The organism is Paenibacillus albiflavus (assembly GCF_004344915.1).
GTDB classification, from domain to species: Bacteria; Bacillota; Bacilli; order Paenibacillales; family NBRC-103111; genus Paenibacillus_AM; species Paenibacillus_AM albiflavus.
The window spans coordinates 1-112,170 of sequence record NZ_SKFG01000014.1 but is presented as its reverse complement, the minus strand read 5'-3'; the positions used below and the strand labels follow the sequence as shown (position 1 = coordinate 112,170).

At 41.6% G+C, this 112,170-nt stretch carries 143 protein-coding genes and 2 pseudogenes (1 of these 145 only partly in view); 29 read left to right on the top strand and 116 right to left on the bottom strand.

Annotated features, from left to right (window positions below; translation table 11 throughout):
- From E0485_RS15170 to E0485_RS14990, 43 genes are all read right to left on the bottom strand, one after another.
- On the bottom strand, positions 1-1,835 hold the 5' portion of the coding sequence (locus tag E0485_RS15170) for a phage tail tape measure protein (RefSeq protein ID WP_132418907.1). Its footprint begins 145 nt before the window's first position; 1,835 of the gene's 1,980 nt are visible here — the first part of the coding sequence; its start codon is at positions 1,833-1,835; the stop codon falls past the left edge of the window.
- A gap of 51 nt (positions 1,836-1,886) precedes the next feature.
- Positions 1,887-2,069, bottom strand: coding sequence for a hypothetical protein (locus tag E0485_RS15165; protein ID WP_132418906.1), 183 nt, complete (start codon positions 2,067-2,069; stop codon positions 1,887-1,889).
- Positions 2,053-2,337: a hypothetical protein gene (locus E0485_RS15160; RefSeq protein WP_132418905.1), complete on the bottom strand. Its 285-nt coding sequence runs from the start codon at positions 2,335-2,337 to the stop codon at positions 2,053-2,055. The genes E0485_RS15165 and E0485_RS15160 overlap by 17 nt, the downstream gene beginning before the upstream one ends.
- A gap of 11 nt (positions 2,338-2,348) precedes the next feature.
- On the bottom strand, positions 2,349-2,741 hold the full coding sequence (locus E0485_RS15155; protein WP_132418904.1) for a phage structural protein: 393 nt from the start codon (positions 2,739-2,741) through the stop codon (positions 2,349-2,351).
- 13 nt (positions 2,742-2,754) lie between these two features.
- Positions 2,755-3,768 carry a DUF3383 family protein gene (locus tag E0485_RS15150; protein WP_132418903.1) on the bottom strand — a complete coding sequence of 338 codons (1,014 nt, stop codon included), beginning with the start codon at positions 3,766-3,768 and terminating at the stop codon, positions 2,755-2,757.
- A complete protein-coding gene (locus E0485_RS15145; RefSeq protein ID WP_132418902.1) occupies positions 3,768-4,250 on the bottom strand; it encodes a phage neck terminator protein in 483 nt (160 codons plus the stop codon). Before E0485_RS15145 ends, E0485_RS15150 begins: the two co-directional genes overlap by 1 nt.
- Positions 4,243-4,581, bottom strand: a complete 339-nt coding sequence (locus E0485_RS15140; RefSeq protein WP_132418901.1) for a hypothetical protein — start codon at positions 4,579-4,581, stop codon at positions 4,243-4,245. The genes E0485_RS15145 and E0485_RS15140 overlap by 8 nt, the downstream gene beginning before the upstream one ends.
- A complete protein-coding gene (locus tag E0485_RS15135) occupies positions 4,568-5,062 on the bottom strand; it encodes a phage virion morphogenesis protein (protein WP_132418900.1) in 495 nt (164 codons plus the stop codon). The genes E0485_RS15140 and E0485_RS15135 overlap by 14 nt, the downstream gene beginning before the upstream one ends.
- Entirely contained in the window at positions 5,059-5,601 is a 543-nt protein-coding gene (locus E0485_RS15130; RefSeq protein WP_132418899.1) for a phage head-tail connector protein, read from the bottom strand. Before E0485_RS15130 ends, E0485_RS15135 begins: the two co-directional genes overlap by 4 nt.
- A gap of 14 nt (positions 5,602-5,615) precedes the next feature.
- Positions 5,616-6,794, bottom strand: a complete 1,179-nt coding sequence (locus E0485_RS15125; protein WP_132418898.1) for a phage major capsid protein — start codon at positions 6,792-6,794, stop codon at positions 5,616-5,618.
- Between the two features lie 47 nt (positions 6,795-6,841).
- Entirely contained in the window at positions 6,842-7,438 is a 597-nt protein-coding gene (locus E0485_RS15120) for an HK97 family phage prohead protease (RefSeq protein ID WP_132418897.1), read from the bottom strand.
- Positions 7,407-8,714 (bottom strand): phage portal protein, encoded by a 1,308-nt coding sequence (locus tag E0485_RS15115; RefSeq protein WP_235857588.1) that lies wholly within the window; start codon positions 8,712-8,714, stop codon positions 7,407-7,409. Before E0485_RS15115 ends, E0485_RS15120 begins: the two co-directional genes overlap by 32 nt.
- A 6-nt stretch (positions 8,715-8,720) precedes the next feature.
- The gene (locus tag E0485_RS15110; protein WP_132418896.1) at positions 8,721-8,909 is read right to left on the bottom strand and encodes a hypothetical protein; all 189 of its coding nucleotides are present in this window, start codon (positions 8,907-8,909) and stop codon (positions 8,721-8,723) included.
- 11 nt (positions 8,910-8,920) lie between these two features.
- On the bottom strand, positions 8,921-10,639 hold the full coding sequence (locus E0485_RS15105) for a terminase large subunit (protein WP_132418895.1): 1,719 nt from the start codon (positions 10,637-10,639) through the stop codon (positions 8,921-8,923).
- Positions 10,639-11,172, bottom strand: coding sequence for a phage terminase small subunit P27 family (locus E0485_RS15100; protein ID WP_132418925.1), 534 nt, complete (start codon positions 11,170-11,172; stop codon positions 10,639-10,641). Before E0485_RS15100 ends, E0485_RS15105 begins: the two co-directional genes overlap by 1 nt.
- 79 nt (positions 11,173-11,251) lie before the next feature.
- Entirely contained in the window at positions 11,252-11,512 is a 261-nt protein-coding gene (locus tag E0485_RS15095; RefSeq protein WP_132418894.1) for a hypothetical protein, read from the bottom strand.
- On the bottom strand, positions 11,509-11,865 hold the full coding sequence (locus E0485_RS15090; RefSeq protein WP_132418893.1) for an HNH endonuclease: 357 nt from the start codon (positions 11,863-11,865) through the stop codon (positions 11,509-11,511). Before E0485_RS15090 ends, E0485_RS15095 begins: the two co-directional genes overlap by 4 nt.
- Positions 11,855-12,160 (bottom strand): hypothetical protein, encoded by a 306-nt coding sequence (locus E0485_RS15085; RefSeq protein WP_132418892.1) that lies wholly within the window; start codon positions 12,158-12,160, stop codon positions 11,855-11,857. Before E0485_RS15085 ends, E0485_RS15090 begins: the two co-directional genes overlap by 11 nt.
- A gap of 418 nt (positions 12,161-12,578) precedes the next feature.
- On the bottom strand, positions 12,579-12,965 hold the full coding sequence (locus E0485_RS15080; RefSeq protein WP_132418891.1) for a hypothetical protein: 387 nt from the start codon (positions 12,963-12,965) through the stop codon (positions 12,579-12,581).
- Positions 12,943-13,083, bottom strand: coding sequence for a Com family DNA-binding transcriptional regulator (locus E0485_RS25940; RefSeq protein ID WP_407944853.1), 141 nt, complete (start codon positions 13,081-13,083; stop codon positions 12,943-12,945). Before E0485_RS25940 ends, E0485_RS15080 begins: the two co-directional genes overlap by 23 nt.
- 139 nt (positions 13,084-13,222) lie before the next feature.
- Positions 13,223-13,768: a site-specific integrase gene (locus E0485_RS15070; RefSeq protein WP_132418889.1), complete on the bottom strand. Its 546-nt coding sequence runs from the start codon at positions 13,766-13,768 to the stop codon at positions 13,223-13,225.
- Positions 13,765-13,896, bottom strand: a complete 132-nt coding sequence (locus tag E0485_RS25710; protein WP_268957583.1) for a hypothetical protein — start codon at positions 13,894-13,896, stop codon at positions 13,765-13,767. Before E0485_RS25710 ends, E0485_RS15070 begins: the two co-directional genes overlap by 4 nt.
- A 227-nt stretch (positions 13,897-14,123) precedes the next feature.
- Complete coding sequence (locus tag E0485_RS15065; protein ID WP_132418888.1) at positions 14,124-14,588, bottom strand: ArpU family phage packaging/lysis transcriptional regulator; 465 nt, start codon at positions 14,586-14,588, stop codon at positions 14,124-14,126.
- Between the two features lie 89 nt (positions 14,589-14,677).
- Positions 14,678-14,989 carry a hypothetical protein gene (locus E0485_RS15060; RefSeq protein WP_132418887.1) on the bottom strand — a complete coding sequence of 104 codons (312 nt, stop codon included), beginning with the start codon at positions 14,987-14,989 and terminating at the stop codon, positions 14,678-14,680.
- A complete protein-coding gene (locus E0485_RS25160) occupies positions 14,982-15,122 on the bottom strand; it encodes a hypothetical protein (RefSeq protein WP_165921199.1) in 141 nt (46 codons plus the stop codon). The genes E0485_RS15060 and E0485_RS25160 overlap by 8 nt, the downstream gene beginning before the upstream one ends.
- A 35-nt stretch (positions 15,123-15,157) precedes the next feature.
- Positions 15,158-15,286 carry a hypothetical protein gene (locus E0485_RS25705; RefSeq protein ID WP_268957582.1) on the bottom strand — a complete coding sequence of 43 codons (129 nt, stop codon included), beginning with the start codon at positions 15,284-15,286 and terminating at the stop codon, positions 15,158-15,160.
- Entirely contained in the window at positions 15,283-15,498 is a 216-nt protein-coding gene (locus E0485_RS15055; RefSeq protein WP_132418886.1) for a hypothetical protein, read from the bottom strand. Before E0485_RS15055 ends, E0485_RS25705 begins: the two co-directional genes overlap by 4 nt.
- A 59-nt stretch (positions 15,499-15,557) precedes the next feature.
- Positions 15,558-15,800, bottom strand: coding sequence for a hypothetical protein (locus E0485_RS15050; RefSeq protein ID WP_132418885.1), 243 nt, complete (start codon positions 15,798-15,800; stop codon positions 15,558-15,560).
- Between the two features lie 52 nt (positions 15,801-15,852).
- Entirely contained in the window at positions 15,853-16,026 is a 174-nt protein-coding gene (locus tag E0485_RS25155; protein WP_165921198.1) for a hypothetical protein, read from the bottom strand.
- A 63-nt stretch (positions 16,027-16,089) separates the two neighbouring features.
- On the bottom strand, positions 16,090-16,461 hold the full coding sequence (locus E0485_RS15045; RefSeq protein WP_132418884.1) for a nucleoside triphosphate pyrophosphohydrolase family protein: 372 nt from the start codon (positions 16,459-16,461) through the stop codon (positions 16,090-16,092).
- A 28-nt stretch (positions 16,462-16,489) separates the two neighbouring features.
- The gene (locus E0485_RS15040; RefSeq protein ID WP_132418883.1) at positions 16,490-17,221 is read right to left on the bottom strand and encodes a MerR family transcriptional regulator; all 732 of its coding nucleotides are present in this window, start codon (positions 17,219-17,221) and stop codon (positions 16,490-16,492) included.
- Positions 17,222-17,240: 19 nt separating this feature from the next.
- The gene (locus E0485_RS15035) at positions 17,241-17,672 is read right to left on the bottom strand and encodes a hypothetical protein (RefSeq protein ID WP_132418882.1); all 432 of its coding nucleotides are present in this window, start codon (positions 17,670-17,672) and stop codon (positions 17,241-17,243) included.
- Positions 17,673-17,828: 156 nt separating this feature from the next.
- A complete protein-coding gene (locus tag E0485_RS15030) occupies positions 17,829-18,830 on the bottom strand; it encodes a phosphoadenosine phosphosulfate reductase domain-containing protein (RefSeq protein WP_132418881.1) in 1,002 nt (333 codons plus the stop codon).
- Positions 18,831-19,124: 294 nt separating this feature from the next.
- Positions 19,125-20,495 carry a replicative DNA helicase gene (gene dnaB, locus E0485_RS15025; RefSeq protein WP_132418924.1) on the bottom strand — a complete coding sequence of 457 codons (1,371 nt, stop codon included), beginning with the start codon at positions 20,493-20,495 and terminating at the stop codon, positions 19,125-19,127.
- 16 nt (positions 20,496-20,511) lie between these two features.
- Entirely contained in the window at positions 20,512-20,844 is a 333-nt protein-coding gene (locus E0485_RS15020) for a hypothetical protein (protein WP_132418880.1), read from the bottom strand.
- The gene (locus tag E0485_RS15015) at positions 20,822-21,745 is read right to left on the bottom strand and encodes a hypothetical protein (protein WP_132418879.1); all 924 of its coding nucleotides are present in this window, start codon (positions 21,743-21,745) and stop codon (positions 20,822-20,824) included. Before E0485_RS15015 ends, E0485_RS15020 begins: the two co-directional genes overlap by 23 nt.
- A gap of 12 nt (positions 21,746-21,757) precedes the next feature.
- Complete coding sequence (locus E0485_RS25150) at positions 21,758-21,910, bottom strand: DUF6906 family protein (protein WP_165921197.1); 153 nt, start codon at positions 21,908-21,910, stop codon at positions 21,758-21,760.
- A 173-nt stretch (positions 21,911-22,083) separates the two neighbouring features.
- Positions 22,084-22,389 carry a hypothetical protein gene (locus tag E0485_RS15005; protein ID WP_235857587.1) on the bottom strand — a complete coding sequence of 102 codons (306 nt, stop codon included), beginning with the start codon at positions 22,387-22,389 and terminating at the stop codon, positions 22,084-22,086.
- Between the two features lie 46 nt (positions 22,390-22,435).
- Positions 22,436-22,558, bottom strand: coding sequence for a hypothetical protein (locus E0485_RS25700; RefSeq protein WP_268957580.1), 123 nt, complete (start codon positions 22,556-22,558; stop codon positions 22,436-22,438).
- Between the two features lie 24 nt (positions 22,559-22,582).
- Complete coding sequence (locus tag E0485_RS15000; RefSeq protein ID WP_132418878.1) at positions 22,583-22,831, bottom strand: helix-turn-helix domain-containing protein; 249 nt, start codon at positions 22,829-22,831, stop codon at positions 22,583-22,585.
- Positions 22,832-22,984: 153 nt separating this feature from the next.
- On the bottom strand, positions 22,985-23,206 hold the full coding sequence (locus E0485_RS14995) for a hypothetical protein (RefSeq protein WP_132418877.1): 222 nt from the start codon (positions 23,204-23,206) through the stop codon (positions 22,985-22,987).
- A 72-nt stretch (positions 23,207-23,278) separates the two neighbouring features.
- Positions 23,279-23,455, bottom strand: a complete 177-nt coding sequence (locus tag E0485_RS25145; protein ID WP_165921196.1) for a hypothetical protein — start codon at positions 23,453-23,455, stop codon at positions 23,279-23,281.
- Positions 23,430-23,702: a helix-turn-helix domain-containing protein gene (locus tag E0485_RS14990; RefSeq protein ID WP_132418876.1), complete on the bottom strand. Its 273-nt coding sequence runs from the start codon at positions 23,700-23,702 to the stop codon at positions 23,430-23,432. The genes E0485_RS25145 and E0485_RS14990 overlap by 26 nt, the downstream gene beginning before the upstream one ends.
- A 149-nt stretch (positions 23,703-23,851) precedes the next feature.
- Between E0485_RS14990 and E0485_RS25805 the strand changes: the two genes are divergently transcribed.
- Complete coding sequence (locus E0485_RS25805; RefSeq protein ID WP_132418875.1) at positions 23,852-24,190, top strand: helix-turn-helix domain-containing protein; 339 nt, start codon at positions 23,852-23,854, stop codon at positions 24,188-24,190.
- A 50-nt stretch (positions 24,191-24,240) separates the two neighbouring features.
- On the opposite strand, the gene E0485_RS25140 is transcribed toward E0485_RS25805, so the two are convergent.
- Entirely contained in the window at positions 24,241-24,390 is a 150-nt protein-coding gene (locus tag E0485_RS25140; protein WP_165921195.1) for a hypothetical protein, read from the bottom strand.
- Positions 24,391-24,492: 102 nt separating this feature from the next.
- On the opposite strand from E0485_RS25140, the gene E0485_RS14980 reads away from it, so the two are divergent.
- The 3 genes from E0485_RS14980 to E0485_RS14970 all read left to right on the top strand — a co-directional run bounded on the left by E0485_RS14980 (position 24,493) and on the right by E0485_RS14970 (position 27,283).
- Positions 24,493-24,723: a helix-turn-helix domain-containing protein gene (locus E0485_RS14980; RefSeq protein ID WP_132418874.1), complete on the top strand. Its 231-nt coding sequence runs from the start codon at positions 24,493-24,495 to the stop codon at positions 24,721-24,723.
- 145 nt (positions 24,724-24,868) lie between these two features.
- On the top strand, positions 24,869-25,786 hold the full coding sequence (locus tag E0485_RS14975; RefSeq protein WP_165921194.1) for an exonuclease domain-containing protein: 918 nt from the start codon (positions 24,869-24,871) through the stop codon (positions 25,784-25,786).
- Positions 25,787-25,813: 27 nt separating this feature from the next.
- Positions 25,814-27,283 carry a recombinase family protein gene (locus E0485_RS14970; RefSeq protein WP_132418872.1) on the top strand — a complete coding sequence of 490 codons (1,470 nt, stop codon included), beginning with the start codon at positions 25,814-25,816 and terminating at the stop codon, positions 27,281-27,283.
- A 23-nt stretch (positions 27,284-27,306) separates the two neighbouring features.
- Here E0485_RS14970 and E0485_RS14965 read toward each other — a convergent pair.
- From E0485_RS14965 to E0485_RS14920, 10 genes and pseudogenes are all read right to left on the bottom strand, one after another.
- A pseudogene (locus tag E0485_RS14965) lies at positions 27,307-27,684 on the bottom strand (manganese catalase family protein); the annotation flags it as partial.
- A 21-nt stretch (positions 27,685-27,705) separates the two neighbouring features.
- Positions 27,706-27,999 carry a spore coat protein CotJB gene (locus E0485_RS14960; protein ID WP_132418871.1) on the bottom strand — a complete coding sequence of 98 codons (294 nt, stop codon included), beginning with the start codon at positions 27,997-27,999 and terminating at the stop codon, positions 27,706-27,708.
- Entirely contained in the window at positions 27,999-28,229 is a 231-nt protein-coding gene (locus E0485_RS14955) for a spore coat associated protein CotJA (RefSeq protein WP_132418870.1), read from the bottom strand. The genes E0485_RS14960 and E0485_RS14955 overlap by 1 nt, the downstream gene beginning before the upstream one ends.
- A gap of 233 nt (positions 28,230-28,462) precedes the next feature.
- Complete coding sequence (ytvI, locus tag E0485_RS14950) at positions 28,463-29,506, bottom strand: sporulation integral membrane protein YtvI (protein WP_132418869.1); 1,044 nt, start codon at positions 29,504-29,506, stop codon at positions 28,463-28,465.
- Between the two features lie 42 nt (positions 29,507-29,548).
- Positions 29,549-30,880, bottom strand: coding sequence for a hemolysin family protein (locus E0485_RS14945; protein WP_132418868.1), 1,332 nt, complete (start codon positions 30,878-30,880; stop codon positions 29,549-29,551).
- Positions 30,881-30,895: 15 nt separating this feature from the next.
- Entirely contained in the window at positions 30,896-32,029 is a 1,134-nt protein-coding gene (gene yfkAB / locus E0485_RS14940; RefSeq protein WP_132418867.1) for a radical SAM/CxCxxxxC motif protein YfkAB, read from the bottom strand.
- A gap of 89 nt (positions 32,030-32,118) precedes the next feature.
- The gene (locus E0485_RS14935; RefSeq protein WP_132418866.1) at positions 32,119-34,344 is read right to left on the bottom strand and encodes an MMPL family transporter; all 2,226 of its coding nucleotides are present in this window, start codon (positions 34,342-34,344) and stop codon (positions 32,119-32,121) included.
- Between the two features lie 83 nt (positions 34,345-34,427).
- Positions 34,428-35,531: an HD-GYP domain-containing protein gene (locus E0485_RS14930; RefSeq protein ID WP_132418865.1), complete on the bottom strand. Its 1,104-nt coding sequence runs from the start codon at positions 35,529-35,531 to the stop codon at positions 34,428-34,430.
- 145 nt (positions 35,532-35,676) lie between these two features.
- Positions 35,677-36,495, bottom strand: coding sequence for an undecaprenyl-diphosphate phosphatase (locus E0485_RS14925; RefSeq protein WP_132418864.1), 819 nt, complete (start codon positions 36,493-36,495; stop codon positions 35,677-35,679).
- Between the two features lie 15 nt (positions 36,496-36,510).
- A complete protein-coding gene (locus tag E0485_RS14920) occupies positions 36,511-37,959 on the bottom strand; it encodes a bifunctional metallophosphatase/5'-nucleotidase (RefSeq protein ID WP_132418863.1) in 1,449 nt (482 codons plus the stop codon).
- A 127-nt stretch (positions 37,960-38,086) separates the two neighbouring features.
- Between E0485_RS14920 and E0485_RS14915 the strand changes: the two genes are divergently transcribed.
- The 3 genes from E0485_RS14915 (at position 38,087) to E0485_RS14905 (ending at position 41,032) form a co-directional block, all read left to right on the top strand.
- Positions 38,087-39,139, top strand: coding sequence for a ThiF family adenylyltransferase (locus E0485_RS14915; RefSeq protein ID WP_235857586.1), 1,053 nt, complete (start codon positions 38,087-38,089; stop codon positions 39,137-39,139).
- A gap of 129 nt (positions 39,140-39,268) precedes the next feature.
- Positions 39,269-40,372, top strand: a complete 1,104-nt coding sequence (locus tag E0485_RS14910; RefSeq protein WP_132418862.1) for an HD-GYP domain-containing protein — start codon at positions 39,269-39,271, stop codon at positions 40,370-40,372.
- 144 nt (positions 40,373-40,516) lie between these two features.
- Positions 40,517-41,032, top strand: coding sequence for a DUF3231 family protein (locus E0485_RS14905; RefSeq protein WP_132418861.1), 516 nt, complete (start codon positions 40,517-40,519; stop codon positions 41,030-41,032).
- A gap of 78 nt (positions 41,033-41,110) precedes the next feature.
- Here E0485_RS14905 and E0485_RS14900 read toward each other — a convergent pair whose 3' ends face one another.
- From E0485_RS14900 to E0485_RS14870, 7 genes are all read right to left on the bottom strand, one after another.
- Positions 41,111-41,719: a metalloregulator ArsR/SmtB family transcription factor gene (locus tag E0485_RS14900; protein ID WP_132418860.1), complete on the bottom strand. Its 609-nt coding sequence runs from the start codon at positions 41,717-41,719 to the stop codon at positions 41,111-41,113.
- 365 nt (positions 41,720-42,084) lie between these two features.
- Positions 42,085-43,482 (bottom strand): Fe-S cluster assembly protein SufB, encoded by a 1,398-nt coding sequence (sufB, locus tag E0485_RS14895; protein ID WP_132418859.1) that lies wholly within the window; start codon positions 43,480-43,482, stop codon positions 42,085-42,087.
- Entirely contained in the window at positions 43,483-43,920 is a 438-nt protein-coding gene (gene sufU, locus E0485_RS14890; protein ID WP_132418858.1) for a Fe-S cluster assembly sulfur transfer protein SufU, read from the bottom strand.
- Entirely contained in the window at positions 43,907-45,133 is a 1,227-nt protein-coding gene (locus tag E0485_RS14885) for a cysteine desulfurase (RefSeq protein ID WP_132418857.1), read from the bottom strand. The genes sufU and E0485_RS14885 overlap by 14 nt, the downstream gene beginning before the upstream one ends.
- Positions 45,130-46,431 carry a Fe-S cluster assembly protein SufD gene (sufD, locus tag E0485_RS14880; RefSeq protein WP_132418856.1) on the bottom strand — a complete coding sequence of 434 codons (1,302 nt, stop codon included), beginning with the start codon at positions 46,429-46,431 and terminating at the stop codon, positions 45,130-45,132. Before sufD ends, E0485_RS14885 begins: the two co-directional genes overlap by 4 nt.
- A 22-nt stretch (positions 46,432-46,453) precedes the next feature.
- Complete coding sequence (sufC, locus tag E0485_RS14875) at positions 46,454-47,281, bottom strand: Fe-S cluster assembly ATPase SufC (protein WP_132418855.1); 828 nt, start codon at positions 47,279-47,281, stop codon at positions 46,454-46,456.
- Between the two features lie 375 nt (positions 47,282-47,656).
- Positions 47,657-47,968 carry a YunC family protein gene (locus tag E0485_RS14870; protein ID WP_132418854.1) on the bottom strand — a complete coding sequence of 104 codons (312 nt, stop codon included), beginning with the start codon at positions 47,966-47,968 and terminating at the stop codon, positions 47,657-47,659.
- A gap of 207 nt (positions 47,969-48,175) precedes the next feature.
- Between E0485_RS14870 and E0485_RS14865 the strand changes: the two genes are divergently transcribed.
- Positions 48,176-48,721 (top strand): hypothetical protein, encoded by a 546-nt coding sequence (locus tag E0485_RS14865; RefSeq protein ID WP_132418853.1) that lies wholly within the window; start codon positions 48,176-48,178, stop codon positions 48,719-48,721.
- Positions 48,722-48,777: 56 nt separating this feature from the next.
- Here E0485_RS14865 and E0485_RS14860 read toward each other — a convergent pair whose 3' ends face one another.
- From E0485_RS14860 to E0485_RS14835, 6 genes are all read right to left on the bottom strand, one after another.
- On the bottom strand, positions 48,778-50,559 hold the full coding sequence (locus E0485_RS14860) for a putative bifunctional diguanylate cyclase/phosphodiesterase (protein ID WP_132418852.1): 1,782 nt from the start codon (positions 50,557-50,559) through the stop codon (positions 48,778-48,780).
- 137 nt (positions 50,560-50,696) lie between these two features.
- Positions 50,697-50,861: a nitrous oxide-stimulated promoter family protein gene (locus E0485_RS25935; protein ID WP_132418851.1), complete on the bottom strand. Its 165-nt coding sequence runs from the start codon at positions 50,859-50,861 to the stop codon at positions 50,697-50,699.
- A gap of 140 nt (positions 50,862-51,001) precedes the next feature.
- A complete protein-coding gene (locus E0485_RS14850) occupies positions 51,002-52,759 on the bottom strand; it encodes a glycoside hydrolase family 35 protein (protein ID WP_132418850.1) in 1,758 nt (585 codons plus the stop codon).
- A 134-nt stretch (positions 52,760-52,893) separates the two neighbouring features.
- Positions 52,894-54,003 carry a serine hydrolase domain-containing protein gene (locus E0485_RS14845; RefSeq protein WP_132418849.1) on the bottom strand — a complete coding sequence of 370 codons (1,110 nt, stop codon included), beginning with the start codon at positions 54,001-54,003 and terminating at the stop codon, positions 52,894-52,896.
- Positions 54,004-54,034: 31 nt separating this feature from the next.
- The gene (locus E0485_RS14840) at positions 54,035-55,396 is read right to left on the bottom strand and encodes a (Fe-S)-binding protein (protein ID WP_132418848.1); all 1,362 of its coding nucleotides are present in this window, start codon (positions 55,394-55,396) and stop codon (positions 54,035-54,037) included.
- A complete protein-coding gene (locus E0485_RS14835) occupies positions 55,393-56,808 on the bottom strand; it encodes an FAD-binding oxidoreductase (RefSeq protein WP_132418847.1) in 1,416 nt (471 codons plus the stop codon). The genes E0485_RS14840 and E0485_RS14835 overlap by 4 nt, the downstream gene beginning before the upstream one ends.
- Before the next feature lie 115 nt (positions 56,809-56,923).
- Between E0485_RS14835 and E0485_RS14830 the strand changes: the two genes are divergently transcribed.
- From E0485_RS14830 to yhbH, 4 genes are all read left to right on the top strand, one after another.
- On the top strand, positions 56,924-57,628 hold the full coding sequence (locus E0485_RS14830; protein WP_132418846.1) for a FadR/GntR family transcriptional regulator: 705 nt from the start codon (positions 56,924-56,926) through the stop codon (positions 57,626-57,628).
- Between the two features lie 70 nt (positions 57,629-57,698).
- Positions 57,699-58,622 (top strand): prenyltransferase, encoded by a 924-nt coding sequence (locus E0485_RS14825; protein ID WP_132418845.1) that lies wholly within the window; start codon positions 57,699-57,701, stop codon positions 58,620-58,622.
- A 24-nt stretch (positions 58,623-58,646) separates the two neighbouring features.
- Positions 58,647-59,375 (top strand): DUF6081 family protein, encoded by a 729-nt coding sequence (locus E0485_RS14820; protein WP_132418844.1) that lies wholly within the window; start codon positions 58,647-58,649, stop codon positions 59,373-59,375.
- 83 nt (positions 59,376-59,458) lie between these two features.
- Positions 59,459-60,598 carry a sporulation protein YhbH gene (gene yhbH / locus E0485_RS14815; protein WP_132418843.1) on the top strand — a complete coding sequence of 380 codons (1,140 nt, stop codon included), beginning with the start codon at positions 59,459-59,461 and terminating at the stop codon, positions 60,596-60,598.
- Positions 60,599-60,662: 64 nt separating this feature from the next.
- Here the strand turns inward: yhbH and E0485_RS14810 are convergent, their stop codons facing one another.
- From E0485_RS14810 to E0485_RS14770, 9 genes are all read right to left on the bottom strand, one after another.
- Positions 60,663-61,919 carry a Gfo/Idh/MocA family protein gene (locus tag E0485_RS14810; protein WP_132418842.1) on the bottom strand — a complete coding sequence of 419 codons (1,257 nt, stop codon included), beginning with the start codon at positions 61,917-61,919 and terminating at the stop codon, positions 60,663-60,665.
- A 91-nt stretch (positions 61,920-62,010) separates the two neighbouring features.
- Positions 62,011-63,678 carry a response regulator gene (locus E0485_RS14805; protein WP_132418841.1) on the bottom strand — a complete coding sequence of 556 codons (1,668 nt, stop codon included), beginning with the start codon at positions 63,676-63,678 and terminating at the stop codon, positions 62,011-62,013.
- Positions 63,679-63,691: 13 nt separating this feature from the next.
- Complete coding sequence (locus E0485_RS14800; RefSeq protein WP_132418840.1) at positions 63,692-65,425, bottom strand: sensor histidine kinase; 1,734 nt, start codon at positions 65,423-65,425, stop codon at positions 63,692-63,694.
- A 40-nt stretch (positions 65,426-65,465) separates the two neighbouring features.
- The gene (locus E0485_RS14795; RefSeq protein ID WP_132418839.1) at positions 65,466-66,350 is read right to left on the bottom strand and encodes a carbohydrate ABC transporter permease; all 885 of its coding nucleotides are present in this window, start codon (positions 66,348-66,350) and stop codon (positions 65,466-65,468) included.
- 34 nt (positions 66,351-66,384) lie between these two features.
- The gene (locus E0485_RS14790) at positions 66,385-67,290 is read right to left on the bottom strand and encodes an ABC transporter permease (RefSeq protein ID WP_207910990.1); all 906 of its coding nucleotides are present in this window, start codon (positions 67,288-67,290) and stop codon (positions 66,385-66,387) included.
- A gap of 94 nt (positions 67,291-67,384) precedes the next feature.
- Positions 67,385-69,073, bottom strand: a complete 1,689-nt coding sequence (locus tag E0485_RS14785; RefSeq protein WP_132418838.1) for an extracellular solute-binding protein — start codon at positions 69,071-69,073, stop codon at positions 67,385-67,387.
- Positions 69,074-69,293: 220 nt separating this feature from the next.
- Positions 69,294-70,052 carry an SDR family NAD(P)-dependent oxidoreductase gene (locus tag E0485_RS14780; RefSeq protein ID WP_132418837.1) on the bottom strand — a complete coding sequence of 253 codons (759 nt, stop codon included), beginning with the start codon at positions 70,050-70,052 and terminating at the stop codon, positions 69,294-69,296.
- Positions 70,053-70,105: 53 nt separating this feature from the next.
- A complete protein-coding gene (locus tag E0485_RS14775; RefSeq protein ID WP_132418836.1) occupies positions 70,106-71,440 on the bottom strand; it encodes an APC family permease in 1,335 nt (444 codons plus the stop codon).
- A gap of 259 nt (positions 71,441-71,699) precedes the next feature.
- A complete protein-coding gene (locus tag E0485_RS14770) occupies positions 71,700-72,560 on the bottom strand; it encodes a phosphotransferase (protein WP_132418835.1) in 861 nt (286 codons plus the stop codon).
- A 242-nt stretch (positions 72,561-72,802) separates the two neighbouring features.
- On the opposite strand from E0485_RS14770, the gene E0485_RS14765 reads away from it, so the two are divergent.
- The 3 genes from E0485_RS14765 (at position 72,803) to E0485_RS14755 (ending at position 75,454) form a co-directional block, all read left to right on the top strand.
- On the top strand, positions 72,803-73,732 hold the full coding sequence (locus tag E0485_RS14765) for an ABC transporter ATP-binding protein (protein WP_132418834.1): 930 nt from the start codon (positions 72,803-72,805) through the stop codon (positions 73,730-73,732).
- Positions 73,733-73,735: 3 nt separating this feature from the next.
- A complete protein-coding gene (locus E0485_RS14760) occupies positions 73,736-74,836 on the top strand; it encodes an ABC transporter permease (protein ID WP_132418833.1) in 1,101 nt (366 codons plus the stop codon).
- 135 nt (positions 74,837-74,971) lie between these two features.
- Positions 74,972-75,454: an anthrone oxygenase family protein gene (locus E0485_RS14755; RefSeq protein ID WP_132418832.1), complete on the top strand. Its 483-nt coding sequence runs from the start codon at positions 74,972-74,974 to the stop codon at positions 75,452-75,454.
- A 95-nt stretch (positions 75,455-75,549) separates the two neighbouring features.
- Here the strand turns inward: E0485_RS14755 and E0485_RS14750 are convergent, their stop codons facing one another.
- Together E0485_RS14750 and E0485_RS14745 are read right to left on the bottom strand one after the other, a co-directional pair.
- Positions 75,550-76,020, bottom strand: coding sequence for a flavin reductase family protein (locus E0485_RS14750; protein ID WP_132418831.1), 471 nt, complete (start codon positions 76,018-76,020; stop codon positions 75,550-75,552).
- A 45-nt stretch (positions 76,021-76,065) separates the two neighbouring features.
- Positions 76,066-77,133, bottom strand: coding sequence for a M24 family metallopeptidase (locus E0485_RS14745; protein WP_132418830.1), 1,068 nt, complete (start codon positions 77,131-77,133; stop codon positions 76,066-76,068).
- 226 nt (positions 77,134-77,359) lie between these two features.
- Here E0485_RS14745 and E0485_RS14740 point away from each other — a divergent pair, with 226 nt between their 5' ends.
- The gene (locus tag E0485_RS14740; protein WP_132418829.1) at positions 77,360-78,751 is read left to right on the top strand and encodes a SpoVR family protein; all 1,392 of its coding nucleotides are present in this window, start codon (positions 77,360-77,362) and stop codon (positions 78,749-78,751) included.
- A gap of 48 nt (positions 78,752-78,799) precedes the next feature.
- Here the strand turns inward: E0485_RS14740 and E0485_RS14735 are convergent, their stop codons facing one another.
- Positions 78,800-79,165, bottom strand: a complete 366-nt coding sequence (locus E0485_RS14735; protein WP_132418828.1) for an EamA family transporter — start codon at positions 79,163-79,165, stop codon at positions 78,800-78,802.
- A gap of 132 nt (positions 79,166-79,297) precedes the next feature.
- On the opposite strand from E0485_RS14735, the gene E0485_RS14730 reads away from it, so the two are divergent.
- The 3 genes from E0485_RS14730 to E0485_RS14720 are packed head-to-tail and all read left to right on the top strand — an operon-like array spanning position 79,298 to position 81,593.
- Complete coding sequence (locus tag E0485_RS14730) at positions 79,298-80,533, top strand: ArnT family glycosyltransferase (protein ID WP_132418827.1); 1,236 nt, start codon at positions 79,298-79,300, stop codon at positions 80,531-80,533.
- Complete coding sequence (locus tag E0485_RS14725; RefSeq protein WP_132418826.1) at positions 80,530-81,240, top strand: glycosyltransferase family 2 protein; 711 nt, start codon at positions 80,530-80,532, stop codon at positions 81,238-81,240. The genes E0485_RS14730 and E0485_RS14725 overlap by 4 nt, the downstream gene beginning before the upstream one ends.
- Positions 81,237-81,593 (top strand): DUF2304 domain-containing protein, encoded by a 357-nt coding sequence (locus E0485_RS14720; RefSeq protein WP_132418825.1) that lies wholly within the window; start codon positions 81,237-81,239, stop codon positions 81,591-81,593. The genes E0485_RS14725 and E0485_RS14720 overlap by 4 nt, the downstream gene beginning before the upstream one ends.
- Positions 81,594-81,654: 61 nt before the next feature.
- Here the strand turns inward: E0485_RS14720 and E0485_RS14715 are convergent, their stop codons facing one another.
- Positions 81,655-82,215 (bottom strand): GNAT family N-acetyltransferase, encoded by a 561-nt coding sequence (locus tag E0485_RS14715; protein ID WP_132418824.1) that lies wholly within the window; start codon positions 82,213-82,215, stop codon positions 81,655-81,657.
- 165 nt (positions 82,216-82,380) lie between these two features.
- Here E0485_RS14715 and E0485_RS14710 point away from each other — a divergent pair, with 165 nt between their 5' ends.
- Entirely contained in the window at positions 82,381-82,602 is a 222-nt protein-coding gene (locus tag E0485_RS14710) for a hypothetical protein (RefSeq protein WP_132418823.1), read from the top strand.
- A gap of 64 nt (positions 82,603-82,666) precedes the next feature.
- Complete coding sequence (locus tag E0485_RS14705; protein ID WP_235857585.1) at positions 82,667-83,428, top strand: polysaccharide deacetylase family protein; 762 nt, start codon at positions 82,667-82,669, stop codon at positions 83,426-83,428.
- 69 nt (positions 83,429-83,497) lie between these two features.
- Here the strand turns inward: E0485_RS14705 and E0485_RS14700 are convergent, their stop codons facing one another.
- From E0485_RS14700 to E0485_RS14690, 3 genes are all read right to left on the bottom strand, one after another.
- Positions 83,498-84,202, bottom strand: coding sequence for a pirin family protein (locus E0485_RS14700; RefSeq protein ID WP_132418822.1), 705 nt, complete (start codon positions 84,200-84,202; stop codon positions 83,498-83,500).
- A 7-nt stretch (positions 84,203-84,209) separates the two neighbouring features.
- Positions 84,210-84,989 carry a pirin family protein gene (locus E0485_RS14695; protein WP_132418821.1) on the bottom strand — a complete coding sequence of 260 codons (780 nt, stop codon included), beginning with the start codon at positions 84,987-84,989 and terminating at the stop codon, positions 84,210-84,212.
- A gap of 114 nt (positions 84,990-85,103) precedes the next feature.
- Positions 85,104-85,553 (bottom strand): MarR family winged helix-turn-helix transcriptional regulator, encoded by a 450-nt coding sequence (locus E0485_RS14690; protein ID WP_132418820.1) that lies wholly within the window; start codon positions 85,551-85,553, stop codon positions 85,104-85,106.
- Positions 85,554-85,758: 205 nt separating this feature from the next.
- On the opposite strand from E0485_RS14690, the gene E0485_RS14685 reads away from it, so the two are divergent.
- Positions 85,759-86,817 carry a D-alanyl-D-alanine carboxypeptidase family protein gene (locus E0485_RS14685; protein ID WP_235857584.1) on the top strand — a complete coding sequence of 353 codons (1,059 nt, stop codon included), beginning with the start codon at positions 85,759-85,761 and terminating at the stop codon, positions 86,815-86,817.
- Positions 86,818-86,877: 60 nt separating this feature from the next.
- Here E0485_RS14685 and E0485_RS14680 read toward each other — a convergent pair whose 3' ends face one another.
- From E0485_RS14680 to E0485_RS14555, 28 genes and pseudogenes are all read right to left on the bottom strand, one after another.
- A complete protein-coding gene (locus E0485_RS14680) occupies positions 86,878-87,546 on the bottom strand; it encodes a bifunctional 2-keto-4-hydroxyglutarate aldolase/2-keto-3-deoxy-6-phosphogluconate aldolase (RefSeq protein WP_132418819.1) in 669 nt (222 codons plus the stop codon).
- A gap of 37 nt (positions 87,547-87,583) precedes the next feature.
- Positions 87,584-88,561 carry a sugar kinase gene (locus E0485_RS14675; protein ID WP_132418818.1) on the bottom strand — a complete coding sequence of 326 codons (978 nt, stop codon included), beginning with the start codon at positions 88,559-88,561 and terminating at the stop codon, positions 87,584-87,586.
- Between the two features lie 34 nt (positions 88,562-88,595).
- Positions 88,596-89,351: a DeoR/GlpR family DNA-binding transcription regulator gene (locus tag E0485_RS14670; RefSeq protein ID WP_328591319.1), complete on the bottom strand. Its 756-nt coding sequence runs from the start codon at positions 89,349-89,351 to the stop codon at positions 88,596-88,598.
- Positions 89,352-89,521: 170 nt separating this feature from the next.
- Positions 89,522-89,779, bottom strand: a complete 258-nt coding sequence (locus E0485_RS14665) for a hypothetical protein (RefSeq protein WP_132418817.1) — start codon at positions 89,777-89,779, stop codon at positions 89,522-89,524.
- Positions 89,780-89,991: 212 nt separating this feature from the next.
- On the bottom strand, positions 89,992-90,303 hold the full coding sequence (locus E0485_RS14660) for a hypothetical protein (protein WP_132418816.1): 312 nt from the start codon (positions 90,301-90,303) through the stop codon (positions 89,992-89,994).
- Positions 90,304-90,431: 128 nt separating this feature from the next.
- Positions 90,432-91,478, bottom strand: a pseudogene (locus E0485_RS14655) (protein prkA); the annotation flags it as partial.
- 70 nt (positions 91,479-91,548) lie between these two features.
- Positions 91,549-91,716, bottom strand: coding sequence for a hypothetical protein (locus tag E0485_RS25135; RefSeq protein WP_165921193.1), 168 nt, complete (start codon positions 91,714-91,716; stop codon positions 91,549-91,551).
- Between the two features lie 20 nt (positions 91,717-91,736).
- The gene (locus E0485_RS14650; protein ID WP_132418815.1) at positions 91,737-92,162 is read right to left on the bottom strand and encodes an ArpU family phage packaging/lysis transcriptional regulator; all 426 of its coding nucleotides are present in this window, start codon (positions 92,160-92,162) and stop codon (positions 91,737-91,739) included.
- Positions 92,163-92,217: 55 nt separating this feature from the next.
- Positions 92,218-92,706: a hypothetical protein gene (locus E0485_RS14645; RefSeq protein ID WP_132418814.1), complete on the bottom strand. Its 489-nt coding sequence runs from the start codon at positions 92,704-92,706 to the stop codon at positions 92,218-92,220.
- A gap of 22 nt (positions 92,707-92,728) precedes the next feature.
- Positions 92,729-93,208 carry a YopX family protein gene (locus E0485_RS14640; RefSeq protein ID WP_165921192.1) on the bottom strand — a complete coding sequence of 160 codons (480 nt, stop codon included), beginning with the start codon at positions 93,206-93,208 and terminating at the stop codon, positions 92,729-92,731.
- Positions 93,209-93,350: 142 nt separating this feature from the next.
- Positions 93,351-93,989 (bottom strand): dUTP diphosphatase, encoded by a 639-nt coding sequence (locus tag E0485_RS14635; protein ID WP_407944852.1) that lies wholly within the window; start codon positions 93,987-93,989, stop codon positions 93,351-93,353.
- 163 nt (positions 93,990-94,152) lie between these two features.
- The gene (locus E0485_RS14630; RefSeq protein WP_132418811.1) at positions 94,153-94,683 is read right to left on the bottom strand and encodes a crossover junction endodeoxyribonuclease RuvC; all 531 of its coding nucleotides are present in this window, start codon (positions 94,681-94,683) and stop codon (positions 94,153-94,155) included.
- Positions 94,684-94,929, bottom strand: a complete 246-nt coding sequence (locus E0485_RS14625) for a hypothetical protein (protein ID WP_132418810.1) — start codon at positions 94,927-94,929, stop codon at positions 94,684-94,686.
- A 177-nt stretch (positions 94,930-95,106) separates the two neighbouring features.
- Positions 95,107-97,014, bottom strand: a complete 1,908-nt coding sequence (locus E0485_RS14620; RefSeq protein WP_132418809.1) for a DNA cytosine methyltransferase — start codon at positions 97,012-97,014, stop codon at positions 95,107-95,109.
- Positions 97,015-97,027: 13 nt separating this feature from the next.
- Positions 97,028-97,309, bottom strand: a complete 282-nt coding sequence (locus E0485_RS14615) for a hypothetical protein (RefSeq protein ID WP_132418808.1) — start codon at positions 97,307-97,309, stop codon at positions 97,028-97,030.
- Entirely contained in the window at positions 97,306-98,616 is a 1,311-nt protein-coding gene (locus E0485_RS14610; RefSeq protein WP_132418807.1) for a replicative DNA helicase, read from the bottom strand. The genes E0485_RS14615 and E0485_RS14610 overlap by 4 nt, the downstream gene beginning before the upstream one ends.
- Positions 98,588-98,911, bottom strand: a complete 324-nt coding sequence (locus E0485_RS14605) for a replicative helicase loader/inhibitor (RefSeq protein WP_132418806.1) — start codon at positions 98,909-98,911, stop codon at positions 98,588-98,590. The genes E0485_RS14610 and E0485_RS14605 overlap by 29 nt, the downstream gene beginning before the upstream one ends.
- Complete coding sequence (locus E0485_RS14600; protein WP_132418805.1) at positions 98,838-99,770, bottom strand: replication protein; 933 nt, start codon at positions 99,768-99,770, stop codon at positions 98,838-98,840. Before E0485_RS14600 ends, E0485_RS14605 begins: the two co-directional genes overlap by 74 nt.
- A 42-nt stretch (positions 99,771-99,812) precedes the next feature.
- Complete coding sequence (locus E0485_RS14595; protein ID WP_132418804.1) at positions 99,813-100,418, bottom strand: 3'-5' exonuclease; 606 nt, start codon at positions 100,416-100,418, stop codon at positions 99,813-99,815.
- Positions 100,412-101,173: an MBL fold metallo-hydrolase gene (locus E0485_RS14590; protein WP_132418803.1), complete on the bottom strand. Its 762-nt coding sequence runs from the start codon at positions 101,171-101,173 to the stop codon at positions 100,412-100,414. Before E0485_RS14590 ends, E0485_RS14595 begins: the two co-directional genes overlap by 7 nt.
- Entirely contained in the window at positions 101,170-101,355 is a 186-nt protein-coding gene (locus E0485_RS14585; RefSeq protein ID WP_132418802.1) for a hypothetical protein, read from the bottom strand. The genes E0485_RS14590 and E0485_RS14585 overlap by 4 nt, the downstream gene beginning before the upstream one ends.
- Positions 101,352-101,573 carry a hypothetical protein gene (locus E0485_RS14580; RefSeq protein ID WP_132418801.1) on the bottom strand — a complete coding sequence of 74 codons (222 nt, stop codon included), beginning with the start codon at positions 101,571-101,573 and terminating at the stop codon, positions 101,352-101,354. The genes E0485_RS14585 and E0485_RS14580 overlap by 4 nt, the downstream gene beginning before the upstream one ends.
- Before the next feature lie 2 nt (positions 101,574-101,575).
- Positions 101,576-102,502: a RecT family recombinase gene (locus E0485_RS14575; protein ID WP_132418800.1), complete on the bottom strand. Its 927-nt coding sequence runs from the start codon at positions 102,500-102,502 to the stop codon at positions 101,576-101,578.
- A 2-nt stretch (positions 102,503-102,504) separates the two neighbouring features.
- On the bottom strand, positions 102,505-102,789 hold the full coding sequence (locus tag E0485_RS14570) for a hypothetical protein (RefSeq protein WP_132418799.1): 285 nt from the start codon (positions 102,787-102,789) through the stop codon (positions 102,505-102,507).
- Positions 102,776-104,344: an AAA family ATPase gene (locus E0485_RS14565; RefSeq protein ID WP_132418798.1), complete on the bottom strand. Its 1,569-nt coding sequence runs from the start codon at positions 104,342-104,344 to the stop codon at positions 102,776-102,778. Before E0485_RS14565 ends, E0485_RS14570 begins: the two co-directional genes overlap by 14 nt.
- Positions 104,341-104,508, bottom strand: a complete 168-nt coding sequence (locus E0485_RS25125) for a hypothetical protein (protein WP_165921190.1) — start codon at positions 104,506-104,508, stop codon at positions 104,341-104,343. The genes E0485_RS14565 and E0485_RS25125 overlap by 4 nt, the downstream gene beginning before the upstream one ends.
- A 330-nt stretch (positions 104,509-104,838) precedes the next feature.
- Entirely contained in the window at positions 104,839-105,588 is a 750-nt protein-coding gene (locus E0485_RS14560) for a phage antirepressor (RefSeq protein WP_132418797.1), read from the bottom strand.
- 262 nt (positions 105,589-105,850) lie between these two features.
- Positions 105,851-106,120, bottom strand: coding sequence for a hypothetical protein (locus E0485_RS14555; RefSeq protein ID WP_132418796.1), 270 nt, complete (start codon positions 106,118-106,120; stop codon positions 105,851-105,853).
- A 154-nt stretch (positions 106,121-106,274) separates the two neighbouring features.
- Between E0485_RS14555 and E0485_RS14550 the strand changes: the two genes are divergently transcribed.
- The 4 genes from E0485_RS14550 to E0485_RS25525 all read left to right on the top strand — a co-directional run bounded on the left by E0485_RS14550 (position 106,275) and on the right by E0485_RS25525 (position 108,828).
- Positions 106,275-106,961, top strand: a complete 687-nt coding sequence (locus tag E0485_RS14550; protein WP_165921189.1) for a helix-turn-helix domain-containing protein — start codon at positions 106,275-106,277, stop codon at positions 106,959-106,961.
- Positions 106,962-107,179: 218 nt separating this feature from the next.
- The gene (locus E0485_RS25930) at positions 107,180-107,398 is read left to right on the top strand and encodes a helix-turn-helix domain-containing protein (RefSeq protein WP_132418794.1); all 219 of its coding nucleotides are present in this window, start codon (positions 107,180-107,182) and stop codon (positions 107,396-107,398) included.
- Positions 107,399-108,035: 637 nt separating this feature from the next.
- On the top strand, positions 108,036-108,602 hold the full coding sequence (locus E0485_RS14540; protein ID WP_132418793.1) for a hypothetical protein: 567 nt from the start codon (positions 108,036-108,038) through the stop codon (positions 108,600-108,602).
- Between the two features lie 22 nt (positions 108,603-108,624).
- Complete coding sequence (locus E0485_RS25525; protein WP_132418792.1) at positions 108,625-108,828, top strand: hypothetical protein; 204 nt, start codon at positions 108,625-108,627, stop codon at positions 108,826-108,828.
- A 34-nt stretch (positions 108,829-108,862) separates the two neighbouring features.
- On the opposite strand, the gene E0485_RS14530 is transcribed toward E0485_RS25525, so the two are convergent.
- Positions 108,863-109,090 (bottom strand): YolD-like family protein, encoded by a 228-nt coding sequence (locus tag E0485_RS14530; protein ID WP_132418791.1) that lies wholly within the window; start codon positions 109,088-109,090, stop codon positions 108,863-108,865.
- 6 nt (positions 109,091-109,096) lie between these two features.
- Positions 109,097-109,318, bottom strand: a complete 222-nt coding sequence (locus tag E0485_RS14525) for a transcriptional regulator (RefSeq protein WP_132418790.1) — start codon at positions 109,316-109,318, stop codon at positions 109,097-109,099.
- Between the two features lie 164 nt (positions 109,319-109,482).
- Between E0485_RS14525 and E0485_RS14520 the strand changes: the two genes are divergently transcribed.
- Genes E0485_RS14520 through E0485_RS14510 form a run of 3 tightly spaced genes read left to right on the top strand, consistent with a single transcriptional unit; the run spans position 109,483 to position 110,584 of the window.
- On the top strand, positions 109,483-109,776 hold the full coding sequence (locus E0485_RS14520) for a hypothetical protein (RefSeq protein ID WP_132418789.1): 294 nt from the start codon (positions 109,483-109,485) through the stop codon (positions 109,774-109,776).
- Positions 109,769-110,260 (top strand): hypothetical protein, encoded by a 492-nt coding sequence (locus E0485_RS14515; RefSeq protein ID WP_132418788.1) that lies wholly within the window; start codon positions 109,769-109,771, stop codon positions 110,258-110,260. The genes E0485_RS14520 and E0485_RS14515 overlap by 8 nt, the downstream gene beginning before the upstream one ends.
- Before the next feature lie 3 nt (positions 110,261-110,263).
- Positions 110,264-110,584 (top strand): hypothetical protein, encoded by a 321-nt coding sequence (locus tag E0485_RS14510; protein WP_132418787.1) that lies wholly within the window; start codon positions 110,264-110,266, stop codon positions 110,582-110,584.
- 1 nt (position 110,585) lies between these two features.
- On the opposite strand, the gene E0485_RS14505 is transcribed toward E0485_RS14510, so the two are convergent.
- The 3 genes from E0485_RS14505 to E0485_RS14495 all read right to left on the bottom strand — a co-directional run bounded on the left by E0485_RS14505 (position 110,586) and on the right by E0485_RS14495 (position 111,977).
- Positions 110,586-110,774, bottom strand: coding sequence for a hypothetical protein (locus tag E0485_RS14505; RefSeq protein ID WP_132418786.1), 189 nt, complete (start codon positions 110,772-110,774; stop codon positions 110,586-110,588).
- A gap of 103 nt (positions 110,775-110,877) precedes the next feature.
- The gene (locus E0485_RS14500) at positions 110,878-111,516 is read right to left on the bottom strand and encodes a M23 family metallopeptidase (RefSeq protein WP_132418785.1); all 639 of its coding nucleotides are present in this window, start codon (positions 111,514-111,516) and stop codon (positions 110,878-110,880) included.
- Entirely contained in the window at positions 111,513-111,977 is a 465-nt protein-coding gene (locus E0485_RS14495; RefSeq protein ID WP_132418784.1) for a phage holin family protein, read from the bottom strand. Before E0485_RS14495 ends, E0485_RS14500 begins: the two co-directional genes overlap by 4 nt.
- Between the last annotated feature and the right edge of the window lie 193 nt (positions 111,978-112,170).

The window sequence follows — 112,170 nt, the reverse complement described above, 5'->3', positions numbered from 1 at the left end:
GATGTGTTGTTCGTTACTGTCGATGGAGACGATGAGGGTGTAATGCTAGATAAATAGTCGTTATCGCGATATGGCTCAACAGCCGAATCAGCCACTTTTTCTGACGCCTGAACGACGCTGTTGTTCTCTTCCATCCCGACTGCTAGACCTTCCGATGTCCAGAAACCAACTTCCATCATTAGACGAGAAGGCGATTTGATACCAAAGAAGTCGCAAAATCCGTCTTTAATAGAAGATCCGATATCCTTGATCGTATCCCAAATAGCACCAGCGGCATTTTTGATACCGTCAATCATACCTTGAAGAATATTCTTTCCAATCTCGAAAAGGTCGAAGTCCGCAAAGAAATCCCCAATCGCATTAAATATTCCGAAAATCCAATCTTTAAAGGCATTCCATTTTTCGCTCAGCCAATCGGAAATGCTACCCCAGTTCTTGAAAACATATATAACTCCAGCGATAGCAGCTCCAATTGCTACAGCAATGGCGATGATTGGTAACCAAGGGGCAATCGCCGCCCATCCAGCGGTTGCTGCAGCCCATAAAGATGGAACAAGAGCTATACCGATAACAAGTGCGAACCCGCCGAGTGCAGGTCCGAGAATATCAATATTTCGCGTAAATAATCCGATACCTTCCCAGACGGTTTCGATAACTGGCCCTAGTACTGATCCTAACGCATCAGCTAGGCTTTCAACGAACGGCATAGCTTTCTCTATGCCAGAAGCAATTTTCGAAATAAACTCCCCAACCTTAGGAATCCATTTACCGAATGTGTCCAGCATCTTCTTGCCGATCGGCTCTAAAGCGATCATCATCTTGTTTTTAAATGTATTCCATTTGTCGCTTAGTGTCTCTGTATCAGCGTAGGTCTGATCAATGGCACCGGAAGAATTTTTTATTTGATCAACTAACGATCCGAGCTCGAACCTTCCTTCCCTAATTGCCGCAGCCATGTCTGGTCCTGCCTTGGCCCCAAAAGCCTCCATAGATAGTGCCGTTGCTTCGCCGATCGTCTTCGCTTCTTGGATTTTCTTCGTAATAACATCAAATGCTTTGCGCGTATCCTTAACTCCGTCTTTCGCCATTTTACCAAGAGCGATACGCATTGAACCGGCAACAAGCTCAGTATTGACTCCTTCTTTTTCCCACTTTGCCATTAGTCCTGCGGATGTGTCGAAGTCGAACCCGAGCTGACGAAGAGGGCCGCCATACTTGGTGAGGTTTTCGGCAAGTGATGTTATACCAGCACCAGTTTGTTGGGACAGGACAAATAATTTGTCCAAAGTTGCCCCACCCTGATCTGCTGCCATAGACCAATCACCCATCATGCGAGGTACAGATGATGACAATGCATCCGCCCCTTCTGTGGTTAAGGCGGTAAGGCTTAATATTTTCCCCGACATATCTTCAAGCAGAGGTCCAGTTGCTCCTGTTCTCGTATTGATGTCAGCCATGACTTGTGCTACTGTATTCAAATCATCAGGAACATTAGCGCCAAGGTTGCGATAACTTTTCAACAGTCCGTCTAATTGTTCTCCTGTCGCCCCTGTCCCCGACTTGATAATTCTGAATGAATCTTCTGCCTGTACGCCAGCTTTATAGGCTGCGACTCCAAACCCTGCGATACCAGCAACAAGTGTTCCTCCAGCAATCCTCCCAACAGTTGTAATGGATTTACCAAGCACTCCGAATTTGCTGTTGGTTTGATCGGCTACATTGCCAAGTCCAAATGTCTTGCTTTTGATTCCATCAATTTGTTTATTCGCTTTGGTTAGCTCATTGCTTGCTACTTTAAATCCAATAGCAAACATCAGATTACCGATTGCGCCCATGTATTAACCACCACCTATGCAAAAAAGAAGAAATAGCACCCGATATGGACACTATTTCTTCTTCTGCTTCTCAATTAGTTCGATGTGGATATCTAGAGCTGCATTCGCTTCTGCTAAATCTTCCGGGCTCATTTTATCGAGGTCGGAATAGGTGATATTCATATCACTCAACAGCAGCCGCCACATCGCCCAATTCCGTTGAGCTTTTTCACGTGCCTCAGCCTTCGTCAGCATTGCTTTTATCGTCGTCTACACCTTCCATAAAAGACGCCGCAGCTCCGATTACATCGTTGAATTCTTGTTTGTTATCACCAAAATAATCCCATGTAATCTTAGGCGAAACGATGACATGCTGCATCATTTCTTCAGCGATTTTATATTCCTGCTGTACACCGTGCTTATTTTTACATCGATCGCTGATCTGAGATGCCGATCTTACACCAGGATGCTGAAACGTATATTCTTTTCCGCTTTGCGAGACATATTTCCTTTGTTTAAACATTGTTTTCACTCCTATTCGAATTTAAGATCAAGCGCTTGGATTTCATATTCGCGGTCAGCAACTTCTTTACCATAAGAACGAGTCGCTGGTTTCTTTACGAATGCCTCTGTTGCTGTTGCCGTCTCCTTTGGATCGCCAGCATAAATCACGCTGATCGGAAACAACTTACCAGAGTTTGCTAAGCGATCTAGCATTGATACTTGAGGGCTTACAGAGAGTAAAGTGACTTTAATCGTACCAAGATTGTTATTGATTCGCGCCACAGCTACGTCACCCTGCGCACCTACTTTTGCTTCCTGATTGTCTTCATCCTTATCGACCTCGACCATATCTTCACCGAGCCCTGTTAAGTATACGCCACCGACAATGACGGTCGTATTCTTTGGATCATAAACTTTTGCCATTAGTCATCTCTCCCTAGTATCGGACTACTCCGTTAATTCTTGCCCCGTGTATTGCACCAGCGAGCTCGTACCAAAAGTTTCCCTCACGGTAGACGCGTTTTGCTCGATCTTCCGGATCAACGGCTTCTCGTGGCTTGAAGTCAGTGCCATACAAGCCAATACCGTCTGCATCATTCGCGATAATTCCTTGATTGTTTGCGCGCTGTAGGACAGATTTGACAATACCTTCAATCAGCGAAATTCCTTGTGTAGTGTAAGGAATTTTGCCTGAGTTATTAAGCAGTTTTTGCACTTCGTATTCGATAGTAAACTTGACGAAATCATTTGAATGAATGACGTCGATGTACTCGCCAGATACAGTCTTTCCTTCGCTTGTCACGTTGTCGCCAGATTTTATGACGTATGTGATCGCACCAGTATCATGAATTGCACGAAGTTCAGTAGCATCGATGTCAAGCGGTTGAATCCCTGCCAGTGTCTTGAATTTCCATGTTACCGAACCAACAGGGGCGCTTCCAGCACGTCCAACGAGAGCAGCGTCAGGATAATTGTTCGTAGTGGTATGGTAAAAAACAGCGGTGTTGTCATATTTCTTATCCTTGATCGTTTGCGCTTCTTCCTTGCTGCTCGACCGCGCAACAAAAATCTTTCCTTTTGCCTTCTCAATTTCGTCAGCAAGTTCGATGATGCTTGCGACCGTATCTTTTGTGTAAATTAAGAAATACCAATCGCGATCATAGACAGATTTCAATCGATCGGACAACGTTTCAGTCGCTGCAGCAGTACTGTTGTGACAAGTTATAGCGATTTTAGCAGGTGCGTAATCTCCTTGTGCGAAGATCGCTTCTGCAGCCTTGTATTCGTCCGTACCTTTGGCATAATCAACCTCGACCATATCTAGGTCGGAATACTCTTTGTAGTCCTTTCCTCCAGACTTAGAACCGAGAATAAGCGGTGTGCCGAATCCAATTCGTCCTCTCGGTTTTTGTACGTCAATGACGACAATTACGTCACTTATAGATGCCATTATTTGAATACCCCCTTGGTTTCAATTTGTTCAATCGTTTCTTTTGAAGTTGAAACGATGCTTAGTACCCGAATACGCACATCAAAACCGTTCCGTCTCTCCCATTCATCCCCAATCTGAATGTCACGATTGCGTATGTCACCTACATCCACCGCAACAAGTCCAGCATTATTCAGTGATTCATAGCCGGACACGCGAAACCAATCATGTGCGCGCATCGCGTTATCGATGCTCCCCTGCCGTGTATCCGCATATGAGTTCATACTAATCAGCATTTCCGGCTGCTCAATGTACCCCATGTCGATACCGCTCATATCTACGACTGGGTAATAGTCAGGGTAAATTGCTGCTGTCGTGAAATTGAATGCGAGAAATGGGTACGGCGGGATCAGTGAAGACTCATTTGCTTCGATTACGAGAACATTAAGATGCGATTCTAGTCCGTCTGCGATTACTGCTCGAATTTGATCAAGATCAACCATGTGTAGTCACTCGCTTTGCAAGATACTTCTTAAAGTCGGCATATTCGGAATAATCCACGGTCTTATCGATCGTAAAAATCCCTCCATCTCGCTCAATCTGATCTCCATTATTGAGCGGAATGAGCGAATAAATCGCTCTATCATCCATCGTGTAACGACCACCTTCGAGTTGTAGAAGTCTAGCGTCGATTGGTAAAATGACTACTTCTAATGTGATGCGCTCTGGAGGTAATTCTACATATTTTCCGCTTTTCCATTTTCCTGATTTACGGATAAGTATGCACTTCACGGTATAGCGCTTGATTATGTTTGAAAATCTACTTTTTCGCACTTTTTGGCCTCACCTCGAATTGAATCGCTTCACGCATCTGATTTGTATTTATAAGTGGCTTTGTATTCCTATCTTTTTTGCGCGCAATCGTTTCCGGTTTAAGTGGCGGATCTTGGAGCTTATCGAAATAGGTAGTAACCCGATCAATAGCTATTTCACCAATCGCACTCATAAAAGCTTGAACATCTTCACCGTTTTCAACCACACCATTGATTCCATTACGTACAATTTTTGATATCTTGGCTGAACCTTTTACCATGCCAGCGCGTAGAAACGATCGTTCTGGAATACCTTTCTTCACCGATCCGTACTCTTGGATCGCTGCCACCTGAGCGAGTTCATTGTCATCAGAAAAAACGCCAACATATACTTCGTTCTTAATAAGTTCTTTCAACTGTTCGAGAATTGCCGGTATTTGATTCGTTTCTTCGACGATGATATTCGCCTTACGCGTTCGCTTCTTCTTCGGTTTTACACTCATACCCATCTACCTACATAAGGATTAAGCAATGAGATAACTACAGCTGGCAACTCACCTTCATAGTCTGAATAGGAAACAGAGATATCTCCAACTCGTTCCGATTTCACACCAACAGGCGTGTTTACAAAATGCTGGACAAGGAAGATACAGGCAAGCTCCACCGCCTCAGGAAGTGTACGCGGATTATCAGTAGTCGCTTCGCTCGGAAGGACGTAGCCTGCCTCGTATGTCACCGTGAGGTTGTGTGCTCCTGATGGCCATTTATCTCGGTATACCATCCCATCAGATAATATCTGATAGCCATTTACTGGCTCATTACCATTTTTGATTGATGTTATCTCTATTACCGGATAATTCCGGAGGCTGATGTAATTCCAACCACCGGAATGTATTTCGATATATGTTTGCCGCCTGAATGATCGCTTGCAGTGGTTCTCAACAGCCTGTGAAGCAGCGAGGATTTGAAGTGTCAGTGTGCCATCCTGGGAATCATCCTCAACGGATAAAACCTTTTTGACCTTTTCAAGCGTAGTCAACATGCATGATCACCCCATTACGGAAGGGAAATTTCGCCGTATATCATTGCCTCATCGTCCCACTTAACAACATCTTCACGATCAATGACGCGTGTCTTCGTAGTATTCGTTTCAAACGCTTTGCCACCGATGTTTGTCGTCAATATGCTGATTTCTTGACGGTCAAAGATAACTACGGATTCCTGAAGATCACCGATAATCATTGGTGCCTTCTTCGTAGTTGTGCCAGAAGTCGGTAACAAACGATTCGCCATAACGACAACAGGTTTTCCAAAGATTAGATTACGCGTTGGTTGTGTAGGGTCAGGCTGCAAGAGCGGACGACCGAAACCGTCTTTTAATGTGTCCAAGAAATTATATCCATCTTGGTTAGTTACGATAATCGCACTGGACGCGATCAATGGATCCAACTCTACGTTTAATACCTTTTTGATGTCGTCAATTCCGGATAATGCAACTTTCTTGAATGTTTTCATGATGTCGAGAATCAACTTGTTATCTGTAATGATTTCCTTACGAGCAATCCATTTCGCAATGAAAGAAAGGATGTTTTCCGGGCTGTCAGCAAGAAGGTTATTCGTCAGCGTCATGATACCGCCGTAATCCTTAACGGTGAATGGAACTTGCTTCACCTTCGGGTTGTCAAGGTCGGATAGTTCCGTATTTTCAGCCGTGATTTGTGTTAATGGAGTAATGTCAGTGAATTTTTCCAACACTCTTGAACCGCTCAACGTTGATACGGGAACCATAGTTACATAATCAGATAATGCAACGTACTGACGTTTAATCTCGTTAATCATCACTTGAATATCAGGTGGTATTAGGAATCCGCCATCTTCACCAGAAGTAGAGTTCATTGCCCGTCGCTCAGAAAGAATGGACCGTTGTTGATTCGTTAAATCTTTCCCACGAATCAATTGCACGAATGCATCACGATGTTCACGGTTTAATTCTTCAACTGAACGTGTTGAAGCTCCAGGCTCAACAATTGGCGCGACAGCAGTTGGATTAACCGTTTGACTCATGTGGCCTTGCAGTTCTCTCGTCTCAACGAGCACGTCCAATTGGCTGCGCATCTCTTTCGCTTCGTTTGTAGCTTTACGAGCTTCTTCTGTCTTTCCTGTTTCTGCTAAATTGCGGGCTTCTTCTAATTTCGCTGCCAGCTTCTGTCGTAATTCGCGTTCTTTTTCATCCATGGATAATTACCTCACTTTATGTTTTTTGGAAAATAAAAAATCGATCACTAGGCAATGCCTAAAAGATCGATCTCAATCAGTAATTTATCTAATTCTTGTTTTCTTCTAAGCTCGTTCTTGTAGTTTTCGAAACTTCGATTCGAGACAAGTGATTCTGCCTGCACATATGCCGCATAGGTAACCACGCTGACATCGTATATTCGTTTGATCTTTGTGATTGTTCGTTTATACATGCCTAAATTGTGGTCATAATCCCAATTGTCTCCGTCATTATCGTAGTCAACCTGAAATGCGAAGCTAGATTGATTGACGTCGCCACGCTCCATGACTACGATTAGGTCATTTGCGTATGTTGTATCGGGAGGATCTGTTTCGTAACGCAAACCGAAATCGTCGACCGATAACTTAAGAGTTCCTGAAGTGTTGCGTCCCAATACCTTACTACTTTCGTGGTCGATCAAACATCGAACGTCGCTCATGTCTGCCTGATCTAGAGCGCCTGGTTCAATTCTTTCAATGAAACCTCCAAGATCTTGGGACCAAACTCCGAAGCGTAAGCCGTAACCGATTATTTTACGCCCACTGCTATCGTCATTGCTACGCAATTCCACTTTATTGTTCAGTAATCTGCGTTCCTTCTCCATCGCTGCCACCACCCCCTTTCCCGCCAAGTCCTGCTTTCGCTAATTGGTACTTCTCCAAGTTGTCCAACGTAGTGTAGTTGAGGCTGATGAGATGCTTATCTCCGTTATTACCGATGTTATCTGCCTCCAAGAATGCACGAACTTCATTAATCGTATAAACACCCATCTCGATCATTAGCTTGTAATATTCTGCAAGACTCTTGCTATCACCACGCAGTTCGCTTGTTACATCAAACTTTGTGTAATAACGTTTTCGTTCCAATGGTGTGAATAATTTTCGGCGGATCTCTTGTTCCCAATTAACAAAGATCGGTGTTAGCGTATTCTTGACGTACTCAAGCGACTGGTGCTCAATGTTGCTAAATGTAGCCTTATCCAACAGTCCGAGTTTGTGCGGTGGAATTTTGTAAATTTTCGCTACTTCTGAAATACCGAATTTTTGTGTCTCGATGAATTGTGCATCCGCAAGAGGCATACCAAGTGCTTGGTATTCCATTCCTGCATCTAGAATGGCGATCTTGTGTGCGTTGGAAAGTCCAGTGTGAAGCTTTTGCCATTCCTCCCTTGCTTTGTCTTTGGCAGGCTTATCGAGTGGAGTTGGCACTTTTAATACACCGCTAGTCGCCGTACCATTGGAATAGAAAGCTCCCAAAAACTTATCCGAAGACTGTTGTATACCTAACTTTTCGCGAATGACAGCAATAGGCGTAATACCTTTCAGACCGCTTGTTCCGATTGCTTTAAAATGCAAAATATCTGATGCAGGAATCTTTCTTGTTTCGCCACCTGGAAACGGGAATGTTGTTACATACCATATTGATCCATTAGTGAGATCAAAGCGTATATCAGTCAATGCCGGGTGCAGTGGGAATAATGAAACAGGCCTACCGTCTGGACCCCACTCGATGTAACTGTATGAGTTTCCCCATGTAACAAGGTGCATCTCAACTGTCTCTTTGTACGTGTAAGCTGTCATGTACTGGTTTGGTTGCCAGCCTAATAGTTCTGCTACTGGATGTGATTCATCACGCTCAAGCCCGTTCTTCTTTCTTCTATACAACTGAATAGGCAGCTTTCCAATGTCACCGCCAAGTATTGAGGCGCACGTATACACATTAGAGTTAAGCGGTGCTGTATTAGCTGTCACCACTTCTCCGCTTTGTGTATTTGATCCACCCATAAGGTCAATAAGCCAATCAGCAGGATTAGTAAAACCTGAAATTCCCGGAATATCGGCTGTGATACCTCTTTTTTCAAGTAATTGCCGAAAAATCAATCATTTTCACCCCTTTCGTGGTGTTTTTCGGCTCAACAAGTAACCTATAGCGATGGAAATAACCCCAACTGTGTACCAACCTGCAATTATGTTTAGGTAGAATGTTGCTCCGATGATAGCGGATAAGCCCGCTAAAATAAAAAAATCTTCTGCAAATGCCAACAGAAGACGCATAATAATAGCTATTTTTTTCATAATTTCACCGCCTAGAATCCGAAGTCCTCACTCATGATATGCTTATTAAGATCAGCAGCAACGGCATCGAACATCGCTTGAACATGTGCGTTAATTGTTGCAGCCGCAGGGTCAATACGTTGCGTTGACTTTTTTTTGCTAAGCATGATGTTGTCATTTTGATCCTTTTCTGTCACTGCATTACCTAAGGCAAAAGCTAAAACCGGATTCTTATCATGGATTACTTTCTTCTCTAGTACCATTTCGCGAAAGTTCTTAGTAGGCTCAGACAATGTCTTCATTCCTTGTCTAATCTCCACCATAACAAACCCTTTTGTCTCCATATTTTGAGCAAATTGAGTTGCGTTGTAAGGGTCATAACAAATCTGCTTGACGACCCATCCGTTTTCATCAATCATTCGCTGAACATATTCCTCAATGAAACGATAGTCTACTACTGCTCCAGGTGTCTTCGTTATCCATCCTTGCTGCTCCCATAAATCATAAGGGACTTTATCTGTGCGTTTCTTAGTCTCCAATGTTTCCTCTGGCATGAATGAATGACTAAAAACAGATACACGACCATCTTCTAGAGGGAATACAAACGAAACGCTAGTCAAGTCAATCTTAGAAGACAAGTCTATCCCGACATAACACTCTTTCCCTCGTAATTCCGGTAAATTCTCTGGATTAACAGCGCACAATGCCCAACGATCCATGCGCATATACTTATTTGCCCCACCATTTACCCAAACGTTCAAATTCTTTGTTAAAAAATCGTTCATTTTCTCTGGTGCATTGATAGCATTCTTTAAACGTTTACGGATATTATCTCTACCGGCTGGATATGAACACACAATTGGGTTCGCTTTTTCCCAAACAGACTCATCCATAATGTCATCTATTACGTTTCCGTCTTCGTCTTTATCCAGTTCATTAACCATAGCAAAATATTCATCATTTTCTATCGGGTTATTAGGATCTAATAACTTAGATACCATTTCATACTCTACCCTATAGCACGGATTATTCAGCTTTTCGCCTGCGGTAGTAATGATCATCATTAATGGTTGGACACGAGCCATCATCCCTGAATCGATTACATCATACATTTCCGTAGTCTCATGGGCATGATATTCATCAACTATGCCACATTGAGGATTATATCCGTCCCCTTTTTTACCATCTTCTTTACTCAACGGCTTAATTATTGATTGGCTGTTTTTATGTGTAATAACCCCATATGATGTTTTGAACTTGTCCTTCAATTCAGGACATCGCTTAATCATGACATCTATTTCATTCCATACGATTTTAGCTTGATCTTTTTTGGTAGCAGCGCAGTATACTTCTGCCATTCCTTCATCCATAGCCGCTGTTTCATAAGATCCTACACATGCAAGACTTTGAGATTTAGCGTTCTTCCTGCCAACTTGCCAATATCCGTACTTAAATCGTCTATACGAAGTGCTTCTATGCACCCAACCATATATGTTTCCGAAGATAAATACTTGAATTTCATGAGGGTTAATCTTTTCACCTTTCAATATTCCTTTCGTATGGCGAAAAAGAGTCATCCACTCTAAAAACCTCAGTGCCTTATCTTCGTCAAAGATGTACGGGAATTCATCTGTATTCTCTCGTTCAACGTCCCGCAAAAACCTCATACAAGCCCATTTATGCTTTTGACAAGCTACAATTTCGCCATTGATTACGTCTCGAGAATAATCAATTATATATTGTTTAAGCACTATACATTACCGAATCTTTCATCAAATGCTGTTTTCGGTTTTTTATCTTGTTTGGGAACAACCAATTTACATCTTGACGAAATTGTAAGTCCAAGATCACTAGCAGCTTGACGACATTGTTTAAATAGCTTGTCTTGATTCAATAGGAGATCCGAATAAATACCACTTGCAGCTTCTTTGATAGTTGTGTTTGGAATCAATTCACCATCAACTTTATCATCTTCTTTTACCTCATATTGAAGTACAGGACTTCTCGCAAGAAGAGCATTGGTAACTTGAAGATACATTTTACGGGCAATTAAATACCGCGCTAATGCATCAACATCCAAATTTGACATGATGCCAATCTTGACCAACTCTTTGGAGATTTTATTGAATTCTTTCTTCAATTCCTTATCCAAATAAGAAGGCGCCGAGACTTTGTCAACCGGCGCCCTTATTTCTTGATCTTTCCGTTGCTCTATTTCTTGCTTGGTCAAATTCTTCTTGCCTTTGTAAAGCAATAGATCAATCGGTTGCCTTGGCCTCGCCATCATACCGCCTCCTTTCCGAAAATTCATTTAGGGAATTTTTTTTACATTATTGGGGGGCACGCTCTCCGTTGATACTGTCTTAGCTTTCAATGCCCGGGGGGGTTCCCCTGTGTTCAATGTTTAAATCATTGTCAATTGACTTACATAAATTAATCGCTCTAAGAAAGATATCTTGATGTTCATTATGACTAATAATTCCTGATGTACGCATCGGACCTGCCTCTGTTAACAACAACCTTAGCTCACACAGATACTCGATCTTCGTACTTATTTGTTTCTCGTACTCCGCTATCTCCTTCGGTGTTCCTTCTAAGACTATCTCACCTATCGTAGCCTTCATCTTCCAAATCCCCCATCCTCTTTCGCGGTCTTCCTGTCATGACACTGCTTATTCAATGCTTGGTGATTGCGTGGGTCCCAGAACAAAGTAATATCTCCCTTATGGGGTACGATATGGTCCGTTACCTCAGACGGTAGCGGAATGACAGCTTGCTTGCATTCATCACACATGCATAGCGGATGCTGTATAATAAACTGTTTGCTGTACTTCGCCCACCGTCTGCCGTATAGATATTGATATTCCTTGCTTGCATATCTTTGATTTGCGAGGTGTTTATGTCCGTCACAGTATCTTTCAGTCGTAAGTTCCCTACAACCTGGTATACTACATGGTCTTTTAGGTTTACTCGGCATAACTAATTCTCTGCTTAATCATATTAATCTTTTTCCTTCGATCTAATACTTGGCTGACCAATATTCGTTCAATTTTGCGCTGCTGTTTCTTACGCTGCCGTTTGGACTTAGGTTTTATATGTAACAAAGGTCTTATCTTTGACCAATAGATGCGGTCACGTAGCACTCTGAATACATTGGTAATCGCTTCAGCTAACTCGTTGAAGTATCCCTTTACTTTTTCCACTATGCTATTAATTGCATCGATCTGTTCTCTAGTGAGCTGCATTCCATTTGAACAAACGCAAATCATCATGCTCTACGCTCCTTCCTATTACGAGGTCCAGGTTTGGACCTTCCTTTGGTTATCTTAATGAGCCACTTAATGAATCTCATGCGATCACCCTTTATACCAATTTGGTCGACTGCGTTCATCTGCTAATCTTGCAATCCTAGTTTCGTACCTCAAGCATTTCCGACAGAAGAATGTATCCTTTTGTTCATAATGGTCGTTGTATGAACCTTTAATCATGCTGAACTCAGGATAAAGATACTCGTAATCGTGCTCACATGGTTTGGTCTGTACTGCGCTTTTCCATCCATTTTGCGGTGCAGGAGCTGTTGGTTTATTGATCATTTACAACACCCTTTCGAGACATAATAAAAAGGCCCAGCATCCAGCAGCCGTTTTATTGGCATACTGAACACTGGGCCTCTTGGGTCTCTGGTTCATTTTATAATATTTGCTTTAGAACATTCCAAAGTGTATCGCATAGCTCCTTTTCAATAGCTACTTTTGATATACCATCTTTTCTTGCAGCAACTTCCCATTCATCTTTATATGTGCTCATGGAAATGCCACAACCATTTGACTCTAATAGATCGATCATCTGACCAATCGATAAGAACGGTAGTGCTTCTCCTGTATAATAATCTTCAAGAAAGTCTCTGTGTCCTGAATAAATATGTGGACCTTCGTATCTGGTTAAGTCGTCATACTTAACTTTGACTACATAAACATCAGAAAGTCTTGGCGGGCTTCCATACCACCATTCCCGTACTTTTTCTTTCTGCTGTTCTGCCAATTCATCCAATTGTTCAATCGCAATCCTTTGTTTCATGGGCTTCATGAGCCTCCTTATGTATATTTAACGTTTTACACCGTATGCATACAATCTCTGCTCTTCCTTCAATCTTACCAAGAAGCTTGTTGCACTTGCTACACCTAAATTCCTGCATCATCTCCACCTCTTTCGTAACCATCTCAATTATCCATATCTTATATTGTGATGAACTAGATAAACTCTGTTATCCTAAGAACCACGCTATATTTCAGACTTCTTATAAATGAGTTCATTGTTATATTAAATATGGATAATTAAACTCTAAATTTACGTGTAGCATCGTTTATTGTATCCTGCACAATACCAATGTAACGTAACGTGAATGCAGGATCAGAATGATTGAATATCTTCTGAAGCATCGCAATATCATTTGTTCTCTTATAAAAAAAATATCCGTAAGTTTTTCTGAGTGAATGTGTCCCGATTCCGTTTACTTTGTACTTCTCACCAAGCGCTCGTAAAATCCTATATGCCATATTGCGCGTAATAGGCTTATTCACGCCTTCTCTGCTGATGATAAGGAACTCATCTTCATCTCTATCATTCACTAGCTCCAACAACTCACGACGGACAGTTGGGTTCATTTCAAATGTCTTCTGTTTCCCTGTCTTTATTTCTGTCATGTAAAGCTCTTTACGCTTAAGGTCACGTATCCTAAGTTGTAGAATATCGGATATACGCAAACCGGTATTAATTCCTACTTCAAAGAGAATATAGTTTCGTAGATTCTTTCTTTTTAGTAGGTCCTTCTTGATAGCTGCAATTATTTCTGGATCTCGAAATGGCTGTACGAACTTCATTTATTCGTATCACCATCTTTGATGCACTTCTGTTTCCAACAATATTGCACGCCTTCCCATCTACCTTCAACGCAGCCTTTACACTTTTCAGGCTGCTTAGGCGGATCTTTAACCTGTATATTCTTCACGCGACTCCCTCCCCTTGTCCCATATGCGTGATTCTTCCCAATGCAAAAAGAGTCGCACTAGGCGACTCTTCTGCATATACCAATTTATTTTCCCTGTAAAGTGTGCTAATTCCGATGCCATCGGTCAGTACAGAGTGGCTTTTTCTTGATAATACTACTATATCACGGTTTTTCCGTCATTGTCGGACAAAATCAGGACATGAAGCGGACATGAAGCGGACATGATTTTAACTTGCTTCTTCGTCCACTAATACCACCAATCCTAGTGTATTAGCCAATCGATATATAGCCAATGACTTTATGCGTCTATAATGACGGTCAGAATATCCAAGCTGCAGCGCTACCTCTGTGTCACTTACGTTATCATCATCTAAGTATCGCATTCGCACTAGCTGCTGCTGTAATGTGCCTAACCTATTGACAGCTCTCTCAGCACGATCTACATGCCGACTGCGGCGTTCTGACTCGTCTACATTTTTAATAGCGATATTTGCTACTGGAGAGCTAACAGCGTATTTATCTCTAAATTGAGGTTCATAAGCTGCTGTTATCTTCTGTTCCATAGGAATGTATTCTGTTACCTGGTATTCCCTAGCTTCAATCAAGTATTTCTCAACTGCTCTTTTTGTTGCATCCTCATCGATCCGATAAATGCTCATTGATATTTGTACTGCTCTTTTACCTTTACCCATTCCCCTCACCATCCCTTATATGTTAAGATATTGGTGAGAACGTATATTCTCCCTGTCGCCTATCCCCATAGAGTCAGGGAGATTTTTATTTATGTACTTAATAGTTCTGGGTTATCGTAGATGTTTCCGACCACTGTACCGCCAGCCCCTCGGCAGTAATGTATTGCTGTGGCTCCACAGTATGGGCAGCTTTGCTTACTTGTACCTTCTACTGGTAAATTGATCTTTGCCCAATGAGTTACCCATCCTAATAAAGATTCATTGCATTTCCATCCATAACAAAGATTTGGCCCAAGATGCATATGCTGCGCGATAAGTACGACTTGACCATTTGTTACAAGGTGGTTGACATGGCTTTCAATTTCCCTACTGTGTCGATCGTATTTTATCCATTCAATCATTCTCATGTACCTCCTCTTTACTCTTATAAGCATCTAGCCAGCTATCAGGTGGTGTTTCAGAAGTTCTAATAATCTGACCATGTTCATCTATGGCGCACCACATAAGCTTCTGCACCCAAGTTGATTCTTTCATGGCTTTATCTGCTCTCTTGTATATGTCATAGTCTCTTACCTCCCAAATGGTCCATCTTTAAATGCCGAAATGAACATAATTCCGATTACTGCTAAAAAGATAATTACAAGTCCAAGAGGAATGCCAATCACCCACATCAACAAAATTGGAATAGTGAATGTCATACATGTATCCCCTCCTGTATGCGGTCTATGGCTTGCTGTACAAAGTCACAAATGCGATACGCTGCCGTTTCTTCTATTTCATTTTCTATTCTCTTAAGAGTGTTTAGTGCATCTTGGAGTTTGTTAAATAGATCAATAACATCTTGATCGCAATATTCACCTGCATCTACATATCTTTCGAATTCTTCACAACTCATATCTGTTAACTTCAATCTGTTCACTCTCCTTTATAGGAGAGAAGGAGTAGTGTTAGTCCTTCTCAATTTTTTAATTAAAATTCAGTTGAGAACACAATAAACGGTGTGCCATTCCAGTGATTTTCGAGTATTTCTCGAACAGGAATCTTTCTCTGCATAAACTCGTCTTCCCAAATCATTGCATCAAATGAAACTTGTTCACATTGTTCATCAGATTCCTCGCCAGTTGTTTCTAGATACCATTTCTTTGCTTGTTCCAATGATTCAGCAGCTACAGCATCACATTCATTCAGGCGATATACTTTCACATTTTCCATGAATAATCACTCCTTGTGTTTTGATCTCGCTATATCTTCGTACTGCGTCATATTAGAGACCGTAATTTTCTCCGAAATCCTCGATATGATCTTGGAAGAATTGTTCTAATTCTTCTAAGAATGTAGGGTCATCGTGCATTTGTTCAGCTACGGATTCAGCGTTACCAACATCAAGTTGTTCCAACATAAACTTGATCATTTCTTTCATCGCCATTCTTGGATTCATTCCAATCGCTCCTTTGAATTTAATTGCGCTTTATGTGTCTACTGTGTTTTGATCTTGCTATGATTAGATAACCTTCCCACCATGTCGTTGTGGTCGTGTTGCGTTGTATGCCATCTTCTCGGTGATTGCTTTCTCTAAATCGATTCCATAACGTCCGCATGCATCAAATACACGAATAACTATGTCTGCCAGCTCAGAAGGGATGCCGCAAGGCTTGCAATCCGTGGTAATTGGATCATTCAGTCTTGTTTTCAATTCTTTGTTTTCATACCAAACTTCGGTAATATCACGACCGTTCCGATAATCCTCAAGCGCCTCTGATGCTTCCGAGTGGATAAGCGCGATAATCTCCCCAAAACTACGATCTTCTTCCCACCATCCCTTATTTACTGCATTCTGGTGAGCATCTTGCACTAATTGGTTAATAGTTTTCATTTGTTATATCCCCCTATATAAGAGAGGTCTAAGCCTCTCGCACAATATCTTTCAAATCATAGATATATACTTCCATGTCTCGAATAGTGAAGTAACCTTCACTTCTATCAAAGTGATTTCTAGTTTTAAAGACAACAGCAGAAGGGAACCTTGATTGAATTAGCTTAATCACTCGACTTCTGTTATTGTCGTTATCCAGTAGCTCTGGACTTCTACCATACTTGTTATAAACAATTTCATACCCTTCTGCCGCCAACTGCTTTAACCGATCTTTTTTACTAATCTTGTCTGTTACAGGCGTTTCGCTGAACATTGAAATATGATCAAGCATGAAACAGAATCTAGCCTTGTAATGTCCATACTCAGTAAATTCCTCATCACTTACATGATGAAATCCATGTTTGTTCCACCAATTTGAAACAGTGCTTGCTAGATGCTTCAACTGCTCTGGAAGTCCATCCAGCGGTTTAGCTTCACCTAATTGTTTTTCCAGTTCACGAATCCTTTGATTTGCGTTTCTGATTTGCAGGTGACGTTCTTCCTTCTCCTTTGTTAAAGCACTCTCATAATTCAATTGCTTAGATATATCGCAGAAGTGCCCTTCGATTAAACTCGGAAGTATTCCAGCCATTTCTTCAGTTAGTGAATCACTCTCAACCCATTCATGAATCTGCTTTACCGCAAAGAATAGATCCTTTGTTGATTTTAAAAACTTTGCCTTTTCATCATCATTGAGCACGATTAATTTTTCTTGAGTCATCTTCTTTACCTCCCTATGGTTATGGTGCAATATCAAACATATCTATTTGGCCTGTTGCATAATCGGTCTTTATTTCTTCTGTCGCCATTCCTGACCACTGAAGTATCTTGATTTTTTTAAGCTTAGTGTAATCATCGATGCGTTCTTGGTAGAGCGGTATCAAAGTTTTGCTCAAATAATCGATTGTTTCGTTGTTCTTACGTTTTGGATTTCTAAGTAATTCTTGCAGTTGTTTATTTGCACTATCCAATTCCTCACCATCATACTTAAGTGCAGTATTACAGTTAGCGATACAATACAAGCGATTGAGTTCATCTCTTCGTCCCTCTGATCTAAGCTTGAGATACAACTCATTTGGGTAAATCCTGCCGTTTTCCGAATAGATGGCATTAACTGAAACACTGTATATTTGCTCGAATTTCTCAACAGCCTGCTCGATCAGATCAACCATTGTTGATCACTGGCAGCCCTTTTGCCTGTATAGTGTCAAGATGCATTGAATGCGATCCTTCACACACTGAACAAACAGGCTCATCAATCTTGTCGACTTCAACAGCGAAATAAGCTCCGCATTCCTCGTTAGTGCATTTATATAGGTCTAGGTGTATCAAGTTAATTCCTCCATTTCACATGCATCTGTAAAGCATCCGCAGCCGCCGATATCGAACATATCGATCTGCCCATCATTCTCAACTTCATAATGTAAATCTCGGATTGGATAAGGTTTTGAATCTTTCTTCATAAAGCTGTATTGCTGTATCTTCATGTATTCGCTTATTGCACTGCTTGAAGGGTGAATATAAAGCTTTGGTTTGTTAACTCGTCCATAAAAGTAATCTCGATAACAGTCATCTAGCTCTGCCAACATGTAATCCTGAACATGAGTTGGAATTCTATCTTCTTCAGGAACTTTGTCATTGGTAATGTATCGATAAGCTGAAACGCACATTTTCAAGTGATATTCTTGTTCCATGATTTCTTGAAATACATCAGGCATTTGCACTTTCAAAAGCTTGTAATGCCCTTGTCCAGCCTTTACACAGCGTCCGTTACAGTTGTTATGGCTGAATCCGTAATCGTACAGGACAGGTTGCTTGATATCGTATTTTTTCAATACTTCATCTGTCCAGATGTTATTGTCGATCAAAGGCATTTCAACTTCAAACGGCTGCCAGTTCTTCCGTATAGCTGACTCACGGTGCATCTCGTCAAATCCAATCCCGAAGTAAAGTACTGCATCAATCCTCACATCTTCGCCTTTTAGAAACTGCTTATTGCGCCATTCTTCGTGTTGCGGTTTTACACCTTTCTTCAAGAAATCACGAGCGACTTTCATCTTTAGAATCTTCGAGCAATCACCGATCATGCTGTTAAATACTAGCTTTTTCTCGAACATGAGTTGAACTGGATTAAGTCCGGCGCTGTGAATCAATAATGGTAGCTGCAGCTTGTCCGAAGACTCATTGATGAATCGATATAAATCTTCGTTTTCCCAGAGAGTGTCCGTGAAGTACAGGAGTATATTATCTTCTGGGTATTTGTTTTTAACGTAATCTGCTACTGCAAAGCTGGCTTTACCACCACTGAAGAAAATAATCCTGTTTGTCACTCTCTCCTATCTCCTTTCACTCACACAATAGATTTAACATTAACGTCAGATTTATAGTTTAAAATCTTTGTGTCATTAAGTTCCTTGCATTTATGCTTTGGATAATTGTAGTAGCTATATTTTCTCTTGCATGCTTTACATAAAACTCGCTTATACTGTTTCGGATAAGTCACATAATCAACTCCGTTTCTGTAGCTGCTGCAATTCTCTAGCTGCTTCATATCTCACTTCAATGTTCTTGGATTCATCCGTAGCAATTTGGTAAAGCTGTTCTATAGTCAAGTTAACCTACTCCTACGCGCTCTTATTCTTCTTTGGCGGTCTTGTACTCTCATTGAATGGCTCATGATTTTTATCCAATGTTACAAACTTGTTGTAGTTCTTAAGGAATGCCAGCTCCACCGTTCCAACTGGTCCATTCCGCTGCTTGGCAATGATGATTTCGATCGTATTCTTCTTCTCGGATTCCTTATTGTAGTAGTCGTCACGATACAAGAAGGCTACAATGTCCGCATCTTGCTCAATCGATCCTGATTCTCGAAGATCTGAAAGCATTGGTCGTTTATCCTGCCGCTGCTCTACGCCTCGGCTAAGCTGAGATAGTGCGATAACTGGTACATCCAATTCCCTAGCCATCTGCTTGAGCATACGTGAGATTTCAGATACTTCCTGCTGACGGTTTTCGCCTTTTCCTCGACCAGCAATCAGCTGTAGATAGTCGATCAATACTAGCCCTAATCCATTCTCCTTCTTCAATCGTCTGCACTTCGATCTGATTTCGTGAACGGTTAAGTACGGGCTATCATCAATGAAAATATTAGAATTAGATAGTGATCCAATCGACATCGTGATTTTTTCCCAATCTTCACCTTCGAAGTATCCAGTTCGTAGTCGGCTAGCATCAACATTCCCCTCAGAGCTCACCATGCGCTTAACTAACTGACTTGCTGACATTTCAAGGCTGAATATCCCGACAGTTTCTTTGCTTTTAAGTCCAACATTCTCCGCAATATTTAGTGCGAAAGCTGTTTTACCTACTGATGGACGCGCTGCGACAATAATGAGATCAGAGCGTTGAAATCCGCTAGTCATCTTGTCCAAGTCAGAAAATCCACTTGGTATTCCTGTTACGCCACCGCTAGAACCCCGATTGTTGTACAGCTTCTCAATATCGTCATACACTTCCACCAATACGTTTTTTATTGGCTTAAACTCTCTTGCTGGAGCTGCTTGATCTGCTAGGTTTATGACTGAATTTTGCATTGAGGATAATACAGAATTTATGTCAGTTGACTCAAGCGCCTGGTCAATATGCAGCTTACTTTCTTCGATTATTTTTCGCCTTGTGTGTTTATCCAACACCCTTGCGATATAATGTTCAATGTTTGCTGTGCTCGGAACACTCGAAGCCAACCTTGAGAGATAAGATACACCGCCGATATCATCCAGTTCTTCTGTATCAGTTAGCTTTCCAGTAAGAGTAAGTAAGTCAATAGCAACTGGATGCTCTGAGTCGTTCAATGCTTCCATTGCTCGATATATCCGCCTATGCGAATGATTATAGAACTCGTTCCCCTGCAGCAGCTCTCTAGCTCGCTCAATCAAGTCTCCTTGCCTGATAATTGCTCCAATCACAGCCTGCTCTGCTTCATAATCCTGCGGCATAACAATGACTAATTGCTCATCGTTGTAGTAAGTCACGAATCTTCCCCCTTAAGCCCGGCGGTGGTGGTGCTGCGCTAGCTTTCCAAGCATCAAGTTGCTCAAAATACTCCTGTGCTGCATCCTTCGACCGCTGCCGATCTTGCTGCTCCCCTAACCGTCCGCGTATGTCGGAAATTGTAGGTGGGAACTTGTCCGTCATGATATGCTGATCAACATTTGCAACAGCCACGTCATAAGGGAAATCTCTAAGGTACTTATGGCATTCGTTAACGCTCTCCAAGCTTGCATCGAAGCTAGGGTAACGTTTTTTGACGGTCTTGAATAGTTTAGCTACTTCTGCTAGTTCCAAGCTTTCTCTCCTCCTCTGCAATGAGTCTATCCAACTCATCCAATTCTTTTTGTTGCTTGCTGCGATAAGAAGTTTTTCCAAGGGCGACAGGTTCCGACGGCACGTTTTCTGTTATGGAGCCAAGGGCGACGGGTTCTAGTGGTTCCGTTATGGCCTTCTCTTTGACCCAAGCGTCATAAATTGCTGGAGCGCAATATGTGAATGTCCTGATACGGTCAAGACGATGTTTAGGTGTATATTTTTCAAAGGATTTATCAATACCAGACTTGATAGTTTCAACAGGTATTCCATCTGCAATAGCCTGCCTGATTGCTTTCTCATCGTCATAGTTAATATCAAATCCTGAATTTCGTTTGATTATAAAATAATCTTCAACTTCTTTTGCTCGACGTTTAAATTCTAGTTCATCAATTATTTGATGTTGTTCAGAATCAGAAGAAGAAGATAAGGTCTTTATAATATCTTTATTAGATCGGACATTTCTGTCCGTGTGATCGGACATTTCTGTCTGATCTATAGTTGAGTGATCGGACAATTTTGTCTGTTCTCTCACTTCAGATAGGACATTATTGTCCGATCTATTTTTGTACTTTTTAGAGTTTCTTACTTCAATAATCAGCCCATATGGAGCACGAATGACTTGTATATAATGATGCTCTTCAAGTATGTCTATCCATCGGCTAACTGTCTTATCATTTACTTCAAAAGGATCAGCAAGATCTGATAGTTTCATAGGCTTACCGCCAAGCACTAACCCCCATGTCACACCATCATCATCCATCTTTTCTTTTGTAGTTGAACTGATGCACCAGAGGAAGAACCATAGTGCCTTATTAATCCGTTTATAATGTTTTGGCTCCAACAACCCCGAATAGGTAGCAAATGGATAGCTTTCAGACATCCTTATCAACTCCTATGCAGGTATGACTTTAACAAGGCTTGTATAACGATGGATTAGATGAATCTCATTACCTGGAGCCTTGCGGATTAACCAAACCTCTAGACTGCACCCAGCAGCCTGCATTGCGATCTTCTGCCTACGTGTTGGCTTCTTACCTCTTGCCATTTTGACCACTCCTATCATCCCTAAGATATATAAATGGGTACTTAGCTCTTACAACCGTGAAGCCCGGGTAACCTCGTTCGAAGTATCGTTTAACTTCTTGCTTAAAACGATCGGGGTCCGAATCTTTCAGACCCCATATTCGATTGCTTATGCCTGATTTCATAAGTGGTTTATCATCTACCATATCTAAAATTCAATGCCTTTAATGCTAGAGCTGTATTATGTTCATCTAAATAATCCATATTACCAAGATCAACCTTATCCCTACCGTTAAAAAGGTGTAACGCAAGCCTCAGCATAAACTTCTCACTTTTCGACCACGTCTTGGAAATAGCTTTTAACCTGTCCACTTCAATAGTCCGATGTTTGAAGTCAATGTACTCATTTGTCCAATAACTTCTCAATTTTTTTGACCCATGAAATATAAGCATTAAAGAATACCAATATCGATCATTAACCAATTCCTCAGGAATAATCATCTTCCATCCTCCGACAAAGTATGATAAAATAGGAATAACAAAACTTTTAACCGAGTTTTACACGAAGTCGCTTTGCAGAGCGGCTTTTTTTATTTTGCATTACATCTTTCAATACCATCAATCGTTCACCTTTTGTAAGTGATAGCCAATCGCTAACCTTAACATTCATCCAATATCCCTCCTTATCAAGTTTTCAACTTCCTACTAAACTAAGTAAATTTTGCATAATTGAAATCCCGTCCATTCCCAAAAAAAATGCTACTGCTACATCCTTTGCTCCAGTAACTTCAGCCCACATTAGTAATGTGTTAGCATCAAGTGTCTTTTGGTCATTCTCTAGTTTGCTAATACAACTACGTGAACGATGCATCTTTTCCGCTAATTGTTCTTGACTTAATCCTGCTCGCTGCCTGCAAGCTAGAAGGATGGCACCAAACTTCATCCTACAATCCTCCCCTCTATAAAAATGTTCAAATTGCCCAGTGTTGGAACAGCGCACTATCTATTTATGAATTAATATTAAATTAATCCTTTACCTAGCTTGTCCACCTTACTGGTACCGCTGGCACATCCCCACCGGCGGTATCCACCATCCTTAGCTAACGCATGCCTTAACTGGTTCTAATTGCTTTACTGATTCTATCGGATCAGCTACTTTCCATGTCTGACCAGTTTCTAGGTTTTTGATTAGTAATGCGCATTTAATAACAAGTTGCGGGAAGTCTTCGGGTCTGTGCCCAAGTACGATCGATGGATCTTTTCGAGATACAACAGTTTCCGTTCCGAGTCGAAGCTGTTTTCTCTTGGTTTTAGCCATGATATCCCCTCCAATCATTTAATAATCAATATGCCTTATTGCTTGGGCATGTTGACATAAATCTTTAACATATTAACTGTTTAAATCTTCGACATTCTCATCCAACAACTTCTGAGCATTCAACATCTCTTCATACACGATGGGCAGCTCATTTTTAACAAAGTCATTTGCGATCTGAAGCTTGTATAGTTCACTTGCAGCCTGATAGTTTTTTAAAGCTGAGTTAACTGCATGCAGTGCATACTTCATATTGATTTCCTTTCTCATATTGTTGCTTGTAATTAAGCGTATCGCTTAATTCGTTCTCAAAAAAAATTCTAATATCAACATCTAAAGCAGTGGCAATTTGCTGTAATGAGTCAACATTAAGTGTTCTTCTTCCAGTCGATATTCCATGATACCAGCTAGTAGTTTTCCCACATTTCTTAGCAATGTGCGTTTTAGTTACGCCTTTACTAACTCTTACTTCTTCAACTTTTTGATGAACTGGTTTCATATCATCACCCCTAACAAATGCGCGTAACGCTTAATATAGTTTGATTATAGTTTAAGCGTTACGCTTAGTCAATATAATTTTTATGCTTTTCGCATAAAAATTTTAACGTTGCGCTTAATAATGTTATATTCAATAGTGAGGTGTTTATAATGAGTGTATTAGGAAAACGATTGAAACAAGCTAGAGATGCCAAAAAAATGACTCAGATTGATGCTGCAAAAAAATTAGGAATTTCAAATGGTACATTATCTGGATATGAACGTAATTATAGAGATCCTGATACACTAACACTTGAAAAAATGGCTGCTTTATATGAGGTAAAAGTGGATTGGCTTCTTGGAAGAGACTCAAACTCTAACAGTATCGATACCTTATATTCCGATATTAGCGATATTGATAAAGAAATCATGAGGGTATTTCGAGAGCTTGCTCCTGAAGATCAAGAATATGTAGTTGATTTAATGAAGAGGATTCAGAGAAAACCATAAGCGTACTATAAAAAGAATCTCCCGGGCCCTGGGAGATTAAGTCTGTGATGTTAATTCTGGTTGCTGAACAATTGACTTAATGCTTTGTGCAAATCCTTAAAATTCCCTTGGTCCTCAATTAGAGATAATAAAGAAATTAACTCGTCAGTTGATGCAGAGTGGATAGTTTGCATAAATAAATCTTCAAGAGTTGCAGCCATTACATCCTCCTATGAGTATGCCGTTTGTCAATGTAATCACATTATATACGAACATACGTTCTTATTCAATCTATATATCTACGTATGAAGAGGAGTTTAGTCATGACCTATCGTCCTGGTCGATGCCTACTCCGTCATCTTCTTATACAACGTAAGAAAACTCAACAATGGCTAGTCGAAGAAACTGGTATAGATAAATACCGAATCTCCGATTATGCGAATAATCGTGGAGTCATGAGTCTGCCTACGGCAAAGACAATAGCATCAGCTCTTGATTGTCCAATAGACGATCTCTACGAATGGTTGATAGATGACGGATCAGCAAGAGAGTAATACTACTCTCGACCAGATATCAGTTGTGTACATACACAACTGAAAGACTTTATGACAGCGCTGTTCTCCGTCTTCGTATCAAATATATCATGTTATCAAAGTCTTATAGTAATTAAATTTATGGTTAATTAAGGGGATGAATTTTGTGAATTTTGTGTCAATCGATTTTGAAACAGCTAATAGTAGTAGAAACAGTATTTGTTCTGTAGGAATTGTAGTAGTAAAAAATGGTGAAATAACAGATAGTTATTATAGTCTTGTGAAACCACCTACACTCGATTTTGATGATATTAATATTTCAATCCATGGAATTACGCCTAAAGACGTTAAAAATAAACCTACTTTTAGAGAATTATGGAAAGAAATTTTACCTTATCTTGTCGGTAATGATGTTATTGCACATAATGTATCTTTTGATTTCAGTGCATTAAGAGCAGTATTAGCATACTATAATTTAGATTTTCCTGAACTAAATTACTATTGCTCCTACCTACTATCAAAGAAAGTTTGGCCTGGTCTACTTTCTTATAAATTGACAGCAGTTGCTAAAGAAATTAATTATCAATTTAAACATCATGAAGCATTAGAAGATGCACAAGCAGCTGCAAAGATTATAATTGAAGTCTGTCAAATACATAATTCGGAATCTTTATCTGACCTTTATTCAAAACTGGAAATGACACCAGGAAGATTATTTATAGATGGTTATACACCTGCATCAATTGGATTAGCACAATCAAAATTAAAGCTAAAAGCTAAAGATATTTCATCTAACAATACTGAATTTGATGAGACTCACCCGTTCTACCAAAAAGTAGTTGTGTTTACAGGAACTCTTCAATCTCGTTTGCGGAAAGAAGCTATGCAAGAAGTTGTTAATCTAGGTGGCATATGTAATGATGGAATAAACAAACATACCAACTTTCTAGTTATGGGAGAACAAGATTTTGCTCGTATCGGCGGAGATAAAAGCAGTAAAATTAAGAAAGCGGAACAGCTTTTAGCAAATGGACAAGAGATTGAGCTTCTTTCGGAAGTAGACTTTATAAGGCTTTTATCATAATGAATATTCTATCTAGGAGGTTCATCGATGCGTGTAGCAGCTTATATTCGAGTAAGTACAGATGAGCAAGCAGACAAAGGAAATTCGCTAGGTGAACAAGAGGAACGTCTAATATCATATTGTCGGGCAATGGGATGGGAACGGCCGATCTTATATATTGATGATGGTTACAGTGCCAAAGACTTGAATCGTCCTGAAATGATTAGATTGCTTGACGATATCGATCAGAATAAATATGACATGGTACTTACAACCAAAATCGATCGTCTATCCCGTAAACTCCTTGATTTGCTAAACTTAATTAAACAGTTTGAGCAGCATAATTGCGGATATGCATCCGCATCCGAACAGTTAGATACTGCAACACCAGTTGGTAAGATGGTGCTACAAATATTAGGTGCATTCGCAGAATTTGAGCGTGAGCGGATCAGTGAAAGAGTTAGAGACAACATGATTTCTATTGCAAAACATAGCAAACAGAAGCTAATCACGCGACCATGTTATGGGTATGATGCTGGTGATGGAATAATGGAAATAAATGAGGATGAAGCAGAAGTAGTTAAGCAAATGGTGAGTTGGGTATTTGAGGGACATGGATTGAGGGAAATCTCCAAGAGATTGAATCAACAAGGGATAAGAACTAAAGGCAATAAGAATAGCAGAGACTTCTCTTGGGAAGAAAGCAAGGTAAGACGATTACTGGCCAATGAGACGATATGCGGGATGATGATCTATAACAAGAGGAAATCTAGTGGAGACAAGATCGTTATAAGAGACAAAAATGAATGGGTTATTCAGTATGACCACCATCCTGCAATAATATCGAGAAATGAATTCAATGAATTACAAACTATACTACATACTCGGAAATTAGCTAATAGACATGTTGGGGATGATACATATTTATTATCTGGTCTAGTTCGCTGTAAGCATTGCGGCGAGAAGCTATCTGGTAATACCCAGAAGATGAAACGAGGTTCTAAAGAGTATGAATATAATAGATACATCTGCCAGACGTATGTTAAAAAAGGTGGATGCTTCTATCATGCAATATATCGTGACGATATCGAGAGGTTAATTGTCGATCGCATCACTGAAGTTGCTCAAAGTGCTCCAGGAGATATGAATTTAAAGGTTAGCAACCCGAGGAACATTCAGAAAGAACAAAATGATCTGCAGAATGCTCTAAAGAAAATTGATCATAAAATGCAGAAGCAGATAGAAGCATATGAGGATGATGCTATTTCAAAAGAGGATTTAAGGAGAGCTAGTACTCGTATTGAAGGGGAACGCTCGAAAATAATGAAGCAGCTCGCAGATTTAGAGAAGAATCAAGATAAGTTAATTCAAGCTAAAGTGCATCAGAAGGCAAAGGATTTAATTGGTGATATCCTTTCAGATGATCGGCTGAAAGTCAAGGAAGCTATTCGCCTGCTAGTAAGCAATATTGAGGTTTCAAACGGGGAAATCGTTGATATTACATGGTTCGGTGGGTGATTATATTTGTATATCTCTCACCGAGCAATAGCTTCACCTTTGGCTGCGATATAAGTGGCTGTCCATGCATCTCCGTTTGCGTTTTGATAAAATAAGGCACGATTATGATTGGCATAATGTGGACCTAAACCTGCAGCTATCAATTCATCGACGGAAGCGTCTTTCGTCAGTTTATATACCATAGTCGCAATCATCTCTAAGTGTGCAAACTCTTCTGTCCCAATATCTGTAAGTAGTCCAATTACTCGATCAGGTATCGTATAACGTTGATTCAGGTAACGTAGTGCAGCTGCAAGCTCACCATCAGCTCCCCCGTATTGTTCGATCAGAAACTTCGCCATTCGCGGATCGCATTTGGATACCCGAACGGGATACTGCAGCTTTTTCTCATAAACCCACATTCCAACACCTCCAATTTCTCTTCATACCTGCCATGGCCATGGTGTGTCGATCCACTGCCAAGGACATTTCGTATAGCTGAGACCAAAGGCATACAGTGGTCCGAATAAAGGCTCGAACTTGCTGACAAGTTCTTTTCTTTTTTGCGCAAATTGATTGTACTGTTGAATGGCTTGCATATCGTCAGGATGCGTATCCAGATATAGCGTTAGTTCGACTAATACAAAATCAACTGTTTGTATATCCTTAAGCATGGAATAGAATTCATTAGGCAGTTGATTCGCTATTGGACTGGCTGCTTGCTTGTTGCTGCTCATCAGTTTTCAGCCTCCTTCCTTCCAGCGCTCAGATTAGGTGTGTAATCAGAAAATAACGGTTTCCACAGCGTACCGAACTTTAGGGCTTCGTATGGCGAGAATTGTGGAAGATTAGGTGGTTGAAAAGTCATATATAAGTGTGGAGGAGTCGAAAAGCATTTGGTTAAAATAGGTGGACAAGGATCAAAGGGCGAGATATACGGGCAATAACATTTCGTATTTGTATTCACATCATTACCTCCCCATATAAGATTAAAATACATCGTAGTTCTACCATATGACAGAAGCCTATACATGTTTCCAACTAATACGCCAAGAAGAAACGGTTTCACCGTCCTTAAACGGGTGCGTTTCTTAAGGTGTTACTTAGAATTTATGACACGGAGTTATAAATTCTATAACACACAAAAAGCCTGCTACCGCAAGTCGCGATAACAGGCTTTATCCAGCTTAAACTATTTCATTAATCGTCATCTAATCGGATATTCATTTTGAGCAAACCAGAATGACGCAACGTTTGATAAATAATAACAACGAATGGCCCAATAAACACACCCATAAAGCCCATAAGCTCATAGCCCACATATAGCGAGACTAGGGCAGCCAGTGCACTAATTCCAACGGTATCGCTTAGGATCTTAGGTTCAATGATTCTGCGCATCGTAGCACCTACGATGAATAAGATCAGAATACCTACACCATAGCCCACATTGCCCAGAATAAAATGATAAAGTGCCCATGGAATAAATACGAGTCCCGTACCAATAATCGGTGCAAATTCCATGATGGTGACTAACAAGGCGATGGCAAGTGGATACTCTGTTTTGAGTAACAGAAGTCCCAGGAATGTAAAAATATACGTAATAATCGCAAGGATAATCTGCGACTGGAGGAAACCGAAGATTGCCGTACGCAAATTAACCATCACTTTATCCACTTTATCTCTCGAGCCTACATCGAACAGCTTAATAATTGATTGTTTGAGAGACGGCAGCGAATAGGTGAATAAGTACACCGCAATGATAAACACCGTAACGAACACAAATAAATTAGGGATCGTACCTGCAAGATAAGCTGATACGGTTTTGACGATTCCGGCTACCGTATTGGGTAACTCTTGAGCGGTGGATTCTAACCAGCTTCTGAGGCGATCGGCGATCTCGGGTGGAAGCGATTCATAGAATGAGCGTGTTTGCTCCAAGGCAGCATCCAAATAATTCGTTGCTTCCTCCAAATAATGTGGAGCCAAATTCCAGAAATCAATCACTTCTCGTACAATTTTGAATCCGATCACATAGAACAACAATAACATGACGAGTGTAAACAGCGTAGATACAATCGTCCCAGCCGCAAACCGATTAACACGCAAATGCTTAATAAGCAAGAGTGTAATCGATTCAAGCGAGATTGCTGTGATTAACGCCAATAAGAATGGCAAACCTACTGTAAACATGGCATATAACAATAGGATGCCAACAACCATACTAATCGCGGTACGAAGTGACATAGTACCCCCTTCAATTCTTAAACATGATTTGTCTGTAGAATCTTAGGAGCTAGGTGTATCTTCAATTTGTTTGATCAATACACGTACAATTCGCAATCGATCTGTCTCAGCTACCTCGAATATATGAGAGTCATATCGAACTTGACTGCCTACATCAATTATACCTTCAAGCCTCTTGAATAGCCAACCTCCAATAGAATCGACTTCATCATCCTCAATCTCTATCCCCAGAATATCATTCAAATCTTCAATTAGATAGCGGCCATCCACTGAAGTCGCATGGTCCACCTTCTCAACCATCGGTCGTTCATCGATATCAAATTCATCGCTGATCTCGCCAACGATTTCCTCCAGGATATCTTCCAACGTAACGATCCCTGCGGTGCCGCCGTATTCATCTATAACGACTGCGAGTTGAGAATGCTTACGCTGCATCAGCTTAAGAACGCGGCTGATTTCCATCGATTCAGGAACGCTTAAGATTGGCCTAATATATTTACGCAAATCTTGTTCCTCATCAGGATCAGCTGTTAATAGATCAGTTATGTGTACGAATCCGACAATTTCATCTTTATCATGCTCACCGACAGGATACCTCGTATGCTTGGTTTCATACACAATATGCAGATTTTCTTCAAATGTATGGTTTAACAATAAGCATTCGACATCCATCCGCGGCCGCATAACCTCACGTGCAACCCGATCCGAGAATTCAAATACATTATCGAATAATGCTAGCTCGTCCTTATCAATAATTCCACTCTTGGCACTTTGATTCATTAATATGCGAATTTCTTCTTCCGTATGCGCACCTTCGTCTTCAGAAGCTGGCTCGATGCCAATTAGACGCAAGAAGTGATTTGCCGCGCTATTAAGCAGCCAAATAACAGGCTTAAACAGCTTATAGAACAAGATAAGAGGCATCGATATCCATAGAGAGGCGGCTTCTGATTTACGAATCGCTAACGATTTAGGTGCCAGCTCACCGAGGACAATATGCAAGAACGTAATAATAGCAAAAGATAATACGAACGATATGGAATGAATAAGCGTTGGTGAAGTAATATTCACTAAGCTTAAGAGCGGCTCAATCAACAAGGTTGAGACAGCTCCTTCACCTATCCAACCTAATCCTAAGGATGCTAATGTAATACCAAGCTGTGTTGCGGACAGGTATGCATCTAATTTTTGCGTTACGGACAATGCATATTTCGCCTTGCCATTTCCCTCACTTACGAGCTGCTGAAGTCTTGATTGTCTTACCTTTACAATGGAGAACTCCGCTGCAACGAAAAATCCATTCAGGGCGACAAGTCCAATAACGAGTAGCGTATATACAATAATTTGGTCCAATTCAAAGGTGGTGTGTATCAATGAGAACGTCTCCCTTTATTTTGCCTTTCGCAGCTTAAAATCAACATCTTGATAGTAGGCATCAGCGACCAATAAATTCGGGCCGCAACAAGAGGCTGTATCACAGAAACAATTAAATCGAGTATGAAGCGGGTGATGAGTCCATCTATCAAAAATCGCATCAAGTCCATCATGCATGATATTGCCTTGCGTAGGTTCATCTGCAAAATCCGTGACAAATACTTGGCCATCAAATAAATTCACATTCAGACGATTGCGTCCATCTGGATCATTGCGCACCGTCACATTCGGTTCTGTTCTTAGTCTGCGTATAAGTACTTGATCTTCTTCTTGCTCATTGCATGCAAAAAAAGGTAAAGTACCAAATAACATCCACAAATCTTTTTTGCGTACATCCAGTAGATGATGAATGGATTTGCGTAATTGTTCTAGTGAAATCTTCGGCAAATTAGCCGCAAATGCACTATGGTACATTGGATGCACTTCATGTCTTTGACAGCCCATCTCATGGATTAACTGATGAATGCCTCCTAATTTCTCATGCGTGCGATAATTAATCATCGTCTCCGCCGATACGAACAACCCGCCTTTGCTTAGCTTAATCGTATTATCCATCATGCGATCGTACATACGAGCTGCAGTTCCTCTGCCAACTGAATGTGCGGAGCGAACAAAGCCCACTGCATAGAAATCATCCTCATTCAAATAGTTCCAGGAAATGTGCATCACATCAAGCCATGGCGCAATATCCTCATATCTTGCCAGATCGAGCGTCAAGTTAGAGTTAATCTGAGAGCGAATGCCACGTTCACGTGCGTACTTCAGGATCGGAATAATATAATCCTGCACCGTCGCTTTATTAAAAGTAGGCTCTCCACCTGTAATGGAAATAGTTTCCAAGTTTTTCACTTCATCAAGTCGCTTAAGCATGATGGCAAGCGGCAGTTTCTCAGGTTCTACCGTTACGAGCGTATTGCCCACTGCACAATGCTCACAGCGCATGTTGCATAAATTACTGACTGTCATTTCGACAGAAGTTAACACATGCTTGCCGTGCTGACGAATGGAACGAAGCGGATCCCATGGATCATATGAGGGTGAAAGTGCAGGTGCTGGAACCACTAATTCTTCGTTACGATTCAATATCATTATAGTTTGTACTCTCCTTCAAATAAGACTTTATTCAATCCTATTCTTACTATTGTAACGAATATGATCTCAATTGAAAACTTTAAAACTTATTTCACGGCTTTATCAGGCTGTCTAGAAGGACGCATCCATCTTGGTGCCCACCAATTTGCTTTACCGAGCAGTTTCATTAAGGCAGGTACAAGAAGTACACGAACAACCGTTGCATCAATTAATACAGCAAGTCCTAGTCCTAAACCCATCGCTTTCATGATCTCAATATCCGTGAATATAAAAGAACCAACAACCACAATAAGAATAAAGGCTGCGCTTGTAATTAAGCTACCTGTTTTCTTTAGTCCTTCTGCGGTGCTTTGCTCATTGTTCCAGCTAGATTCATATTCTTCCTGTATGCGCGAAATGAGGAATACTTCATAATCCATCGAGATCCCAAATACAACACAGAAAATAATGACGGGCAGCATCGCGCTGACATAACCGATAGACGTAATCTGGAATAGATCAGCCAAGTGACCGAACTGGAATACAGCGACCACAATTCCAAGGCTTGCGCCAAGAGACAAGACGTTCATCAATACAGCTTTTAAAGGCAATAAGACGGAACGGAATGCAAATAACAATACAACGAAAGTAACACCGAATACAAATAATAGAACATTCACCAGCTTGTCCTGTATGCGATCTATGACATCTAATCGATAAACAGGCGAACCTGTAACGGTCGTTTCCAGCTGATCTGGATTAATCATGCGAAGCTTCTTAACAAGCGTATCTGTTGCTGCATCATCTGGATTGCTCTCTGGTGTTACTGCGACAAGAATAAACTTATCCTTAACGAGTTTTTCCGCTTCCAACTTGTCACGTACTGGCTGCTGACTTAACATTGCTGAGATTTCAGCAGGTGAGCGTCCTTCAAAAGCGGTTAGATAGCTTTGAACACTCCTTACGTCAGTTGTTTGCTTTAAATCATCCATATACTTACTAACAGCAGCAATCGTCTGTTCTTCCCAATAGTTACCCTGAGCTTGTACAGCAACACGCAAACCATTCACTTCACGCATATCATATGTCTGTTTCATGACATCACTGCCATAGCGTGAATCATAGCTTGGTGGAAGAACTTCTGTACTTGGCAAATTATATTTAATTTGTGTAATAGGCGTCATCGCATAAATCAGAACTCCTGCAATTACTACGATAAAAATAATCGGCCGTTTCATGACAACTGTAGCAACACGATTCCAAAACTGAGACGGTTTCTTTCTGCGCAAGAAGCTAGGAATCACCCGTAATGAATTTATTTTATGACCGAGAATGGCGAAAAGAGCCAAAAGCAGCGTATTGCCGACAATAACCGATATCGTCACAACGATAATACCGCCCACACTAAGTGATTGGAAGAAGTTAAGATCGATAAACAACATGCCGAGTAAACCGATTAATACCGCAATCCCCGAAAAGAAAATGGAATGACCTGCTGTTTGGCATGTCATCGCGACAGCTTCACGTACGGTAGATTGTCTTCTCAGTTCCTCACGAAATCTGCTGGTAAGGAATAACGCATAATCAATCCCTACAGCTAGTCCAAGCATCGTGACCAGATTAGGTAAGAAATTAGACAAAGAATGATTCTGGGCAATGAAATAAACGATTCCAAGCGTAGTTGTCACACTCATCAAACCCACGACAAGCGGAAGCAAGGCACCAACGATCGTACCAAATACAAGCAGCAGAACGATAAGAGCCAGAGGTAAACCGATCATTTCAGCTTTAACAATATCGTTCTTACTTGCCTCCTGCATATCATATAAGGCTGCAGTTCCACCTGTAAGATAGACCTGCATCCCTTCAGGAGCCGTAATTTTACTACGAATTTCGGGATAGTGCTGAAGAGCGGCATCTGTATGTAAATTCATCATCACATCCACAGACTCTACGCCTGAGCGAGCATCTGGATTTCTCGTCGCTTTCGAAATTTCTACATGCTCCACATAAGGTAGCTTCGCAAGCTCTTGAAGCGAATCAAGAATCACTTGCTGATTCTTGCTCTCTGTTAGATCTAGCTGGTCGCTTTCGTACACGAGATTCATAACAGAGGCGGATGTTTGCAAATGATCTTGAATCAGTTTAATACCATTATCAGATTCACTTCCTACCGGAGTAAAACCATTATCTTTCAGCAAGCCTGGCGCTTTGGCAGCAAAAATAGCTGAGCCTGCAAGTAGAAGCACCCAGAATACGAGGACAATGAACCTAAGCTTGTACATCCAATTACCCCAATGCCAAAAAGCGCCTTTCTTTGAAACCTCTCTCATCACACGCTATCCCCCGACTGATTGATTTAACTTGCTTATTATAATACAAAAATAACCTGGTTTCCCAGGTCATTCATCTATATCTATGCCATTTTTCCACTGGTTGGATTAACCTCAGTAACCATCAGTGATAAGTGCTTGGATAAATCAATTTCATATGGTGCATGTAAATCTTGTCCATCTTGATCTTGCAGTATACGTACAATCGGACGGTGAAGGTAATCGTTATTTAAATCAACAACAACTCCAACCTCTCCTGTCGACAATGCTACCGTCATCCCAATCGGATAAATAGCAATTTTATTACGGAAAACTTCAACCTTTTGCTTATCATATAAAGTACCTGCATCAGCCATCAAAATATCAAGCGCATAATGAGGTAGTTTTGCCTGTCTATACACACGTTGCGATGTCATGGCATCAAAGGAATCCACAATCCCAATCCATTGAGCATATTCGTGAATATCATCCCCGCCAATCCCACGTGGATAGCCGCTGCCGTTCATTCTCTCATGATGCTGAAATGCACAGTGTGCGGAAATCAATGGAATATTAGCCTCATCCTTCAGCATTTTGAAACCATAGGTCGTGTGCTTCTGAATTTCTTTGAATTCCTCATCTGTCAGCTTGCCTGGTTTAAATAGGATCTCTTTGGGTATTTTCACTTTACCGACATCATGAAGAAGTGAGCCCAGCCCTAGTGAATAAAGCTCTTCACGTGAATACCCTTGAGCAATCCCTAGCAGAGAAGTATAGACGCATACGTTCATCGAATGCTGATATAAGTGTGAATCCATTACACAAATATTCGTTATAAGCGACATTGCCTCTCGATGATCGCTAATGTCATCTAGAATCAGACTGAACACTTCACGAAATTTTTTGCCTAAAAAACTATATGTATGACGATTATCTGAATTCGTATCGTACATCATTTTGCGAAAAGAAGAACGAATTTCAACGAGTACTTTAGCTTTCGTTTCCATTCTTAGAGGTTCATGAATTTCGATATCATCGGTCCTGTGATCTTGAACATATATATTGGTGATCCCATGAGTTTGTAATCTCTTGATCAGATGCTCTGTTAATTCAACATTTTCAGCTAGTAGTATGACGCCATCTGCACTATAAATATTCTGATGTAGTCTCATACCGGGCTGACACATGTTGATTGGCAATAAACGCATAGTTACTCCCCATATCCTTTTAACTGTTGATGATCTATATCCATATTCTACTCTAAAATATTTCAACTTAAGATGCAATGTAAATTATGGCATAAAAAGGAATGTTGTTTGTGAAATTGCGTACATTTCGAGATAAAGACACATTTTACCTTTTAACCAATAAATAGACCAGAAAGACGGCTGCTAGTGCAAATCGATAATAGGCAAAATAGGTTAGTTTTAGCTTGCTTACTAGTTTAATGAATGTAACGACAGCAAGCAGCGCTACCATAAACGAAACGAGAAATCCAATTGCGAAGAAGCTTGCGCTGTCTGGAGTGAATTGATCCCAAGTAGTTAGCAACTTATAACCGGAAGCAGCGAACATAATTGGAATCGCCATGATAAAGGTAAAGTCCGCAGCAACCTTTCGGTTAGTACCGACGAGCATGCCTGCTGCTATTGTAGATCCTGAACGTGAGAATCCAGGCCATAGAGACACAATCTGCCATAAGCCAATAGATAACGCCTGACGATAAGATAGATTATCCAAATCATCCGTCAGGGGTTTGCTGTGCTCGATCTTCTCTGCAGCAATTAGGAGAATTCCCCCAAGAACTAAACCAACTAGAACGGTATAAGGAGAGAATAAGTACGTGTCTATTTTTTCCTCAAAAAAGAAAGCCAGTGCCATCGCTGGTATGATTCCAATCAAGATATGAATTAAATCCATCTGATTTGGTTTAGCCTGCTGCACACCAACACGAATTCCGAATAAGCTGAGAATTCGATTCCAATAAACGAGTACAACAGCTAGGATTGCTCCTAATTGAATAACGATATCGAATGTATTCAGTAAAGAATCGTCGTGTGTAATGTTTAATAGCTCCTGTGTCAGAATCATATGACCAGTGGAGGATACGGGCAGAAATTCGGTTAAGCCCTCTACTATACCGATAATAATGGCAACGTAATTATCGTACATACACACTCTCCCATTCTAACTAGAACTTTGAATCCATCTCTTTCTCTTCGCAAGCTGGATTTCAGTTGTATCCTGGAGCTGATAACTTAGAATATCCCGAAGGAACTCTGGGAGCATGTACTTGATATTCGTTCCTTTGCTAAGCGATAAATAACCGACGCCGAATGTGAACATGTCGATTGTCCCTACTCGGTATTGACGTTCCTCTTCAAAATTCCCGTTATGAATTCCAATTCGAATAATTCGGTCCATCGGTTGTCTCTTAAGATCATATTCGACAGTTAGTCCATCTATACATAAAGAGCCTAGCACTTCACCACGGAAACCAAATCCGCGTATTTCTTTGTAAGTAAATTCAGTCATTAGTGATTGCTCGAGCGCCTCGCGAAGCTCATAACCAAATAACGAATATATACATGGATTGATCGGCCCAGGACAGATTTCTAACAAATTACCACGCGTTACCTTTCCCTTGGATAACCCGCTTAGCAATTGCCCGGCATTGACGATTCCGATTTCGGCAGAAGTCCATTTGCGCAGTCCACTCGCTAGCAAATTTCCTAATGGTGATTCTTCATACCAATTAAGAGCTAAATCTTCCTCTAAATGGACAATCTCTTGGGACAGCACAAGATTTGCTTGATCGGCATTATTTTTCAATATTCCGCTTACTTCTTCATCAGCAGGCAGTTCATCTGTTTCAATGAGCCTACCATTGATACTCACAATTGAAACAGCATCATGCTCTGCTATGTATTCGATCTCCACTTCTCCGATGTATTGTCCGAACTTGCCTGCAGCACATACATGTGTGTTGCCAAACACATGCGGCTCGGTGATCACATGATGGGTATGCCCACCCAGAATAAGGTCAATACCACTGATTTCTTTCGCCATACGCTCGTCAAAGCCATAACCAAGATGAGACATCACAATGATCACATCGACTTGCTGTCTTAATTCTCGTACATAGGTCAATACCGCTTCAAGCGGATCCGTAGCATTCCAACCAAGCTCAGCATAGAAGGTTTGATAAGCAGCAGTTACACCAATGAGTCCAATCCGAAGCGGACCCTTCTGAATAATGACATAAGGTTCCATCCAATCTGGGATGCGCCCGGACTCCACTTCGCGTATATTGCTACCAATAATAGGGAAATTAGCTTGATTATAATAACATTCTCTCAGTATCGCTGGTGTGAAGGTAAGCCCTTCATTATTGCCAAGAACTGCTGCATCATAACCTGTAGCATTCATCACTTCAACGTTAACCTTACCAGCAGTTCCATCCGTTTCAGGACTCATACGATCCATATGATCGCCGATCTCCAAAGTAAGCAATTGATCGTTTCCAACCTCACTGCGCTTCTGCTTACAATAGGATGCAATACGCGTCATCTGTTCCAAATGACTGTGAAGATCATTCGTATGTAATAGAACAAGTTTTTGTACGCCTTGAGACATGATCTTGCACCTCCATTCATCCCTTTGGCTTCCTACCATTATAACACCTACATATTCCAAACGCATGCAAATATGGTATGCTAATAGGTACCCATAATGAACCTAAGAGCAAGGAGACTATGCTGCGATGAGCCTTCATAAAATGAACTTCACAGACCCGAGATATGAAAGGCAAATACGATTTGCTGGTATTGGCGAGATTGGCCAGCGCAAGCTATCTGAATCAAGAGTTGCGATTGTAGGTCTTGGAGCACTTGGTACGATGCTCGCTGATCAATTGGTTCGGGCAGGTATTGGTTATATACGCATCATCGACCGTGATTATGTAGAAATAAGTAATTTACAAAGACAAACCCTATATAATGAGCAGGATGCTAAGGAGGGTACTCCCAAAGCAATTGCTGCAGCTAAGAAACTTGCATCTGTTAATTCTCTTGTACAGATTGATCCACATGTAGTCGATCTAAATCCCTTTAATGCAGAGCATTTATTAAGTGATGTCGAGCTCATTCTCGACGGCTCAGACAATTTTGCAGTTCGATATCTCATTAACGATATAGCGCTTAAATTCAATATTCCCTGGATCTATGGAGCTGCTGTTGCGTCCAGGGGTGTTTCCTACACCATCATTCCACATTTAACGCCATGCTTGCGTTGTCTATTTCCCGAGCCGCCTGCAGCAGGCATTGCTGAAACGTGTGATACAGCTGGAATTATAGCAACTGCATCGCATACAGTCGCTTCTCATCAAGTTACAGAAGCTTTCAAACTGCTGATTAATAAACCAGAGGTACTGAATCGTACAATGGTACATTTTGATCTTTGGCACAATCATACTTATGCAGTAGATGTAGCAAATGCTCATCAACCTAATTGCCCTGCATGTGGACAGCATCAATATGATTACTTAGAAGCTAACAACTATGCAGATACAATCATCACTTTGTGCGGTCGTAATAGCGTACAGATATTGCCGATATCCCCAGCAGCATTATCGCTTGAAGAATGGGAAGCGAAGCTGTCCAGAATAGGTTCTGTTACGCGGAACACCTACTTGCTCAAATTCAGTCCAGATCCTGAAATTGTCATCACTTTGTTCCAAGATGGAAGAGTAATTATACAAGGTGTCACCGATCACATTGCCGCTAAATCCCTCTATGCCAAATATATAGGCACTTAAGCTCATTTTTGCTAGAGGAGAAGTGTTTTCATATAATTTTCATTGCGCTGTAATTTAGGAACTGTTACTATAAAACTGTTAATTGTTCTATTAATCGATATCTTCAGATATCAGTAAAGGTGACCTCGAATGAAAATAAGCATTCATAATCTTAAATCAGGAGATCAACTAATCGAAGACGTCTATAGTCATTCTGGATTGCATTTATTGTCTGCTTCTACCGTACTCGTCTCACAAGACATTCAATATCTCATTAAGCATGAAGTTGATTACGTGAGCATCAAATGGCGGGAAGTTCCACAGACAGAATCTAACCCGATACTTACACAGACAGCAGTTATGGAATCTGTCGACCAAGACGCCTCCCTTATTGAAATATCCGATCATTTATCTCCTTTCACGGTTGTTTCATTCCATGAAGCAATAGTAGGTGTCAAAGATCTATTTGATCGTGCAGCATTAAATAGTCAAATTGACATATCAGTTGTAAACGCTTCATTCTCACCTCTCATGAACAACATCAAGCAAGAGAAAGACGTAGTAAGTTTACTGCTCTCACTTGGCTCCGATGATGATTATACTTTTCAACATTGTGTACGAGTAGGTATTATCTCTTATTTCCTTGCTATTTGGCTGAACAAATCGGAACAGGAAGCAAAGTTTATTGGTAAAGCAGGCTTCTTGCTTGATATTGGCAAAAGTAAAGTTGATCCTCAAATCTTGACTAAGCCTGCTAAACTAACGCAAGAAGAATTTGAAGAAGCAAAGAAACATACAACTTATGGTTACGAGATCATCATGAATTCAATGCAGGACGAAGATCTAGCCGCTGCAGCACTGCAGCACCATGAACGCTCAGATGGATCAGGATATCCAGAAGGCAGAACCGCCGATCAAATTCACCCGATAGCCAAAATCATTGCTGTTGCTGATATTTACAGCGCTATGATCTCCAAGCGAGTGTATTCAGATGATCGCGATCTTCTCTATGTACTCAAAGAATTAAATGAAATGAGTTTTGGCAAGCTGGACCCGACAATCGTTCAAACGTTCATTAAGAACATGCTGCCTAACTTTATTAACAAGAAAGTTATCCTCACCAACGGTCAGAAGGGTACGATCATCATGACGAATCCTACGGACTTCTTCCGTCCACTCATTAAAATCGACGATAAATTTGTTGATATGACCAAGAATCGAGAGTTAGAAATCCAAACCGTGCTCATGACATAACATTTAGCTAAACAGAAGGGCTGCCTAAGTAGAAAGAAACTACTTATAAGGGCAGCCTTTATTGATTAATCCATAAAGAATAGTGTTTTTAAGATCGGGTATTATAACCATCGATGACATCAACTGACAAGGAGATTAGAATCAATGGGAATATTAAGTGGCGACCCGAAAGATGAACCTCTTCATTACGGGGAAATTTATAATATGTGGCAGTTTTCTACTGCTTCAAAAGGTTTAATATCGATTAATCGATTGTATTATTTTCATGCGGGGGATAAGGATCTAAAGGAAATCATTGAGGACGTGATCAATCAAGCTGAGCTTGAGGTTAGTGAATGTGACACAATTCTTATTGCCAACGGGATTGCAACTTCTCCATCATTACCCCAAAGACCAGAAGTTAAGTTGGAAGAAATACCTGTCGGAGCAAGATTTTCAGATCAAGAACTATCAGTTATCGTTGCTGCCGGCTTATCTGCAGGATTGGTTGGATGTAGCGCAATTATCGGAACTTCCATCAGAGAAGATGTGGGAGCTTTATTTGCTAAATATCATGCTACAAAAGCTGTAATAGGCTTGAAGATTCTTAGACTAAGCAAAGAAAAAGGCTGGGTAATCCCACCACCACTACAAGTTATGAGACCAGTTAACGATAATTAACAACTTAAATCTTCCTAAAAATAACAAAAGTCCCTATATACCTTTAAGGTACGTAGGGACTTTTACTTGTTATAGTTGTCATGACAGATCTTCCCACCTCGCCCACATTTCTTGTGGGTTTAATTCGTAAACTTCGCTTTCCCTGAACATGAATTGGTGCATAATAAATTCCCTTCGTATCGTTGCGAAATCTTCATGGAAATTTTTAATAAAATCATTGATTTCCTTCTCGCTATACTTCCGCCCTTTTTCCAACTGGGAAACTAGATGTTCCAACACAATAAGTTTTTTCTTGAGTTGAGCGGGTAGGCTTTTCAATTTCCCTTCGGATGTGAAAAAGTTTCTAATGACAGAGTCCTTCATTCGCTTATAATCATCTTGCAAAATGTCCGTACCTCCCTTGGAATTATTATCTTTTCGATAAATCAAATTTTCTGTAGCTGTGGCACTATTCTTGATAAAGTAATGATTTAATGAAAAATAAATCGTATTTTTATCCCTGCGTTCGTTAATCAGACTAGCTTCTCTTAATTTCGTAGCATGGTGAGTTATTGTTGCAGGTGTAACACATAACTTTTCCGCCAATACTTGGCCATTCATTTCTCCATCAGCGAGCAGAATTAAAATTTTTATTCTTGTAGGATCTGCAAGAGCCTTATGATAGTTGACCACCTTATCCAATTGCATTAGTCGCACCCACACTTCTAATTTAATCAATATCTAATTTAAATATTATCTAATTTAATAATCATTTAATTAGATTATATTATAAAAGGGATAAAATGTAAACTTATTTTTTGAATATAAACTATTTTACGAAAAATTATGTTTAGGCAAAATGATCCTTAACTTACTCAAGGGTCCATTATGTAGGATGAGATGGTTGCCGTCATCTTCGATGCGTCCCAAGATATCACTAGGGACAGCAGGCACACTGCATTTGTTCCAGTGGCTCAAGCTTAAATTGATTAACACAAAAAAGGTTCAACCTCATATTTCTAAGAGGTTGAACCTTTCTTATAACAACGTTGTTGCATCTAGGCTTGTTGCAATTAACCAATAGAACCTTCCATCTCAAACTTGATGAGACGATTCATTTCAACAGCGTACTCCATTGGCAACTCTTTCGTGAATGGCTCGATGAAGCCCATTACGATCATTTGAGTTGCTTCTGCTTCCGTCAATCCACGGCTCATGAGGTAGAACAATTGATCCTCAGAAACTTTGGATACAGTTGCTTCATGCTCAAGAATAATGTTATCGTTCTTGATTTCATTATATGGAATCGTATCTGAAGTGGATTGATTATCAAGGATAAGGGTATCACACTTGATATTCGATTTAGCCCCATCAGAATCACGACCGAATTGTGCAAGACCACGGTAAGTTACTTTACCGCCATGCTTGGAAATGGATTTCGAAATAATAGTTGATGTCGTATCTGGAGCAAGATGGTGAATCTTCGCACCAGCATCTTGAAGCTGACCTTTACCTGCAACTGCGATTGAAAGAACGGTACCTTTGGCACCACGGCCTTTGAGAATAACAGCTGGGTATTTCATTGTCAGCTTGGAACCGATGTTACCATCAACCCATTCCATCGTTGCATTCTCTTCTGCGACTGCACGCTTGGTTACAAGGTTATAGATATTCGGTGCCCAGTTCTGAATCGTTGTATAACGAGCACGAGAATTCTTCTTACAAATAATCTCAACAACCGCGGAGTGCAGAGAATTTGTTGAGTAGATTGGAGCTGTACAGCCTTCAACGTAGTGAACGAAGCTATCTTCATCAGTAATAATAAGTGTACGCTCGAATTGACCCATATTCTCAGAGTTAATACGGAAGTACGCTTGAAGCGGAACTTCACATTTAACACCCTTTGGTACATAGATAAAGCTTCCGCCTGACCATACCGCGGAGTTCAGTGCAGCAAATTTATTATCACTTGGCGGAACTACAGTAGCAAAGTGTTTGCGGAATAACTCAGGGTATTCACGAAGTGCAGTATCTGTATCAGTGAAAATAACCCCTTGATCCTCAAGCTCCTTTTGCATGCTGTGGTAAACAACCTCAGATTCATACTGTGCAGATACACCCGCAAGGTATTTCTGTTCAGCTTCAGGAATTCCTAGCTTGTCAAAAGTTTCCTTGATCTCAGTTGGAACCTCTTCCCATGTTTTACCTTGCTTCTCGGAAGGCTTAACATAGTACTGGATATCATCAAAATCAAGATCACTCATGTCGCCGCCCCAATTAGGCATTGGCTTGGATTGAAAAATTTCGAGTGATTTCAAGCGAAAATCCAGCATCCAATCTGGCTCGCCTTTCATCTTCGATATTTCTGCAACGATTTCACGAGTCAAGCCTTTACCTGACTGGAAAATAGATTTATGTTCATCACGAAAACCATACTTGTAATCTTCCATTTCGGGCATTTTCTTAGCCATTTATTTACCCTCCTCTGTTTTTGTTTGCTCGATGCCTTTACGAAGCGCATTCCATGCTAGCGTAGCGCATTTGATACGTGCCGGGAACTTGCATACGCCTGACAGAGCCTCAATATCTTCATATTCGAATTGAATGTCCTCGCCCTTCATCATGCTGGAAAAATCATCCACTAATAAAAGTGCGTCTTCAAGTGTTTTGCCTTTTACAGCATCCGTCATCATCGATGCCGATGACATAGAGATGGAACAACCTTCTCCGTCATACTTGGCAGCAACGACAATTCCATCTTCAATTTGCATTTGAAGCGCAATTTTGTCACCGCAAGTCGGATTGTTCAAGTTAACCGTAATCGAATCCAGGTTCTCGAACTTTCCACGATTATGCGGATGCTTATAGTGATCCATAATAACACGACGATATAAATCATCTAGTTGCATAGCCGAAGTACTCCTTTGTTTTATTTAGAGCTGCAACGAGTAGATCAATTTCCGCTTCTGTATTGTACAATGCGAAGCTTGCACGTGCTGTCGATGAAACCTGCAACCAGCGCATAAGCGGCTGACAGCAATGATGACCTGCACGAATCGCTATACCTTCAGCGTCTAATACAGTAGATACATCATGTGGATGAATATCAAGCAGGTTGAAGGTCACGAGTCCCGTCCGATCCGCACGCGGACCGTAGATCGTAACGCCCTCTACTTCTGATAGTCTATCTGCAGCATATGCTGCAAGCTGACGATCATGCGCTGCAATAGCATCCATTCCGATCTCTTCCAGAAAATCGATTGCAGCCCCAAGACCAATAGCACCCGCAATCATCGGTGTGCCTGCTTCAAATCTTGCAGGTGCATCCTTCCAAGTCGAATCATACAATTCTACTGTATCTATCATCTCGCCGCCGAATTCAATCGGCTCCATGTTGTTAAGCAGTGCTTTCCTTCCATATAGTGCCCCGATACCCGTTGGGCCACACATTTTATGTCCAGAGAAAGCGTAGAAGTCACAGCCAAGCTCCTGCATATTAACTCTCATATGTGGGGTGCTTTGAGCGCCATCAACAACCATCACTGCACCATGACGATGTGCGATCTCCGCAATCTCACGTACAGGGTTAATACAACCTAGTACGTTCGAAACATAAGTTACCGCTACGACTTTGGTGCGATCAGTAATAGTTGCTTCTACATCCGCTATTGATATTGTACCATCTGACTGAAGTGGAATATATTTTAGTGTTGCGCCAGTCGCTTTAGCTGCTTGCTGCCACGGAATAAGATTCGCGTGATGCTCCATTGGCGTAATGACGATTTCATCGCCTTCTTTGCACACGGAACGAGCATAAGATCCAGCGACCAGGTTAAGAGCAGTTGTCGTACCACGTGTAAAAATAATTTCTTCCTCTGAAGCTGCTCCGATGAAACGAGCTACCTTAGCACGTGCTGCTTCATAAGCTTCCGTCGCACGTGAACCAAGTGTATGTACACCGCGGTGTACATTGGAATGATCCGTTTCTTCATACCGCTTCATCGTTTCAATGACAGAAATCGGACGCTGCGCTGACGCGCCGCTATCCAAATAAACGAGCGGATGACCGTTTATTTCCTGCTGCAGTATTGGGAACAATTTGCGGATTTCAGAAACATTCATTGTCCAAGCTTCCTCTCAATCAAATTTTGCAGAGCTGTTTGAATCGCTTCTACAGGGATTTCCGAAACTACTGGAGCAAGGAAACCAAAAGTAATCAAACGATGTGCTTCTTCACGTGCAATACCACGTGACATCATATAGTGAACCTGTTCAGGGTTAACTTGACCTACGCTTGCAGCGTGACCTGCTTTAACATCATCCTCATCAATTAAAAGGATCGGATTCGCATCACCACGAGCGGATGGGCTAAGCATTAACACCTTTTCAGTTTGTTGACCGTTTGCACCAGTTGAGCCTTTCTCAATCTTGGTGATTCCATTAATAATCGCTGAAGAAGAATCGCGCATAACGGCACGAGTAATCATATCGCTAGATGACATTTTACCAATATGAACCGTGTTTGTCGTTACGCTTAACTTCTGTTCGCCTGATCCAACGAGCACAATCTTGGTGTCTGAATTAGAACCATTGCCGTTCAAAATCGCTGTCGTATCGGACATACCATTACCATCGCTCATATCACCGACAACGAAATTCACTGTAGCATCCTGTGCCACAGTAGCACGGCGATAGCTTAAATCAGTTACATTCTCATTCAAACCATGAACGGATGCCACATTTACAGTAGCGCCTGCGCCAACTACTACTTCTACAATACCATTATGAGTAAGCTTTGCACCAGTAGCAGAAGCTGTTGATAATAAATGATCAACATAGGTCACAGACGAATTGTCTTCAGCAACGATTAGGACATGCGGTACGAATCTTGCATCATGATCCTCTGACAAGAACAACGCTTGTAGAGGAATGGATACATTCACATTCTTCGGTACGTATAGGAATACGCCGCCGCTCCATAATGCAGCATGAAGTGCTGTCAATTGATTCTCGTCTTTGCGAACAACGGTCATGAAATGCTTGCGAACAAGCTCACCATGAGATTGTAGTGCATATCCAAGATCTGTGAAAATCACGCCTTGAGCGGCCAGCTCTTCGCTTAGATTGGTATAAACAGCATCTGAATTACGTTGAATTACAACATTATCATTCGTTACGAATGATTGTACGGACTCTGGCAACTCGCTAATGGATGCGATTGCTGCTGATGATTTATAGGAACCGTAAGCATGTACATCCCAACGGTCGACTCTTGTTTTCTCTAACTTAGGTAATTCCAACGATCTAGCAAGTTCAGTAGCCTCTGAACGAAGAGTAGTCATCCATTCAGGCTCGCCTTTAACTTTGGACAATTCCGTTACAGACGCCAGATCAATCGGAAGGATAGCTTGTTCTGTCATGTGAATTCCTCCTAAAAGTTAATTATCTTGGCGCTTTTGTGTTCATTGGAACTTGAAATTCTTCCTCTTCTTGACCAACTGTTTCGTCAACAATTCCTAGCTCTTCCTTAATCCAATCATATCCTTCGTTCTCAAGACGTTGTGCCAACTCAGGACCGCCAGATTTCACAATACGGCCTTGCATCATAACGTGTACGAAGTCAGGTGTGATATAGTTAAGTAAACGTTGGTAGTGCGTAATGATCAGGAATGCACGATCTTCGCTGCGCAGGCTGTTAACGCCATTAGCTACGATACGAAGCGCATCAATATCTAGACCGGAGTCAATCTCATCCAGAATAACTAAGCTTGGCTCAAGCAGCATCATTTGAAGAATTTCATTACGTTTCTTCTCGCCGCCTGAGAAACCTTCATTTAAATAACGGTGTGCGAACTCAGGGTTCATCTCAAGATCTTTCATCTTGGCTTCCATTTGACGAATGAAACGAATTAATGAAATCTCATTGCCTTCCTCACGGCGTGCGTTAATCGCAGAGCGCAAGAAGTCAGCATTCGTTACACCTGTAATTTCACTTGGATATTGCATGGCAAGGAATAGACCAGCACGTGCTCTTTCGTCAACTGCCATTTCCAGAAGATCTTCATCATTAAATGTAACTGAACCGCCCATTACCTCATACTTCGGATGACCCATTAGTGTAGAAGCAAGCGTACTTTTACCTGTTCCGTTAGGTCCCATGATAGCATGTACTTCGCCGCCCTTTATATCAAGGCTTAAGCCTTTAAGGATTTCTTTACCTTCAATTTCCGCTCTTAAGTCTTCAATCGTTAATCTAGGTGATTTTGACATATTCAAAGCCCTCCAATATACAAGTATATTTTTCAATTAATAATCATTCTAAATTGATTATCAATGATTCTCAATACATATAAGTTTATTATATATCGAATACAAAAATCAATAAAGGCCATTTTTCACTAAACTATAACAAATATCACAGCAATATTATTAATTTTCATAATTCAATTATTCAAACCATGAACCAATCAGCCTTATTATAGCGTAAACAAAGGGTTATTCAAGTTTTGGCCCTAAGCGCCAATAGTTAATTACCTCCAATAATGTGTCTGAATTGTGACTAAACAATCAAAAAAGAGTCAGCCGCAATTACGACTAACTCGTGAACTTTCGTCATTTATTCATTTTATTGATATAATCAACTAGTCATTCATGCTGCAGCATTTTCTCAATTGCCTCTCGTCCTGTAATACCAGCTACAATTCCCATGGATGCGGCTGTTTCTGTAACGGATTCCAAAGGCATAGTAAGCAGATCTTCAATCGTTCGCACACCGGTAGCCCTTGCAGCAATAATCTGCCGATCCTTAAGTCGTTCATTCAGCAATCCTACGTCCAGGGCGCCACACATGATATAGCCAATCTTGGTCGTAATGGCGATTAATGTTGTTTTCGGAAGCTTTACTTCAATTGCCATAGCTGTGCGTCCATTTATATCAACTGGTTCCATACGAATCATGACATCCGCTCATCCTTTACATTCAAGATTCATGCATATCGCATTATATGCTCATTTGTCACAAACCGTTCAACTATTGAAGTTTGTACGATTATCTCCTACTAAAGACTCATTTGTTCAGCATTATCGACATGTTATATTTATACCTAAAGTCGTATAGATGAACGGTTTCAAATAATTTTACTGGATTAAGGTAGTGATAAAGTCATGAGTTCCAATCAGAATAATAAATCCGGTTATTTATTTACTGTTGAAATTTTGTTAGAAGAATTATCGAATGGACTAGCCTTGGAAAAGTTAATGCAAACCCTTAACCGCTCAGATGCAGTTAAGGATTATAAAATAGTGAATGGTGTTGAACTGGGTAAGCTAATCGATTTAAATAAATCGGCCAAATCGTCTGATTCTCGCGTAGAGAATGCGATGAAATCCGATTTCTCCAAACCAATTGGATTAAAGTCAGGCACTGTAATCGCTGCTCCATCCAAATCCCCCAATAAACTATCCGATGCAAAGCCCAAAGCAATCAATTCTGCTGGCTCCAAAGCATGGTTAGACCGATTCACCAAATTAAAGAACGACAATTCACTCGTACGACTGCATGTCGTTCAGGGAAAAGGATTAACATTTGATCTTCCTTGCCGTATTCTCCATATTTCATCGGAAGAAGAAACATTGACCGTTTATCATGTGGATGAGAAGAAAGTATTTACTTATAAGTTTAATGAGATCGATAACATAACGACTAGTTAACAAGAAAAAACGCATCCGACTTTGAAGGTCGAATGCGTTTTTTCTATATTAAACCGTTATTGAACTGCTTGCTCCAGTAAAGATCCCATTGTATCCGACGGGACAGGTGGAGAGAACAAGAAGCCCTGCACTTCATCACACTGCTTCTCCTGTAGAAATTGCAGCTGTTCCTTTGTCTCTACGCCTTCGGCAATCACCTTGAGATTAAGCTGCCTAGTCATCGCTATAATCGTAGATACGATGGTCGCATTGTTCGGATCTAGCAGCATATCATTCACGAATGAACGATCAATTTTGAGCTTATCAATCGGGAACTGCTTAATATAAGATAGGGAACTATAGCCTGTTCCAAAATCATCAATAGCCACTTGAACCCCAAGCTTCTTAAGCTTATTGAGCCAATCTGAAGCATGCTTAACGTCCATCGTCATGCTCTCTGTAATTTCAATTTCCAAGTACTTTGGAGGAAGTCCTGTATCTACCAACACTTCAGAAATTTTGTTCTTTATCCCATGTTCAGAGAATTGTCGCATGGACAAATTAACGGATACGGGCACATGCAATAGTCCTTGATCCTGCCACGCTTTATTCTGTCTGCATGCTTCGTATAGCACCCAGTCTCCTAGCTGAACAATGAAGCCGGTTTCTTCAGCTAATGGTATAAATTCTTTAGGAGGAATCATCCCTTTGGTCGGATGCATCCAGCGAACCAATGCCTCCATACCAATGATTTGGCCTGTATGTATATCGACTTGCGGTTGATAATGCAGAATGAATTCTTGGTTAGAAATAGCATGACGCAGCTCATTTTCCAACTTAAGACGCTGAATCGAATAGGTTTCCATCGCCACATGGAACACCTGAATATTACTTTTTTCCTTATCCTTAGCTTGCGTAAGTGCAATATTAGCATTCTTCATCAATATATCTGCTGTATCTTTCTCATTAAGATGCAGTACGATTCCAATACATATGTAGATATAGACCTCCTGCTGATCAACGACGAATGGTTGCTCCATTACACTAGCAATTGATTGCGCGAGCTCTAAGGCATGGTCAATATCCTTTACATTCGGATAACAGAAAGCGAATTGATCACCCTCCGATCTTGCGAGTATGTCGTTCTCACCTATACAACGCATAAACCGTTCTGCTAGCTGCAAGAGCACCATATTTCCATGTTCAAATCCAAAAGACTCATTAATAATTCTAAAATCAATAACATCCGCATAGAACACCGCAAGCTTGTTTCCCTCTTGCTTTGGCGTCGTTCGTAATAGCTTACTAAGCTCTTCCTGAAACAATTGCCTATTCGGCAATCCCGTCATATCATCATAGAATGACATATGCCTTATATGCTCACCAAATCGTTTGCGTTCTGTGACATCCTCGCAAATAACGAGATAACCCTGTGCCGCAGTTTCATCCAATATTACTGGAACAGCAGATGATTTAAGCTCAACACGATATCCCTGCTCATGCTTGGCAGCAGTCATTAGACCTGTAACTCCTGCGCCTGGCTGCTGTTGAAGCTTAGCTTGCACACTCAGTGGTTGATCTTCCTCAAGAACGAATGAACCAAGAGATTTCTGTAATATTTCTTCTTCCATGTAGCCCAGCATATTTTTGAAGGCTGAATTGACTCTTATTATTCTTTCATCACAATCCAGAACCGCAACACCATTCATACTATTAATAAATAAAGTGTCAAATAAAGACTGGTCAGGTTCAGGCTTGTTCATTTGCTGTGTACGGACTACACATATTCTTTTATAGACCAACATCACAAATACAATAAAAATGATCCCACCGCAGAATCCATAAATCCAAGTCACCATTATTCCTCCTAGGACCAAATGAGCTCATTTTCTACTCGCATAAATTCTACAAAATACTATAAAATTCCTGCTTAATTTAATGTAAAATATATAAATATGTAGAATTACAGAGAATATTGTCGTTATTAGAAGAATTATTAGTCTATTTTGTGCCAAATTGGAACAATTTCAACGTTTTCTTGAACTGACACATGGCGTATAGCCAAGTTCGGATTTCGAATATTCATCCGAGGCCCTGCATATTGCATCACTTGCTTCATTTGCTCCCGATAAATGGGATGATATCCGTGCTTTACGATCATTTTTCGTCACTATTTTCATTTATTTTATCATTACCGTTCGTAAATTTCCTGTAAATTACTTACAGACTAAAAGTATTCATTAGCATTTATTTCTACAACAAAAAAACCACAAAAGCAGTGATGCTTTCGTGGAATTCATTTCATCCCAATATGGGATAATCGATTAACTTGACGCTAGGTGAAAAGGAATTAGCTGCGTGAAGCTCAAATATAGTAATCTCATTACGCCCTGCTCTCAGCAGTGGTGCCGGTATGTATAAGGTTTGCTGAGGACCAATCTCAAAGTAGCGTCCGAGATTAAATCCATTCACATAAGCGATGCCTTTATGCCAGCCTTCCATGAGTAAGAACGTATCTGCAACATCTTCAACCTCGAAGCTCCCCTGATAGAAGACTGGCTGCTCTTTGATCTGCTGAATAGACGTAAATTCCAACTGAGATATATCATCAAGCGTAAGTGAATGCACGGTCCAATTATATAAGAATTGAAGACCAAGTCTGACACCCTCCGTAATTCCCTTGCGATCACACAAATAGGGACCGTAATTCGTTCTCCCCATATTTTCCACCAAAATAGTGAGCTTGCACGCTCGCTTTGGAATATCAACGAGAAGACTCGTTTCATTCTGCATGCGATCGATCACACCTTGATACACATCATCCAAATAGATGAGCGCTCGATCACGCACATGCTGAAGGGTCAATTGCGTATGCTCATAAGGTCCGATTACAGTTGTCGTGTACATGATAAAGCCATAGTCCTGTCCATAGAATTCCATTGGCTCAGGCTTCGTAGAGCGAATACCGCTTGAGAGCTTGCTTAAAGACTCAAATAAGCCTGCTTGCTTGTCCAGGAACACTTCCCCATAGGCTTTCTTGTGAATAGGCGCTGGCAGCTCGACAGAAGGAAGTGCTAAGTATTTGCCAACAACATCACGAATTGCGTAATACTTCTCCGTTAAATCACCACATTCGCTTATTGGACTGTCATAATCATAGCTTGTTGTCGTCGCTTTATAGCTATTCCCGTCATTATTGTTCGCACCGTTCATAAATCCGAAGTTGGTTCCACCGTGGAACATATAAAAGTTAACAGAAGCGCCTATTGCCAGCATCTCATCCAGTACAGCAGCGACATCCTTGGCATCCCTTGTATGATGTTGAGTTCCCCAATGATCGAACCAGCCATTCCAATATTCCATACACATCAGGGGACCATCAGGCTGATACTCTCGCAATGTAGCAAAAGACTGAGTAGGCTTCGTGCCAAAATTAACGGTCTCCAGTACGCCTGGCACCATACCTCCGTTCAGCATAAAGTCTCCCGGTCCATCAGATGTGAATAGAAGGACATCGATTCCGCGACTTATCATGGATTCTTTCAAATAATTCAAATAATTAACGTCATTGCCGTAACTTCCATATTCGTTCTCAATCTGCATCGCGATAATCGGTCCGCCATTCGTACATAAGAGAGGTCTGAGCTTCGGAAGCAACACATCATAGTAAGCATCCACTTTATCCAAGAAAGGTTGATAATCACTTCGCAGCTGCATTCCAGGATCAGCTAACAGCCAAGCTGGCATGCCGCCAAACTCCCACTCTGCGCAAATATATGGACTTGGCCTAACAATCACATGCAGACCGAGTTCACCTGCTAGTTGAATGAATGATACAACATCCGCCATACCCTCAAAATTAAACTGCCCTTCCACACGCTCATGCACATTCCATGCTACATACGTTTCGACTGTGTTGAATCCGCATGCCTTCAGCTTCAGCAATCGATCTTTCCAGTATGCGGGGACGACCCTGAAATAGTGAATAGCTCCAGAAATTAACTGTATCCGTTCCTCATTGTACAAAAAATGCTGCTGTTCCACCCGAAATGTTGCCATCTGCTGCCTCCTTTTATAACATCTGATATTCCTATCATACTAAAATTCAGACCACAAAAGTTATAAAATTCTAATATATGTTACGCACAAAAAAACGCCCATTCCCTAAGGAATGAGCGTTCCGAACATATAATTTAAATGATTGCCGATACAACTGCATTATGGAAGCATTCACGTAGTCTAGCTACGGATGTGCTGCGGCCATGATGCACCCGATTCGTTAATAGCACGACACTAAGCTCGTTCACTGGATCAATGTAGAGACTTGTACCTGTGAAGCCTGTATGACCGTAGGTCGCATTCGATAACAAATCGCCAGAAGCATCATACTTATCACCTTTAAGCTGCCAGCCGATTCCACGATTGCCGCCAACAATTCCACCGGTTTTGGATACGATTGAAGCTTCCATTACAACTCTGGACAGAAGCTGTTCACCGTTAACGATACCACCGTCTAACCACATTTGGGCAAAAAGAGACAGATCGCTAACCGTTGAGAACACGCCTGCATGTCCGCAAATTCCGCCAAGCGCACGTGCATTCTCATCATGTACGATTGCGTGCAAATGCTCTCCAAGGGCGGAATCATACTCTGTCACAGCAATTCGAGATTTAAGCTGTTCAGGCATAATGAATCCGGTATCTTTCATGCCCAGTGGCTGATACAAGAATTGATCCGCTGCTTGATCAAGCGGCATTCCCAATATCGTCGTAATAATTTCACCTAGCAAAATGAAACCTAGGTCGCTGTAAATAATCTTCGTCCCAGTCTCGTATTCCAAGGTGGATTGATAGATAAAGCTCATAATCTTCTCACGGCTCCAGCCATGCGTATGCATATCATAGAATGGAGCAAGACCCGAAGTATGTGTTAGCAAATGGCCTACTGTGACATGTGTTTTATTCATAGATGCGAATTCTGGCAGGTAGAAGCTAACAGGATCTTTGAGCCGAACTTTACCTTGTTCGATTAACATGAGCATAAGTGGTAATGTGGCTACTACTTTGGTAAGAGAAGCTACATCATAGATCGTGTCGTAATTTACAGGATCTTGCTTGCCATTCACTTCACTAGCATAGCCAGCAGCAAAACGGACACTGTGTCCATGACGCGTCACCATTGCCACTGCAGAAGGTGTTATTCCTCTTGCAATTTCAGATCGAATCACATTCCATGCGTTCTGCAGCCTAACTGGAGATAACCCCATCGTTTCAGCCGCTTGATCATCTTTAAGCTCAACCATTGTCTCAAAATCACTCCTATTAGAAAAGTTTCTATTTCTCCTCTACTGCATGGATTCGTTCATATAGGAAATCGACGATATGCACAGCCTTCATCTGATCAGACATGTTCTCGCGCTCAATGCCCAGCTTCATCTGAAGCAGACAACCCGGATTGCTCGTTAGCAAATAATGCGCCTTCGTTTCTTTAACATGCTCCATTTTGTGATCTAGGATCTGAAGCGACATTTCCGGTTGAACCAGATTGTAAATTCCTCCTGAGCCGCAGCAAGTGTCAGAGCCTTGCAGCTCGATAAACTTCACATTTGCTGCCCGAGCGATCAGATTCCGTGGTGCGTTGCTTGATTTCATCACATTGCGCAAATGACAGGAATCCTGATAAGTGATCGGCGTCGGTTCATCCGCATTATCTTGAAAAGTAGGAATATTGCCTTTTTCAAGAACGATTTGACTTACATCTCTGACGCTTTCGGCAAAATGCTTCGCCTGTTCCGCATAGTTCGGATCATCATGCAATAGATGACTATATTCGACAAGAAGTGCGCCACAACCTCCTGCGTTCGAAATAATATAATCTACGTCAGCCTCTTGGAATACTTTAATATTGTTTCGCGCATGCTCCTTCGCCTGTTCAAGCTCCCCACTATGCGCATAGAGAGCTCCGCAGCAGCTTTGCGCTTCAGGAATAACAACATTAAATCCTGCTTCTGACAACAGCTTAACCGTGTTTATATTCGTCTCTGTAAACAATACGTCCATAATACAGCCTCTGAACATACCGACTGTTGCAATCGGCTTGCCCTTAGCTGGGTAATATGTACCTAAATGCTCAACAACACCTTTAGACGAAGCATCTGGCAATATCGTTTCCATCTGCTTCATATGTGTCGGGAATACCTTCATGAATCCAGTCTTGCGGATTAACCATCTCAAGCCATAACGCTGATAAGTTTTCATCCCGAAGCCCATGATTCGAACTCTTCCGTGATTAGGAAATACATGCTTGAAGGCGAGATTGCGGGCGGATTTCACCCACCATCTATGCTTTGCGCTATCTTCCATCGCTGCTTTCGTGCCTTCAATCAGATGCCCATATTTAACATCGGCAGGACACACAGGCTCACAAGCACGACAGCCGATACATAAGTCCATCTGAGCGCGGAACGTCTCGTCTGGTTCCATAATGCCATCGACAACAGCCTTCATTAAAGCAATTCGTCCGCGAGGGGACGCTGCTTCATAGCCTGTCTCCTTGAATGTTGGACAAGCAGCTTGGCAGAAGCCACAACGCATACAATTCGTTAATTCATCATAACTGAGCGATAGCATCATCCGCTCGGCAAGTGGATCTTTGGAAGCAGTAGCAACTAGCGGTTTAATGGATGTTTGGCTCATTGTTGAACCACCACCCTTTTGCGTGACTCTTTAGCAAAGATTTTGTTCGGATTCATAATGTTGTTTGGATCAAAAGCACGTTTAATGCCTTTCATCAATTCAATTCCAGCAGGTCCAACTTTCCATTCTAGATAAGGCGCTTTCACCATACCAACGCCATGCTCACCTGTAATTGTCCCGCCAAGTCGAATCGCTGCTTCAAATATTTCATCAAATGCAAGCTCCACACGATGAATTTCATCATGATCGCGAGCATCCGTCGCACAAGTCGGGTGCAGATTGCCGTCACCAGCATGACCGAAGGTACAGATCGGCACGTTATATTTTTGTGCGATTCGATTAATCTCTAGAACCATATCGGCAATTTTGGAACGAGGAACAGTGGCATCTTCCAGAATCGTAGTTGGCTTAATACGAGCTAATGTGGACAATGCGCTGCGGCGAGCCATCATCAGCTTACCCGCTTCCTCTGCATTGCTTGCTACTTTTACTTCGGCTGCATTCTGTTCTTCACAAATACGAATCATCGCATCGATATCTTGATTCACGACGTTCTCGTCCAAGCCATCTTGTTCAATTAATAGAACCGCTTCCATATCCGTAGGAAGTCCGATTTTGTTGAATTCTTCAACAACTCGAAGGGTAGGATTATCGATAAATTCTAGCGTAGCAGGGATGATGCGGTTGCCGATGATTTTGCTCACACTGGTTGCTGCATCATGAATATTCTTATACATCGCAAGCATCGTTTTCTTATACTTCGGCGCAGGAAGCAGCTTCACAATCGCTTCTGTAATAATCGCAAGCGTACCTTCTGAACCTACTAACAGCTTCGTTAAGTCATAGCCTGCTACATCCTTATATAACTTGCCGCCAGTTCGAATAATCTCACCGGATGGCAGAACAGCTTCAAGCCCAATTACATAGTCTTTGGTCGTACCATATTTTAAACCTCTTAATCCACCAGCACATTCCATGATGTTGCCGCCAAGCGTAGAAATAACCATACTGCTCGGATCTGGCGGATAGAAGAGTCCGTGTTTCTCTACGGCCATATGAAATTCTTTCGTATTCAGGCCAGGCTGAACCGTTGCGGTCAAATTGTCGGTATCAATCTCAATAAGCTTGTTCATCTTGTTCATGACCATAACAACGCCGCCTTCGACTGGGATCGTCCCAGCAGACAAGTTGCTGCCCGCTCCTCTACCAACTACAGGTATACGATGCTCATTAAGTACTTTAAGAATTTCGGAAACCTGCTGTGTTGAGCTAGGGAAAATGACACCGTCTGGGAGTTGTTGGTACATAGGAGTTGCGTCATAGGAATAAGCGACAAGAGCCTCTTTATCCTCCTTGAAATTAGCTTCACCAACAATATTGCGAAGCTTCTGACTTATTAAAGAGTCGATCATGGGGTATACCTCCAATAGTTTATAATTGATCAGGTGATCAGATGACTTTTGATACATTATAACTTATACTAAAATAGATGTATATTCATTTTAGATTAATTTTATGGAGGTTCTTATGTCGTTCAATATGGTGAGGCCCCCCAAAGGCTCTGAAATAGTACAGCAACACTTATTAAATCGAATTGTATCAGGGGAATACTCACCTGGCAGCCGACTGCCTACAGTAGCTGATCTGGCTAATGGCTATGATGTCGGTCGTTCCACGATAAGAGAAGCACTAAGTGCGCTCAAAGCGATGGGATATATTGATATCAAGCATGGTGGCGGCACCTTCGTCAGCAAACAATTGCCAATCGAAAACGACCCGAATAAGAACGTATTATCTCCATCAATGGATTCACTCAGGGAAGTTATTGAAGCGCGGAAATATATCGAATCAGGCTGTTCAGCGCTTGCGGCTGAGCGACGCACAGAGGAGGATCTTGAAGCTTTAGAGCAAATTATCCAGCTTATGATTAATTCTGTTGACGATGAGACGCAAAGTGAAGTAGCGGATGCAGCCTTTCATTTGCAGATTGCACAAGCAAGCCATAACCGACTAATGATCCAATTAATGGAATCCCTCAATCAGCGTATCGGAGAGAGTATTGGAGAATCTCGCAAACTATGGTTCTATAGTGAACGCGCGACTGCTGAACGGTTGCTAGCAGAGCATTTATCGATTTACGAAGCCATCAAAACCAAAAATTCCGTGCTAGCTAGTAATACCATGCTGCAACATTTATCCAAAGTCGAACAAGTCACCAAAAAGCATCTCTAGATTCTTTAGCTCTAAATGATTTATACTATTCTTATTTGTACTTATCGCTACAATGGAGGTAAAAATCAGCATGAGCCAAGTTAAGCTTTATATGAAAGCATCACGTATTCAAGTTCTACCGATCATGCTCATTCCCGTTATCCTCGGCGCTTTAGCCGCTTATGTTTGGGCAGGCAAATTCCATGCGCTGCTTTTGATCATCACATTAATAGGTTCCGGTGCAGCGCATTTATTTTCTAATCTGATCAATGATTTATGGGATTATCGTAATGGGGTGGATGTCGCTGCGAAGGAAATGGATGGCACGATTTCCACAAACTCAGGATTTCTGGCAAGCGGAACGATGAAGGAAGAAACATTCGCACGATTCACATGGATTATTTTTAGCATTGCTGTACTAGCTGCGATTCTACTATCTATAATGAGCGGCTGGCCTGTGATCGTATTCGGTGCACTAGGTGGATTTATCGCCTATTTCTACGTGGCTCCGCCTCTTAAATTTGGCTATCGAGGCAAAGGCTACAGTGAGATTGGGATTCTGCTAGCTTTCGGTGTATTGCCAATTGCAGGCTCTTATTATGTGCAGACGAGCAGCTTTGATTACCGTGCCATTCTATTGTCACTTCCAATTGGACTCTTAACAACACTGATCTTGTTTAATCATCACTTTCTGCATTGGCAGGCTGATAAACAATCTGGCAAGAAAACGCTGGTTGTTGTTTGGGGTGAGGATCGCGCACTCGGATTCTCTAAGCTGCTGCTATTTCTAGCATACGCTTCTCTACTATTGTGCATTATATTAGAGATATTGCCTTTCTACGCCCTAATTGGCATACTTACGGCAATTCCGCTTTATTTGACTTACGGCCGACTGAACCGAGCTAATCGGGCTTTCGGATTTTTACCGTTAATGAAAGCATCCCTTAAAGCAACAATCAACTGTGGCATGATTATGATGATCTCGCTCATTATCCAAGGCTTACTGCAATCCTAAATTATTTACACAAGGAGACTTATCATGGAGAAACAGATCGTTTTTGGAGATTTTGATACGATTCTTAACGAAGGTCATATTTGGAAAATCGGCGGATTCAAACTTGCTGATGGCTCCTTCTGGGAATATCGCGAGCCAAATGCTACGGTCATCGTACGCAATGGTATCCTGTATGTTCGCGCACCACTTAGCCGCCAAAACAATCAAATTCAAATACTGGACAATGCCAAGCATATGTACTACTCCGTTGAGGAGGTTGTTGTGCCAGAGGAAGGCGAAATCAGCTTCGAGCTCGATATCCGCGCTAGAACGCAGAATACCGTACCAAACGATCTGTATGATGGTTACGTATCCCTGAACCTACTTGATTTCTCGACAGGCGGCGCACTCGATTTCTTCGCAGGCAATGATAAATACGCTAGCGTCTACGCTGTTCTTCCATTCCCGGGCGTAACCGTTCCAGAGACGGACAAGACAAGATTCTTCTGTATTTTTAAAGAGGATACGAATTTCAACAAAGGCGAGTTCAATACGTACAAAATAACGTATAACCGTGCAAATGATGAAGTTGTGTTCTACTTAAATGGAGAAGAAGTACGTAGAGAGCGCAATGTGCCGATAAAGTTCAACAAATTTACGATTGCACTCGGCATTATGACAGAGAAAGATTTAACGCCAGCAGGCAGCGTATCCGTTCATGGACAAACGGTAATCGCAGAATATTCCCCTGTTACCGTTACAATAAAAGAGTAATACAATCACATATCTCCCCCTCGTCTGAATATATTGAGTAACAACAAACTTACGCGATATAGGCATTCGGGGGGGATTCTTTTATGGATAAATCCACATTCATCGTATCAAAAGAAGACTGGTCGCTGCATCGCAAGGGATATCAAGATCAATCGCGCCATCAGCAAAAAGTGAAAGAAGCCATCAAGCAGAACATGCCTGATCTTGTAACAGAAGAAAGCATCATTTTGTCAGATGGAAAACAAATTATTAAAGTGCCGATTCGTTCTTTAGATGAATATCGATTAAGATATAATTTTAACAAAAGCAAGCATGTAGGGCAGGGTGATGGCGACACAGAAGTCGGTGATGTCATAGGCGTTGATCCAACTCCTGCCAAAGGGCAAGGCAAAGGTAAGGGCGAAGGTGCTGGCGATCAAGCTGGCGAAGATTATTACGAGGTTGAGGTTAATTTAGCCGAGCTGGAAACCATGCTATTCGAAGAGCTTGAACTGCCGAATTTGCAAAACAAAGAGAAGCATAATCTATCTCAGCAAGACGTCACCTTTACCGATATCCGCAAAAAGGGCATTATGTCCAATATCGATAAGAAGCGCACCATTCTTGAGAATCTAAAGCGCAATGCAAGCACAGGTCAACCTGGAATCCATCATATATCGCCAGAGGATCTTCGCTATAAAACTTGGGATGAAATCGAATTGCCCCATTCAAATGCACTCATTATTGCCATGATGGACACATCGGGTTCGATGGGCACTTTTGAGAAATATGTAGCCAGAAGCTTCTTCTTCTGGATGACGCGGTTTCTTCGGACCAAATATGAGCATGTCGAAATTGTATTCATTGCCCATCACACCGAGGCGAAGGTCGTGACCGAACATGAATTTTTTACCAAAGGGGAAAGCGGCGGCACGATCTGCTCATCCGCTTATCAAACGGCAATCGAATTGATTGATAAACATTATTCGCCGACGCACTATAACATTTATCCGTTTCATTTTTCTGATGGGGATAATTTGACTTCAGATAACGAGCGCTGTGTGAAGCTGATCGAACAGCTCATGGAACGAAGCAACATGTTCGGCTACGGGGAAGTCAATCAGTATAATCGCTCCTCAACTTTAATGACAGCCTATCGCAACATAAACAATTCCAAGTTCCTGCATTACATCATTAGGGAAAAAGGCGAAGTCTATAAGGCATTGAAGACGTTCTTTTCATAAAATAAATCTAGCGAAAGATAAAAGAGCCTACTCGAGTGAGTTGGCTCTTTGTGTTGTCTAAATGTTAAGGAGTGAAACTACTGATTTTGATAGCTAGGCCTTCGTGCAGTCTCGAATGTTCTGCCGCAAATGCCATAAGGTGGCTTTGCAAGGAAGCCGTTGCAGAAGTTAAGCCTTGTGATGGATTGCTATCGAATTGACGAACATCCCCTAGGAAAGAGCTTACCATACGTTCATCACCGCCTCCATGTCCATCGCCTTCCACATTGCAGCTAATCTCAATCTTTTCCCCTGAAGCATATCGGTATAATGTAAAGGCTCCTTTGTCCATATCTCCTATGATTTCGCCTTGCGTTCCCATGATTTGCACCCTGCGCGTACCGCTTTGTGTCAACCCTGACATGATGAACGACGCGTTCGCTCCATTCGCGAACTCCATGTTGACGACCTGATGGTCGACAACATTGTTGTCGCACCGATACACACACCGGCCAAACGGTCCTTCTTTTAGCGCTTTTAAGATGCCCTCTTGCGACAAATCATTCGTCATATAACGTGCCCAAGGGTGATGCGGTGGCTGCATATACATTTTCATTGCGGAGAAGGGGCATTCCTTCTCAATCTCGCAGCCATCGATGCAGCGTTCGGTAGAGCCTTCCGGGGCATTCTCTAGTCTAAAATGAAGTAGAGAACCGTACGAGCTCACGCTTGTACACGGCTGCTTCATAAGCCAGGAGATGATATCCAGATCATGGCACGACTTAGCGAGAATCATCGGACTCGTCTCCTCTGAATTGCGCCAATTCCCTCGTACGAAACTGTGCGTCATATGATGATAACCGACGTTTTCGGTTAACTGAATCGTACCCACCGTTCCGAGTTCGCCGTCTTCGATGCATTTATTGATCCCCGACCAGAAAGGGGAATACCGAAGGACATGGGTTACAACGAGCAGACGCCTATGTCTAAGCGAAGCTTGCTCTAGTTCGATACACTCCTCCATCGAAGGAGACATCGGCTTCTCTAACAGGACATGATAGCCTAGTTCCATCGCTTTCATCGCCGGTATATAATGCATCCGATCAAGTGTACAGATAATCATTACATCGGCAAATCGTCCTTGATCAAATACTTTCTCCCAAGTATCGTAGACATGTTCCGGGGCGATCTGATGAATCTCTGCAAATCGATTTCTACGTTCATCGTCTGGCTCAGCTACCGCAATAATCTTTAATTCATTCGGAAACTTCTCTGCATAGGGACCATAAATATATCTTCCTCTACTGCCAGCGCCTAGTAGTACAGCTGTTAAAGTTCTCAAGTACTCTCCTCCTCTTGTGTACGATTGTACTTCCATTGTAAGGGGATAGATTGAGAGGCAAAAGAGATCGTTACTGACATTTCATATACATTTATTGACCTTGATTCTGCCTATATGATCGAGCCATTCGGAATTCTTGTGGCGTCGTTTCGTTCTTCTTTTTGAAAAAGCGTATAAACGCAAGTGCCGAGTTGTATCCAAGTGCGATAGCAATTTCATTTACTTTCATCGTAGTATTAAGCAGCATGTCTTTGGCGATCAAATTCCGATAGTCATTTACGTATTGCGACAACCCGATCCCCGTGATTTGCTTGTAAAGTCTAGATAAATAAGAAGGATTTAAATCTACGTAATCCGCCAGTGCATTTAAGGAAATATCGGTAGATATATGTTCCTCAATATATCGATGCACCTTATTCACGACCTCCCTTGGCAATTGGGTGCCTTGCAGCGCATTCCATTCGAAAAAGCAATCCGCTATTTGCCAAAAGTATTGGATCAATTCCGGCCATGAAGTCGAGTCGCTATGACGATAGAGATTATCCAAATCCAGAAGGGTATTCATGAAATCACGAATTTCTCGATTTTTATGGATATAAAACAGAAATACAGCTGAAAGGGAATGGTACAATTCGGTCTTCCGCTCATAAGGAGTTCTCTGATCGCTCCATATTGCTGTCAGCTCGACATACAGCTTGTTGAACTGTTCTCGATGATTGTTCTCGAGACATGACATGAGTAATTGAACTCGAGCATGATAGAAACTATCGTGATAGCTGCTAATTTTATCGTTATCTTGTTTCTGGATGTCTTTATCGATCATAATGACCTCACTAAACATTCCATGACCTTGCACCAAACCGTATTTTATTGAATGGAACCGGTCTGAGACGTTATTCCATGTGGTCACTTCGCTTCCCAGAAGGAAAGAAACCGATAGCCCCAGCAATCTCTTGCAGGTTGCTTGTACGGTCTCTAGTATGCCGCTCATATAACGGTGGGTTCTAATCCAATCGGAGTCACTAAACGATGAATCCGACACTTTCGGTTGAATCATCCAAACGATTTTCGATATCTCGTATACAATGGAATAGCTTCTTACATGCGTCGACAAATACTCGTTACAGATGTTCTGGAGCGCATAGGAAAGCAGTACTTTATCCGACGTCTTGAACATCTCTTTCCAGGCGTCAACCCTTCCAATGAGCAGATAAACCGGCAATGTCGCGTCGAGCGGAATATCGATTTCTCTGAAAGCCTGCCCTAACTGAGCCTCTGTTACCTGTTTGCCTTGAAAGAGTCCCCACATATACTCTTTTTGGAGCGAAGGCATTGCCAATCTCATTGTGGATTGTGCTCTTGCAATCATCTGCTCCTGATTATGTTCTTCTTCAATTTTCTCGATGGCTCGTTCCACCGACTGAATTATTTTCTCATCACTTTCGACCTTCAGAATATAATCGAAACCTCCATGGGTAATCGCGTTCCTTGCGTAATGAAAATCGTTATATCCTGTTAGAAAAATAACTTTGGAATGATAATGGGAATTAATCTCTTGAAGTAGCTCTATACCTCCTAGTCCAGGCATTTTAATATCGGAAATTACGATATCTATGTGATGATAGGACAGAACCTCCAAAGCCTCTTCACCTGAATAGGCTTTCATCACTTCAAGCGGCAAATGAACGGTCTGCTCGAATAGCTCAAGAAGACCATCGACGATTATGGGAAGATCATCCACGATAAGCAGTCTATACATGCTGGTTCCTCCTCTAGCACATGCTCAGATTGATTCTTACCCGCAGTCCGCCCAGATCAGAACGTGACATCGCAATACCATATTCCTCTCCGTAACGAAGTTGTATTCTCCGATGTACATTTATGATTCCTGTTGTTTCCTCCAATCGATTGGAAGCCAAGCGCAGTCGCTTTTGAAGGCGTTCGATATCCTCATCGCTGATGCTTCTTCCATTGTCTTCGACGTACAGCGAGAACACGTCTCCTTTAAGTTCGCTGTGGACCCAAAGCTCGCCTTGTTCAATCATATTGCCTAAGGCATGCTTATAAGCATTCTCAATTATCGGCTGCAGGATCAGCCTTGGAACGAATATATCTGGAACGTGTCCTTCAAATTTGATTTGAATGCGGTCTCCATAGCAAATGGATTGCATATCTACATACGTACGAGAATGCTTTACCTCAAGCTCCAGAGGTATCTCATCCTCATCATTACGTGTTATGAATTGAAAATATTGACCAATATGTAAGCAAAATTGATAGGCTTTTTCCTTCTGATTCTCGGATTTGATTAATCGACATAACACAAAAAAACAATTATATAAAAAATGAGGATTGATTTGCGATTGCAATCGTTTCAGCTCAGAACGTTGATTCCGAATTTGCTGCTCGTAATTTTCCTCGATTAATGTTTTCAAAGATCGCACAGTATCGTTAAAAGCTTGGTACAGATACCCGAATTCATCTGATCCGCGGTCGATCACGATCGGCTCCAGCCAGTTCTGTTGAACACGTCGAAATGAATGTACCAACTTCATAAGGGGTCGGTAGATGAATCGCAATAGAAAATAGGAAAAGAAAAATAAAATACATACGCCGAGAGCGCATGCCGCCCAAAACCACATTCGATACATCTGCAGCGGGCCTAGGATCTTTGCCTCCGGAATGCAAGTAATGGAATAGGAATTCCAGAGGCTAGAATATTTATAAACCGTGAGATAGCGTTCTCCCCCATAATTCAGTGTTTCGTACCCTTCTTCGGACGCAGCATTCTTCTTCTCCAAAGCAAAAGATTTCATGCGCTCTAACAGTTCCGAGTCCACACCGCTCTCGACCTTCCACCCTCGGTCCAAGTTAAACAATAGGCTGTGTCCGCCCCGCGCATTGCTAATTTGCATCAAGGTCTCCTTGATCTTACTCTTAGATAGCTCGACCCCAACGACGTAGATCGGATTCTTAACTGTACTGGTAGGATACTGCATGGTAATAAATAAGCGATCATTCCAATAAACGAATGGTTGCTCGAAATGCTTTGCGCTTTGTTGCATTGCTTCGTATTCTTCCTGGTCAATCGAGGTTTCATATTTAGAACTAAGAATCGTGCGTTCAATTAAGGGCACGTATGCCTTCGCTTCTTGAATGAATGGACTTGAATTTTTCATCAGATCAAGTCGCTTCTGGATGTCCAATATTTTACGTGAACGATCGTAATAGCTCATAGCTGTACCCGTTGTGGCAATTTCCATCAAATCTTTGTCCATCACATAGTTCGGCAAATAACGGCTAATCCGATCCCCTTCCTTATCCAGCGAATCCAGATAGAACCGTGTCGTATTCAGAACTGACTCCGATATCTCACTGCGAATTTTCTCCGCGCCCTTCTCATTAATCATCCAGGTAATTGCCATCAGCGGCAATAAGGCCGCCAGAAATGCAACCATAATTTTCTTAAAAATGGAAGAGTCATGCAAAAAGAATAGTCTTTTCATCGTTTGTTCTCCTGGAATCATTTAATAGAGCACTACGATATTATTCTTTGACACTTCCCATCACAATTCCTTTAATGAAAAACCGCTGCATGAACGGATAGACGATGAGGATCGGGAATGCAGCCACGAAAATCTGCGCTGCTTTGCTCGTACGATCGGACAACTTAATCATCAGCTCAACATTCTCTGCTTTAATGAAGCGAAAATCCAGTTTAATAATAATCGTCTGCAAGAAGGTTTGCAGCGGGTAATTTTCAGGATGATTCATGTAAATCATGCCGTCAAACCAACTGTTCCAATGTCCCACCATGGTAAAAAGAGCTGTCGTCGCAAGTGCAGGCAAAGACAATGGTACGTAGATCTTCCATAAGGTCGTAAAATGGCCAGCCCCGTCGATGCGCGAAGATTCCTCGAGTTCCTTCGGCAGATTGCGATAGAAATTCAGCAATAGAATAACGTTGAACACCGCAACGGCTCCCGGTAGCACCAGAGCCCAGATGGTATCAATCATCCCAAGCGTCTTCACGGTTAAATACGTGGGAATAAGCCCTCCACTGAATAAAATCGTAAATACGAATACCCATGCATAGAAAGTCCGCAGCCGAAATTGCTGAGAATCTTTGGATAATGGATATGCGGTAATAACCGTCAGCAACATACTGATGATTGTTCCCAGAATAACCCGCTGAATAGATACCCAGAATGCCCGTAAATACTCCGGTTTTCCAAATACGTTCTCATATGCAGCCGTTGTGAATTCAACAGGCCATAGAGCGACTTTGCCGGCAGCAGCTGCTGACCCGGAGCTGAACGAGATCGCCAAAATATGAATAATAGGCATTAGGCACAGCAAGGATATGGACGCTAGAAAGATGAAGTTGCATATCAAAAACAATCTTCTAGAGAATGATCTGTTAGTACGCACGATTTGTCTCCCTTCTGAATTACGGCCTATCACATTAGAAAATACGGTAATTCGCTAAACGATAGGCTAAGAAATAGGAAATCGTTATGAATATAAAAGATACGATGGACTTCAGCAGCCCTACGGCCGTAGCGAAACCGAACTGTGCTTGCTGAATCCCCATGCGGTATACGAAGGTGTCGATAATATCCGCGCTTTCATAGACCGGAGGACTGTAAAGGTTGAAGATTTGCTCAAAACCGGCATTGAGTACATTTCCGATATTGAGCGTAAACATGAGAATAATGATTGGAAGCATCCCAGGCAGCGTCACATGTAACGTCTGCTTGAAGCGTCCTGCACCGTCGATTTCCGCTGCTTCGTAAAGTGACGGATTAATGCTGGTGAGCGCAGCCAGATAGACAATGGTACCGAAGCCGAATTCCTTCCATACATCCGAAGTAACCATGACATAAGGGAACCAGGCATTGTCACCCAGAAAAAAAATAGGTTTGATGCCGAACAAGCTCAGCACTTGATTGACCACACCGGAGGATGGAGATAATACATCGACTAAAATTCCACCTAGCAATACCCATGAGAGAAAGTGAGGCAAGTAAACGAGCGTCTGGAAGGTCCGCTTGACCCATTCTTTCCGCAGCTCATTCAGCAGTATTGCAATCGTGATCGGAACGATCAGACCTGCTAAAATTTTCATCATAGCAATGTATACCGTATTGAAGAAAATGCGGCCAATATCAGGATAATCGATCAATAACCGAAAGTTCTTAAGACCAATAAAGGGTGAACCAAACAAACCTTTATTCGGAACATATTTCTGAAAGGCCATCATAATGCCGGCCATCGGGATATAGCTGAAAATGATGACTAAGGCCAACCCTGGCAGCAGCATCAAGTGAAGCGGCCACTCCCTCTTCCACATGCGTGTTAATCCATTCATGCTATTCACCTCGCTGTAGGACTAATAATTATGAACTAGGTTAAAGAAAAGAGGGATTGTTTTGGTCCAATCCCTCAAGCCATCCACTTTGCGATTATTTGTGAGTGGCGTACCATTCGTTGACTTCTTTGGTCATTACGTCGCCGCCAAGCTTCTTCCATTCTTCTACGAATTTGTCGAATTCATCTACGGATACTTGATTCATGATAATTTTGAAGTATACTTCATCCCGCTTTTTGATAAGAATTTCTTGTCTTTCCGCCATCGTTGCTGTAGGTGCACCGTAAAATTTATTTTGTAGGTACTGTTTATTTTGCTGAATTGCCGGAATAAGAGAATATGCGCCTTTCGGTCCTGAAATCAGGTATTCCCACCACATGTTTTTATCACTGCCGTCAACGTATTTCATAGCGCGCTCATACCGTGTTTTTTGGTCCTTTGTTTCTAAAATGCTTGTGTTTTTATTTTCAATGGCTTTTGGTAGAATGTCGCCGTTATTGTCCAATTGTCTACTAACGCGAAGTGGGTTGAGCAACCAATAGTTTGCGCCTTTTTCCTTCATATCTTTACCGTATTCATATACTTTTTGCTCTTCTGTTGGATGTTGTTGAGTAACGATATATTGATTTAATAGCTTAATAACGCCTTCCGGATGCTTTGCTTGCTTGGAGATGACATAATATTCGTCAACACCGATTCCGATTTGCGATAGTGCAGGATTGCTATCCACTGATGGAATCGGGAATACGCCCCACTCTTGTACTTCTTTACCGTCCTTCAAAGCGCCTTTAACGAGCTGAGCTGGTACCCAAGACGCACCGTATACAATACCGATGTTGTTATTGTAGAGGAGCTCTGCTTCTTTCTCCGTGTCTTTAACAGCGAATTCAGGATCAATTAATCCTTTCTTGAACATATCCTGTAGTGCCTTAAGTGCTTCCTTCACTTGAGGCTGGATGTCACTATTGACCAAACCGCCCTTTCCGTCTTCCATCCAAATATTCTCATATGCATGGAAACTATTTAGGAATGCTCTTAATCCTGTGACACCTGTGTCCTTATTAAATGGATCTTTGCTTACTGCAATTCCATACGGTTTCCCAGTGCCGCCTGGGTCTTTCGTTTTGAACGCCTCGGCGATCGTCAATAGGTCTGCCATCGTCTTCGGTTCCGACAGGTTCAATTTCTTCAACCAGTCCGTACGAATAAAGATAAACTGGTATTGGTACGGGTTATACGAACTCGGAATCCCCATTAACTTATTGTCGAACGTGGCCGTCTTCATCTGCATACCGCCATCCATCGTCAAGAATTTCTTCGTCTCATCCGTTGCATACTTGTCATATACACTCGTGATATCCATAATCATATCTGCTTCGGTCAACTCTTTCAGCTGTGTAGCATTGACCCGCATGAAGTCTGGAATCTCATTGGAGGCGATGGACATCTTCAATTTTTCCTTGAATTGAACGTCATCGGGGGCTATCCATTTATTCGTAATCTTCACGCCGACGTCTTTCTCATACGCATCATAAACCGCGTTCTTTTCAAAACTCTCTCCTGCATCAAATTTAAGATACTGATCATTGGGCGAAACAGTTGAAACCTCAACAACTTCAATCTTTTCACTTGCCGGAGTCGGTGTCGCTGTCGTTGTTGTTGTCGGTGCCGGTGTCGCATCGGCCGGCTTTTTCTCTGCCTCTTTCGTTGTATTGCTGCATGCAGTTATCACTAAGCTGAGGGTTAAGGCAAAGATAATAAGACTTTTCCTTGTTCTTTTCATAGTACCCCTCCATCATTTCACAAAATAGGTTGCAGACGTTGCTGCTTTCTTTCATAATCTTAGTATAGAAATGAAGGCGCCTTCATTCCATATACTAGTCTTTACTTTTGTATACACCTCTTGACTACCGAAGGGCCCCGCGAAAGTTAAAAGAGCCAACTCACTTGAGAAGGCTCTTTGTGCTGTCTATATAAACGACCGCCACTTATTGTATCTATTCTTAATGAATACAAATTCCGCCATCCATTAAGACAGGCGTTCCAATCATTGCAGAAGATTCATCAGATGCGAGGAATAAAGCAAGATTAGCAATTTCGGATGGCTTAATCGCTCTTCCAAGCACTTGTAAGGAAGATAAATCTTCAAGTACTTTATCCCGGCCACCGTATAAATCAGCGTGAGCATCATTAAAGGTCGTATCCACCCAACCTGGACAGATCGCGTTCACACGGATATTTTCAGAAGCATAGTCTAGTGCCATTTGTTTGGTTAACATGAGAATCGCACCCTTGGAAGTTACATAAGCGGATAGTCTCGGCTCTGCAATATAGCTATTAGCTGAAGCCATATTAATAATAGAACCGCCACCATTTTTTCTTAATTCAGGAATTGTATATTTTCCCATTAAGAACATAGACTTCACATTAACTTGCATCGTTTTATCCCACACGTCTTCATCCAATTCTTCCACATTTCCAGGTACATTAATTGCTGCATTATTCACGACAATATCGAGTTTGCCAAAAGCTTTAATCGTTTCACTCACCATATTTTGAATTGGTGCTGCTTGAGACACATCCGTATGGACATAGATTACCGGGTATCCTGCCTCCTGTAATTCACTTGCCAGTTTGGATCCATCACCTAGTACATCTGCAATGGTTACTTTAGCCCCTTCTAGCACGAACCGTCTTACAATTGCCTCACCAATTCCTCTTGCGCCACCTGTAACGATTGCTACTTTATCCTGTAATCTCATGCTACGACCACTCCTTTATCTTTTCTTATATCGTTGATTTATTCGCAGTTGTTCTACATATCTTTAAATGTAATTTCTTTCTTGAATCCCTTGGATTGAACGGCACCAATAATGAGTCCGGCCAATAACCATCCGAATCCATACATATAAGTTATTTTATCAAAGCCAGTCCATACAAATAGCGTCGTCGCAAAACCAATTAGCGGGAATAAGAGATAGATGATCAGTGCTTTTAAGCTTCTTTGTTTCTTTTTGAAAATAAAATAGTAGATAACTGTAATGTTTAGAAACATAAACGATGTAACTGCACCAAAGTTTACGAACTTAACAATCGTTTCTATTGAAAGGGTGAAAAGAACGATAAGTGAGACAACACCAGAGAAAAGAATCGAATTAATAGGTGTTTTGTACTTGGAATGAACCTTACTCAAGAACTTGCTTCCAGGGAGCAATCCATCCCGACTGATTGAATAGAGGATACGTGCTACTGCAGTCTGAAGATTAAGGGTAACGGCGATCCCAACGGAAAGAACATTTACAATAATCATAGCCACATAGAACCATTGACCACCGATTTCTTTGCTGATATCGAATAAAGCCATGTCACTGTCTAAATTTTCAAAGTTTGGATAAACTAATGTTGCCATGTAGCTCTGAACGAAGAAGAGTATACCTACCATAACAACCGATAATACAGTTGCTCGTCCAATATCCTTTTGTGGGTTTTTGGCTTCCTCGGATAAAGTACTGATACCATCAAACCCTATGAATCCAAGTACGGCAATTGAGATGGAAGTTGCAATAAAATTAAAGTTGAATACATCTCCCTGGAATAAAGAAGTTACTGAGAAGCCTCCAGTACCATTCCCATCAACAAATACATATTTAATCGATAGCGTTAAAAATACGATAAGCGCAGCTATTTGCAACCAGAACATGCCCATGTTGACTCGTGCACTAAGTGAGATGCCTAACGCATTCACAACAGAAGTGATGACAATAAATAATAATGACCAGAGGTATGGTGGAATATCAGGGAAGATGCCTGTCATCCATAGTCCCGCAAACATGTAAATGAGTGCTGGCGCTAATATGTAGTCCGATAGGATATTCCAACCTGCAATGAATCCAACATGTGAATTAAGACCTCTCTGGACGTAGGAATACACTGAACCTGCATAAGGGAATACATTGCTCATCCTACTATAGCTCATAGCCGTGAACAGCATTACAAGGGTTCCAATGACATAGACGAGCGGAACCATGCCGAAGCTTTCTTTAGCAACCATCCCGTACACCTGAAAAGGAGCTAATGGTGACATTAATACGAGACCATACACTAGTAAGTGCTTTAAAGATAAAACGCGATTAAACTCTTGTTTATACATGTCTACAACTCCTTTTTCAGTTTTATAGTTTATTATAAGAGGAATTATGACAATGTAAAGCGGTAAAGCAAAAAAATATTAATAATTTTCAGATAAGATCGACAAAAGAAAACCACCTTTTCGATAAGGTGGCAATTTATCATTATTGCTCTCCGATAATCATAGGAGTTTTTCAAGTTCAATTTCATCCTGAATTGGAATATCGTAATAGCCAACAAGCGGGATGGCTGGCTTTAGCTTTCTTTATTCAATATAGACTTTAATTAAGATAACCTCTCCAATACTCCCACGCATGTAAATAATCGCTCAAGTCATGCGGATGAACTTTTGCGCAGATTCCTATTCGGCAATAGAGCTGGAATATGACATTATCGATCAATCTAGACTTGTCTATCGATGAATGATCTAGCAAATCATATGTAGTTAGTAGTGTCTCCAAATCAAGGTCATCTGGTGATGAGCAATACGCGTAAGTATAATCGTATATCACGGGTCCAACCATAGGTGACGGATCAATGACCCCAACTATCTCGTTATCGCGATAGACGAAATTATGTACACCAGTATCGCCATGCAATAAATATTTGCCATCTACTTGCGAGACGCTATCCAAAAGCGATTTAACTCTTTCGTAATCCTCATTTGGAAGGAGATCGCCTAGATTCATTCTTGCACCTTCCAAACTCCGTTCATTAAACTCTCGCCACGAATCGCGAAGTCTCTCTAATCTACCCCATTTATCCGTGTCATGACTGATTGAGTAATGATTTAGAAGGTCCTGAACAAGTCGAGATAACCACTCTTTCTTAGCACCTCGATTGTAATGTGTTGTGCCTGCTACATAGGTATATACGATAAAATCATGTACAGGGTCTCTATAAATCAGCTTAGGCAGAAGTGGGCTATTGATATAAGCCTGGTGCAGCTTGCTGACGACTCTAATACTTTCTTTATGATCTATTTTGAAAATGTACTTCGGTTCTTCATGAACAGCTAGTGTATATACGAGACCATCTGTTGTCCCACTCATGGTGCCCATAACTTTGGCATTGTCTTCTATTATCCCCTTCTCACGAAGAGTACTCAGCACACCTTCTACATCTATTCTTTGCTGTGACATAACCCGTTTCCTTTCTTTGTGCAGTACCTAAAGCGCATCCTTTTGAATTAATTGATTGTTGTAAAAATATACATTTAGATTATCGGAATTTTGGGTACAAGGCTAGTTATTTATTCAGATCCGTTCATTGGATTAGCTCGGCCTCAGTCTCTAGTCTGAGTTGAATCCGTTCCAGAGTCTGCTGTCATGTAGCCAAATCTCCATATAATTAAGTATAGATGTACATAAGGAGGGAGTAAGGAATGACGGTATTAGATGTGCGACATTTGCACAAATCATTCGGCTCTATTGCTGCTGTTAGTGATGTAAGCTTTAGCATAGAAGCTGGAGAAGTATTTACGATCATTGGTCCAAACGGTGCAGGTAAAACAACGACTCTTGAGATGATCGAAGGGCTCCAAACACCTGATCAAGGCGAGGTGACCATTAATGGTCTGAGCTGGAAGCAACATGGAGACGCGATTAAGCAGTTGATCGGGGTACAGCCACAGTCGAGCGCAATGTATGATTTACTGACGGTGTATGAGAATCTGGATGTATTTGCAAGCTTTTATCACAAAAGCATATCTGCAGAGCGCATCATGGAACTCATCAATTTGACTGATCATCGAAATAAACGTGTTAAGAATCTGTCTGGAGGTCAGAAGCAACGGCTTGCAATCGGTCTGGCGCTAGTGAATGATCCAGAAATTCTATTCCTGGATGAACCGACGACAGGGCTTGATCCTCAAGCGCGTCGCAATATTTGGGATATTGTGCTGAGACTGAAGGAGTTAGGCAAAACAACGATTCTTACTACCCATTACATGGAAGAAGCAGATATTCTCAGTGATCGCGTCTGCATTATTGATCAAGGTAAAGTTATCGCTAACGATACGCCAAGGAATTTAATTCAACAGCTAACCAAGGAACGCGAGATCAATCTTTCTTTTATACAGGGTGAATCTGCTCTATCTGCGATGATCGAAACTTCCAAACAGTTACCTGCTGTAAATAGAGTAAATGTAGAGGGAGCTCATCTCAAGGTATGGTCAACCAAGCCTGAGGAAACACTGTATCACTTGTTGGAGGCTATTTCGAAACGAGGCTATGAAGTCGATCAGATTGCGATCAAAGATATGAGTCTTGAAGATGTCTTTATCAGCTTTACAGGCAAGGAATGGAGGGACTAATCAATGAAACAGCTTATGAAACTATTTAAAGCGAGTTTAAAAACTACTTTTCGCGAAAAGCAGGTATGGTTCTGGTCGATCTTCTTCCCTGTCCTTCTGCTTGTCATTTTTCTATCGATCATGGGCGGCACTTCAGACAAGGAATTAAAAATCAATGTCGTATCTGTAGCTGAGCAGCAGGATGCAACAGCGAGCGGATTACTGACAGGCTTACAAAGTATCCCTATGCTGAAGTGGAAGGAAGATCAGCCGGTATCCCTGGAAACTGCCGAGCAGTTGATTAAAGACAAAGCAATTGATGCAGCCATTGTTCTACCAAGCAATGCATCGCCTAAGCCCGTAGAAATTATCGTCAATGCAGAAAAGGTTAACTCAACGACAACGCAGGTCATTGCAGGTATTATGAACAAATCCCTTGAAACGATAAACTATAGCGAAGCCCATCTTACCCCAAAATATAGCGTAGAACTTCGTTCCATCTCATCCAACAATGAGGACATTAAATACAAGGACTTCCTATTAACCGGGATGATTGCTATGGCCATTTCACAAGCAGGCTTGTTCGGAATGGTTGGACTCGTAGAGATTCGTCGCAACGGATTGCTGAAGCGACTGATGCTGGCGCCTATTAATGTTAAGCTATTCGGAATAAGTGAAATCATGGTGAAGTTTGTGCTTGCAGCCGTACAAATTATTTTGCTATCAACGATCGGAATCGTCTTCTATCAGGCTAACTTCCATATCAATATTCTAGCCTTCCTCCCGATCTTTATTGTCGGTACCATCACATTCGCAGCCATTGGTTTTATGATCGCTTCATTCAGCAAATCGCTAGAAAGCTATATGGGAATTGCGAATTTATCAAGCTTTCTCATGATGTTCCTATGTGGAATTTACTTCGATACATCCATAATGCCTGATTATATTCAGCCAATCGCCAAGGTGTTGCCACTAACTTACTTCGCCAATGGAATACGGGACAGTATGGTATATGGATTTGGTGTCATGAATAGTGCATTCTGGCTAAACATTGGTATTATGGCTGCTTGGTCAATTGTAACTTTCTTTATCGCTTCACGTTTTTACAGATGGAAATCTGCATAATATCAGTATGAACCTCAAAAAGCCTTTAATTGTTAAGAGTTATGTCCTAACAATTAAGGGCTTTGATGTTGTTAAAAAATGTAATTTTGTATTAAACTTATTATTGTACAGGCAAATCATGATTGGGAGGTTTCTATGGATAAATTGGTGCTCGGAATCACCTATTTCTCAGCGATAGGGGCAGGATTGATAGCAGGCATATTCTTTGCTTTCTCTAACTTTGTCATGACTGCTTTAGAACGACTACCGAAGGCTCAAGGCATTGCTGCCATGCAGCAAATCAATGTTACGGTGCTGAATCCTCTATTCGGATTCTTGTTTGGTGGAACCGCCATAGCATGTGTGGTCCTTGCAATCGTATCCTTCTTTAAACTGAGTGCACCAAGCGCCAGCTTCACGCTTGCGGGATGCTTGCTGTACTTGGTTGGCTCATTTCTCGTCACGATTATATGCAACGTTCCACTCAATGACGCATTAGCCGCAGTTGATCCTACAGCAGAAGCAGGCTCTAATGTTTGGAGCCTTTATTTGGATCGTTGGGTTGTTTGGAACCATGTGCGAACAATTGCATCCCTCGCATCCCTTATTTCATTCATTCTCGCCATTCGGTATAAATAGACAAATGAAAAACTACCCTGTCAGTCGCATTCGATCGATAGGGTAGTTTTCTGATATCCGCCTGGCCTAATCTGCAGCAAGTTCTGTACACTTAATCAAGCTTCCGCCTTATCAAACTTCCTATACTTCCCTGAGTAGAATAACAGCGGTTCAGCATCCATACTTCTTAAATACTTGACTTCTCCAATAAACAAGGTGTGATCCCCCGCTTCATGCGCCTGATACACATCGCATATGATGGTTGCCACCGAAGATCGAAGTACAGGCATATCTTCAATCCATTCAAAATCGATGTCACGCTCCTCCTTTATTTGTCCTGCAAAATACATCGACATATCCTTCTGATCCTCAGTCAAAATATTGACTGCAAACTTACCCGACTCCTTAATTTTGCCCAGCATTCTTGCTTTATCGCCAATAGATACGAGCACGAGCTTAGGGTTCAAGGATACTGACATAAATGCGCTAGCCGTCATCCCATGCGTTACGCCATCGATACTCGTTGTAATAACAGTAACACCTGTAGCAAACCTACCCATTGCTTTTCGAAAAGCTTGATCGTCCATCTTACAAGACCTCCTATTCGTATGAATGAGTTACAACACCAGAGTTTACAGGGTAATGAGTTGTTTGGGAGCAGATGTGATTACCTCATTGCCTGTTGTTGTAATCAAAACATCATCTTCTATTCTTACGCCACCTAGCTTAGGAATATATATCCCAGGCTCTACCGTCATCACCATACCAGCTTCCAGCTTCTTAACGGATCTGGTCGCAAAGAACGGCTCCTCATGGATATCAAGCCCAATCCCATGCCCCGTTCCATGGCCGAAGTAAGGACCGTATCCTCGCTTGCTGATGAACTCATGCGCCATATCATCGACTTCCTTGCAGCTAATGCCCGCTCGTAGCGTTTCAATAGTCGTCAGTTCCGCATCTAATACGATTTGGTAAATTTCTTTCAACTGCTCGCCAGGATCGCCGACCGCGACCGTCCTCGTCAAATCAGACCGATATCCCTTATAGGTTGCGCCGAAATCCAAGGTTACCATCTCGCCCGATGCAATCTCCTTATCGCTTGCCACCCCATGCGGCAGCGCAGAACGGTAGCCAGAAGCTACAATTATGTCAAAGGACGAAGACTCTGCTCCCTGTTGTCTCATCGTGAACTCCAAGTGATTCGCAACAGCCTTCTCCGTTACACCAGGACGTATGAATTCTACTATTTGAGAAAAAGCATAATCCACAATCTGGGCAGCCGTACGAAGCTTCGCGATTTCATCGGTTGTCTTAATCATTCGCAAATGCTCAACCGCTTCATCTGTCGGAACTAGCTCAGCCTTTATCTGCTCCTGATACTTCGTATACGCGCTAAACGTCAGGAAATTCTGCTCAAACCCGAGTTTCGTAATTCCCATCCGATTCGCCTCCGCCGATACGGTTTCGTAAGGCACTCTGGAATCCTTATACTGAATCACGTCGAACTGAACAGCCTGAGCCATCGCCTGTTCCACATACCTCGTATCCACCAGCAGCTTCGCATCATCCTTTGAGATCAACACCATGCCCGCCGTCCCAGTAAAATCGGTCATATACCTGCGATTCGTCGGACTCGTAATTAACATGCCATCAATGCCAAGCGCAGCAAAGCGCTCCCTTAATCGGGTTAATTGATCCATCCTGAAGCCCTCCTTGAATAATCTAACGATTAATTTAAAGTAATAGCCTAAGAATTGAAATATTACATCAATTTATTAGCTTCGAGTAAGGTTGTGAGGATTCCTGCTTATGGTAGGAAATCTAACGCATATCATTCTCCCGCTCCTCTCACATAACCCCACATCTCCTGAATATATTGGTTAAATGAAAGTATTTAGGGTTGTTGTATGATGAAGGAGGTAAGCTATGACGGACCGTCATGATCTGATTAAGCTCGAAGAGGCGATTACGCATATTACGGAAGTCGCTGAGCAGTTTGGACTCGATTTTTATCCGATGCGATATGAGATCTGCCCTGCGGACATTATCTATACGTTCGGTGCTTATGGGATGCCGACGCGCTACTCGCATTGGAGCTTTGGGAAGGCCTTTAATCGGATGAAAACGCAATACGACCTCGGTCTTAGCAAAATATATGAATTAGTGATCAACTCGAATCCATGCTATGCTTTCCTGCTTGAAGGCAATTCTCTAATCCAGAACGAGTTAATTGTAGCTCACGTGCTAGCGCATTGTGATTTTTTCAAGAATAATGCCCGTTTCTCCAAAACTAACCGAGACATGGTCGAAAGTATGTCAGCCACTGCAGATCGTATACGACAGTACGAGCTTGAATATGGCACGGAGCAAGTCGAGCAGTTTATTGATACTGTGCTTTCGATTCAAGAGCATATCGACCCGACCATCACGATCCCTTATGAAGAAGCAGAGCGACGCAATCGCCATAAGCATTCCAAGCTGCATGAGCCGAATAAATCGAAATCAGAGCGCACAATGGGTTATGAAGATCTATGGGACCTCGATCAACTATCAGATAAGAAGGTTCAACCAACAGAAGAGAACAAGCGATTCCCTGCACAGCCTGCTAAGGATTTACTGCTATTTATTGAAGAATATGCACCTGATCTTGCGGAATGGCAGCGTGATATCTTAACGATGCTTCGTGATGAAATGCTGTATTTCTGGCCACAGCTAGAGACGAAAATCATGAACGAAGGCTGGGCATCCTACTGGCATCAACGAATTATGCGCGAGCTTGAGCTTACAGAGGAAGAGTTAATTGAATATGCAGCCCTCAATTCTTCAGTCGTTATACCATCTCAGAACAGCTTGAATCCCTATTATCTGGGTTTAAAAATTTTCGAAGACATCGAGAAACGCTGGGGCCGAGAGAAAATATTTGAGGTACGCGAGCTCGACTCCGATACATCCTTCATCCGCAACTACTTAACCAAAGAATTGGTTGAAGATTTGGATCTGTATGTTTTTGAGAAGAAGGGCAACGAGTGGAAGATCACGGATAAGACATGGGAGAATGTGCGCGATCAGCTTGTTTATTCCAGAGTGAATGGCGGGTTCCCGTACATCGTAGTAACTGACGGCGATTATGAGAAAAAAGGGGAGCTGTACCTCATACACGCATACGAAGGAATCGAGCTTGATCTCAAATATTTAGAGAAAACATTGCCGAATATCCAGCGTCTATGGGGCAAAACCGTACATCTCGAAACGATTGTGGAGGATAAGAAGGTTCTGTTCACAAGTGATGGGAAGAAACAATCGCGGAAGTTTCTATAAACAACAAACCAGCAGCCACGGGATTTTATCCGAACTGCTGGTTTTGGTTTATTTGGCCGAGAATCCAACCATTGCGACACCGATTAGAATGACTAGGCAACCTGCAATTTTCATCCAGGACAAGCTCTCGCCAAAAATAAAATACGCACCAAACACCGAAATTAAATAAGCAAAGCTTTGCATCGGATAGGCGACCGAAATTTGTACCCGCGTAAGAATAAATAACCATAGAACGGTCGTCAAGCCGTACAAGACTAGACCACTTAATATGAAGGGTGAAAAGATGAGTTCGATAATGCTACGCAAGCTTTCGAATGGGTTCACCTTGCGTTCGAGTCCTATTTTCCACAAAAATTGTCCTGTAACCAGTGTGATCGCATTGAAGATAATTAAACCAATATTCGCCAAGCTCATTTAAGTCATTCTCCTTATCTCAGCCTTGTACGACAAAGCTCGCTAAATATATTTTACAAAATTTATTGCTTCCATGAACGTAATTTGATACCGTGTTATTTGTCCCAAGTAATTATTATAGAAGAGGAATGTATGAATAACATGTTAACGAGTATTCGACAATCAAGCAAATATTTAATTGTGATTATTCTTGTACTAACCTTATGGATTCGTCTTGATTATATCTCCCATTCTGAGTTCAAGCCTGTGGAATACGATCAGAAGAATTACTCCGATATGGCAGTACGCTTACTTGATGAAGGTATCTATGGATACAACAAGGAAGGGATACCTGACTCACGGGTTACGCCTGGTTATCCATTGTTTGTGGCAGCGGTATACAAGATATTCGGCTATTCCGACATCCATGATGCTCAAATGAACCTGAGATATGTCCAAGCTTTCATCGCGCCTATCTATGTATGGTTCATTTATTTGATCGGATTAAGGCTTTTTAATCGGCCTGTCGGACTTCTTGCCGCGCTAGCAGCTGCTGTATATGGAACCTATATCTGGATGGCTTCGTTATTATTAACGGAAACCATTTTCATGATCAGTATGACAGCACTGGTCTACTTCCAAGTACGCATGATGCAAAATAATCAGATGAAGGATCACCTATGGGGTGGCGCCATATTGGGTATAATGGTTCTCATCAGGCCGAATTCCATCATTCTGGCAGTCACACCTTATATTCTAATGATGATTAAGCATCGCAAGCTGTTTATCAAGCAAATTCTATGGGGTGTTGGAGCTTTCGCTGTTATCATGCTGCCTTGGTGGATTCGTAATTTCATTACGTTCCATGAGATCATTCTCATCTCCAATGGGGTTGCCGGTAACGCTCTATTAGCAGGAACTGATCCTTATTTCTACAAAACAATCCCTTGGAATGATATCAAATTCGAAGATCAGGGTAAAGTCGCGATTGAAAGAATTAAGGAAGGCTTGCGAACTAGACCGTTATTCTGGATTCAATGGTTCACAGTCGGCAAAACAAGCTATATGTTCCTCAAAACCTTCTATTTAGGACCATATCCAATGTATGTATCACCATGGTATGCAGAGTTCATTAAGTTCTTACACAAAGCTTACGTCTTTATTGGAATCGGAGGCGGATTAATCTCCTTATTCTGGAATCGCGCTGTTCTGTTCTTGTTTATTAACTTCGGCTTATTGCTAGTCGTACATCTAATGTTTATACCTGAAGCCCGCTATACAATTGGGATGATGCCTTATTTAATGCTGATTACAGCTTATCTGCTCGTAACTGCTGTTAAATTCATCTACCAATTGATTGCAGGCCGTAAATTGGAGGGTTCTCTTTGAAAGTCCTAATTATCATACCTGCATACAACGAAGAGGCTTCCATCGCAAATGTAATACAAGCTATTCGAACCAAGGCTCCAGAAGTCGATATTGTCGTCATTAATGATGGTTCCAAGGATAATACCGCAGCAGTTGCCAAAGCGACCAAGCAAGCTCATGTGATCACACTACCGCTTAACGTCGGGATTGGCGGTGCGATGCAAACAGGGTATATGTATGCGAAGAAGCATGATTATGACGTCGCGGTTCAAATGGATGCAGACGGTCAGCATGACCCAGCCTATCTGCATGAACTTCTGGACGCTTTGAGTAAAGGCGAAGCCGATTGCATGATCGGCTCACGTTTTATCCAAAAGACAGCTTATCGCTCTAGTATTTCTAGACGAACAGGGATCTTGTTCTTCACATGGCTGCTTAAGCTAGCTACCAAAGAGCGGTTCACCGATCCAACATCAGGCTTCCGCGCTGCGAATCGCAAGGTGATAGACGTGTTCGCCAATTACTATCCGGATGATTATCCCGAAGTGGAGACAATCGTACTGCTTCAGCGGCTTGGATATAAAGTGAAGGAAACTTCCGTGCTCATGCATAGTCGCGAGACAGGAGCCTCCTCCATAACACCGCTCAAATCGATCTATTATATGATCAAAGTATCGCTTGCTGTGTTCATGACCTTACTTCGAACTGTTGGGAGGACAAATGGATGAATATTTTTCTCGTATCATTCGTATTCTGTCTCTTCTTCCTATTTGTTGTAATCGATCTGATCCGTCGCAAACGACTTGAGGAACGCTATTCGATACTCTGGATTGTCATCGGTCTGCTGATGCTAATCCTATCGATTTTCCCTGATTTCCTGGAGACTATTTCACAACTATTGGGCGTCGTCTACCCGCCATCTCTACTCTTCTTCCTTGGCTACGTATTCGCACTAATTGTTATTTTGCATCTTACGATGGTTGTCTCCAAGCTGCATCGCCAAATGACTCGGCTCATTCAAGAAGTTGCCCTGCTTAAGAACGAGAAAGAGGAAGCCCAAAAAGAGCAGGAGCAAGCATAAATAATACAAAAAAAGAAAAGAAGCTCTCACGAAAACCGTGAGAGCTTTATTTGAATATAAATTACCCGATTTCCTTAATCATGCGCAAGAAATCATAATCGCCAATCTTAATGCGATCCGCTGGTTTATAGCCCATCTTCACATATAAGGCATGTGCACCTGGGTTATCTTTATCTACTAGAAGCGATAGCTTCGAATAACCTCGTTCAATTCCTGTCTGTTCAAAAGCACGCATTAATTCCTTCGCAATCCCTCGTCCCTGGTAGCTATCGAGTACAGCGATGCAGTCAAGGTAATACTCGTCTTCATTTGCTTCCTTCGATAACGTAACATCCGTTCTTCCTAGCACCTGTTTAAGTCGATCGATGATCGGCTTATCTAACAATTCTGCTTGGCTCCCGTGATAAGATAACAGGAATCCAACGACCTTGCCGTCAAGCTCCTTCACAATCGTATTCTCATAGCTCAAACGGTTTCCTTGTTGCCCAAAATAACGCTCAATGACTTCAAGCATCTCGGCATCATCATCTGTACCCGCCATCGTATTGGCTATGGTTCCTATTGCACTATGAATTAGTTCTACAACCTGCTTAGCATCCGCTGGTCTAGCTGCTCGTATCATGAATGAACCTCCTGTCTTGCTAATAAAGATAACTTCAATTCAATTATCAGGTAAAAGCTACCTAAAGTAAATTGTCCCAATATTCTTTGTTAATTTTGAATAGATTGTGAATTGTTGGACAGCATCTCACCTGTCAGAGTATTATAAGAAGAGAATAATTCTCGAATGGAAAGGGTGTTCCGCTTGGACTCACTTACGATTGATAAAGCTATCACAATGCCGATGTTCCTCGTTATTATCATTTTCATATTATTAATTGGCACACTATTTAGCCTAGGTACGCTAAGATTATTTCAACAGCGTAAACGCTTTGGATTCATTTGCTTTGGCGGAGGAATTATTAGTTTGGCCGCATTCATATTTATAGCTAGTTTTTGGGTAATCTAAGAAGGATGAAAGCCTCCGATCATCGGAGGCTTTTGTTATACATACGGAAGCGAGGCGGACAGCCATGCGTTGTTATCAGATATTTAGATTAGTCACCAGCTTGCTCATCATCCTATCTGTACCGTCTCTAACCTATGCCTCATCGACTACTTCCGAATCCATTCATCAACCGACAAGCCGATTCGTCTCTAAAATGTCCATCCATCATGGCCCCGATGAAAAGCCGTACAAAGCTGCGCTTACTTTTGACGATGGCCCTGATCAAGTATTCACCCCGCAAATACTCGATCTCTTGAAACAAATGAAAGTGAAGGCGACTTTTTTTGTCATCGGTAAAAATGCAGCTAAATATCCAGAGATCATCAAGAGAATTGAAAATGAAGGACATATCCTAGCGAATCATTCATGGGATCACGCTAACTTTCACCATTTAAATGAATACCAAATCAAAAAAGAAATTATGCAAACCGATCAATTATTAACGAGTATAACGGGACATAAACCGCTATTGTTCCGTGCGCCATATGGGAATATTACTTCAAGTCTGGAAGTTCAATTAAAATCAATGGAACATCTACTTATCGGCTGGTCAGTCGATACAAGGGATTGGGCAGGTCCAGACGTCCCAACGATCCTGCAAACAGTTACCAAACAAATAAGGCCTGGTGGCATTATTCTACAGCATTGTGCAAGTGGTCAGCAGGTCAATCTCACGAACACCATAGAAGCGCTTCCGCTTATCGTCCAGAAGCTGACGAAGGAAGGTTATACATTCGTAACCATCCCTGAGCTTCTATCAACCCAAGCCTATAAAATGGAACCGTAACGGATTACACGCAAGAAGAAAGGCTTGCCTTCCACATAGAAGACAAGCCTTAATTTTATTTCAAACACATTAAACTAAATCAATCAACATGAATTTTGCATCTGCGCTTGCTTTAATTTTTAGTTCCGAAGTATCCGTAATACGAGCTGAATCTCGTTTCGCAAGAACATGTTCATCGTTTAAAGTAATTTCGCCTTCAAGAACGAATACAAATATTTTGCGGCCTTCTGGCTGTGAATAATCAATTGTCTGATTAGCATCCAGCTCTGCCAAATAAATAGTCAAATCTTGATGGATAGAAGCAATATTTTCTCCCTTTTGAGATTTAGATACAACTGGAAGCAAATTATTCTTCATTTGAGCTGGATCATAGCTCGTTTGCTCATAGGAAGGCGTTAGTCCTCTTGTATCAGGAATAAACCAGAGCTGCAAGAATTGTACTTCTTCCGAATTTGATGGATTCATCTCGGAATGAACAACCCCAGTTCCCGCTGTCATGCGCTGGATGCCTCCCCAAGTTGTCTGTTCTGAGCGACCTGTGCTATCTTGATGAGCTAAGTGACCTTTAAGCACGATCGAAACAATCTCCATCTCTTGGTGTGGATGCGCACCGAATCCTTTGCTTGGCGCAACTGTATCATCATTTAGGACGCGTAAATGTCCAAAATTCATATTTGATGGATCATAGTAATCTGCAAAAGAAAAACTAAAGTTACTTTGTAACCACCCATGATTGGCATGGTAACGGCTGTCTGCTGGATATATTTTAATCATAATAATCTTATCTCCTTTTTGGATATAATGGATAATCTACCTGGATTGGCACTTCAATTAATATAAGCCTTGATCCTTCATTCAATCCTGCCTGAATACGAATATTTTGCTCAACTGCTTGATCTGATTCAACTACTACAAAATCCTGTTCAAGAAATTGCACTGACTTATCAGCATCCTGCATAGTTGCCGAATCACCCTGTACGGCCAGAACAGCAAGTGCTCGGTTTGGTTTCAGAACGTGGTTGTAAGTTGCACCACTGTTCATATGCATATCCCACATTTGAGCATCAGCGACTAATTGAATGGGAGCATCTTCCCCGATAACAGTCTTGATCAGAACACCATCTTGCTCCTTACTTGTGAACTGCTCATGTTCATATTGGCTATAAGCTGGCGGACGCTTTAGAGCTTCTGCAATATGCGGCTCGAACCAAATTTGGAACAGCTCTGCCTTTGGTCCGACAAGTCTTTCATTATGCGAAACACCTGACCCCGCTTGAATTAATTGGACACCACCCTTGCCAACAATACTCTTGGTTCCAAGTGAGTCACCATGATGCGCTTCACCCTGCACAACATAAGTCAGAATTTCAAAGGCTTGATGGGGATGAGAATCGATATAACCTTCTTGCTCCGCAAATGCCCATGCCCAGTAAAATAGGGAACCAATTCGAGTTACAGCAGAACCTTCCCGCGGAAATCCAATTGGTTTGCGCTCTGTAATTGTTCCTCCATCAAAAGAACCTGTTGCTTGCTGGTCCACTGAATATACGTTGATTTTCATTCATTTCCACCACCCTATATCTCATATTAATATATTTTGAAATTAAGATATTGTAGGAAAAGAAATGCACTGCCTTCACAGTGACATTGACTTTTCTCCGGTATCCTATAATCGCTATAACTTATTCTGCGCATACTTGCCCAGCTTTTTTAACAAATACGTTGCCATTTCTTGTTCAGCAGGTACTAAACCGCTAACCGTCTCATGAATCATCTCGGCATGTGCAGGAAAAATGTTATCCATTAGCTTCTTGCCTTCCTCCGTGATAACCGCATAAATAATGCGGCGATCCTTGCTGCAAGCCTCCCGAACGAGATATCCCTTCTTCTCTAATTTATCAACAACATAAGTAATGCTACCGCTAGATAGAAGAATTTTCTCACCGATTTGTTGCAGTGGATGTTGACCTTTATGATACAATAGTTCAAGTACGCCGAATTCGGTTGGATTAAGCGAGTATTTGCGAATATCACGCTGAATATTCTCTGCAACGGCATTATATGCACGAGACAGTACAACAAACAATTCTAAAGCCGCATCTTTGTCTTTGTCCTTTGTCTCCATTAGCAATTCACCTCGCTTACAATTTGAATATCTTTAATTTAAGATAATTATATTTAAAACATTTTCGTTTGTCAACTGTCATTTTCATAAAAAGAACTTCTTCCTCACAATATGATTCTGTACTTCGACCATGTTATAATAGATCAGCACAAATAGCCTTATTTAGACAAGATAAAAGGGCGTTCAATAGGAGAGTGAAGACCCAGTGAAATCAAAGCGTTACAATGCATTATTCATTGCCTTGCTTGCAGCTTCATTATTGCTTACGGCATGCGGCGGAGACAAGGAAACGAGTGAAACGAATGCTAATGCATCACCAGCCCCGGTAGAAAGTGTGAAGCCAAACAAACTGACATCACTTGAAGTACCTCAAGAGCTCATATTAGAGCCAGGTGCCGAAACCATATTAACGGTTATTGGCGTGATGAAAGATGGCAGTAAGGCAGATGTTGGACATGCCAAAGAGATTAACTATGAATCGAGCAATTCAAAACTCATTAACGTAAATGCCGATGGCACGATGGTTGCATCTGCAACTGCCAATACAGGCGATACAGTGAATATCACAGTCAAGCTGCATGATCAAACTGCAACAACTCAAGTTACGATCAAAACATCATTGCAAAGCTCAGCTAAACCTGGTGAAGGAAATAAAGTCGTCGTTACGAACCCAACTGACCGTGTTGTTGTCGTTAATAAAGAACGCGCTTTGCCAGAAGGATATGTACCGCCAGATTTAGTTTATCCAAATGTAAAGTTCCCTTATAATGATATGGTTGATAAACGCAAAATGCGTTCCGAAGCTGCCAAAGCATTAGAAAACATGTTTGAAGCAGCCAAAAAAGAGAACGTTGAGCTTGCAGCGGTATCAGGTTACCGTTCATATGCCACACAGAAGTCCTTATTCGCTCATTACGTACAGGTTCAAGGCTTGGAAGTAGCTTCACAAGTCAGCGCCAAAGAAGGATTTAGTGAACACCAGACGGGACTTACGATGGACGTATCAAGTGCTAGCGCCAAGTTCCAATTAGAAGAGTTCTTCGGTGAAACGAAGGAAGGTATGTGGCTTGCTGAGCATGCACACGAATATGGCTTCATTATTCGTTATCCTAAAGGCAAAGAACAAGAAACTGGCTATGCTTATGAACCATGGCATATCCGTTATGTAGGTGAGAATGTTGCTTCAGTGATCAAGGAGAAAAACATCATCTTGGAACAATATTTTGATGATGCTGTACCTGTTCAAGGAACAACTAACAAGTAGTATATAAATAGCAAGGCACTACCTTCAGCAATTATGCTAATGGTAGTGCCTTTTATTATATTAGAATAAGTTCCTCGCTTGCTTTAACGCCTCTACATATTCCCTTGCCTTCGTTTGGACGAATGAATAGTCATCTGTAGCGTCGGCATCCTTCGTTAAATCGGAACCAATGCCGACGGCGAATGCTCCAGCTTGTATCCAGTCCCCAAGGTTCGTTAGATTCACGCCGCCAGTTGGCATAATATTCGCTTGTGGCATAGGCCCTTTAATGTCTTTAATCATGCTAGGGCCGAATTGATTGCCTGGGAATAGCTTGACCACATCCACGCCTAGATCAAGTGCTTCTTGGATATCTCGAATCGTCATAACGCCTGGCATAATCGGCACACGATATCGATTGCATAGTTTGACTGTATCGAGATGAAGAGAAGGACCAACTACGAAATCTGCTCCGCTTAGAATCGCTGCGCGGGCCGTTTCTGAATCAAGCACAGTACCGACACCGATGACGGCATTGTAAGCAGGATCCGAATGATTCCATGCATAACGACTCGCAAGCTCTTCTATCGCTTTGAGCGCATGGGGAACCGTCATCGTAACCTCTATGACCTTGATTCCGCCAGCAATCGCTTGCTCAGCTAGTTGAACGACTTGCCTCCAGCTATCGCCTCTCAGTACGGCAACAACACCTTCTTGATGAATCCGCTGAATGATGCTTATTTTTTTCATGATCTTATCATCCCTTTACTTGTAGGCTAGGACCAGTTTAACGCTCAACATGCACTTTAGCGTTTAATTTAGCTTCCACTTGCGCAGCGGTCGGCAGCCCCTGCCAATCCCCCTCTGTCTGAATCACCATGGACCCAAGAAGATTGCCCAAACGCACTGCTTCCTCATGGCTGTATCCCCTCAGTAGTCCGCTTAAGAAGCCAGCGCAGAACGCATCGCCTGCGCCCACCGTGTCGATAATACGGTCGACACGGTAATACGGAACAGGGGTGACTGTGCCCTGTTCAATCAAGTACGTTACGTTGTCGCCACCTTTGACAACGCAGGTGTTGTTCAGCTCTTGGAGTTTACCGAAGATAACATCGACATCTTCGGTTGCATACAAGAGCTTCAGTTCATCTAAGCCCGGGAGGAAGTAATCCGCTTCCGCTGCAAGCGGCAGCAGTACTTCACGGGCTTCTTCAATGCTCCAGAGCTTCAGTCGCAGATTGGGGTCAAAGCTGACCTTGACCGCATGTTTACGAGCGAGTCGCACGGCTTCGATCACGGTCTGACGGGCGGACTTGCTAAGCGCCGTTGTAATTCCTGTTACATGCAGAATGCGTGCACCAGCAATATACGACTCGTCAAGCAATCCATAGGACATTAGGCTTGCTGCAGATGAACGGCGATAATAATAAACGGAGGTTTGACCCGCAACAACTTCTCGCATCATGATGCCAGTACCCGCTTCACTTATTCGATGTACACGAGATACATCGACACCTTCACCGCGAAGTGTTTTGACAATTATCGTGCCAATCGGATCTTCACCCAGCTGAGAGAACCAACCTACCTGATGTCCAAGCCGTGCGATCCCAATGGCTACATTACTCTCCGCACCGCCGAATGTGCATTCGAGTGTGGGGCTGTATTCAATGCCTTTGTTCCCTTCTGGCAGCAGCAAAGCCATTGATTCACCAAACGTAATCACATCAGGAGAAGTGCCTGCAACAATCTGATTCTTGTCGTTCATGAATAATCCCACCTAGTCTCTATTCATCAATACACTAATCAATTGACACACCTGTTGCCGCATATCGCGACCGAGTTTCGTCAGGTAGTCCATCATCCGTAATGATTCGATCCACATCCGTAAACTGAGCGAAAGTCATCAAAGCATATTTATCAAATTTGGTATGATCTGCAACGCAATACCGATACTTCGCCTGTTCAAGCAGCGCTTGCTTCTGCTCCGCTAACTCAGTCGTATAGATCGACAAGCCGTAATCCAGATGCAAACCCGTTGCAGATATAAAAACCTTTTGAATATTCAGTTTTCCAAGCATACGAACCGCCTCGCCACTTACTAACAAATTACGCTTTCGGTACCCTCCCGGCACGATAAGGGAAATTTGATCCTTCTCTACAAGCTCGCGAATGATGTATAAATCGTTCGTAATAACAGTCAGTGGAGCATTCGGCAGCACTCTTGCGATCTCCAGTGTCGAACTCCCGCCATCAAGTGCAATAATGTCTCCTGCTTCAATCAAATGAATAGCTTTCATTGCCACTGCTTTTTTCTGATGCAAATGTTCAGTCTGTGATATTCGGTTCGGAAATGAACCAATTCGCTTATCGGTTTGTCGAACTGCCCCACCATGTACACGCATAAGCAGCCCTTGCAGCTCTAGCTTAGCCAAATCCTCACGGATGGTTTTGCCCGTTACACCGAGCAGCTCACTTATCTCAAGCACTTTAACTTCGCCATTTGAAAGCAATAGCTCCATAATTTTCTCCTGGCGCTTGAGCGCTGTGATGGACATTATCTCCATTCCTTCCATCGTTCATTTACGTTCATTTTAAGTATAATTCAAACGTTTATTTATGTATATATCTGTTTATTCAAATTAATCAGACAAATAAAAAGATGACTCAGGAAACACTCCCAAATCATCCTCACATGAAATCAAACCTGTAATAACGGAACACATGACTAGAACAATGTGATCACAATGGAAATTAGCATTAATACGAGTCCACCCCATAGCAGCTTGGAACGCTTGAGTCTGGATAGACCTTTATCCTGCCGCTCGATAATGACCTGCTTCCTTGGTGCCTCGAACTCGCCTGGCTTCTTATCACTTTTGAGCGGAAAGAAACCTTGAGGACCAACACCGCTAACGATAACACCCAGAATAACAGCCGCAAGCGCAATGTAAAAAAGTGTATTCGATATATCAACTAAAGTCATATGATTCATCCTTGTCTCTTATTTTTGGATAGCATACACTCGAATTCGTTTTCGATCCGCAATCCCTACCCCATTTTATCATCATAATGCTGTGCATTCCATACTCTGATTTCATTCCTATCCTCTGCTGTACGGTTCAGGTTCATCCCCCTGATCTACAAAAAAGCTATCCCTCATAGACGATTCATCTACTAAGGGACAGCTCTTATGGATTAATAAGTTGGATAGGGTGAGTATGGATATTGATTGTCATATGGATCTGAGTAAGAGTACGGATACGGCTGCGGGTAAGGTGGAGGATAAGGGTAGTAATAATAGTTTGGCTGATTCTCAAATAACAATGGACTTAACAGTAAAAAAGGAAGCAGCGATGGCGCACCAGCACCAATTCCACCACCGCCATGAGACGGATGCCCGTGTGGTGGGTTATGTCCCGGGTTTGGACCATGCCCTGGTCCAGGGGATCGGTAAAGCTCACTCGCAATTGGTTTATTCTTAATTTCACTCGCATTCGTTATCGCCATGTTGATGACTCACAGTCCTTTCGTTGTAACGTAAGGTTAATGGATACACTCGATACATCATCATATGTGTGTATGCCTATTCTGTGTGTCAGCCTAGCGATAATTTTGGCGGTTGCACAATATACCACTTATCGATTAAGCAGCGATCCTACATACCGCAGTAATTCATTAGCGCATGCAGGGCAATAGCCATGCTCATCAATGAGCTGCTTCGTAACTTCGTTAATCTTTTTCAGCTGCTTCTCATCCGGTGTTTTCGTTGAAGTCGTAATCTTCACAATGTCCTTCAAATCATTGAACAATTTCTTCTCAATCGCCTCACGCAGACGATTATGCGAGCTATAATCAAATTTACGCGATTTACGCGAATATGACGATATGCGTATCAGAATCTCCTCACGGAAAGCTTTCTTCGCATTTTCCGAGATGCCAATCTGCTCTTCTATTGAACGCATCAGCCGCTCATCGGGGTCTACTTCCTCACCTGTCAGCGGATCTTTTATTTTGCCCCAATTGCAATAAGCCTCAATATTATCCAAGTAGTTCTCAAACAGCGTCCGAGCGGATTCCTCATAGGAGTAGACGAAAGCCTTCTGAATTTCCTTCTTGGCAATTTCGTCGTATTCCTTGCGGGCTACCGAGATATAATTCAGATACCGCTCCCGTTCTTCCTTCGTAATCGACGGATGCTGATCAAGTCCTTCCTTAAGCGCTCTCAGCACATCCAGTGCATTGATGCATTCAAGATCATGACGAATTAGCGCACTCGATATTCGGTTGATGACATAGCGTGGATCGATTCCGGACATTCCTTCTTCGGCGAATTCATTTTGCATTTCGCGAAGATCAGCTTCCTTAAAGCCTTCAACCGTTTCACCATTGTAAAGATGCATTTTCTTCAGGAGATCCATCCCTTGTTTCTTGGATTCCTTCAGCCGTGTCAGAATCGAGAAGAAAGCAGACGCTCTGAGTGCATGAGGGGCGATATGCACATGACGCATGTCACTTTGCGCTATCAGCTTCGCATAGATTTTCTCTTCTTCTGTCACCTTCAGATTGTAAGGAATATGCATAACGATCATCCGCGATTGAAGAGCTTCATTCTTTTTATTGGAAATAAACGATTTATACTCAGCTTCGTTCGTATGCGCTACGATTAATTCATCGACTGTTACATCATAATACTAAATATTTCGAAGTGAATTTTAATAGAAAAATCAAGCTAATGAACATAAATAGAGGCCGCTATACTGCGACCTCTTCTTGTTTAACATCCTCTTTATTTTTATATGAGTCCAAAAGCGCTTCGGCACAAACTGCATGTAGATTATCCATCACCTTAATTGGGTCTTCTGTGCCGAAGCTGATAATGATCGGACCGTAGTCTCCTTCTATTGTTACAGATTCGCGCATTTAATCCCCTCCTGAGACAATCATACGATGCTACGCTCGTCCATTATTACAGTTTCAAGTAACACATTTAACCGTTCCATCGCTGCGTCCCTACGACGACGATAAGTCGGATTACCAATACCTAATTGATCATAGACATGGTAATCACAAATGTAATCTTTCTGCATATAACGCATTTCGATTATTTCGCGTTCTGGTTCATCTAACATCTCAACAGCTTTCTCTACTGTGGAAATATATGACCTGCGACGCTCAGTAATCTCAATTTCTCGCAATACAGCATCCTCAACTGGTTTACTTATAGTGTTTGTGTTTCCATGCAACCGTTGTTCGTATGATGGCGTGATCTTTGTCTCGATAGTTGGACTCTTCATACGTTCAGAACGCTTATATAGTCGATAGCGCGAGAATAGCTTTTCTAGTGGAGCTCGAACATCTTTACTCACTATCCATCACCCCGCATAATTTGTATGTCCCCGCCGAAGCGGGGCATTAATTCTATTAATCGAGATCATCGTCCGAATAGCCAGAATCATCGACATCTTCATCTTCTAAATCCTCTTCATGCTCGATCTCGTCCATATCTACCTGATCTTGATCTACATCAACAGTGCCATCTGGATTTGTCGAATACTTAATCCCTTCATGCGGCTCATCGTAGTATTCATCGATTGACATCTGAGACGGTTGCACCGATAGCTTTACATTGCATCCAGCACGCTTATAAAGCTGCTGCGCTTTTTCATCGCTGTCACCCTTAATTCCAAACTTCATGACCGTTTTCTTGCTATCGCGCTGCATGCTGATAAACTCAGCTGTTACGTCACCAGCTGCGCAACCATCGATATTCAGAACAACGATGCTACCTGATAAATTAAATAATTCCGTTTCAGCTGCTACATCTTCGCTGCCCTTGATCTCAAACTTCAAAACTTCTTTCTTGTCGTCCTTTTGCATGGACTTGAACAATACTGTCATTTCGGTTTTCATATTTATCGCTCCTTAGATTTATTTAAATTGCTAGTAGTTCTGGATTATCATGGACGTTTCCGATCACTTCACACCTGTATCCTGCTACTTTTTTATATTGTTTTGATATAGCTGTCGTATCATCATCAATTGAATAATGTAGTGGATTAACCATACATACTCCTGCACTTGCTGTCATGATTACTCGTCCGATATGATGACCATCAATGCACATCCAAGAGTTATCAAAGTCTCTTATTTCCTTGTGATAGGTTTGTTTTACTATATCGCCTTCCCAAATATTCTGCTTGTTCTTGTCAGGAATGGTTGTTAATTGTCCGACGGTCTCTGGATCAACCTGTTTGCATTCAAATACGTCATTCGGATAGTACCATCCAGGATCTAGGTCTTTGTCGTCGCGATTTACTAGGATTGCTGTACCGTATTTACTTTGAAATAAGTCTCCATACACCCACTCGCCATTATCAAGGCGCTTGCCCCTAAACTTTTTTGGGCTACTCATCCCCCGTACCTCCTTGTTCAACATCTTTCTTGAAAACATTCAACCATGTATTTGGGTCTGTCTCTGATGTTCTGATAATCTGGCCATGTTCATTTATAGCGCACCACAAAAGCCTTTGCTCCCAGGTAACTTCTTTCATGACTCAATATCCATTGGCTTGCCGCTCATGGTTTACTTTGTTCTTTTCCATGTAGGCCGCTGCAATCTGCTCCCACGTGAAATCAAATCCAACCAAACCAATAGCTATGAATACATACCATGCATTTCTAAAGCAAAATACCTGCTTGGAGTAGCCGAATGTGGATTCAATCTTCTCATCCCTGCCCCTCTCCATATACATCTTCAGCATCCAATATTTAACCTCCAATATCGCTCCACCAATGCCGCCGTCTAAGCCAGTTTCTCTTGTTTCCTCGATCGCATCCTCAACGATATAAATGTACTCAGACCAATCATTTTGACGAGCTATCGATAAGAAGAAACTAACTCCATCTGCGTATTCTTCAAGCAGAGGATTTGTAATCTTGCCTGTAGTCCCACACTTGCCGCAATGGACTCTTCCTCCATCAAACCAAAAACCTTTGCCAGAGCATCGATCACAATCGATCTTCGCACTATATCCATGCTTAGGTTCCTTCTTATCACTCCAATGTTTGAAACCACGCCATTCATTCGCAAGTTCCGCAATCTCTACCTGCAGCGCGAGCACTGTATTCGGCAGCAAGTCTTGTCCTTCCAAACCTTTCTCCTTGATAATCCGAGCATCTAGCGCTTTCTGCATTTCAAAAAGATCTACTAATTCCAATGTCTTTCACTCCTTAATTGACGATTTGATTAAACACGTACAAGCGTTCTCTGGAACATATGTTCTATTCATAGGTGCAAAGTATCGTCCAAACGTCCAAAACGTCTGTATCGCGATCCTGTGAGCTTAAAACTATATGTTAAACTGCTTTCTTCTTTCTGGTCTTCTTCTCAGATGGATTTTTCATAGCTTGCAGCACATCAGCTTGATAACTTGTTAGCTGTATCTCAATCGGACTACACAACGCTCTCGCGATCTGTGCGAGTACATAAGCATCACGAACGTTATCGCTTGTATTTTCAAATCCCCATCGCTTGAATATCGGCAACACCATGTCATCCTTCTTGGTATTACCCTTACCAGTTGCGTATTTCTTAAGCTGGCTTGGTGAAGCTTCGATATAACTGAATCCTCTTCGATGCAGTGCCATTCGTATCCCCCAACCAATGCCACCGAGCTGGATCGCTTGCTGCGAAGCAAATCCGAATCCCTCAATCACAATCACATCGTCTGGTTGAATGTGGTCCATTATTTCATCGATCAGCGTGATCATACGCTTTGGGTCCACTTTCCCAACGCCTGTGAGTTCTTTGCCACGAATCACATTTCCAAGCTCGTCCAATGCTACGAATCCAGTCTTGGTGCTTGGGTCAATTCCTACATATCGCATTTACATCCCCCATTTATCATTTTTAACGATAATGCCGCATATCAATTGATGCTTTTCTCCAAGCTCTCTTGCAATCTCCCATGATGTAAAGCCGTCGAGGTACAAGGACCGTACCTTATCGCTATTTATACGAGCTAAATTCAATTCTTGAAGCTTGGATGCTGCAGCATATCTGATCTCTAAATCATTCCGTTCATCAATTGCCATGTTGTACAGTCGCTTTTTATTGTTACGAGCACAATTCATAGATATCGCTCCTCGTAATTATGACCTTCTAGGCCTTTGATCTTTATGAGCCAAAACATAAATTTCTCCACTTATTTCAAGGGACGTAGGCTTGTCATTTTTAGTTTTGAGGACAGTAACGACTGGACGGTATTTATCGCCTTTTTGGCGGATTCTCGATTTCACGTTAATCCCTCCCTAATGCACAAGATCAATCTCTCGATTGGAATCTATATGTTTTACCCAAATATCGTTCCAGCTCAATTCAAATGTGATTCCAGCTTCAGCATTAGCTATTGCAATTAATATCACATTACCCATAGCAGTTGCTGATGGTACAGGTACTGCATTACCAATATATTCTCGTGCCTTCGCATCGCTACAACCTTCAAGCTGGAATGGCCGTCCGTCGGGCAGATGTGTGTCAAAGCCCTGTAGCATGGCGAGTTCATATGTCGTGAGTGGTCTATGCCGTGTGCCATCTTCGGATATGATGATCCATTGACCTCGATCATTATCATTCGGTATACGTGGATCTGCCACAGCTGCTGCACTAGCATGAATATCTCCACTACCAATAACCGTTTTGGCTGTTTGATCCCACTTTTGGACACCCATTGTTCCGGATCTTGGTGAGCAATTCATTCTTGGGTCACTGATTACTTTTCCACTTCCAGCTGAGATGCTGCCTGTCGTAATGGTTGGAGAGGTTGTTTCCCAATCAGTTACTTTGTAGACGCCATTATGATAGTTATTGTGTATTCTCGGATCGGCAATGCTCGATGCTGACTGCATAATGCGTGAGTGTCCTCGAATGGTTTTGGCGGTATCATCAAATCCTTGAACACCATAACTATCAGGCATAAGTTTTGTCTTAACTCTTGGGTCCGCAATCAATTGAGCTCCACTTTGAACGTCTGTTACACCTGTGACAGTTGCACTAGGCTTGTCCATGCTTTGCATACGATACTGGTCGGTGTATCTACCAGCTCTACTATTCACTCTTGGATCACTAATACAGATGGCTCCATTATTTGGACCATTTGCACCTGTTACTGTTGGCCCGTGTTCATCGAATTTACTTACACGATAGATTGCTGTATGCGTGGAATCCTTGAAACTAAATCGTGGATCTGATATCGCTGCAGCTCCATTACTTCTACCAGGTCCAGCTGTTCCAGTTACGGTTCTACTAGTATCGTTCCAATTCTCGATCGCATAAGCTCCACTACGAGGCTCATGTACAATCTTGTATTTCTCCCAATCAATCTTATTAAGATCTCGCCAATCTCCACCTGCTGGAATGAGTGCAAGTCTTACCCACGTTTTCCATTGTAGATTTGGCAACCTGTGAAGCGGCCCTCCTGCTTCTGTATCCCCCGGCATAGGTAGTGTTCCAATCACATCTCCAATTGTTTTAAGAGGCTTTTTAGGTGGAAGATAACAGTAGTTCGGTACTCTCTTTTCATTACGAGCGAGAATCAAGAATCTCAATCTATTCTGTCCAAGCCCGCCGATTTCGCCGAGGTTATGGTCAGCCCGCTCATCATAAGCGAACCCGTATTTCTTAAAGATTGCTCTGATCTTGATCAGTATTTCTTTTCCCCTAGTCCTAATCCGTGGTACGTTCTCGAAATGTATGAATGCCGGCAACTCTCCATCACCGTAAAGGCGACATGCTTCTAAGCACAATTCCAATCCGCGAAGCGTCAGCAAGTTAAGTGCTTGATACTGTTCTGACTGTGCTTTGTCGTTGGGCAATAGACCACTGAATCCCTTACACGGTGGAGAGAGGAATAAATAATCTGGAACTTGATAGTCGAACGCTACCCATATATCCCATGGTGTTACTTCGCGCCATTCTGAAGGCGGCTCATGACCATGCCATTTGATATATTGCTGGCGACTAAACAGGTCCATACAAACCGATGTATCTTCGCCTGTTACGAGGTCATGATTTTTGCAGGCAACTGGATCATAGTCAATGCTGCACAAGATTTTATATCCATAGACATTTCCGTATGCTTCGACCTTTGACTGCATCAGACCAGCTGAGAATCCACCAATACCACCGAATAAAATAGCTGCTGTCCGTTCAATCTTCATGTTCTATCTCCCTTCACTCATCATCATCTAACCAAGCAGACAGTTTTACTGTTGGCTTAGCTTCTTCTACAGGAACATCAGGCTGCTGCTCTACTTGTGGCGATTCAACAGTAACTTGTTCTCTATTGAGCTGTCGTCGCTGCCAATCAAGAACTTCAGCTTCAATTGCGTCATATACTCGCCTATATTGCTTGCGCTGCTCTTCAGATGCCAATGGATGTTCAATCATTTCTGCACCTTTCACCATACGATCAAGCGCCTCTAAATACTCAGCTTCACTATTGATACGGCTCATTTATCCTCCTTCTCTTTCGGCACTTCGACATATTTCTGATGCCACCAGCGGAAAATGTATTTGAACCTGTTAAGTCCAACGTTTCGACCCTTGGCAAAGATAGAATCGATAATCTTTAGCCCTTTTTGCATTTGTGATTTAGGATTGAACCAAAGGAACTCAACTACGTCCGCATCCTGCTCAATACTGCCTGATTCCTTAAGGTGTCGTAGCTTTGGTTCCTCATCATCAGCCGAACGGTCCAGCTGTGATAGAAGAATGAACACGAATTTCATATTCCTTGCAATCTGCTTAGCTGTTCTCGTAACGCGACCAATTGCTTGAGCTCTGTTTTCATTCTTGCGCTGTGGTATCTCCATGATCTGAAGGTAATCAACTATGATGGCTGCAATCTTACCGTACTTCTTTTTGAACGCTCTGGCCGTTGCCCTGATCTCATCGATTGTCACACCTGCCGAGTCTTGGACATAGATATTAAGCTTCTCAATCTCATCATAAGCAGCGTTAATCTTTGCCCACTCATTTTCAGTAAAGCCACCTTCGCCGCCTTTATTAATCAATCTTGGATAATTGACCTCAGCGACCATAGCGACCATCCTATCCTTCACTTCATTCTCGTCCATCTCTTGGCTGTAAATGAGGACTGGACCAGCATTCGGGTTGAATTTTGCAATACCGTATGCAAGTTGTAGAGCCTTAGCTGTTTTCCCTACACCTGGACGACCTGCGATAATGTACAACCAACCGATCCAGAGCATTGCCCATTCATCAAACTGTTTAAAAAGGCCTGTGAAAAGTTTTGCTGCTTTATGCTTTAGGTGATCATAATAGGAGGTCCGTGTTTCAGCGAAACTCCGCATGTTAGAAACCTTCTGCGGTCTTGTTTCATCTACCAGCTCATCTACTGCAGCAAAGAGTTCATCATCACTCTCATAATCTCCATCAGCTGCTTCATCCAATTTTTTAGCAAGATCTTTAATTCGTTTGCGATGGCCCTTTGACCGTACGATGTTAGCGTAGTAGCGTACGTTTGCTGAAGTAGGTACCGCACTTGCAAGGTTAGAGAGGTAAGATACACCACCCATATCCTCAACACGCTTGAATTTCTGATACTCTGCAGTAATCGTGATAATATCGATTGGTAATTCTCGCTCGTAAAGGTACTTCATCACCTTCCAAATGAGTTCATTTCGTTCATCTAGAAAATCTCTTGATTCAAGGAAAATGATCTCATCAATGCATTTCGAGTCCCTAATAACCGCACCTAATACCGATTGTTCAGCGTAAAACGAGTCGTTTAGGTTCATAGATAAACTCCTCCGGGTCATGACCTGCAGCTACCCATTCTTGATGTGCGATTTGAATATTGCGAGCTTCTATCTCAGGATCTTCCTTAACTTCTTGTGTTGCTTGCTTGAAGTCTGCTATGGCTGGTGGATACTTACTCGTATTGATATGGTTCATTAGGATCTGCTGAGCATCTTGAAAAGGTACATCACGCATGCATAGCTGCCATAACTCAATTCGTTCAGGTTTCATCTCCACACTCGGGTAAGCTGAAGAGATCACCGAAAGAATTTTGATCGTTTCCGCCTTGTTCATGTAGTGCCTCCTTCATCTTTTCTTGGAGTACGGATTTGTTATTATCAAACCGACTATTGCTTTGCGACTGCTGACGTTTCATCTTGATTCCAAGCTCTGCATATTTGGTACGAAGCTTCTTCGCACTTAGAATGTTTGTGGACCAGAATGAATCTGTTGTACACCAATCGATGATGCTCTTGAGCTCCTGTGTATTACGCTTGTCCAGATCAACTATTTTGCGGAACTCATCAGCCCATTTTTGCAAAGGTGCATTTATGACAAGATGTTCGACATTATTCAGTGCAGCATGCTCCATGATCTTGTTGTGAAAATAAACTGCCATTTGATAGTATCGATCGTCCTCGGAATAAGTTTTCTTATTACGAGAAGGAGTATTATTATCTTTAGAGTTTCTTTTATCTTTCTTGGGTGGCTGTTTGACCACCACTACTGGTGGCTGATTAGCCCCCTCTCTGGTGGTCATTTGACCACCACTAGCAATTTGATTTTCATCATCTACTGGTGTCATTTCTGCCCCCTCTAGAGGTGTCAATTCAACCACCTCTAACCATTCATTATGATTTTTATTAAACTCGAGTATTCTGGACCGAATACCCGATGCTTCGGAAACTACGTTTATGATCTTACGATCGATAAGAGTCTTTAATATCCGCTTAACCTGCCTAGCATCAAGTCCAGTAGCCTCTGATAAAAAATCGACCGACATCATGTGAGCTTTGCGCTTGAAACCATATGTGTACCGCCAAACAGCTAGGACAATATCCTTCTGTGATCCACTAAGTCTGAGTTGCATGAATTTGTCAAGGATCTCATTTGCTATTCTCGTATACCCATCTTCGAGCTGTGGGTTTGCCAAAGTAACTCACCCGCTTTTCACTGCTTTCTTCTTTCAAGGCGTTCACGCATAACGATTATCTGTACCAAACAAGTTTGTGTAAGAAGGAACCCATGGAGGAGGACCATATTTGTTTAGATAACCAAGGGAATTTACATACTGCTCGACACTCTTTTCCTTATGCATTGCCTTCAATAGTTCCAAAGTTCCTCTAACATCGTTTAATGCTCGATGCGCACCATCCAGGACAATTCCATAACGATTACACATGTCCGTTAATTTATGAGGATACGGGTGACGCTCACGTGATATTGTCATCGTGTCTAGAAATGGATTTTCGAACGTTTTATTCCCGATACGTTGCATTGCCCAATGTAGAAATTGAAGATCAAAGGCTGCATTATGCGCGACCAACATGCTATCACCCATAAATACTCTCAACATTTTAAATGCCAACGTTTCATTCATACCTGATCTCATCTGGTCAGATGTAATACCGGTTATCTCTGTGATCTTTGCAGGTAGTTCCATTTGATGTTGCACTAAAGTCTGAAACTCACCAACGATCTCTCCATTCCGAACTCTGATTGCTGCCATTTCAATAACTCGATCTTGTTCTGGATTTAGACCAGTTGTTTCAAAATCAAAAATCGTTATGTTACTTAGCATCCAACCACCTCCAAAAAGTAATGTTTGCCTAATTCGAATCCACGCTGCCTGAGTGCTCGTTTAACCGTCATTTCAGCAAGTGCAGGCATGTTGTTATTGCTGGATAAGTGCGTTAGGTATATCCGCTCACCGTTACCATGTACAAGCTTTGCAAGGGCTACTGCTGTCTGATCATTGCTTAGATGTCCGATATCACTAGCTATGCGGGCCTTGAGGTAATCGCTGTATGTGCCGTTCTCAAGCATTGCCTCATCATAGTTGGACTCGACAATGTAGATGTTTCCTTCCATCATTTCGAGCATGTCTTGGTCAATATGCCCTGTATCAAACACCACGCAGCAGCGGTTTCCATAATCATCTTCGATTGCATAGCCAACGGGCTCGTATGCATCGTGATGGACCTTGAAAGGATAAATGTTCATGTTCCATATCCAGATCATCTCGTATTTTCCATATAAGGTGTGTAGCGTGTGCTTCACCTCGTCTTTAACACCTGAGATACCTCGCCATTCACCTTCTGTCGCATAAACTGGAATGTTATATTTATTAGCAAGCGTCAACCCTCGTATATGATCGCCGTGTGCATGGGTCACGAATATTGCCTGGATATCAGTAGATGCATTGATGCCTCTTGCAAGCAATCGCTTTTCGATATCACGTTTCCATTTACCAGCATCGATCAAAATGCCTGTGTCACCGCTTTGAATGTGGATGCAGTTTCCGTCTGAACCGGATGCTATGATATTAACCTTCATTTCTTCGCCCACTTTCCAAAAGGTGTTTTATGTGTTGCTACCGCTGTCCCACGTACCCTGCGAGGTGCTAGTGTTTCAAAATCGATTTCCTTCTTTGGAGGCTCGAGCTCACGATACTTAGCAAGCTCCTCTTCTGTTAACTGAGATACCTTTAGTCCAGTCATGTAAGGTTGCTTCTTCATATCGCACGCTCCCTCTTTAGCCAATTTTGCCACTCTTTCAAGTGCTTACAGCCTTTTGCTGGTTCTTCATAATGCCGCTTTCCAAGTGAGTAAGAGATGAATTTATCTGTTGAAGCTTCATAATAGAAGCCATTTAATATTGGGACCTTTGGAGCCGTAGGAGCTTGAACAGCTCCATGGTCCATATCAGCGAATAAGTCCAGCTGAATTGCATTCATGATTAGTCTTCAAGCTCATCAGCTGCAGCATCAATTGCTTTCTTTTCCTCGATATGCATGTCCATAATTTTCAAGAGACCAAACATTTCAGAAAGCGATGGAGTATCGCCTTTCATCTTGCAATGCTGATTAATGTATTTACCCTTATCCTCTTTACCTGTGATTCCAAGAGCCTTGAACTTATCCTTCATTTGCTGACGAGCTGCTTCAATCTTGGTTGCTTCTTCCTTTGCCGGATCCGGTTGCTCCTCTGGTTCTGGTTCAGGTAAATTAGATCTCTGTCCACTTGCCATCTGTTCAGCTTCTGCCGTGATGTCCTTACGCTCATAAGATGATGTATTATCCATAACACTACCTTGTGGAATCTCGTCGTCTCCAAAATCTAGCCCATACTGTTTTTTCAATCCACGTTGTTCAACATGCTTTCCAAACATATCTGAAGTCCATTTGTTCCAGTTATCTTTGTTCTGACCAGTAAACATGTGATCAATTTCAGTTCTGTCCATGACGACCGTAACTGGTCGATAACCATCTCGATACGCAATTGAATATGCACCAATGATTTTCCCGCGAGGAAAACCCATTTCATGAACTACTACTTCAAGCTCTTTTGTTTCTGGATTACGGCTAACCTTGAATTCATCATTCTCGCAAACCATCTGTGTATCTGGTGGCTGAAACCCTTCTTTTTCACGTGCTTTCGCCAGATAAGCTTCAGCAGCGAACTGGATACGTGCCTGGCTACCGTACTTGATGAAAAAGATTTCATTTTTAAATGGATCGAGGTTATAAACTGCACACTTATGAGCAAATAGCGCGAATTCAGGATCAGTGGCAGTTGGACAGATCGATGTTCGGATTACCTGCAGTACTTCCGGTTTAAATGTTTGTAAAACCTCTGGTGTGAAAACTTGCAATTGAGTTGTCATGATTAGTTACCTCCGTTCATGTAGATCTTGAATGGTTTCTGCTGTGCTTTTGCTAATTGCTTACGTTCTCGTCTATTCAAGATAAGCCCATAATCTGCCTGAATTGCTTCAGATACTGCTGACACGCCCAATGATCCAGGAACATAAGCTTGCTTCATACGCTTTACTTTCTTAGGCTGCTTATTAGCCTTTGCAATTGCTAAATCACGAAATAGTCCAGCTTGTTTGGCTACATGTAAAGCAGCAGCCTTTATAGGATCGATAATAAGAGATTTAATTGGATTCATTTTGGATACCCTCCGATATAATGTTTAATTCTTGCTCAGAAACTACTCGTGCCGTGATCAGTTGCCCATTAGGTTGCTTAAATCTAGTAATAGATTCGGCGTTGTCTACGAAGCATGGTGCCACAATACCACTTTGCTCACTCAGTACATCTCGCAGCTCTAATCCAGCACGGATGCCCTCAGATAGAGACAGTTTGCGATATACCTTGTCATCCATCTCAATCTCAAATGTGCTCTTAATCTCGCCATTCTTGAGAGTTTCGAAAAGTCGGATTGATAGAGTTGAGAACAAAGATTGAACCTTGGCAGCCTGTAATTCTGCTTCTTTAGCAGCGAACGCCTTGATAGCGTCCAAGATAAAGATTGATTCATTCAAGCTCTTGTGTGTTGCAGCTTCGTTTGCTTTTGCCTGATCAATGTCACCAAGTAGTTGCAGGCGCTGGTCAAATGATTTGATCGATTCGCTTAATGGTAGCATCTGATGATCCAGTTCCCTGATCTTCTCAAGCTGCACTGATACATCGATGTACTGTATCCCTGCTAGTTCTGCTTCAAGCTCTTTCCGTTGGTTCACAAGAGCCTTATGATTGGCTTGATATTGTGCCTTACGTTGCTCTTTATCTGCTGTTACGTCTGCTATAGCGGACTCATCTAAAGGTTGCTTGCAGGTTCGGCAGGTATCTTGAATTGGCTCATCTTTAAGAGCTGGCCATTTAGTCGCAGATGCACTTATGCGCTCCTGGAGTGATTGGATTTGCGCATTCAGTGTATTAATTTGTCGATTAGTTACGTCAGCAGAGGTGGTTGTTTCCTCAATCTCTTTGATCTGCTCAATTAATCTATTTTTTTCATTAACAGTTGCATCCACATCAATATCAGCAGCTGGATAACGTTCTAGTTGTTCTTGAAGCGTCTTTGTGCGACTCTGCTCGGCTATGTACGCCTTATCCTGTTTGTTTTTGTTATCGCGGTGAATCTTATCAAGATCACTTAATGAGTGCTTTTTAGTCAATTCAGCAAGTTTCTCTGCTGCAGGATTTAATGTAATATCCTTCAGCTTCTGCTCTGGGCTCGTCCGGCTCATTTCTGCGAATACTTCTTTAGAAGTAGGAGCTGATGCATACTTTAAAAGCAATGCCCGCTGTTCAGTCCAGTTCAGTGTGAAGAAGTAAGAAGGATTGAATAATGAAAGGAATAGGTCCTTGTCGAACAATGATTTTACGAGTTCATCAAATTCCGTAGCCTTACTTGGCACTTCATTGATGTAAAATGTGTTCTTACCTTTCTCGATTCCGCGACCCAGAAGTACTTGCTTATCATCGATTGAAAGCAGGAGATCGGACCGAACAAAGTCATACTCATAATTAGTTGGTGTTGGATCAGTCTTGCTCCCTAGCACATCCGTGCCGTACAATGTAAACGAAATGGCTTCCAGAATACTGGACTTGCCTTTCGCGTTTTCCCCCGTGATCTTTGTCAGGTCGCCAAACTTAACATGAAGGTCACGGTGGGATTTAAAGTTATGAAGTGTAAGACTTAGAAATTTGATGATCATTGCTTAACCTCGCTTTCATTTGTTTTTTTACACTTACCTTCCGGATCACGCTTTGTCTGGACCGTTGGAATAAAGTCTGTTGTTCCTTCTGGAAGCTTCTCTGCTACTTCCACGATCACATCCGCAGCGTTCCGCTTGACCCACATTAACTCCTGTTTCCACATGCTTGTTCACCTCACCTCGGTAGAGTTCTTCAAGCTCGAAGTCTCGACGCTGTTTGTATAAGCTAATGGAGTCCATAGATACCTCCTCGATATTTAGCAGGCGAGGAAGAACGATTTTCCTCTTTTCGCAAAATATTTTTTAATATCACTTGATGCTGCAGATCATTTAAAAACCAAATCCTTGCTAGCTCGGGAAGTGTCATAATTTGACTCCCATCTTCTTAGCTTGAATTGATGCCCATTTAACGAAGGGAAATCTAGCAGGATCTATGCAAGCGCGTTGGTACTGGATGCCTAGATAGTCAAGTAGTTCATTGGATATTGGCATTATTAAGCTCCTTTCTTGAACTTGTTCACAAAATAAATTTGTCCCTTGCCTGTGACTTTAGTAGTCCTTGTGACTCTTACGCTACCGTCTGGATTGTTTAGAGTAGTTGTCTTTATTTCAAACAAGCCTTGTTCCATCGATCGCTGAGATGGCATATTGTATTGCTCACCCTTATTTAATAGATAGCCTTGTTCCCGTAGCAGTTGGAATAACCGATTCTGACCAATGTCGATTCCATTTTGTCTTATAAGCTTTGCTAGTTGACCGACTAAGATCGCACTTTGTGATACCTCTAGAGCTTCCGCGAACACCACTTTAGGCTTGTCCAACTCGATCTTAGTTTCTGCTGCTATTCGAGCTTGACGTTCCTCTTTCAATTTGGTTGCTACTTCAATCAATAGATCAGGGTTGTCTAGAAGTTCGTCAGTTGCATACATTCCGTTCTTACGGATTGAAGGAAGTACTTCACTAGTGACCCACTTCCTAAATGCTTTCGCTTCTGGTTTACGGCTTTCAAGAATCACATCATATAATCCATCTTCATTGATGAGAGTTGTCATTTGACTCCTACCAAGCGCATCAGGGATGACCTCATTTGTAATGACCCCATCTTCAAGCCTCGTTTTAACTTGACTCGGGTTTCCAATTTCAAGAACCTTGCAAACTTCACCTAAAACAAACCACGGTATACCTTCTTTTTGGATAGTTCTAAATTCTGCTGAACCGAAATTAAACACTTGCAATTGATTCACACGCTTACCCCTCTCTTATTTTTTCTGTACAATCGACTATACAATCGCTGATACATTTGGTGATGTCTGATCCATTTTGATTGTCCATTTTCTCGCACCCACGGTTTGTTAAACTCTAGTGTTACACCAGCTTGTATAGCTAAATCCAACAACTTATGAACCGATATCTTAGCCATGTTTATCACCACGAATTCTCACATATGATTACTTTCCTAAAAGAACAACTTAAAAGAAATAGAACGAACAGAGATTTAACTTTTCCTTAAACTACTCTCTCAGTGATACGATCTCGTATCACTTCATCCAAAAAAAATAGTCGTTCGAATGGTGCATTAAAAGCTGCCAATACACCAGCTATAAAAGAGGCACCAGGGGCGTTATATCTAGGATCATCGTGAGGTAGTTTTGCACGCCAAATTTGAGTAGTTGATACCCCTATAGCTGCTGCAATTTCAGTATCTGTATCTAGTTCTAAATCAATTGCAGCCTTCATGAATTCCTTTGTATTCAATCTGATAACATTTCTTTTCATTGTCTTAATTTCTCCTTTCCTGTCGGTTATACGAGCTCGTATCAACAATATACAATACAAGTATACGAACACGCAATACTGGCAATAATTATAATTGCGTGCGCGTAATGTAACTGCTATAATTCAAGTTGAATCAATAGAAGGGATGATAAAAATGACAAGTAAGTTAGGATATGGTGAATTCATTAAACAACACAGGCTAGAAAGTGGGTTTAAGAGTCAACGACAATTGGCAGATATCACTGGCATCTCTTCAGCAACACTATCTAGGATCGAAGCTGAGGTTCAGCGTCCACACATCGAAACACTCGGAATTTTAGCAAATCATCTACATACAACAAACCTAAGGGAGTTAATGGATGTATCTGGATATTTAGAAGGATTAACTGATGAAAAGAAAAATAGTGTAACTAATTTTTTCGAGATACATAAAGATTTAGATGCTGACTTAAAAAAGAATATTGAAACCATATTTTACTTTGGGATTGTAAATGAAATGATTGATGTTTTTGAGGAAACACTTGGTGACTACATAGAGGAATATATAGTTGAGAATAAATTGGATGCTTTAAAAACTGATTTTAAAGGAGTTCTAGAATTCATACGATATGCAGATCTCCCAATGGAAAGTAAAGCTGATTTAAATTTAGCATTACAGAATATAATACAAAAATCACAAAATAAAAACTCCGCCATTACAACACAAGTGACGGAGTTAGAAATTGATTTAGAGAAAATTGATAAATTCAATTTGATTTTTTGTGGTCAAAAGTTGAGTCATGATGAGGCAAATCGCGTAAAGGATCTTCTTGTTGCTGCTCTAAAGATGTTAAGGGATTGAGACGATTTAGCAGTCTACTTGCCTCGCGCACACCCATTTTTTCAATATTATTCAGCAAATATTCCTTAAGCAATGTAATAACCAACACCCCTCTAATATTATGTACTTAAATTTGAAATTATTGGGTTAAATCGATTATATCACGCAATAATTAATAGAACAAGCGTTCGTATAATATACGTTTTTTCGATTAACCATCCTGAAGAAAGGAGCAGAATATGGCACTCATTCTTGGAGAGTGCCTGCTACCATACTGGTTAGAAAAACGAGAAATGAATAGAGCTTTTTTTGCACGAAAAATGGGGGTATCTCGTGCAACGGTCACAGAATGGTGCAATGGTAGCCAGTTTATGACTCTTGAGCATGCATTTAATGCAGCAGACATCCTGGAATGTTCTATTCATGATCTATACAGAACAAAGTATGGTAGTAGATAAGCAGAGAAATCCTCTGCACTCTCCTAGAAAATTTGTTAGGCTGTAACTAACAAAGTGCTGTATAATTGTATTCTAAATCTTCCCATGGAAAATGTAAGCAAACAATATTTTACAATTGAACATCACCCCCTAGACATAATAAAAAAAGACCGCTCAATAATCCGAAGATAATTCAATAGAAAACTTGAAATCAAAACACCAAAATAAAGAGAACTCTCGTTTGTTTTATTTATGGTGTTTTTTTTCAATAAAATATTTCTATGTATCTTTCGGATTATTGTGGCGGTCTCTCCTGTCCACAATTAATCACTTAATTATTAAATTCTCCATCACTGCTTGATCGCACTGTCAGCAGAGGAAATTATTGTTTAAGACAAACTTTTCCCGTAAAAACGGTATTAATAACACTTAGCCCATAAATGGTAATAATAACACTTAGAATGTCTCCTGGTCGCATGACGGGAGATAGAAATAATTAACAACAAATAAGGTATGTTTGATAGTTTAACATCACTTTTTAAATTTATCAACTATTCTTTTTATTCATTTAAATATTAATGCTATTTTGATATACTCTTTTTGACATAATGTAACAGCAAATACCTCATCCGATGAGGATTAGCAAAGGTGATCTAATATGGTTGGTCCAATAATTGTAATTATATTTTTCTCGCTAATTCTGGTTGGCAGCATTATTATGTTCCGTTTATCAGTAAAAGCTAACAAAGCACTTAAGCAAAAAGCAGCAGATTTGGGAGCTAGTGATTCATTTGCTTGCATGCACCATGAAGGACTTGGTATTGCTGATAAAGCGATGTGCGAAGTATTTAGATGTGATGATAAAATCATAATTGATGCACGTAGTCATAAGTTTGAAATCCAGCTAAATCAGTTGAGAGCTGCGGTTGTAAAAAGCGAACAAGAGTTGATTGAAAAAGGAAAAAGTGTAGTTGGACGAGCGGTGATCGGAACTTTGTTGGTACCTGGACTAGGTACAATCATCGGAGGTATGTCTGGCATAGGCAATAAGAAGAAAAAGGGACAGATAAACTATTACATGATCTTCAATTACACAGACCAAGCTGGTGAGCTCAAAGCAGTAACCTTCAAGAATAACTTCAATGTGAGTAGAATGAACAAATTTTGTAATGGTATCAATCAATCACTACATACATTTTCAACAAATGAAGCTATACAGCTATAAATAGTAAAGTAGAGTGCGAAATATGAAATTTGGACCACGTAAGCCCAGTCTTAAGAAAAGAATATCAGCCCGTACAAGCATTAAACGACAGGTAGTGCATCGTGCTGGCTTAAAGATGCCACGCGGCTATGGATGGCTTAGAAGTCCGAAAAAAGCCGTATATAACAAGGTATATAACAAGACCTCATTTGATATATTCAAATTTATAAAGAAACTCTTTAAATAAAGGTAGAAGCCAGGGACATATGGTCCACTGGCTTTTATTTTACACTCAATATGTCCTCTAATTTAAACCAATCGTAATCACCATCATACTCAAGCTTAATGCGTTTAAGCTGCTGATCGATCTTTGTGACAACACCGCGGACCTCTACATCATCAAACGGATCAAAGAGCTGCAGCGTGATTTCTATTCCTTGGGACATCGATTCACCGATTGCACGGCTAATGATCTCCCACTCCTGCTCGTCAAGTTCAGGTTTCGTTATTCAAGGTCAATCCCAGAAATTATCTTGATGAACATTTTCCTTACTTAGTGTTCTTGCACCAGCAACAAGCAGAACCTTAGTGCTCTTTGATGGGCGGAAATCACTCTTGTTACAAGCGGATGCCACAGTCTCATGGCTTAGCCCGGTTATTTCCTCAATCTCTTTTTGCTTAATCTTATGATTATCTAAAAATGCCCCATATGCTGTACGTTTTTTCCCCATTGTCATTAAATACACACCACTCTTTCTATTATCAGAGTGGACAAGTATCTATAAATTTATACTAAAAAAGCCCAAAATTTTGGGATATTGTACAAGCTGTGCCTAGTAGATATGGAACTAAGATACGGATGTTTATTCCGTAACTAACTTACATATCTAGAGGTGAAGACATGAAAATTAAACAGGTTGTATTTAATGTTGAGGATCCACATCAATCCCGACTATTAGAACATGCGCTTTGTCAAAAGAATTTTTCCGCTTACATCAAGCGGCTAATCGACCATGATTTAATGACGGATCATCCTCCAGTTAATTTATCAAATGAACCGTTAAAATTGGACACACCAACGCCGCCTCTTATCCTCTTCCATCAAGCGAAAACACGATCTATTACTACATCTAAGGCAGGAACTGCGTTACAGAGTTCCAAATTTATTGCGGAAGGTGGCCAGTATAATGCGTAAGGCTAGAAGCGATAAATTGACTCATATAGCACCATACATAATGAGTAGCGAACGCGAATTAGTTCAACGGTTATCAAGGCATGTTGGCGACTTCGAGGGGAACTTGGCAAGAGGATTAATTGAAGAAGCATTAAACTGTGAATCAGCTGTACAATTCTTCCGAGTTTACTTCATTCGTCCGTATGAAATAACTCCGGATAGAATCATTTGGATGGAGAAAAGACCACTTGATATAAATGATTACTTAGTACAATCTGAACCACGAACTAGGTTGAAAATAAAAGCAACTAAACAAATGACCGCACAATTAACAAACTTTCAAATTGCATTAGGTACTCTATACTTAGCACACGCAACATACGCATTACTTCGATTTGCATTAACTACTGATCATATCATTCCAATTATCGCTCCTGGATTTAAAGAAAAAATACGCACAATGCCTAGAAAACAAATAGACGCATGGTCTGTAATTGGGAGGTAGCTTATGGGGATTGTCAAAGACTTTTGGGATATCGTAGTCAAAGGAGAAGAACAGCAAGTCATTGATCGTAATATCGTTGCTTTCAGGCTTAAACCACACGAAATGTATAAGCTCGATATGATCTGCGACGAACTAAATGATCGTCTTGGATTAAACGGGACCATCACACCGAACTCCATAGCAAGAAGGGTTGTGCGGAAATTTTTGCGGCAATGCTACGACGAAAACACCGAGCAGATCGTGAGCAACTTACTTCCGACTTACATCGAACAATTTAAGCGAATTGAACCACCTGCAGATAATGGTTGGTATCGTTTGAAATAACTTACTTAATTTTAAACGGCTTCTCGATCTCCATATAAGATATATACATTAATCCATCATCAAATCTAAGTTTGATGTAGCCATTTTCGTATTGCTCAGCTACACCAATAACCGATATTCCATCTTTGCATACGATATGTAACTTGAATTGTTCGGCTGCAGCTTGTTGGAGTAATGCATGATATTTCAATGACATCTTCTCCTTAATTAGATTGAATATCTATTCGATTAAAAAACTTTTTTATCCTGCAAAATAAAAAAATCCCCACCAGCCGAAGCTAGTGGGGATCATACTACGCTAATTTTCCTGCTTTAGCAGCCCTCATAGTTAAGGCAAGTCCGCGCCAAAACTCTTCTGTTCCTGTTGGATCATTGATCAATCCGCCGAGATCTGCGGATCCAAACTCTTTAACAAACCATGCTGGAGCTGGCACCTTCTTTGTTTGTTCCTCAAGTGTTGCGATTCTTGCTTCAAGTTTTTCAAACATGATTGTTTCCTCCCTTGTTATATAGTCCACCAAGTACTTTGTCGGGTCCGTATGTGTACCGAAACCGTAACTAGGCTGATATAGCTGTCTAACCTCATAGTGTAAATGTGATCCTGTACTTTGTCCTGTGGTGCCTTGCTTTCCTATTTCCTGCCCTGCTACCACCTGCTGTCCTACTGCTACAGACGCGCTATCTAGGTGGGCATAAACGTGCAGACAGTTACGCTTGTCCTTAATAGCAACAACAATGCCGTAATTGCCAAATCCGCTGCCTGTTAGACCCACCATGGCGTGTATTACCTCACCTGCTACAAATGCCAGAATAGGTGCTTTATGTGATTTTACTAAATCTATCCCCTTATGAAATTCAATGCCCCCGCCACCAAATGGATCAGGTCGATTACCGTATGGCGATGTGATGCGGTAACCCTCAAATGGATTCATTGCTTATCACTAACTTTGCGTGACTCTGCACGCTCGATCTTTTGGTCTAACTCCGACTTGACCCAATCGATTATTTTATTAAGTATCGGAATTGGTAGCCAGTCACCCCAACCTGCTCGGATGCTATTGGCAATCATGGATTGCATTATGTGATACAACGTGCCCATTGCAAAAACGCCAAATATAATACTAGGGAGACCAAACACAGCATCAAGAAAATGACCACCAGCTGGTAACAGCAAAATAAAAAACGTCCTCGGCAATCCATCAACAAGTCCATATCGGCTGCTATATGTGTTATCCTTTTTCGCTGCTCGGATACCTGATATCCAGTCCATAATCACAAAAAATAGAAGTGCAGTCATTAAGGTAATAACAGCCTCCCCGTCGCCATACATAAATTCAAAAATCGGTACCAAGACAGCACCGACTGAGCCAAAGAATACTTTCCATTTGTCCACGCTTATTCCCCTCTCTGGATAAAATTAAAGCCGCTGGATCGCTCCAACGGCATAAAAAATACACCTTTTACGGTGTTGTGTTGTTGCACTGTTTCATCCTTATGCGTATAAATATATCGCTCGCTGTCGTGGCGCTTATTCTAGTTCGCTATTCACTCTTGCGGTAATTGTAGTAATCATCTCATCCTCATCA

Coding starts and splice junctions, on each gene's coding strand:
- E0485_RS14935 (WP_132418866.1), bottom strand. CDS start 34,344: ATGAGAGAGGTTTCAAAGAAAGGCGCTTTTTGGCATTGGGGTAATTGG.
- E0485_RS14710 (WP_132418823.1), top strand. CDS start 82,381: ATGGAAAGGGTGTTCCGCTTGGACTCACTTACGATTGATAAAGCTATC.
- E0485_RS14990 (WP_132418876.1), bottom strand. CDS start 23,702: ATGAAACCAGTTCATCAAAAAGTTGAAGAAGTAAGAGTTAGTAAAGGC.
- E0485_RS15110 (WP_132418896.1), bottom strand. CDS start 8,909: ATGAAAAAAATAGCTATTATTATGCGTCTTCTGTTGGCATTTGCAGAA.
- E0485_RS14720 (WP_132418825.1), top strand. CDS start 81,237: ATGAATATTTTTCTCGTATCATTCGTATTCTGTCTCTTCTTCCTATTT.
- E0485_RS14765 (WP_132418834.1), top strand. CDS start 72,803: ATGACGGTATTAGATGTGCGACATTTGCACAAATCATTCGGCTCTATT.
- E0485_RS14680 (WP_132418819.1), bottom strand. CDS start 87,546: ATGAAAAAAATAAGCATCATTCAGCGGATTCATCAAGAAGGTGTTGTT.
- E0485_RS14780 (WP_132418837.1), bottom strand. CDS start 70,052: ATGAGATTACAGGATAAAGTAGCAATCGTTACAGGTGGCGCAAGAGGA.
- sufD (WP_132418856.1), bottom strand. CDS start 46,431: ATGACAGAACAAGCTATCCTTCCGATTGATCTGGCGTCTGTAACGGAA.
- E0485_RS14870 (WP_132418854.1), bottom strand. CDS start 47,968: ATGATTCGTATGGAACCAGTTGATATAAATGGACGCACAGCTATGGCA.
- dnaB (WP_132418924.1), bottom strand. CDS start 20,495: ATGCCGCAGGATTATGAAGCAGAGCAGGCTGTGATTGGAGCAATTATC.
- E0485_RS15060 (WP_132418887.1), bottom strand. CDS start 14,989: ATGATTGAATGGATAAAATACGATCGACACAGTAGGGAAATTGAAAGC.
- E0485_RS14635 (WP_407944852.1), bottom strand. CDS start 93,989: ATGCAGAAAGCGCTAGATGCTCGGATTATCAAGGAGAAAGGTTTGGAA.
- E0485_RS14620 (WP_132418809.1), bottom strand. CDS start 97,014: ATGAAGATTGAACGGACAGCAGCTATTTTATTCGGTGGTATTGGTGGA.
- E0485_RS14865 (WP_132418853.1), top strand. CDS start 48,176: ATGAGTTCCAATCAGAATAATAAATCCGGTTATTTATTTACTGTTGAA.
- E0485_RS15130 (WP_132418899.1), bottom strand. CDS start 5,601: ATGTTGACTACGCTTGAAAAGGTCAAAAAGGTTTTATCCGTTGAGGAT.
- E0485_RS15015 (WP_132418879.1), bottom strand. CDS start 21,745: ATGTCTGAAAGCTATCCATTTGCTACCTATTCGGGGTTGTTGGAGCCA.
- E0485_RS15120 (WP_132418897.1), bottom strand. CDS start 7,438: ATGGAGAAGGAACGCAGATTACTGAACAATAAAGTGGAATTGCGTAGC.
- sufU (WP_132418858.1), bottom strand. CDS start 43,920: ATGCAACTAGATGATTTATATCGTCGTGTTATTATGGATCACTATAAG.
- E0485_RS14500 (WP_132418785.1), bottom strand. CDS start 111,516: ATGAATCCATTTGAGGGTTACCGCATCACATCGCCATACGGTAATCGA.
- E0485_RS15165 (WP_132418906.1), bottom strand. CDS start 2,069: ATGCTGACGAAGGCTGAGGCACGTGAAAAAGCTCAACGGAATTGGGCG.
- E0485_RS14770 (WP_132418835.1), bottom strand. CDS start 72,560: ATGTCACAGCAAAGAATAGATGTAGAAGGTGTGCTGAGTACTCTTCGT.
- E0485_RS14830 (WP_132418846.1), top strand. CDS start 56,924: ATGTCGTTCAATATGGTGAGGCCCCCCAAAGGCTCTGAAATAGTACAG.
- E0485_RS25155 (WP_165921198.1), bottom strand. CDS start 16,026: ATGAATCCAAGAATGGCGATGAAAGAAATGATCAAGTTTATGTTGGAA.
- E0485_RS14605 (WP_132418806.1), bottom strand. CDS start 98,911: ATGAACAAGGCGGAAACGATCAAAATTCTTTCGGTGATCTCTTCAGCT.
- E0485_RS14760 (WP_132418833.1), top strand. CDS start 73,736: ATGAAACAGCTTATGAAACTATTTAAAGCGAGTTTAAAAACTACTTTT.
- E0485_RS15050 (WP_132418885.1), bottom strand. CDS start 15,800: ATGGAAAATGTGAAAGTATATCGCCTGAATGAATGTGATGCTGTAGCT.
- E0485_RS15070 (WP_132418889.1), bottom strand. CDS start 13,768: ATGAAGTTCGTACAGCCATTTCGAGATCCAGAAATAATTGCAGCTATC.
- E0485_RS15045 (WP_132418884.1), bottom strand. CDS start 16,461: ATGAAAACTATTAACCAATTAGTGCAAGATGCTCACCAGAATGCAGTA.
- E0485_RS14825 (WP_132418845.1), top strand. CDS start 57,699: ATGAGCCAAGTTAAGCTTTATATGAAAGCATCACGTATTCAAGTTCTA.
- E0485_RS14590 (WP_132418803.1), bottom strand. CDS start 101,173: ATGAAGGTTAATATCATAGCATCCGGTTCAGACGGAAACTGCATCCAC.
- E0485_RS14735 (WP_132418828.1), bottom strand. CDS start 79,165: ATGAGCTTGGCGAATATTGGTTTAATTATCTTCAATGCGATCACACTG.
- E0485_RS14970 (WP_132418872.1), top strand. CDS start 25,814: ATGCGTGTAGCAGCTTATATTCGAGTAAGTACAGATGAGCAAGCAGAC.
- E0485_RS15035 (WP_132418882.1), bottom strand. CDS start 17,672: ATGGTTGATCTGATCGAGCAGGCTGTTGAGAAATTCGAGCAAATATAC.
- E0485_RS15135 (WP_132418900.1), bottom strand. CDS start 5,062: ATGAGTGTAAAACCGAAGAAGAAGCGAACGCGTAAGGCGAATATCATC.
- E0485_RS25940 (WP_407944853.1), bottom strand. CDS start 13,083: ATGCAGGAATTTAGGTGTAGCAAGTGCAACAAGCTTCTTGGTAAGATT.
- E0485_RS14510 (WP_132418787.1), top strand. CDS start 110,264: ATGGGGATTGTCAAAGACTTTTGGGATATCGTAGTCAAAGGAGAAGAA.
- E0485_RS14905 (WP_132418861.1), top strand. CDS start 40,517: ATGGGAATATTAAGTGGCGACCCGAAAGATGAACCTCTTCATTACGGG.
- E0485_RS14910 (WP_132418862.1), top strand. CDS start 39,269: ATGAAAATAAGCATTCATAATCTTAAATCAGGAGATCAACTAATCGAA.
- E0485_RS14740 (WP_132418829.1), top strand. CDS start 77,360: ATGACGGACCGTCATGATCTGATTAAGCTCGAAGAGGCGATTACGCAT.
- E0485_RS25705 (WP_268957582.1), bottom strand. CDS start 15,286: ATGACATTCACTATTCCAATTTTGTTGATGTGGGTGATTGGCATTCCT.
- E0485_RS14715 (WP_132418824.1), bottom strand. CDS start 82,215: ATGATACGAGCAGCTAGACCAGCGGATGCTAAGCAGGTTGTAGAACTA.
- E0485_RS14585 (WP_132418802.1), bottom strand. CDS start 101,355: ATGAAGAAGCAACCTTACATGACTGGACTAAAGGTATCTCAGTTAACA.
- yhbH (WP_132418843.1), top strand. CDS start 59,459: ATGGATAAATCCACATTCATCGTATCAAAAGAAGACTGGTCGCTGCAT.
- E0485_RS14755 (WP_132418832.1), top strand. CDS start 74,972: ATGGATAAATTGGTGCTCGGAATCACCTATTTCTCAGCGATAGGGGCA.
- E0485_RS14920 (WP_132418863.1), bottom strand. CDS start 37,959: ATGTCTCAAGGCGTACAAAAACTTGTTCTATTACATACGAATGATCTT.
- E0485_RS25145 (WP_165921196.1), bottom strand. CDS start 23,455: ATGAAGTATGCACTGCATGCAGTTAACTCAGCTTTAAAAAACTATCAG.
- E0485_RS14785 (WP_132418838.1), bottom strand. CDS start 69,073: ATGAAAAGAACAAGGAAAAGTCTTATTATCTTTGCCTTAACCCTCAGC.
- E0485_RS14775 (WP_132418836.1), bottom strand. CDS start 71,440: ATGTATAAACAAGAGTTTAATCGCGTTTTATCTTTAAAGCACTTACTA.
- E0485_RS25125 (WP_165921190.1), bottom strand. CDS start 104,508: ATGTGGAAACAGGAGTTAATGTGGGTCAAGCGGAACGCTGCGGATGTG.
- E0485_RS14580 (WP_132418801.1), bottom strand. CDS start 101,573: ATGAATGCAATTCAGCTGGACTTATTCGCTGATATGGACCATGGAGCT.
- E0485_RS14790 (WP_207910990.1), bottom strand. CDS start 67,290: ATGAATGGATTAACACGCATGTGGAAGAGGGAGTGGCCGCTTCACTTG.
- E0485_RS14520 (WP_132418789.1), top strand. CDS start 109,483: ATGAAAATTAAACAGGTTGTATTTAATGTTGAGGATCCACATCAATCC.
- E0485_RS14835 (WP_132418847.1), bottom strand. CDS start 56,808: ATGATCGACTCTTTAATAAGTCAGAAGCTTCGCAATATTGTTGGTGAA.
- E0485_RS15090 (WP_132418893.1), bottom strand. CDS start 11,865: ATGCCGAGTAAACCTAAAAGACCATGTAGTATACCAGGTTGTAGGGAA.
- E0485_RS14860 (WP_132418852.1), bottom strand. CDS start 50,559: ATGGTGACTTGGATTTATGGATTCTGCGGTGGGATCATTTTTATTGTA.
- E0485_RS14615 (WP_132418808.1), bottom strand. CDS start 97,309: ATGAGCCGTATCAATAGTGAAGCTGAGTATTTAGAGGCGCTTGATCGT.
- E0485_RS15085 (WP_132418892.1), bottom strand. CDS start 12,160: ATGATGATTTGCGTTTGTTCAAATGGAATGCAGCTCACTAGAGAACAG.
- E0485_RS14670 (WP_328591319.1), bottom strand. CDS start 89,351: ATGTCCATCACAGCGCTCAAGCGCCAGGAGAAAATTATGGAGCTATTG.
- E0485_RS15065 (WP_132418888.1), bottom strand. CDS start 14,588: ATGGGTAAAGGTAAAAGAGCAGTACAAATATCAATGAGCATTTATCGG.
- E0485_RS14705 (WP_235857585.1), top strand. CDS start 82,667: ATGCGTTGTTATCAGATATTTAGATTAGTCACCAGCTTGCTCATCATC.
- sufB (WP_132418859.1), bottom strand. CDS start 43,482: ATGGCTAAGAAAATGCCCGAAATGGAAGATTACAAGTATGGTTTTCGT.
- yfkAB (WP_132418867.1), bottom strand. CDS start 32,029: ATGATATTGAATCGTAACGAAGAATTAGTGGTTCCAGCACCTGCACTT.
- E0485_RS14630 (WP_132418811.1), bottom strand. CDS start 94,683: ATGCGATATGTAGGAATTGACCCAAGCACCAAGACTGGATTCGTAGCA.
- E0485_RS15125 (WP_132418898.1), bottom strand. CDS start 6,794: ATGGATGAAAAAGAACGCGAATTACGACAGAAGCTGGCAGCGAAATTA.
- E0485_RS14695 (WP_132418821.1), bottom strand. CDS start 84,989: ATGAAAATCAACGTATATTCAGTGGACCAGCAAGCAACAGGTTCTTTT.
- E0485_RS14840 (WP_132418848.1), bottom strand. CDS start 55,396: ATGAGCCAAACATCCATTAAACCGCTAGTTGCTACTGCTTCCAAAGAT.
- E0485_RS14660 (WP_132418816.1), bottom strand. CDS start 90,303: ATGGCGATAACGAATGCGAGTGAAATTAAGAATAAACCAATTGCGAGT.
- E0485_RS15000 (WP_132418878.1), bottom strand. CDS start 22,831: ATGAAGTTTGGTGCCATCCTTCTAGCTTGCAGGCAGCGAGCAGGATTA.
- E0485_RS14565 (WP_132418798.1), bottom strand. CDS start 104,344: ATGATCATCAAATTTCTAAGTCTTACACTTCATAACTTTAAATCCCAC.
- E0485_RS14570 (WP_132418799.1), bottom strand. CDS start 102,789: ATGAATCCAATTAAATCTCTTATTATCGATCCTATAAAGGCTGCTGCT.
- E0485_RS14995 (WP_132418877.1), bottom strand. CDS start 23,206: ATGGCTAAAACCAAGAGAAAACAGCTTCGACTCGGAACGGAAACTGTT.
- E0485_RS25525 (WP_132418792.1), top strand. CDS start 108,625: ATGAAATTTGGACCACGTAAGCCCAGTCTTAAGAAAAGAATATCAGCC.
- E0485_RS14540 (WP_132418793.1), top strand. CDS start 108,036: ATGGTTGGTCCAATAATTGTAATTATATTTTTCTCGCTAATTCTGGTT.
- E0485_RS14820 (WP_132418844.1), top strand. CDS start 58,647: ATGGAGAAACAGATCGTTTTTGGAGATTTTGATACGATTCTTAACGAA.
- E0485_RS14960 (WP_132418871.1), bottom strand. CDS start 27,999: ATGAGCAGCAACAAGCAAGCAGCCAGTCCAATAGCGAATCAACTGCCT.
- E0485_RS14625 (WP_132418810.1), bottom strand. CDS start 94,929: ATGAATTGTGCTCGTAACAATAAAAAGCGACTGTACAACATGGCAATT.
- sufC (WP_132418855.1), bottom strand. CDS start 47,281: ATGTCAAAATCACCTAGATTAACGATTGAAGACTTAAGAGCGGAAATT.
- E0485_RS15040 (WP_132418883.1), bottom strand. CDS start 17,221: ATGACTCAAGAAAAATTAATCGTGCTCAATGATGATGAAAAGGCAAAG.
- E0485_RS25150 (WP_165921197.1), bottom strand. CDS start 21,910: ATGGCAAGAGGTAAGAAGCCAACACGTAGGCAGAAGATCGCAATGCAG.
- E0485_RS14575 (WP_132418800.1), bottom strand. CDS start 102,502: ATGACAACTCAATTGCAAGTTTTCACACCAGAGGTTTTACAAACATTT.
- E0485_RS14850 (WP_132418850.1), bottom strand. CDS start 52,759: ATGGCAACATTTCGGGTGGAACAGCAGCATTTTTTGTACAATGAGGAA.
- E0485_RS15160 (WP_132418905.1), bottom strand. CDS start 2,337: ATGTTTAAACAAAGGAAATATGTCTCGCAAAGCGGAAAAGAATATACG.
- E0485_RS14750 (WP_132418831.1), bottom strand. CDS start 76,020: ATGGACGATCAAGCTTTTCGAAAAGCAATGGGTAGGTTTGCTACAGGT.
- E0485_RS15005 (WP_235857587.1), bottom strand. CDS start 22,389: ATGATTATTCCTGAGGAATTGGTTAATGATCGATATTGGTATTCTTTA.
- E0485_RS14550 (WP_165921189.1), top strand. CDS start 106,275: ATGACAAGTAAGTTAGGATATGGTGAATTCATTAAACAACACAGGCTA.
- E0485_RS14645 (WP_132418814.1), bottom strand. CDS start 92,706: ATGAAAACCGAAATGACAGTATTGTTCAAGTCCATGCAAAAGGACGAC.
- E0485_RS15155 (WP_132418904.1), bottom strand. CDS start 2,741: ATGGCAAAAGTTTATGATCCAAAGAATACGACCGTCATTGTCGGTGGC.
- E0485_RS14515 (WP_132418788.1), top strand. CDS start 109,769: ATGCGTAAGGCTAGAAGCGATAAATTGACTCATATAGCACCATACATA.
- E0485_RS14675 (WP_132418818.1), bottom strand. CDS start 88,561: ATGAACGACAAGAATCAGATTGTTGCAGGCACTTCTCCTGATGTGATT.
- E0485_RS15150 (WP_132418903.1), bottom strand. CDS start 3,768: ATGGCATCTATAAGTGACGTAATTGTCGTCATTGACGTACAAAAACCG.
- E0485_RS14640 (WP_165921192.1), bottom strand. CDS start 93,208: ATGAGTAGCCCAAAAAAGTTTAGGGGCAAGCGCCTTGATAATGGCGAG.
- E0485_RS15145 (WP_132418902.1), bottom strand. CDS start 4,250: ATGGTTGATCTTGATCAAATTCGAGCAGTAATCGCAGACGGACTAGAA.
- E0485_RS14805 (WP_132418841.1), bottom strand. CDS start 63,678: ATGTATAGACTGCTTATCGTGGATGATCTTCCCATAATCGTCGATGGT.
- E0485_RS14700 (WP_132418822.1), bottom strand. CDS start 84,202: ATGATTAAAATATATCCAGCAGACAGCCGTTACCATGCCAATCATGGG.
- E0485_RS14885 (WP_132418857.1), bottom strand. CDS start 45,133: ATGAATGTTTCTGAAATCCGCAAATTGTTCCCAATACTGCAGCAGGAA.
- E0485_RS14980 (WP_132418874.1), top strand. CDS start 24,493: ATGACCTATCGTCCTGGTCGATGCCTACTCCGTCATCTTCTTATACAA.
- E0485_RS14555 (WP_132418796.1), bottom strand. CDS start 106,120: ATGAAAAGAAATGTTATCAGATTGAATACAAAGGAATTCATGAAGGCT.
- E0485_RS14915 (WP_235857586.1), top strand. CDS start 38,087: ATGAGCCTTCATAAAATGAACTTCACAGACCCGAGATATGAAAGGCAA.
- E0485_RS14925 (WP_132418864.1), bottom strand. CDS start 36,495: ATGTACGATAATTACGTTGCCATTATTATCGGTATAGTAGAGGGCTTA.
- E0485_RS14595 (WP_132418804.1), bottom strand. CDS start 100,418: ATGCTAAGTAACATAACGATTTTTGATTTTGAAACAACTGGTCTAAAT.
- E0485_RS25160 (WP_165921199.1), bottom strand. CDS start 15,122: ATGAAAGAATCAACTTGGGTGCAGAAGCTTATGTGGTGCGCCATAGAT.
- E0485_RS14690 (WP_132418820.1), bottom strand. CDS start 85,553: ATGGAGACAAAGGACAAAGACAAAGATGCGGCTTTAGAATTGTTTGTT.
- E0485_RS14900 (WP_132418860.1), bottom strand. CDS start 41,719: ATGCAATTGGATAAGGTGGTCAACTATCATAAGGCTCTTGCAGATCCT.
- E0485_RS15095 (WP_132418894.1), bottom strand. CDS start 11,512: ATGAAGGCTACGATAGGTGAGATAGTCTTAGAAGGAACACCGAAGGAG.
- E0485_RS25700 (WP_268957580.1), bottom strand. CDS start 22,558: ATGAATGTTAAGGTTAGCGATTGGCTATCACTTACAAAAGGTGAACGA.
- E0485_RS15080 (WP_132418891.1), bottom strand. CDS start 12,965: ATGAAACAAAGGATTGCGATTGAACAATTGGATGAATTGGCAGAACAG.
- E0485_RS25935 (WP_132418851.1), bottom strand. CDS start 50,861: ATGATCGTAAAGCACGGATATCATCCCATTTATCGGGAGCAAATGAAG.
- E0485_RS14525 (WP_132418790.1), bottom strand. CDS start 109,318: ATGACAATGGGGAAAAAACGTACAGCATATGGGGCATTTTTAGATAAT.
- E0485_RS14610 (WP_132418807.1), bottom strand. CDS start 98,616: ATGAACCTAAACGACTCGTTTTACGCTGAACAATCGGTATTAGGTGCG.
- E0485_RS14745 (WP_132418830.1), bottom strand. CDS start 77,133: ATGGATCAATTAACCCGATTAAGGGAGCGCTTTGCTGCGCTTGGCATT.
- E0485_RS25930 (WP_132418794.1), top strand. CDS start 107,180: ATGGCACTCATTCTTGGAGAGTGCCTGCTACCATACTGGTTAGAAAAA.
- E0485_RS15100 (WP_132418925.1), bottom strand. CDS start 11,172: ATGGCGAGGCCAAGGCAACCGATTGATCTATTGCTTTACAAAGGCAAG.
- E0485_RS25135 (WP_165921193.1), bottom strand. CDS start 91,716: ATGCGCGAATCTGTAACAATAGAAGGAGACTACGGTCCGATCATTATC.
- E0485_RS14845 (WP_132418849.1), bottom strand. CDS start 54,003: ATGGTTGAGCTTAAAGATGATCAAGCGGCTGAAACGATGGGGTTATCT.
- ytvI (WP_132418869.1), bottom strand. CDS start 29,506: ATGTCACTTCGTACCGCGATTAGTATGGTTGTTGGCATCCTATTGTTA.
- E0485_RS14730 (WP_132418827.1), top strand. CDS start 79,298: ATGAATAACATGTTAACGAGTATTCGACAATCAAGCAAATATTTAATT.
- E0485_RS25805 (WP_132418875.1), top strand. CDS start 23,852: ATGAGTGTATTAGGAAAACGATTGAAACAAGCTAGAGATGCCAAAAAA.
- E0485_RS25140 (WP_165921195.1), bottom strand. CDS start 24,390: ATGGCTGCAACTCTTGAAGATTTATTTATGCAAACTATCCACTCTGCA.
- E0485_RS14800 (WP_132418840.1), bottom strand. CDS start 65,425: ATGAAAAGACTATTCTTTTTGCATGACTCTTCCATTTTTAAGAAAATT.
- E0485_RS14665 (WP_132418817.1), bottom strand. CDS start 89,779: ATGACTTTAGTTGATATATCGAATACACTTTTTTACATTGCGCTTGCG.
- E0485_RS14930 (WP_132418865.1), bottom strand. CDS start 35,531: ATGCGTTTATTGCCAATCAACATGTGTCAGCCCGGTATGAGACTACAT.